This is a genomic window from Rhizobium sp. T1470 (genome assembly GCF_042140505.1).
GTDB classification, from domain to species: Bacteria; Pseudomonadota; Alphaproteobacteria; order Rhizobiales; family Rhizobiaceae; genus Rhizobium; species Rhizobium favelukesii.
Window position 1 is genome coordinate 1797099 of record NZ_CP148091.1, and the last position, 111248, is coordinate 1908346.

The 111248-nt window shown below is 59.3% G+C and carries 115 protein-coding genes, 4 tRNA genes and 5 pseudogenes (1 of these 124 only partly in view); 72 read left to right on the top strand and 52 right to left on the bottom strand.

Going from position 1 to position 111248, the window contains the following annotated elements:
• The 4 genes and pseudogenes from WGT02_RS08980 to WGT02_RS08995 all read right to left on the bottom strand — a co-directional run.
• On the bottom strand, positions 1-439 hold the 5' portion of the coding sequence (locus tag WGT02_RS08980) for a hypothetical protein (protein WP_208248235.1). 182 nt of this gene lie to the left of the window's left edge; 439 of the gene's 621 nt are visible here — the first part of the coding sequence; the start codon lies at positions 437-439; the stop codon falls past the left edge of the window.
• Positions 440-762: 323 nt separating this feature from the next.
• A complete protein-coding gene (locus WGT02_RS08985; protein ID WP_375679382.1) occupies positions 763-1317 on the bottom strand; it encodes a hypothetical protein in 555 nt (184 codons plus the stop codon).
• A gap of 5 nt (positions 1318-1322) precedes the next feature.
• A complete protein-coding gene (locus tag WGT02_RS08990; RefSeq protein WP_208248233.1) occupies positions 1323-2054 on the bottom strand; it encodes an ABC transporter permease in 732 nt (243 codons plus the stop codon).
• Positions 2054-2149 (bottom strand): annotated as a pseudogene (locus WGT02_RS08995) (DedA family protein); the annotation flags it as partial. The pseudogene WGT02_RS08995 and the gene WGT02_RS08990, both read right to left, overlap by 1 nt.
• A 10-nt stretch (positions 2150-2159) precedes the next feature.
• On the opposite strand from WGT02_RS08995, the gene WGT02_RS09000 reads away from it, so the two are divergent.
• Complete coding sequence (locus tag WGT02_RS09000) at positions 2160-2456, top strand: DUF982 domain-containing protein (RefSeq protein ID WP_208248231.1); 297 nt, start codon at positions 2160-2162, stop codon at positions 2454-2456.
• Positions 2457-2506: 50 nt separating this feature from the next.
• Here WGT02_RS09000 and WGT02_RS09005 read toward each other — a convergent pair.
• The 3 genes from WGT02_RS09005 to WGT02_RS09015 all read right to left on the bottom strand — a co-directional run bounded on the left by WGT02_RS09005 (position 2507) and on the right by WGT02_RS09015 (position 3946).
• Positions 2507-3270 (bottom strand): IS5 family transposase gene (locus WGT02_RS09005; protein ID WP_375679387.1). Its coding sequence is split into 2 segments (ribosomal slippage): positions 2507-2934 and positions 2934-3270, totalling 765 coding nucleotides; the frame shifts between segments, so codons are not numbered across the junction.
• 71 nt (positions 3271-3341) lie between these two features.
• The gene (locus WGT02_RS09010; protein ID WP_208248229.1) at positions 3342-3569 is read right to left on the bottom strand and encodes a hypothetical protein; all 228 of its coding nucleotides are present in this window, start codon (positions 3567-3569) and stop codon (positions 3342-3344) included.
• A complete protein-coding gene (locus WGT02_RS09015) occupies positions 3566-3946 on the bottom strand; it encodes a response regulator (RefSeq protein ID WP_208248227.1) in 381 nt (126 codons plus the stop codon). Before WGT02_RS09015 ends, WGT02_RS09010 begins: the two co-directional genes overlap by 4 nt.
• Positions 3947-4150: 204 nt before the next feature.
• Here WGT02_RS09015 and WGT02_RS09020 point away from each other — a divergent pair, with 204 nt between their 5' ends.
• The 3 genes and pseudogenes from WGT02_RS09020 to WGT02_RS09030 all read left to right on the top strand — a co-directional run.
• Positions 4151-4483, top strand: coding sequence for a response regulator (locus tag WGT02_RS09020; protein WP_208248225.1), 333 nt, complete (start codon positions 4151-4153; stop codon positions 4481-4483).
• A gap of 90 nt (positions 4484-4573) precedes the next feature.
• The gene (gene istA, locus WGT02_RS09025) at positions 4574-6094 is read left to right on the top strand and encodes an IS21 family transposase (protein WP_208180357.1); all 1521 of its coding nucleotides are present in this window, start codon (positions 4574-4576) and stop codon (positions 6092-6094) included.
• Positions 6084-6173: pseudogene (locus WGT02_RS09030) on the top strand (ATP-binding protein); the annotation flags it as partial. The gene istA (WGT02_RS09025) and the pseudogene WGT02_RS09030, both read left to right, overlap by 11 nt.
• Positions 6174-6278: 105 nt before the next feature.
• Here WGT02_RS09030 and istB (WGT02_RS09035) read toward each other — a convergent pair.
• Together istB (WGT02_RS09035) and istA (WGT02_RS09040) are read right to left on the bottom strand one after the other, a co-directional pair.
• On the bottom strand, positions 6279-7118 hold the full coding sequence (gene istB / locus WGT02_RS09035) for an IS21-like element helper ATPase IstB (RefSeq protein ID WP_208245483.1): 840 nt from the start codon (positions 7116-7118) through the stop codon (positions 6279-6281).
• On the bottom strand, positions 7115-8599 hold the full coding sequence (istA, locus tag WGT02_RS09040) for an IS21 family transposase (protein WP_208244988.1): 1485 nt from the start codon (positions 8597-8599) through the stop codon (positions 7115-7117). The genes istB (WGT02_RS09035) and istA (WGT02_RS09040) overlap by 4 nt, the downstream gene beginning before the upstream one ends.
• Positions 8600-8812: 213 nt before the next feature.
• Between istA (WGT02_RS09040) and istB (WGT02_RS09045) the strand changes: the two are divergent.
• From istB (WGT02_RS09045) to WGT02_RS09055, 3 genes and pseudogenes are all read left to right on the top strand, one after another.
• Positions 8813-9523: pseudogene (istB, locus tag WGT02_RS09045) on the top strand (IS21-like element helper ATPase IstB); the annotation flags it as partial.
• A 256-nt stretch (positions 9524-9779) separates the two neighbouring features.
• Positions 9780-9995 carry a hypothetical protein gene (locus tag WGT02_RS09050; RefSeq protein WP_208248223.1) on the top strand — a complete coding sequence of 72 codons (216 nt, stop codon included), beginning with the start codon at positions 9780-9782 and terminating at the stop codon, positions 9993-9995.
• 178 nt (positions 9996-10173) lie between these two features.
• Positions 10174-10386, top strand: coding sequence for a hypothetical protein (locus tag WGT02_RS09055; RefSeq protein ID WP_024316591.1), 213 nt, complete (start codon positions 10174-10176; stop codon positions 10384-10386).
• 27 nt (positions 10387-10413) lie between these two features.
• Here WGT02_RS09055 and WGT02_RS09060 read toward each other — a convergent pair whose 3' ends face one another.
• The 5 genes from WGT02_RS09060 to WGT02_RS09080 are packed head-to-tail and all read right to left on the bottom strand — an operon-like array spanning position 10414 to position 15355.
• Complete coding sequence (locus WGT02_RS09060; RefSeq protein WP_024316590.1) at positions 10414-10707, bottom strand: helix-turn-helix transcriptional regulator; 294 nt, start codon at positions 10705-10707, stop codon at positions 10414-10416.
• A 3-nt stretch (positions 10708-10710) separates the two neighbouring features.
• Positions 10711-11991, bottom strand: a complete 1281-nt coding sequence (locus tag WGT02_RS09065; protein WP_208248221.1) for an O-antigen ligase — start codon at positions 11989-11991, stop codon at positions 10711-10713.
• Positions 11988-13547, bottom strand: a complete 1560-nt coding sequence (locus tag WGT02_RS09070; RefSeq protein ID WP_208248219.1) for an undecaprenyl-phosphate glucose phosphotransferase — start codon at positions 13545-13547, stop codon at positions 11988-11990. Before WGT02_RS09070 ends, WGT02_RS09065 begins: the two co-directional genes overlap by 4 nt.
• 56 nt (positions 13548-13603) lie before the next feature.
• Positions 13604-14773 (bottom strand): glycosyltransferase family 4 protein, encoded by a 1170-nt coding sequence (locus WGT02_RS09075; protein ID WP_208248214.1) that lies wholly within the window; start codon positions 14771-14773, stop codon positions 13604-13606.
• A gap of 6 nt (positions 14774-14779) precedes the next feature.
• Positions 14780-15355, bottom strand: coding sequence for a polysaccharide biosynthesis/export family protein (locus WGT02_RS09080; RefSeq protein ID WP_024316586.1), 576 nt, complete (start codon positions 15353-15355; stop codon positions 14780-14782).
• Between the two features lie 191 nt (positions 15356-15546).
• Between WGT02_RS09080 and WGT02_RS09085 the strand changes: the two genes are divergently transcribed.
• The gene (locus tag WGT02_RS09085) at positions 15547-17697 is read left to right on the top strand and encodes a GumC family protein (protein WP_024316585.1); all 2151 of its coding nucleotides are present in this window, start codon (positions 15547-15549) and stop codon (positions 17695-17697) included.
• On the opposite strand, the gene WGT02_RS09090 is transcribed toward WGT02_RS09085, so the two are convergent.
• Positions 17698-18939, bottom strand: a complete 1242-nt coding sequence (locus tag WGT02_RS09090; RefSeq protein WP_024316584.1) for a GNAT family N-acetyltransferase — start codon at positions 18937-18939, stop codon at positions 17698-17700.
• Positions 18940-19057: 118 nt separating this feature from the next.
• Positions 19058-19267 (bottom strand): DUF2842 domain-containing protein, encoded by a 210-nt coding sequence (locus tag WGT02_RS09095; RefSeq protein ID WP_037116900.1) that lies wholly within the window; start codon positions 19265-19267, stop codon positions 19058-19060.
• A gap of 113 nt (positions 19268-19380) precedes the next feature.
• Here WGT02_RS09095 and WGT02_RS09100 point away from each other — a divergent pair, with 113 nt between their 5' ends.
• Complete coding sequence (locus WGT02_RS09100) at positions 19381-20484, top strand: COX15/CtaA family protein (RefSeq protein WP_208248212.1); 1104 nt, start codon at positions 19381-19383, stop codon at positions 20482-20484.
• Positions 20485-20580: 96 nt separating this feature from the next.
• Positions 20581-21141, top strand: coding sequence for a dihydrofolate reductase family protein (locus WGT02_RS09105; protein WP_208248209.1), 561 nt, complete (start codon positions 20581-20583; stop codon positions 21139-21141).
• Between the two features lie 90 nt (positions 21142-21231).
• Here the strand turns inward: WGT02_RS09105 and WGT02_RS09110 are convergent, their stop codons facing one another.
• A complete protein-coding gene (locus WGT02_RS09110) occupies positions 21232-24060 on the bottom strand; it encodes a ribonuclease E/G (RefSeq protein WP_208248207.1) in 2829 nt (942 codons plus the stop codon).
• 635 nt (positions 24061-24695) lie between these two features.
• Between WGT02_RS09110 and WGT02_RS09115 the strand changes: the two genes are divergently transcribed.
• From WGT02_RS09115 to prfB, 3 genes are all read left to right on the top strand, one after another.
• Positions 24696-25952, top strand: a complete 1257-nt coding sequence (locus tag WGT02_RS09115) for an N-acetylmuramoyl-L-alanine amidase (RefSeq protein ID WP_210363290.1) — start codon at positions 24696-24698, stop codon at positions 25950-25952.
• A 242-nt stretch (positions 25953-26194) separates the two neighbouring features.
• On the top strand, positions 26195-28642 hold the full coding sequence (locus tag WGT02_RS09120; RefSeq protein ID WP_208248205.1) for a penicillin-binding protein 1A: 2448 nt from the start codon (positions 26195-26197) through the stop codon (positions 28640-28642).
• Between the two features lie 100 nt (positions 28643-28742).
• Positions 28743-29874 (top strand): peptide chain release factor 2 gene (gene prfB / locus WGT02_RS09125; protein WP_208248203.1). Its coding sequence is split into 2 segments (ribosomal slippage): positions 28743-28811 and positions 28813-29874, totalling 1131 coding nucleotides; the frame shifts between segments, so codons are not numbered across the junction.
• Between the two features lie 142 nt (positions 29875-30016).
• Here the strand turns inward: prfB and WGT02_RS09130 are convergent.
• Positions 30017-30301, bottom strand: a complete 285-nt coding sequence (locus WGT02_RS09130; protein WP_225039569.1) for a LexA family transcriptional regulator — start codon at positions 30299-30301, stop codon at positions 30017-30019.
• Positions 30302-30329: 28 nt separating this feature from the next.
• On the opposite strand from WGT02_RS09130, the gene WGT02_RS09135 reads away from it, so the two are divergent.
• On the top strand, positions 30330-31445 hold the full coding sequence (locus WGT02_RS09135) for an IS630 family transposase (RefSeq protein ID WP_208245192.1): 1116 nt from the start codon (positions 30330-30332) through the stop codon (positions 31443-31445).
• A 16-nt stretch (positions 31446-31461) separates the two neighbouring features.
• Here the strand turns inward: WGT02_RS09135 and WGT02_RS09140 are convergent, their stop codons facing one another.
• The 5 genes from WGT02_RS09140 to rlmB form a co-directional block, all read right to left on the bottom strand.
• A complete protein-coding gene (locus tag WGT02_RS09140) occupies positions 31462-31977 on the bottom strand; it encodes a hypothetical protein (protein ID WP_024316576.1) in 516 nt (171 codons plus the stop codon).
• Positions 31978-31980: 3 nt separating this feature from the next.
• A complete protein-coding gene (locus tag WGT02_RS09145) occupies positions 31981-32754 on the bottom strand; it encodes an NAD kinase (protein ID WP_208248201.1) in 774 nt (257 codons plus the stop codon).
• 216 nt (positions 32755-32970) lie between these two features.
• Positions 32971-33046 (bottom strand) — tRNA-Thr (locus WGT02_RS09150).
• 128 nt (positions 33047-33174) lie between these two features.
• Positions 33175-33306 carry a hypothetical protein gene (locus WGT02_RS09155; RefSeq protein ID WP_263622994.1) on the bottom strand — a complete coding sequence of 44 codons (132 nt, stop codon included), beginning with the start codon at positions 33304-33306 and terminating at the stop codon, positions 33175-33177.
• Positions 33307-33921: 615 nt separating this feature from the next.
• Positions 33922-34812: a 23S rRNA (guanosine(2251)-2'-O)-methyltransferase RlmB gene (rlmB, locus tag WGT02_RS09160; RefSeq protein WP_024316574.1), complete on the bottom strand. Its 891-nt coding sequence runs from the start codon at positions 34810-34812 to the stop codon at positions 33922-33924.
• Between the two features lie 206 nt (positions 34813-35018).
• Here rlmB and WGT02_RS09165 point away from each other — a divergent pair.
• Both WGT02_RS09165 and WGT02_RS09170 read left to right on the top strand, forming a co-directional pair.
• Positions 35019-35103: transfer RNA gene (locus WGT02_RS09165), tRNA-Tyr, on the top strand.
• Positions 35104-35129: 26 nt separating this feature from the next.
• A tRNA-Gly gene (locus WGT02_RS09170) sits at positions 35130-35203 on the top strand.
• 64 nt (positions 35204-35267) lie between these two features.
• Here WGT02_RS09170 and WGT02_RS09175 read toward each other — a convergent pair.
• Positions 35268-35777, bottom strand: coding sequence for a hypothetical protein (locus WGT02_RS09175; protein WP_024316573.1), 510 nt, complete (start codon positions 35775-35777; stop codon positions 35268-35270).
• Between the two features lie 273 nt (positions 35778-36050).
• Here WGT02_RS09175 and tuf (WGT02_RS09180) point away from each other — a divergent pair, with 273 nt between their 5' ends.
• The 11 genes from tuf (WGT02_RS09180) (at position 36051) to rpoC (ending at position 51279) form a co-directional block, all read left to right on the top strand.
• Positions 36051-37226: an elongation factor Tu gene (tuf, locus tag WGT02_RS09180; protein WP_037069361.1), complete on the top strand. Its 1176-nt coding sequence runs from the start codon at positions 36051-36053 to the stop codon at positions 37224-37226.
• 668 nt (positions 37227-37894) lie between these two features.
• On the top strand, positions 37895-38788 hold the full coding sequence (locus tag WGT02_RS09185; RefSeq protein WP_208248199.1) for an NAD(P)-dependent oxidoreductase: 894 nt from the start codon (positions 37895-37897) through the stop codon (positions 38786-38788).
• Positions 38789-38928: 140 nt separating this feature from the next.
• Positions 38929-39004 (top strand) — tRNA-Trp (locus WGT02_RS09190).
• Between the two features lie 188 nt (positions 39005-39192).
• Entirely contained in the window at positions 39193-39393 is a 201-nt protein-coding gene (gene secE, locus WGT02_RS09195; RefSeq protein ID WP_007531587.1) for a preprotein translocase subunit SecE, read from the top strand.
• Between the two features lie 17 nt (positions 39394-39410).
• Positions 39411-39941, top strand: a complete 531-nt coding sequence (nusG, locus tag WGT02_RS09200; RefSeq protein ID WP_024318431.1) for a transcription termination/antitermination protein NusG — start codon at positions 39411-39413, stop codon at positions 39939-39941.
• Between the two features lie 142 nt (positions 39942-40083).
• The gene (gene rplK / locus WGT02_RS09205; RefSeq protein ID WP_024318430.1) at positions 40084-40515 is read left to right on the top strand and encodes a 50S ribosomal protein L11; all 432 of its coding nucleotides are present in this window, start codon (positions 40084-40086) and stop codon (positions 40513-40515) included.
• Positions 40516-40519: 4 nt separating this feature from the next.
• Positions 40520-41212, top strand: a complete 693-nt coding sequence (gene rplA / locus WGT02_RS09210) for a 50S ribosomal protein L1 (RefSeq protein WP_024318429.1) — start codon at positions 40520-40522, stop codon at positions 41210-41212.
• Positions 41213-41530: 318 nt separating this feature from the next.
• Positions 41531-42049, top strand: a complete 519-nt coding sequence (gene rplJ, locus WGT02_RS09215; protein ID WP_024318428.1) for a 50S ribosomal protein L10 — start codon at positions 41531-41533, stop codon at positions 42047-42049.
• Positions 42050-42107: 58 nt separating this feature from the next.
• Positions 42108-42485: a 50S ribosomal protein L7/L12 gene (rplL, locus tag WGT02_RS09220; protein WP_024318427.1), complete on the top strand. Its 378-nt coding sequence runs from the start codon at positions 42108-42110 to the stop codon at positions 42483-42485.
• Positions 42486-42741: 256 nt separating this feature from the next.
• Positions 42742-46881 carry a DNA-directed RNA polymerase subunit beta gene (gene rpoB, locus WGT02_RS09225; protein WP_024318426.1) on the top strand — a complete coding sequence of 1380 codons (4140 nt, stop codon included), beginning with the start codon at positions 42742-42744 and terminating at the stop codon, positions 46879-46881.
• 186 nt (positions 46882-47067) lie between these two features.
• Positions 47068-51279, top strand: coding sequence for a DNA-directed RNA polymerase subunit beta' (gene rpoC / locus WGT02_RS09230; RefSeq protein WP_037125792.1), 4212 nt, complete (start codon positions 47068-47070; stop codon positions 51277-51279).
• 86 nt (positions 51280-51365) lie between these two features.
• Here rpoC and WGT02_RS09235 read toward each other — a convergent pair whose 3' ends face one another.
• Both WGT02_RS09235 and WGT02_RS09240 read right to left on the bottom strand, forming a co-directional pair.
• Positions 51366-51794 carry an NUDIX domain-containing protein gene (locus WGT02_RS09235; protein WP_208248197.1) on the bottom strand — a complete coding sequence of 143 codons (429 nt, stop codon included), beginning with the start codon at positions 51792-51794 and terminating at the stop codon, positions 51366-51368.
• Between the two features lie 6 nt (positions 51795-51800).
• The gene (locus WGT02_RS09240; protein ID WP_024318423.1) at positions 51801-52094 is read right to left on the bottom strand and encodes a hypothetical protein; all 294 of its coding nucleotides are present in this window, start codon (positions 52092-52094) and stop codon (positions 51801-51803) included.
• 484 nt (positions 52095-52578) lie between these two features.
• Between WGT02_RS09240 and rpsL the strand changes: the two genes are divergently transcribed.
• The 32 genes and pseudogenes from rpsL (at position 52579) to WGT02_RS09400 (ending at position 72529) form a co-directional block, all read left to right on the top strand.
• A complete protein-coding gene (rpsL, locus tag WGT02_RS09245) occupies positions 52579-52950 on the top strand; it encodes a 30S ribosomal protein S12 (protein WP_003547537.1) in 372 nt (123 codons plus the stop codon).
• 78 nt (positions 52951-53028) lie between these two features.
• Positions 53029-53499, top strand: a complete 471-nt coding sequence (gene rpsG / locus WGT02_RS09250; protein WP_024318422.1) for a 30S ribosomal protein S7 — start codon at positions 53029-53031, stop codon at positions 53497-53499.
• Positions 53500-53528: 29 nt separating this feature from the next.
• Positions 53529-55628: an elongation factor G gene (fusA, locus tag WGT02_RS09255; RefSeq protein WP_024318421.1), complete on the top strand. Its 2100-nt coding sequence runs from the start codon at positions 53529-53531 to the stop codon at positions 55626-55628.
• Between the two features lie 69 nt (positions 55629-55697).
• On the top strand, positions 55698-56873 hold the full coding sequence (tuf, locus tag WGT02_RS09260; RefSeq protein WP_037069361.1) for an elongation factor Tu: 1176 nt from the start codon (positions 55698-55700) through the stop codon (positions 56871-56873).
• A gap of 311 nt (positions 56874-57184) precedes the next feature.
• Positions 57185-57493 (top strand): 30S ribosomal protein S10, encoded by a 309-nt coding sequence (rpsJ, locus tag WGT02_RS09265; RefSeq protein ID WP_003547547.1) that lies wholly within the window; start codon positions 57185-57187, stop codon positions 57491-57493.
• 34 nt (positions 57494-57527) lie between these two features.
• On the top strand, positions 57528-58169 hold the full coding sequence (rplC, locus tag WGT02_RS09270) for a 50S ribosomal protein L3 (RefSeq protein ID WP_024314776.1): 642 nt from the start codon (positions 57528-57530) through the stop codon (positions 58167-58169).
• Between the two features lie 13 nt (positions 58170-58182).
• Complete coding sequence (gene rplD, locus WGT02_RS09275; RefSeq protein WP_208248195.1) at positions 58183-58803, top strand: 50S ribosomal protein L4; 621 nt, start codon at positions 58183-58185, stop codon at positions 58801-58803.
• On the top strand, positions 58800-59093 hold the full coding sequence (locus WGT02_RS09280; RefSeq protein WP_208248193.1) for a 50S ribosomal protein L23: 294 nt from the start codon (positions 58800-58802) through the stop codon (positions 59091-59093). Before rplD ends, WGT02_RS09280 begins: the two co-directional genes overlap by 4 nt.
• Positions 59094-59104: 11 nt before the next feature.
• Positions 59105-59941 (top strand): 50S ribosomal protein L2, encoded by an 837-nt coding sequence (gene rplB, locus WGT02_RS09285; protein WP_024314773.1) that lies wholly within the window; start codon positions 59105-59107, stop codon positions 59939-59941.
• A gap of 15 nt (positions 59942-59956) precedes the next feature.
• Positions 59957-60235 (top strand): 30S ribosomal protein S19, encoded by a 279-nt coding sequence (gene rpsS, locus WGT02_RS09290; protein WP_007531666.1) that lies wholly within the window; start codon positions 59957-59959, stop codon positions 60233-60235.
• Between the two features lie 2 nt (positions 60236-60237).
• Entirely contained in the window at positions 60238-60627 is a 390-nt protein-coding gene (gene rplV, locus WGT02_RS09295) for a 50S ribosomal protein L22 (protein ID WP_007787740.1), read from the top strand.
• Positions 60627-61346, top strand: coding sequence for a 30S ribosomal protein S3 (rpsC, locus tag WGT02_RS09300; protein ID WP_208248191.1), 720 nt, complete (start codon positions 60627-60629; stop codon positions 61344-61346). Before rplV ends, rpsC begins: the two co-directional genes overlap by 1 nt.
• A gap of 36 nt (positions 61347-61382) precedes the next feature.
• Positions 61383-61796 carry a 50S ribosomal protein L16 gene (gene rplP / locus WGT02_RS09305; protein WP_003573792.1) on the top strand — a complete coding sequence of 138 codons (414 nt, stop codon included), beginning with the start codon at positions 61383-61385 and terminating at the stop codon, positions 61794-61796.
• Positions 61797-61808: 12 nt separating this feature from the next.
• The gene (gene rpmC, locus WGT02_RS09310; RefSeq protein ID WP_016553554.1) at positions 61809-62009 is read left to right on the top strand and encodes a 50S ribosomal protein L29; all 201 of its coding nucleotides are present in this window, start codon (positions 61809-61811) and stop codon (positions 62007-62009) included.
• 11 nt (positions 62010-62020) lie between these two features.
• A complete protein-coding gene (rpsQ, locus tag WGT02_RS09315; RefSeq protein WP_007787739.1) occupies positions 62021-62260 on the top strand; it encodes a 30S ribosomal protein S17 in 240 nt (79 codons plus the stop codon).
• A 260-nt stretch (positions 62261-62520) separates the two neighbouring features.
• On the top strand, positions 62521-62889 hold the full coding sequence (gene rplN / locus WGT02_RS09320; RefSeq protein WP_007787738.1) for a 50S ribosomal protein L14: 369 nt from the start codon (positions 62521-62523) through the stop codon (positions 62887-62889).
• 12 nt (positions 62890-62901) lie between these two features.
• Positions 62902-63210 (top strand): 50S ribosomal protein L24, encoded by a 309-nt coding sequence (gene rplX / locus WGT02_RS09325; RefSeq protein ID WP_024314772.1) that lies wholly within the window; start codon positions 62902-62904, stop codon positions 63208-63210.
• Entirely contained in the window at positions 63203-63760 is a 558-nt protein-coding gene (gene rplE / locus WGT02_RS09330) for a 50S ribosomal protein L5 (RefSeq protein WP_024314771.1), read from the top strand. The genes rplX and rplE overlap by 8 nt, the downstream gene beginning before the upstream one ends.
• A gap of 32 nt (positions 63761-63792) precedes the next feature.
• Complete coding sequence (gene rpsN, locus WGT02_RS09335; protein WP_003573787.1) at positions 63793-64098, top strand: 30S ribosomal protein S14; 306 nt, start codon at positions 63793-63795, stop codon at positions 64096-64098.
• Between the two features lie 12 nt (positions 64099-64110).
• Entirely contained in the window at positions 64111-64509 is a 399-nt protein-coding gene (gene rpsH, locus WGT02_RS09340; RefSeq protein WP_003547562.1) for a 30S ribosomal protein S8, read from the top strand.
• 42 nt (positions 64510-64551) lie between these two features.
• Entirely contained in the window at positions 64552-65085 is a 534-nt protein-coding gene (gene rplF / locus WGT02_RS09345; protein ID WP_024314770.1) for a 50S ribosomal protein L6, read from the top strand.
• Positions 65086-65097: 12 nt separating this feature from the next.
• Positions 65098-65460, top strand: coding sequence for a 50S ribosomal protein L18 (rplR, locus tag WGT02_RS09350; RefSeq protein ID WP_024314769.1), 363 nt, complete (start codon positions 65098-65100; stop codon positions 65458-65460).
• Positions 65461-65592: 132 nt separating this feature from the next.
• Positions 65593-66162, top strand: coding sequence for a 30S ribosomal protein S5 (rpsE, locus tag WGT02_RS09355; protein WP_016553561.1), 570 nt, complete (start codon positions 65593-65595; stop codon positions 66160-66162).
• A 14-nt stretch (positions 66163-66176) separates the two neighbouring features.
• A complete protein-coding gene (gene rpmD, locus WGT02_RS09360; protein WP_007531681.1) occupies positions 66177-66386 on the top strand; it encodes a 50S ribosomal protein L30 in 210 nt (69 codons plus the stop codon).
• A gap of 15 nt (positions 66387-66401) precedes the next feature.
• Positions 66402-66875, top strand: coding sequence for a 50S ribosomal protein L15 (gene rplO, locus WGT02_RS09365; protein ID WP_208248189.1), 474 nt, complete (start codon positions 66402-66404; stop codon positions 66873-66875).
• A 239-nt stretch (positions 66876-67114) separates the two neighbouring features.
• Positions 67115-68455, top strand: a complete 1341-nt coding sequence (secY, locus tag WGT02_RS09370; RefSeq protein ID WP_024314767.1) for a preprotein translocase subunit SecY — start codon at positions 67115-67117, stop codon at positions 68453-68455.
• Positions 68452-69102 (top strand): adenylate kinase, encoded by a 651-nt coding sequence (locus WGT02_RS09375; protein ID WP_024314766.1) that lies wholly within the window; start codon positions 68452-68454, stop codon positions 69100-69102. The genes secY and WGT02_RS09375 overlap by 4 nt, the downstream gene beginning before the upstream one ends.
• A gap of 220 nt (positions 69103-69322) precedes the next feature.
• Positions 69323-69691, top strand: a complete 369-nt coding sequence (gene rpsM, locus WGT02_RS09380) for a 30S ribosomal protein S13 (RefSeq protein WP_024314765.1) — start codon at positions 69323-69325, stop codon at positions 69689-69691.
• 134 nt (positions 69692-69825) lie between these two features.
• Positions 69826-70215, top strand: coding sequence for a 30S ribosomal protein S11 (gene rpsK / locus WGT02_RS09385; protein ID WP_003547577.1), 390 nt, complete (start codon positions 69826-69828; stop codon positions 70213-70215).
• A gap of 100 nt (positions 70216-70315) precedes the next feature.
• Positions 70316-71326: a DNA-directed RNA polymerase subunit alpha gene (locus WGT02_RS09390; protein ID WP_024314764.1), complete on the top strand. Its 1011-nt coding sequence runs from the start codon at positions 70316-70318 to the stop codon at positions 71324-71326.
• 145 nt (positions 71327-71471) lie between these two features.
• Positions 71472-71897, top strand: coding sequence for a 50S ribosomal protein L17 (rplQ, locus tag WGT02_RS09395; protein ID WP_024314763.1), 426 nt, complete (start codon positions 71472-71474; stop codon positions 71895-71897).
• 251 nt (positions 71898-72148) lie between these two features.
• A pseudogene (locus WGT02_RS09400) lies at positions 72149-72529 on the top strand (VOC family protein).
• A gap of 63 nt (positions 72530-72592) precedes the next feature.
• On the opposite strand, the gene msrQ reads toward WGT02_RS09400, so the two are convergent.
• Together msrQ and msrP are read right to left on the bottom strand one after the other, a co-directional pair.
• Entirely contained in the window at positions 72593-73249 is a 657-nt protein-coding gene (gene msrQ / locus WGT02_RS09405; RefSeq protein ID WP_024314762.1) for a protein-methionine-sulfoxide reductase heme-binding subunit MsrQ, read from the bottom strand.
• Entirely contained in the window at positions 73249-74196 is a 948-nt protein-coding gene (gene msrP / locus WGT02_RS09410) for a protein-methionine-sulfoxide reductase catalytic subunit MsrP (RefSeq protein ID WP_024314761.1), read from the bottom strand. The genes msrQ and msrP overlap by 1 nt, the downstream gene beginning before the upstream one ends.
• Positions 74197-74515: 319 nt before the next feature.
• Between msrP and ilvD the strand changes: the two genes are divergently transcribed.
• Complete coding sequence (ilvD, locus tag WGT02_RS09415) at positions 74516-76354, top strand: dihydroxy-acid dehydratase (protein ID WP_024314760.1); 1839 nt, start codon at positions 74516-74518, stop codon at positions 76352-76354.
• A 36-nt stretch (positions 76355-76390) separates the two neighbouring features.
• Here the strand turns inward: ilvD and WGT02_RS09420 are convergent, their stop codons facing one another.
• Positions 76391-76747, bottom strand: a complete 357-nt coding sequence (locus WGT02_RS09420; RefSeq protein ID WP_208248187.1) for a lysozyme inhibitor LprI family protein — start codon at positions 76745-76747, stop codon at positions 76391-76393.
• 350 nt (positions 76748-77097) lie between these two features.
• Between WGT02_RS09420 and WGT02_RS09425 the strand changes: the two genes are divergently transcribed.
• The gene (locus tag WGT02_RS09425; protein ID WP_024314759.1) at positions 77098-78501 is read left to right on the top strand and encodes a DegQ family serine endoprotease; all 1404 of its coding nucleotides are present in this window, start codon (positions 77098-77100) and stop codon (positions 78499-78501) included.
• A complete protein-coding gene (locus tag WGT02_RS09430; protein WP_024314758.1) occupies positions 78498-79814 on the top strand; it encodes a replication-associated recombination protein A in 1317 nt (438 codons plus the stop codon). The genes WGT02_RS09425 and WGT02_RS09430 overlap by 4 nt, the downstream gene beginning before the upstream one ends.
• Here the strand turns inward: WGT02_RS09430 and WGT02_RS09435 are convergent, their stop codons facing one another.
• Together WGT02_RS09435 and dapA are read right to left on the bottom strand one after the other, a co-directional pair.
• A complete protein-coding gene (locus tag WGT02_RS09435; protein ID WP_037117901.1) occupies positions 79815-80117 on the bottom strand; it encodes a DUF1883 domain-containing protein in 303 nt (100 codons plus the stop codon).
• Positions 80118-80598: 481 nt separating this feature from the next.
• Positions 80599-81510 (bottom strand): 4-hydroxy-tetrahydrodipicolinate synthase, encoded by a 912-nt coding sequence (dapA, locus tag WGT02_RS09440; RefSeq protein ID WP_208250460.1) that lies wholly within the window; start codon positions 81508-81510, stop codon positions 80599-80601.
• Between the two features lie 447 nt (positions 81511-81957).
• Here dapA and WGT02_RS09445 point away from each other — a divergent pair, with 447 nt between their 5' ends.
• Complete coding sequence (locus WGT02_RS09445) at positions 81958-82848, top strand: aminoglycoside phosphotransferase family protein (protein ID WP_208248185.1); 891 nt, start codon at positions 81958-81960, stop codon at positions 82846-82848.
• A 157-nt stretch (positions 82849-83005) separates the two neighbouring features.
• Positions 83006-83413: a DoxX family protein gene (locus tag WGT02_RS09450; RefSeq protein WP_024314754.1), complete on the top strand. Its 408-nt coding sequence runs from the start codon at positions 83006-83008 to the stop codon at positions 83411-83413.
• Positions 83414-83428: 15 nt separating this feature from the next.
• Here WGT02_RS09450 and WGT02_RS09455 read toward each other — a convergent pair whose 3' ends face one another.
• The 9 genes from WGT02_RS09455 to WGT02_RS09495 all read right to left on the bottom strand — a co-directional run bounded on the left by WGT02_RS09455 (position 83429) and on the right by WGT02_RS09495 (position 90598).
• On the bottom strand, positions 83429-84202 hold the full coding sequence (locus WGT02_RS09455) for a DUF4239 domain-containing protein (protein WP_037069378.1): 774 nt from the start codon (positions 84200-84202) through the stop codon (positions 83429-83431).
• A gap of 103 nt (positions 84203-84305) precedes the next feature.
• The gene (locus WGT02_RS09460; protein WP_208248183.1) at positions 84306-85097 is read right to left on the bottom strand and encodes a sulfite exporter TauE/SafE family protein; all 792 of its coding nucleotides are present in this window, start codon (positions 85095-85097) and stop codon (positions 84306-84308) included.
• 15 nt (positions 85098-85112) lie between these two features.
• The gene (gene argC, locus WGT02_RS09465) at positions 85113-86045 is read right to left on the bottom strand and encodes an N-acetyl-gamma-glutamyl-phosphate reductase (RefSeq protein WP_024314751.1); all 933 of its coding nucleotides are present in this window, start codon (positions 86043-86045) and stop codon (positions 85113-85115) included.
• Between the two features lie 66 nt (positions 86046-86111).
• Positions 86112-87071: an agmatinase gene (gene speB / locus WGT02_RS09470; RefSeq protein WP_208248181.1), complete on the bottom strand. Its 960-nt coding sequence runs from the start codon at positions 87069-87071 to the stop codon at positions 86112-86114.
• Positions 87072-87163: 92 nt separating this feature from the next.
• Complete coding sequence (locus WGT02_RS09475; RefSeq protein WP_024314749.1) at positions 87164-87466, bottom strand: putative quinol monooxygenase; 303 nt, start codon at positions 87464-87466, stop codon at positions 87164-87166.
• Between the two features lie 116 nt (positions 87467-87582).
• The gene (locus WGT02_RS09480) at positions 87583-88920 is read right to left on the bottom strand and encodes an IS4 family transposase (RefSeq protein ID WP_197901934.1); all 1338 of its coding nucleotides are present in this window, start codon (positions 88918-88920) and stop codon (positions 87583-87585) included.
• Between the two features lie 87 nt (positions 88921-89007).
• Positions 89008-89475 (bottom strand): 30S ribosomal protein S9, encoded by a 468-nt coding sequence (gene rpsI, locus WGT02_RS09485; protein WP_024314748.1) that lies wholly within the window; start codon positions 89473-89475, stop codon positions 89008-89010.
• Positions 89476-89477: 2 nt separating this feature from the next.
• Positions 89478-89942, bottom strand: a complete 465-nt coding sequence (gene rplM, locus WGT02_RS09490; protein WP_024314747.1) for a 50S ribosomal protein L13 — start codon at positions 89940-89942, stop codon at positions 89478-89480.
• Positions 89943-90166: 224 nt separating this feature from the next.
• A complete protein-coding gene (locus WGT02_RS09495; RefSeq protein ID WP_024314746.1) occupies positions 90167-90598 on the bottom strand; it encodes a PaaI family thioesterase in 432 nt (143 codons plus the stop codon).
• Between the two features lie 73 nt (positions 90599-90671).
• Between WGT02_RS09495 and WGT02_RS09500 the strand changes: the two genes are divergently transcribed.
• Positions 90672-91505, top strand: a complete 834-nt coding sequence (locus tag WGT02_RS09500; RefSeq protein WP_208248179.1) for an enoyl-CoA hydratase — start codon at positions 90672-90674, stop codon at positions 91503-91505.
• Between the two features lies 1 nt (position 91506).
• Here WGT02_RS09500 and WGT02_RS09505 read toward each other — a convergent pair whose 3' ends face one another.
• Complete coding sequence (locus WGT02_RS09505) at positions 91507-92343, bottom strand: EamA family transporter (RefSeq protein WP_208250458.1); 837 nt, start codon at positions 92341-92343, stop codon at positions 91507-91509.
• Positions 92344-92754: 411 nt separating this feature from the next.
• Positions 92755-93084 (bottom strand): hypothetical protein, encoded by a 330-nt coding sequence (locus WGT02_RS09510; RefSeq protein WP_208248177.1) that lies wholly within the window; start codon positions 93082-93084, stop codon positions 92755-92757.
• A 104-nt stretch (positions 93085-93188) separates the two neighbouring features.
• Here WGT02_RS09510 and WGT02_RS09515 point away from each other — a divergent pair, with 104 nt between their 5' ends.
• Both WGT02_RS09515 and WGT02_RS09520 read left to right on the top strand, forming a co-directional pair.
• On the top strand, positions 93189-93617 hold the full coding sequence (locus WGT02_RS09515; protein ID WP_024314742.1) for a CoA-binding protein: 429 nt from the start codon (positions 93189-93191) through the stop codon (positions 93615-93617).
• Between the two features lie 110 nt (positions 93618-93727).
• Positions 93728-95011: an O-acetylhomoserine aminocarboxypropyltransferase gene (locus tag WGT02_RS09520; protein WP_208248175.1), complete on the top strand. Its 1284-nt coding sequence runs from the start codon at positions 93728-93730 to the stop codon at positions 95009-95011.
• Between the two features lie 224 nt (positions 95012-95235).
• Here WGT02_RS09520 and WGT02_RS09525 read toward each other — a convergent pair whose 3' ends face one another.
• The 3 genes from WGT02_RS09525 to WGT02_RS09535 form a co-directional block, all read right to left on the bottom strand.
• Positions 95236-95487 (bottom strand): hypothetical protein, encoded by a 252-nt coding sequence (locus tag WGT02_RS09525; protein WP_208248173.1) that lies wholly within the window; start codon positions 95485-95487, stop codon positions 95236-95238.
• Between the two features lie 153 nt (positions 95488-95640).
• Entirely contained in the window at positions 95641-96291 is a 651-nt protein-coding gene (locus WGT02_RS09530) for a pyridoxamine 5'-phosphate oxidase family protein (protein ID WP_208250457.1), read from the bottom strand.
• A gap of 483 nt (positions 96292-96774) precedes the next feature.
• Entirely contained in the window at positions 96775-98373 is a 1599-nt protein-coding gene (locus WGT02_RS09535) for an IS66 family transposase (RefSeq protein WP_208248171.1), read from the bottom strand.
• 388 nt (positions 98374-98761) lie between these two features.
• Here WGT02_RS09535 and istA (WGT02_RS09540) point away from each other — a divergent pair, with 388 nt between their 5' ends.
• Positions 98762-100234, top strand: coding sequence for an IS21 family transposase (gene istA, locus WGT02_RS09540; protein WP_208245170.1), 1473 nt, complete (start codon positions 98762-98764; stop codon positions 100232-100234).
• Positions 100231-101126 (top strand): annotated as a pseudogene (gene istB / locus WGT02_RS09545) (IS21-like element helper ATPase IstB). Before istA (WGT02_RS09540) ends, istB (WGT02_RS09545) begins: the two are co-directional and overlap by 4 nt.
• A 45-nt stretch (positions 101127-101171) precedes the next feature.
• Here istB (WGT02_RS09545) and tnpB read toward each other — a convergent pair.
• The 3 genes from tnpB to WGT02_RS09560 all read right to left on the bottom strand — a co-directional run bounded on the left by tnpB (position 101172) and on the right by WGT02_RS09560 (position 102220).
• Complete coding sequence (gene tnpB / locus WGT02_RS09550) at positions 101172-101441, bottom strand: IS66 family insertion sequence element accessory protein TnpB (RefSeq protein ID WP_208248169.1); 270 nt, start codon at positions 101439-101441, stop codon at positions 101172-101174.
• Positions 101438-101809 carry a transposase gene (locus WGT02_RS09555; protein WP_225039623.1) on the bottom strand — a complete coding sequence of 124 codons (372 nt, stop codon included), beginning with the start codon at positions 101807-101809 and terminating at the stop codon, positions 101438-101440. The genes tnpB and WGT02_RS09555 overlap by 4 nt, the downstream gene beginning before the upstream one ends.
• A 63-nt stretch (positions 101810-101872) precedes the next feature.
• Positions 101873-102220, bottom strand: coding sequence for a hypothetical protein (locus tag WGT02_RS09560; protein ID WP_318246547.1), 348 nt, complete (start codon positions 102218-102220; stop codon positions 101873-101875).
• Positions 102221-102329: 109 nt separating this feature from the next.
• Between WGT02_RS09560 and WGT02_RS09565 the strand changes: the two genes are divergently transcribed.
• Complete coding sequence (locus tag WGT02_RS09565; protein WP_024314739.1) at positions 102330-102674, top strand: cupin domain-containing protein; 345 nt, start codon at positions 102330-102332, stop codon at positions 102672-102674.
• A gap of 88 nt (positions 102675-102762) precedes the next feature.
• On the opposite strand, the gene WGT02_RS09570 is transcribed toward WGT02_RS09565, so the two are convergent.
• On the bottom strand, positions 102763-104127 hold the full coding sequence (locus tag WGT02_RS09570) for a sigma-54 dependent transcriptional regulator (protein WP_208248163.1): 1365 nt from the start codon (positions 104125-104127) through the stop codon (positions 102763-102765).
• Positions 104124-105989, bottom strand: coding sequence for an ATP-binding protein (locus WGT02_RS09575; protein WP_375679383.1), 1866 nt, complete (start codon positions 105987-105989; stop codon positions 104124-104126). Before WGT02_RS09575 ends, WGT02_RS09570 begins: the two co-directional genes overlap by 4 nt.
• A gap of 237 nt (positions 105990-106226) precedes the next feature.
• Between WGT02_RS09575 and WGT02_RS09580 the strand changes: the two genes are divergently transcribed.
• A complete protein-coding gene (locus WGT02_RS09580) occupies positions 106227-107561 on the top strand; it encodes a dicarboxylate/amino acid:cation symporter (protein WP_024314736.1) in 1335 nt (444 codons plus the stop codon).
• A 78-nt stretch (positions 107562-107639) separates the two neighbouring features.
• On the opposite strand, the gene WGT02_RS09585 is transcribed toward WGT02_RS09580, so the two are convergent.
• On the bottom strand, positions 107640-108884 hold the full coding sequence (locus WGT02_RS09585; protein ID WP_208248161.1) for a cytochrome P450: 1245 nt from the start codon (positions 108882-108884) through the stop codon (positions 107640-107642).
• A 49-nt stretch (positions 108885-108933) separates the two neighbouring features.
• The gene (locus WGT02_RS09590) at positions 108934-110133 is read right to left on the bottom strand and encodes a GGDEF domain-containing protein (protein WP_210363286.1); all 1200 of its coding nucleotides are present in this window, start codon (positions 110131-110133) and stop codon (positions 108934-108936) included.
• 425 nt (positions 110134-110558) lie between these two features.
• On the opposite strand from WGT02_RS09590, the gene clpP reads away from it, so the two are divergent.
• Entirely contained in the window at positions 110559-111188 is a 630-nt protein-coding gene (gene clpP / locus WGT02_RS09595; protein WP_024314734.1) for an ATP-dependent Clp endopeptidase proteolytic subunit ClpP, read from the top strand.
• Positions 111189-111248: the final 60 nt, after the last annotated feature.

Below are 111248 nucleotides of genomic sequence, written 5' to 3' on the forward strand. Positions count from 1 at the left end.
AACAATAGATAACTCGATACTCAGTCTCAGGCTCGTACGGCCAGCGCTTCAAGAATGGCAGTTCTTGCACGCTCCAAGGGTTCAGCTTTGTGCCAAGGCTGATTTTTCTATATACGACTTTTCGGTGTTGAACCCCTTCCAACAGGTCAAATGCCGATACCAGCGGCGCTTTTTTGAACTCAATGCATACACCCGACATTCCAGGCGCGAACACCTTCCAATGATGGTAGGTTTCCGCACATTCCGCAAAGCACATTGCGAGTACAGATTTTAGCTCTCGCCGCGTCTTGTATTCGTCCAGCGTAATTTTGTCGTTGCCGTCATCCCAGTTCTTTGGATCCCGTATGGTCAGGGATTTGGTCTGAAGGACATGAATTGCAGCCGCAAGTTCCGTGTAACGCCTTAGTGTCGGCTTTGCCTTGATCACCCGAACTGCCATGCCTTTGTTCCCCCGTGCTGAACTTCAACTAAAAGCAGTAATAATCACTTCCTTGACCTCTTTGCTACTCCCGCCGCCGCCAATCGAAAGAGTGCAATCCACCTCCTCAATGTGGAACTTCGAGAATGTTTCGAAGACCCCTTGAACGGCATTCAAAGACAGAATGAACCGGCCTCGAATTCGACCGAGGACGTCCGCTAGCTCGGCGAATTCATCCCTGCCGAAGACAGCGCGGCCATAGTCGTCCTCATTTCCCCAATACGGCGGGTCGAGATAGAACAGCGTGCCGGGTTGATCGTAGCGCTCGACGAAGCGCCGCAGCTTCAGTTTTCAATCCGCTGCTCGGAGACGACGCTCGCCACAACCTCGTCGGCGCCGTTCGGATAGATTGGAAGGTCGAGCGTTAGCGCTTCCTTCACGCCCTCGCGCTCGATCGCGAAAAACTTCCGCACCCGGCCTTGTCCCTTTTGCTCTCCAGAAGGCCGCGCTGCTTCTGTCGACGCGAAACTCCGTTCGAATGCGGCCGCGTCGGTCCCAGCGAACGCCATGGTGCAACTCTCGACGGTCTTTGGACCGACCGCCCCACGTGCGACCACCACCGCCTCGAAAGGAGAAGCGCCATCCGAATTCACGAGCCAGCCTTGGAAGGTCGCTGGTTCCCCGAGAGGCTGAATGCCCATCGTCATGTCGTCCGCCAGATCCGGCCAGCCGCTTTCCCTAGCAAGTGCGACCGTCTGGTCGTAGCGCGGCCCGAGTTCGAGGCACCGCTCGGCGAAACGCTGGAATGGCGACTTCGTCTCCTCACACTGGGCGACGCTTGCCGCCGCCAGCAGCGCTGCCGTCGCGCCAATCAGCACCATTCCAGTTCGACGCATCATTGCCCTCATGTAGACGCCAGCCAATTTGCTACCTCGACCGCAGCGACGGCAACCAATACCAGCCCCGCGAGTGCACCCGTCGCACGGGATACGGAACCCAGCAGCCGCGGCCACGTCCTCATCAGATAGGCGATGCGGTCGCGGAAAACCACGGTCAAGATGGCGACCACGGAGAGCGTCAGCCCAACCCCGATCATCATGGTGAAGGCGAACAGCAGGCCGGTGAAGACGACCTGGTGGATCATGGCGAAGGTCATCACGAACAGGGTGAGCGGACACGGCACCAGCCCGGCTGCTACCCCCATCAACAACCCGTCGCCCTCCGCATGCGCGTGATCGTGCCGGAACAAAGCCGACGCCAGCATCCAGAGGCCGATGACGCCTAACAACGCCCGGCTGACGACTTCGAGGGTTGGAGACGATCCGGCGTCGACGAAGGAATGTGACACCAGCGGCAGGGCGAGAAGCGCGATGAGGACTGCCATCGTCCCGTGCGTGAAGGAAAGCGCGAGCGATACAAGCAGCGCCCGGTGCGCCCTGGTGGAGGATCCGGCAAGGTAGGTGGCAAGAACGGACTTGCTGTGGCCGGGCGTCATTGCATGGACGGCGCCGAAAACGATGCCCATCAGCAAGAAGGCGAGGAACGAGGCCCAGCCGCCGCCCGCAACAAATTCCTTTATGTGGCCGGCGAAGGCGAGGTAGATGTCACGCTGGACGTCGACGATCTGCTGGAACATCACGCAAGCCCCGTCGTCGCTGCGGCAAGCACGAGATATCGCCCTACTTTGGCGATGGCAACCAGCACCAGGAAGGTCGGCAGCGGCTCCCGCAGTTCTCGCGTCATGAACAACTCCCAGATCCAAGTTCCCATCCGTCCGCTCCACGTCGAGATCGAAGGTCTCGCCCGGTACCGACAGGCGGAAACTGTCGATGAACTGGCAGGACTTTTGCTCAGTGTAAGCTGGCCTTCCGGCGGCAAGCAGTTGTCCGAATTTCACAGGGCGCTTGCTACGGCGCTGGACGCGATGGAACTCTACCTCGATCCGGAGATCGCCCGCGATGCGTTCGTGAAGGCGGCCCATGCCGCAGGGATGCACGTCCTTCCGGACGACATGTCAGAAATGAAGATGGCGAGCTGATAGAAGGAAGGCTACGAGGAGTCGGCCGCTAGGCGAACTAGGGCGTCGACTCATAAACTCTGACACCAGATCCGCGCCGCGACAAGTTTGACAGCGGCGAGATAGTTTTCCGGGCGCTTGTCGTAGCGTGTGGCGATACCTCTGAACTGTTTGATCTTGTTGAAAAACCGCTCCACGAGGTTTCGCTGCCGATAAACCCAGCGCGAGAATGAGAAGGAGCCCGTCCGATTTGCTTTGGGCGGGATGTTGGCCCAGGCTTTGCGCGCGGCCGCCTTAGCCCGGATGGCGTTACTGTCATAGCCCTTGTCGGCAAGCAGGATGTCGCCTTCGCCGAGGCTGTCAGTCAGCGCATCGGCTTCAGTGCAATCAGCAATCTGCCCGCCGGTCAGGCGGAGCGTGACGGGCCGACCTTCAGCATCGACGAGCGCGTGGATTTTGCTCGTGAGCCCGCCGCGGGAACGTCCCATGCCACCATCGTCTTGATCCCCTTTTTTCCCGTGGCCGCGTGCTGGTGAACGCGAACACAGGTCGAGTCGATCATGACGATGTCGCCATCGTAAGCTTCTGAAACCGCTTCAAGAAGCCGATCCCAGACACCAGCCTTCCGCCAGCGGACGAAGCGGTTGTAGCAGGTGGTTGGCGGCCCATACCGCTCAGGAACTTCCGCCCAAGGAGAGCCTGTTCGGAAGCGCCAAAGGATGCCATTCAACACCCGTCGGTCGTCGACACGGGGAACGCCGCGCGGCTTGTTGGGAAGAAGTGGCGAAATAATCGACCATTCCTGGTCCGTGAGTTCGTAGCGGCGGCGTGTCATCATGGCTCCTCATTCGGAAGCCTTGAATCACGAGGCACGCAAAACGCCAAGAACATTAATGGGTTTACGCCCTAGGCAGCCATCTGCTGCAGACGCAGCGTCCAGCCCAGGGGAGACTCGTGAGCTGCCGATCCGTCCTGGTCGGCATCGATCCGCATGAACGAGACCACCCAATCGGCCGGCATGGCGCCGGGAACGTCCTCGGCCACGATGAGCCATATGATTTCCTCGACCGTGTCGAGGCCGCTGCGGGTCGATCGGCCCTCGCGTTCCAGCGTCCAGAGATAACGTGTCGTCATGCCCCGGACTTACGTCGACGGTCGAACCCGTACAAGGCCGCCTCGACGGCATCCACAAGCTGCTCAGGCGAGGCAGGCTTCATCAGACGATGACCTTCTGCGAACGCAGGTTCCAGCTCGGAAAGGGACTCTGTCTCGCCCGAGTAGACAATGAACGGAATGCCGCAATCGACGAGATGGCGCGCGACGGCAGTGCAGACGCTGTCCGAAAGGCGAGGGTCGATGATTGCGGCGGATGGCGAGTTTTCCTTCAGCCAGGAAACGGCGTCCGAAGCAGTCGAGAGCGTTATGAAGCTGTGCTGGCCATATTCCTCCAGAACCGTCTCGATATCGAGCGCGATGAACGGTTCGTCTTCAAGGATGAGGATCGTGGGCATATTTCTCCTTCTGGGGCAGCGCAAGAGTATCGAAAAGGACCGTGGCTGTCACTTCGGACTGAAGTCCGAAGTTCCGTTCGAAGAGTGCCGTCAATAAAAACTTCGCGGGCATCCACTGCTTTATTTAGCGTTTTCTTATCTATCCGTCGTTGACTTTCGTTGTCGCTGAATCATGTCCGTTACAGAGGTAGGAGAGGCGGCTCCATGCAGAAGGCAGTCCTGGTAGTGGACGATGAAGCGCTCATTCGCTTCGTCGCTGTCGACGTCCTCGAAGACGATGGCTACGTGGTCTATGAGGCGGGCTCCGTCCTCGAAGCGGTCGGTATCCTGTCGAGCCGGAAGATCGATGTCGTCTTCACCGACGTGGACATGCCCGGTGGCCTGACGGGCGTAGACCTGGCGAGGCTCGTGGCAGGCGTCTATCCGGAGATAGGCATTCTTATCACCTCGGGCAGATACCACGTTGGCGCAGACGTCCTGCCAGCAGGCGCGCGATTTCTCCCTAAGCCGTATATGTTGGTTTCCACGCAGAACTGAGCCGGTTAGGCGCATAATTTCCATTGAGAATTGAGCCATGTGAACCTTCCCCCCAACGCGGTGAGCGACGGGGGCCACGGAGTGATCCACATGGGACTTTTAAACATCATCCGTCGGATGGCGCTGCGCGAGAAGCAGTCGATCCGCGAGATCAGCCGGCGCACTGGGCTGTCACGCAACACGATCGCGAAGTATTTGAGCGCTGGTACGATCGAGCCGACGTTCACGGTACCGGAACGTCCGAGCAAGCTCGATCCTTTTGCCGACAAACTTGCTGGCTGGCTGAAGACCGAGGCCGGGAGGTCGCGCAAGCAGCGCCGAACGCTGAAGCAGCTTCATGCGGATCTGGTGGTTCTCGGCTTTACCGGCTCCTATGGTCGGGTCGCCGCGTTCGCCCGCGACTGGCGGGCTGAGCAGCTGACAGCGGGCCGCGGCATATTCGTTCCGCTGTCTTTCCGCCCAGGCGAGGCATTCCAGTTCGATTGGAGTGAGGACTATGCCGTGATCGGCGGCGAGCGCACGAAGCTTCAGGTCGCACATATCAAGTTGTCGCACAGTCGGGCCTTTCTGGTCAGGGCCTACCTGCTGCAAACGCACGAGATGCTCTTCGACGCCCACTGGCACGGCTTCCGTGTGTTCGGCGGCGTACCTGGTCGCGGCATCTACGATAACATGAAGACGGCGGTCGATCGTGTCGGTCGCGGCAAAGAGCGGCAGGTCAACATCCGTTTCCTCGCGATGACGAACCACTACGTCTTTGCGCCAGAGTTCTGCAATCCCTCTGCCGGCTGGGAGAAGGGGCAGGTCGAGAAGAACGTCCAGGATGCTCGCCCACGACTGTGGCAACAGATGCCTGACTTCCCGGATTTGGCGGTATTGAATGCTTGGCTGGAACAGCATTGCCAGGACCTGTGGCGGGAGACGGCGCATGGCACCTTGCCCGGCACAATCGCAGATGTTTGGGCTGATGAGCGGGCAGCATTAATGGCACTGCCACCCGCATTTGACGGCTTCGTTGAGCAGAGCAAGCGCGTCTCACCGACATGCCTGATCACCTTCGAGCGCAATCGTTACAGTGTGCCAGCATCGTTTGCGAACCGGCCTGTCAGCCTGCGCATTTATCCCGAGAGACTGGTCGTTGCGGCCGAGGGCAATATCCTATGCGAGCATGAGCGGGTCATTGAGCGGAGCCACGATAAGCCGCCACGAACGATTTACGACTGGCGACATTACCTTGCCGTCATCCAGCGCAAACCCGGTGCCTTGCGCAATGGTGCGCCCTTCCTGGAATTGCCGCTGGCCTTCAGACAGTTGCAAGATCAGATGCTTCGCCGCCCCGGCGGTGATCGTGAGATGGCCGACATCCTCGCTCTGGTGCTTCATCACGACGAACAGGTCGTCGTCAGGGCCGTGGAACTGGCTCTGGATCAAGGCGTGGCGACCAAAACGCATGTGTTGAACCTGCTGCATCGGCTGATTGATGGCAAGACGACCGACGGTCCCGACATCGATACGCCACAGGCACTGACCCTGCTGCGCGAACCCAAGGCCAATGTAGAACGCTACGATGGCTTGCGGGTCCGGATCGTAGGAGGTCGTCATGCGTCATGACCCCGCAAGTGCTGCCGTCGTCATCATGCTGCGTAGCCTGAAGATGTATGGCATGGCCCAGGCCGTCACGGACCTGATTATAGCGCGGCGATCTGGATGAGAGGCGCGCGACAATCTGGATGAGAATCCCGTGTGTCGCTGGCTGGGTGAGTTTATCTGTTTGATTGACGCTCGCAAGCGTCATTCATTGGTCTGATTGACGCTCCGCGACAATCTCGTTTGTGTTGTTGATTGTCGCGTAGGAGGACGGTCTTCCACGTTGGCGTTTTGCCTCCATGGCAGAGCGACGCCTGTAACTTTCGACGTTCATCTCGAAGATCGTTGCGTGATGAACAAGCCGGTCCACCGCGGCGAGCGTCATCGCCGGATCCGGGAATACACGGTTCCATTCTCCAAACGGCTGGTTTGCCGTAATCAGCATGGATTTACGCTCGTATCGCGCGGAGATCAGTTCAAACAGAACGCTTGTTTCGGCCTGATCCTTGGTGACGTAAGCAAGATCATCGAGAATGAGCAGATCGAATCTTTCGAGCTTGTTGATCGCGGATTCCAGTTGAAGTTCGCGGCGAGCGACCTGAAGCTTTTGAACAAGTTCCGTCGTGCGCGTGAAGAGAACCCGCCAACCATTTTCGACAAGTGCCAGCCCGATGGCGGCCGCCAAATGACTCTTGCCTCCGCCTGGTGGGCCGAACATCAGGACATTAGCGCCCTTAGCGATCCATGCGTCGCCAGCGGTGATCGCCATGACCTGGGCTTTCGAGATCATTGGCACGGCATCGAAGTCGAAGCTGTCAATGGTCTTGCCGGGCGGCAGTCTTGCCTCAGCGAGATGACGTTCAATCCTGCGCCGGTCTCGTTCCGAGAGCTCGTGCTCGGCGATGGCCGCAAGGAAGCGCGCTGCTGGCCAGCCTTCCTTGTCGGCCTGTTCAGCAAATTGCGGCCACAGAACTTTGATCGCTGGCAGGCGGAGTTCATTGAGCAGCAGGGAAAGGCGTGCGGCGTCGACGGAGCTGCTATTCTTCATGCTGCATCTCCCATCTCGTTCGATGCGAGCAGAACTTCGTAGCTGGAAAGAGGAGCCAGTTGGACGACGACACCGGGTATCGCGGCCGGATCGGGAGCGAACAGTGCGTTCAGGCGCTGCATGTTCGGCAGTTTACCGGCGTCGAGACTGAGCTGAAGTTGGTCGGCGAGTTCAGCCTCGCAGCCGCGGTCATGCGCAAGTGCGAGGAGCTCGACCATCAACTTACACGCCTGCTTCTCTGGCATCCGTTCAATCAAGAGGTCGAAGGTCTGCCGATACGATTGCCGTGGAAAGAGCTGATCGCGATAAACAAGGCCGAGCAGAGCCATGGGTTTGCGGCGCAGCGAATGAATGACATGCCGATAGTCGACGATCTGACTATGCTTGCCACTGGAGTGAGCGCGCCCTCGGGGCAGTGTCATCAATGGTGTTCCGCCGACAAACAGATCAAGGCGATCGTCGAAAAGGCGAATGCGCAGCGTGTGTCCGATCAGTCGGGAAGGAACTGTGTAGAAGACTTTACGCAGTGTGAAGCCCCCGGTGCGCGCGACACGCAGAACGATCTCCTCGAAATCGGTCGTTCGTCTTTCGGGCAAACGTTGCAGATGCGTTCGTTCCACATCGGTTCGCTTGCCCTTCAGCGCATTGCGACGGCCGATAATCTCATCGATGAAGCTGCGATAGCTGTCGAGGTCGTCGAAATCATTTGAACCTCGCATCAAGAGTGCGTCTTTAATCGCACTCTTGAGATGGCCATGGGAGCTTTCGATCGAGCCGTTCTCATGGGCGATACCCTTGTTGTTGCGCGTCGGCGTCATCAGGTAGTGCTCGCAGAGCTGCTCGTAGCGTTGCGTCAAATCCCGCTTTGCGTCGTTGTCGAGATTGCGGAAAGCAGCAGAGAGGCTATCCGTTCGGTGGTTCAATGGTGCCCCACCCACCGACCACAAAGCATTCTGCAAACCTTCCGCCAGGGCGACAAAGCTCTCTCCGCCCAAGATGACGTGCGCATGCTCAAAGCCGGACCAGACAAGACGAAAGTGATAAAGAAGATGATCAAGCGGCGCAGCGGCGACGCGAACGCCAATGCTGCCCATATCGGTGAAGTCGGATAGTCCAAGCCTGCCTGGCTCATGAACCTGCCGAAAGATAACCTCCTGTTCTTGGCCATGTATTGACCGCCATGCACTGATCCGCCTCTCCAGAGTCCGCCGAATTCCCTGTCCGAGTTCCGGATGACGCCGCAGCATCTCCTCGTAGAGGGCCACAGATCGAATACCTGGCGAGGACTTCAGGATCGGCACAACTTCGGCGTCGAAGATGTCGACGAGTGGATCGGGACGCCGCCGTTCACGGGCCGGCTTCTTTTGGGATGGTAGCCTGGCATCGCTATCAAGGCGGTAGGCTGTGGCAACGCTTATGGAGGATTTGGCGGCCGCAACAGTGACCGAATGCGTCTGACGCAACTTCATAAAAAGCCTCATTTGATGATCGTTTACATGGCGACCCGGCAATCGGTGCTCCTCTCAGGAATACACCTCGATACTGGGCCGGCCGCGATACACAAACGAGCCGAAAAATCTCGCCATCAGCGCTGCTGGAACTCCGGTCGGGCTACGCCCTCCCTACGTTCCAGCAGCGCTGACAGATTCTCATCTTGATTGACGCGCATTCTCATCCTGATTGTCGCGCCGCACCTGATCGAGCAAGGTGCTCCCGCCTTCGATGCGGCCGTGCCAATCTTGTCCCAGTTGCTGAAAGCCGAGATGGCCGAGCGTGAGGTCCGCTCGATTGCCTATCACATGAAGGCTGCTCGCTTCCCAGCCTACAAAGACATCTCCGGATACGACTTCGCCGCCAGCGAGATCAACGAGGCCACCGTGCGCCAACTGCACCGATGCGAGTTCATGGATGGGGCGCAGAACGTTGTCCTTATCGGTGGCCCTGGCACTGGAAAAACGCATGTCGCGACCGCTCTTGGAATCCAAGCCATCGAGCATCATCGCCGAAAGGTCCGCTTCTTCTCGACCATCGAACTGGTCAATGCTCTCGAGCAGGAGAAGGCTAAAGGCAAGGCGGGCCAGATCGCGGAGACCTTGGTCCGCCTCGATCTGCTCATCCTGGACGAGTTGGGATACCTGCCGTTCAGCGCCTCAGGCGGAGCACTACTCTTCCACCTGTTAAGCAAGCTCTACGAGCGGACCAGCGTCGTGATTACCACCAACCTCAGCTTCAGCGAGTGGGCAACCGTCTTCGGCGACGCCAAGATGACGACCGCTCTGCTCGATCGTTTGACCCACCGTTGCCATATCCTGGAAACCGGTAACGACAGCTTCCGCTTCAAAGCCAGCTCGGCTGCCGCAGCACAGAAGAAAGGAGAAAAAGCCAATCCCTTGACCAAATCCTGATCAGAAAACCATACTTAGAGGTGGCTCACTTCTTGGTGGAAAAACCGGCTCAGTTCCGCGTGGAAACCAACACTTCGGCACCCCCAGCAGCCCGAAGGTCACCTCTCCTGCTTGATGGTCACTTGTTGAACAATCTGCTGATGGTTTGCCTGTTGGGGCCTCAACGGAAATACAGCTGTTAGAAATTTGTCTTCGCAACTCGAATAAACTATTAGTGTCTTGTAATATACGTCCCGCGAATATTGGTGGATGACGCATGGCAGACCGCGAAACGAGCAAAACATGCCGGGAAGCACTATCGGAGCCCTTTGGGGCTCTGGTCGAGAAGGCTGTGTCGTCGGGCTGGCCGGAGCACGAAATCGCGCTGGCGTTGACCGAACTGGCCGAGGCCTATGTCGTCAAGGTCAGCGCAAGGATCATCATTGAGGGCTCGCTACAGTCGCAGCTTGCCTCGGAGCGGCTGAAAAACTGAAGCCGGATGTGCGCATTAAGCCGGCTCGGTATGCGCCGTTCACACACATGTTTCTGTCGGAAATGTTCGGTTGATAAATGGTTGGCTCGGGTGCATAGTGGCCGCAATGTCGGCTATGGATGGGCGGTCGACGACAATGTTTTCCGTGTTGATAGCCCCTGATGGGACCTGTGGCGTCATGCTCAAATCCCCAGTTCTTCCGCGTGACCTGCCGCTTTTCTCGGACGATCTCGATCTTCTGTCCGGGGTGCTTGACGATGTCTGCAAGGACAGGGGGCTCGAGCGGAACACCTCGGCCGCCGAGACCATCGGTGCGCTCCTGATCCAGCTTTACCGACAGGGTGTCAGGGATCAGGGCAAGCTCGCGGCTCTTGCAAAGGCCTATTTGTAATCCCGGAGCTCTAAGAACGCCGACGAGCTAGTCGTCGTTTGCGGCGTTGAGGTTTTCTGGGCGGATACCTTCATCGATCCCGGTACGCGCTCGTAGCCTGACGCCCGGTCCGCCTTCGTCGTGATTGCCGCTGGCGATGAAGATGATGCCCGCCGCTTCAAGCGCTTGCTTTACGGCGAGCAGCGCGTGCGGCGGGCCTTCCTGCTCGTCGCGCTCCATCGTTTCGATAGTGGCAGCGGGCAGACCGGATGCGGCTGCCAGTTGCTCGATGCTCATTCCGGTCATCGCGCGGGCGCCGCGCATCTGTGTTGCTGTGATCATGAATCAAAGACTAGCGCGCCGGTGCTCATTCGCAAGGCCGATGTGCGGCACTTGTGCCGCATGATTGCGTATGTGGCGCTGTTCCAGCGCGGCGCAGCCCCAGACGACGCCGAAAAGCAAGTAGACATGCCGCCAGTGGTCGATGTCGATGACGTTGCCGATCGCTGCATGGCCAAGCACTCCGATCCAGGCAATCATCAGATAGGGTTGCCAGGGACGATCCTTGAGGAGATTCCTGAACCCGAGATAGATCGTCCAGCAAAGCATTGTGATATAGCTGACAAAGCCGAGCCAGCCGTAGCTCGTCAGCGATTTCAGCCAGATGTTGTGCTCATCCTCCGGGAACATCGTGCCGAAGACCAGCGGACCGATTCCGAGCGGCCGCTCCATCATCATCGTGAAGCCGATGCGGTGGCGATCGAAACGGCCGAGATGCTCGCCGTCATATTGCTGCACGAGCTGGGCACGCGCCGAAAAGAGCGCACTGATTTTCGGGAACTGCAATGCAACGACCAGTGACGCAGCCAGCAACATGACCGCCGCGAGCGACAAGATCAGGATACGCAGGCGAAACGCGCCGCTGCGCTCCTTGAGCAGCATGCAGAAGATCAAAAGGATGATGCCGAGAAGAAAGAGGCCCCAGGCCGCACGCGAGAAAGACAGAAACACGCCAAGTGCCAAAATCAGCAGCGCAAAGGCCTTGATCGGCGCAGCTCTGAAATTGCCGACAAGAATGCCATGGACGAGATAGATGGACGGCGGGACCAGGAATGGGCCAAATACGTTCGGGTCCTGGAAGGCACCCTTGGCGCGATCATAGAGCGTGAAAACCTCCGCTCCCGGGAAGGCGTGAAAATAGCCAAGGATCCCAAGCAAAGAGGTGATGACAGCGGCGAATGCCCAGGCATCGAAGATGAGCGGCAGTCGCCGATGGCTTTCCTCGATGATCGCCGCGTAGAAGATGGCCGTAAGTGCGAGGAAGGTCGAGACGGCCACATACATCGGCGCGGTCCCGAGATCCTTCATTTGCGTCAGCGAGAGCATTCCGCCGACGTTGAAGGCAAGCAGCAGGGCAATAAGCGGCGCGGTGAAGCGAGAGATCCTGAGGCCCAGGATGAACCAGATGCCGAGGAGGGCTGCCATCCAAAGCTCGTAGGGCGCCGGCTCGTCGATGACGAAGCCGGAGAGAAAGACCCCAAAGGCGACCATCGCCGACCCAATCAAGCGCAGCGTCGCCCGCTGTGGCTGGGCAACCCGCAGATGTGTCGCCTCGACCGCACTCAATAGGCGTTTTCCGTGTTGAACAACCGGAAGGGCGTCAGGAACAGGATCTTCAGATCGAACCAGAGCGACCAGTTCTCGATGTAGTAGAGGTCGTAGGCCGTCCGGAACTTGATCTTGTCGTCGTGATCGACTTCTCCTCGCCAGCCGTTGATCTGCGCCCAGCCGGTCACCCCGGGCTTCACGCGATGGCGGGCGAAATAACCTTCCACGACATCACCAAAGGCCCGGTCCCGCGCCTGGGCAAGAATGGCATGCGGACGCGGCCCGACCAGCGACAGGTCGCCCTTCAAGACGTTGAAAAGTTGCGGCAATTCGTCGATCGAACTTTTGCGGATGAAGCGTCCGACAGGTGTGACGCGAGGATCCCCCTTGGTGACGGCGGCCCGCCCGGTGGGGTCGCCCTTGTCGGCGTGCATCGAGCGAAACTTGAAGATGTTGATGATCTCGTTGTTGAAGCCATGGCGGTTCTGCATGAAGAAGACCGGCCCCTTCGAGGTCAACTTTATGGCGATCGCTGTTGCCAGCATGACCGGCCAGAGAAGCGCCAGAGAAAGCAGCGTAAAGAAGATGTCGAAGCAGCGCTTGGCGACCGAGTCCCAGTCCCTGATCGGCTTGTTGAAGATATCCAGCATCGGCACAGACCCGATGCGCGAATAGGCGCGCGGGCGAAAGCGCAGGCGATTTGCGTGAGCGGCCAGGCGGATGTCGACCGGCAGTACCCAGAGCTTTTTCAACAGCTGCAGGATGCGGGCCTCCGCGCTTAGCGGAAGCGAAATGATCAGCATGTCGATGCGGGTGATGCGGACGAATTCGACCAGTTCGGCGACCGTTCCGAGCTTCGGATAGCCGGCGACCATGATCGGCGACCGTTTCTCGCCACGGTCATCGAAGATGCCGCAGATCCGGATGTCGTTGTCGGCCTGCTGTTCGAGGACACGGATCAGATTCTTGGCCGGTTCTCCGCCACCGACGATCACCGCACGGCGCTCCATGATACCGTTGCGCGACCAGTTGCGGATGCCGTAGGCGATCAGGAAGCGCGCGGCGAGCAGGAAGATTGCCCCAGTAACGAACCAGGCAAGGTAGGCCTGCGCCTGTCCCAACCCGACATTGCCGGAGAGCGCGCTTCCGGCAATGACGATCAGGAAGACCGATGTCCACACCGCAAAGACGCGTGGCAGCAGACGCATACGGGCGCGGAGCGCTGGGATGGAGTAGGTGTCGGCCGTCTGGAGCGCACAAACGAGGAGAACCGCAACAATAGCCGCAGTGATCCCGCGGCCCGAAAGCGTCTCCGCCCCATTCCCAGGCCAGAAAGGGAACGCGAGCAGCCCGATCAGAAACTGCGTTGCAAATTCGAACAGGCGGAGCTGGCCGATGATGATGGCCGGCGAGCGGTTTCCAGCGCTGAATTGCTCGGCGATCTGACGGGCATAGGTGTTGATCGGCTCCGGCTGAACCTCTTCGTCCGCCTCTTCGGCGCGTCGCTTGATGTCCGAAACCTGCTTGCGCAGCGCTTCCAGGTCAAACTGATCGCTTTTCTCTGCCTTGTTCATGAGGCTACCGCCGCTGGTTATCGGAACGGCAATAGCAGAAAGGCCCTAAGAAACTTTTACGAAGCAACCGCAATAGCTTGCTTGGATTGGGGATCCAGGAGGTCGTGGTACAATTTCAGGACATCATTGGCCATGATCGAGGCCGAAAAGACCGACTTGACCTTTTCCATCGGCGGCATTGCCTCATCGTGCCAGCCCGAGATGCGGATTGCATCCGCCATCACGCGCGCCAGATCGTCGGAATCTTCGGGGTTGACGAGGGCAGGGCTATCTCTGCCCAATACCTCGGGAATTCCGCCGACGCAGGTCGCGATGATGGTCTTGCCGGCGCCGAGGCCTTCGAGCACGATGTACGGCATGGCTTCGGCCCGCGACGGCACGACGAGGTTCTGGGACATGGCGAAAGCCTGCTGAACGCGCATTGCCGGCAGCATGCTGATCCGCTTGCCGAGGCCACGCTCGATCATCATCTCGCGGTATCTGTCGCGGTCTGGCCCATCGCCGATCATCACAGCCGAAAGCGGGCGTCCGAGAATGCGCTCCGCTTTCGCGAAGGCCTCCACAAAGAGATCGGGACCCTTAAGGTCCCGCAGCATGCCGACATAGATGTAGTGGACAGCATCCGAACGGGTCGGGATGAGCTCGAAGTCTCGCTCGGCGATCCCATTGTAGATCAGCCGCGTTGCCGTCTGCGGTCGTCCGACCTTCTTCGTGTAGGCATCACGCTCGTATTCGCAGATGAAGACGAGCGCGTCCGTGAAGTATTCCTGCAAGCGCTCCATGCGGAGCACGAATTGCCCCGTGAGCGACCTGCGGGAATAATGCAGACTTCCGCCGTGCGCAGTGTAGAGGCGGGCTACGCGATACCTGTTCACCCGCAGGGCTGAGCCGGCAAGCCGCGCGAGCACACCGCCTTTGGCGCCGTGACCGTGCAGCACATCCGGCCGCAAACTTTTAATGTTCTTGTACGTATCCCAGATCACTCCGATGTCGGAGAGGCTGACATGCCGCCGCATGGGCATGCGCGTCAATCCCATCGACAGAAAGGGACGAATGTCGTCGAACAGCCGGTCCTCATGCTCGCCGCCCGTTGAACTGTCGCAAAGAATGCCGACCTCATGCCCCGCCTTGCTGTGTTCCAGCACCAGATCGCGGACATGGCGGAAGATTCCGCCGACCGGTGACCTGAAGCAATGGAGGATGCGGAGGGGGCGCTGTTCGGTCATCGAGGATCAGAACAGTCGTTCGCGCACGTAGATGGTGTCGCCGGCGATGATCGCAGAAGAGATGTTGACGCGGCCGGTGATAACTTGCCCATTGATCTTGCGGGTGACGTCGACGGCGCCTTGATTGGCGCGCGAGGTAAAGCCGCCGGCAACGGCAACGGCGTTCTGCACCGTCATTCCGGGAACGTAGGCGTATTGGCCGGACTGGCCGACTTCGCCCATAACGAAGATCGAGCGGTAGCGGTCGACATCGATCGTCACGTCTGGATCCCGCAGGTAGCCTTGCCGGAGTTTCTGGGCGATCTGGCCCGACAGCTGCTGCAGCGTCCGTCCGCGAGCCGGGACCTGGCCAACCAGCGGGAAGGCAATGTAGCCAGCCTGGTCGATCGTATAGGTGTTGGTCATGCTCGGTTGGTCGAACACGGTGATGCGCAGCCGGTCGCCGCTGTCCAGCGAATAGGGCTGGATCGTCGCCTGATTGAAGGCCTGAGGGGCGGGCTTATAGCTATTGCAGCCGCTCACGACCGCGGTCATGGCGGCGAGGCTCAGAGCCATCAGGAACTTGGGCTGTGCGAAAGGCATCGCGTCTGCTCATAGGAAAACGAATTCGGTCTCAGCCGTTATCAATCCGTTAGGGTTAATGGTCGGTAAAAACCGCCGATTTTTTTGGCTTCGGCCAGCCGACGTACCGCCGGAATGCCGGAGCGGACATTAACCGTTGGGTTACTATAGTCATTTACCCTCGCGGCCACGTTTGTTCTTGGAGTACAAGCATGTCCGGCGTATCGGGTAATCAGGATGTGGACATAGATCTTGGACAATTGGTCCGCGCCGTTTGGGCACGCCGGCTGAAGGTCTTGGCAATCACCGCGTTGGGGGCAGGGGTCGCCTTCACGGGCGCCAAGATGATCTCCCCCAAATACCGAAGTGAAACGCGCATCCTGATCGAGCCGCGCGCTCCTGCCTTCGCCAATGCCCAGGTAAACGATACCAACGCGGGTCCGTTGCTGGACGAACTCAATATTGCGAGCCAGGTGCAGCTTCTGCAGTCCGCAGACCTCATCAAGCAGGTCATCAACGGCCAGAAGCTCTACGATTTGCCGGAGTTCGATGCGGCCGCCAACGGCTCCGCTCTCACCGATATCCTGGTGGCCCTTCACCTCAAGAAAAATCCATATGAAAATCCCCCCGAAGAGCGCGTGATCGACGCCTTCACGGAGCGGCTTCAGGTCTATCAGGTGCCGGGATCGCGCGTGATCGGTATTACCTTCACCTCGAAGGATCCGAAGCTCGCGGCAACGATTCCGAATGCGATGGCCCGTGTCTATCTCGCTACACAAAGCGGCGCCAAGCTGGATTCGAATTCGGAGGCGACACGTTGGCTGGAGCCGGAAATCGAAAATCTCCGCCAGAAGGTGAATGACGCCGAGCAGAAGGTGGCGGAATACCGTGCCGAGCACGGATTGCTGCCGACCAATGGTGGCGCGAATTTCCCGACGCAGCAATTGAACGACATTTCGGCAGAGCTTACCCGCGTCCGAGGAGAGCGAGCCAATGCCGATGCACGCGCGCAGTCCGTGCGCAATGCCCTCTCTGCCGGCGAGGCATCCGATACGCTGCAGGACATCATGTCGTCTCAGTCGATCCAGCGGCTGAAGAGCACTGAGTCAGGCCTGCAGTCGCAGATCTCCGACCTGCAGACCTCATTGCTCAATAGCCATCCGCGGCTGAAGAGCCTGCGAGCGCAGCTTTCGGACATCAAGGTTCAGATTCGCCAGGAGACGCAGAAGATCCTGGCAAGCATCGAAAACGAAGCGAAGGTCTCAGCGGTTCGCCAAAAGGAATTGGAACAGCAGGCCGACAAACTGAAGGCCAACAGTGCCCAAGCCGGCGAAGACGAGGTCGGTCTCAATGCCCTGACGCGCGAAGCCACGGCACAGCGGCAACTCCTGGAAACCTATCTCTCTCGTTACCGCGAGGCGGCGTCGCGGGCCGACAAGAACTCAAGCCCGGCCGACGCCCGCATTGTGTCGAAGGCCATACAGCCGGTTGATCCCTATTTCCCGAAGGTTCTGCCAATCGTCATCGTCGCTGCCTTGGCGACCTTCATCATGTCATCGATTGTGATCATGCTCGCCGAACTCTTCAGCGGTCGGGCACTCCGCTCCATCGAGCCGCCCGAGGAGGAGGTGGCGCGTGAAGAAGCAGAGGAACCTCACGCAACAACGGCCGGCTCCGCCAAGCGAACGGCTACGCCGAGCCTGCTCGCCACCCCCGCAGACGAGGAGCCGGTTGCCCAGCTAGTCGAGGAAGAAGATGCCGTTGAAACGAACGAGTTCTCGATCGCATCTGTCTCGGATTACCTTCGCGGCAGCAGGGCGCCACTGGCGATTGCCATTTCGCCGACCGGCGATGATGGATCGGTGGCAACCGTATCGCTTGTGCGCAAGTTGGCCGAGGATGGCTCGCGGGTCATCCTGGTCGACATGACGGGCTCGGGGCTGCCGACCGACCTCATGGCCGAGGATCGCAATATGCTCGGCATAACCGATTTGCTCTGCGGGGATGCGGCCTTCGGCGATACGATCCATGGCGACAGCCGCACCGACGCGCACTTCATTCCGCAGGGCATCAGCGATCCGCGGCGGGCGATGCGCGGTGCCGATCGGCTGTCCCTGCTGCTGGACGCTCTTGTCTCGGCCTACGACTTGGTGATCGTGGAATGCGGCGCTGCCGACGTGGCCGGCGTTTCGCGCCTGACGCAGAGCAAGGACGTCGAAATCATCCTCTCCATGCCTGAAATCGTCGAGCAGGAGTTCGTGACTGCTATGACCGAGTTCGAAGCGGCCGGCTACGAGCGTGTCGTGCTGATGTCCGATAGCGACGAGCCCCTTGAGAGCCCGGTCTCGCGGCACGCAGCGTGATCAAACGCCGATCACCCGGTGTATGCGCTGGGCAAGGTGGTAGATCTTCGGGCGAGACTTAGTGAAGGCTTTGCCTCGTGTGATTGCCCGATGGACGAGGCCGCCCACTCTGCCGCGTAGCGAAAGCGGCAGAACAACGTCATAGTGCTCGGTTTCTACAGGCGCCCAGGAGCGCTTGTATCTTTGGTCGCCGAGGCCGAAGTCGAACAGGCCGACGCCCTTACCATGCTGCCCGGCGATCATCTGCCAGAACAGGAATTCGCCAGGGCTCGTCTCCGCCGCCAAGCTCTCATCGATGGCGCTGAATTGGCAGATGATGTGGTCGCCCTTACGAGAAATGCCAGCCAGGGCCGCGATATGACCATCGTACGCACCCTTCAGGCGGATCGCGTGCATTTCCAGCCCTACCGTCTTGCTGCCGGGGTCGCGAATGTCGAGTGCGCCGTGCAGAAAAGCCTTGGTCTGCGAGGCTTCAAACACATCCGGCAGTCCGAGCGCGTTGAATCGTTCGCCCTTCTGTTCGAAGAAGCGATCGAGCAGCCGGTGTTGCTCATCTGAAGTTCCGCTAGAAATGTAGTCGAACCCGCCGAGCGCCTCCAGGCGTCTCAGCTGCGTTCGGAACTTCTTACGCCGGCCCTTTGCATTCACTTGTTGGAGTGTCGACTCCATGTTTGCCAGGAGCGGAAGATGGTAGGCGTGGTTCTGGTTCTGGACCATCGGCAGCAGTGCCAGGGGACTGTGGCATCCGCGCCATTCCAACGGTATGTTCTGCAGCAACAGAAGGTCGGCGCTTCCGACCAGAGCACGGCGCAGCAGCTCCGCGAATTTCCGCGGCTCGAGATTCGTGGCCAGTTCGATGAAGCGCGCTGTGAAAAGGCCCGTGTTGATGTTGCTGTGATCGGCACCGACAAATCTGGCGGTGCGGAAGCCGTGAAACCTGTTTATCTCTATTGGCAGAATGAATGCGGTCTCTTCGCCAAGCCTGCCCCAGACGATCGACAATGGGTTTCCATGGGCCTTGGCCCAGGATAGGCACCAGTCGTAGCCTTGGTGCAGGGAATTCAGATCGTCACGATCGAGTTCACGCCAGATCTCTTCCAGCGGCCCCAAGCTATCCAAGACGACGATATCGAGTTCGGCCACCGCAATCTGCGCGTTCAGCGCCCGCAATTCGGAAACTTCCGCGTTGGATTCTGTTGAATGGTGCGCTTTGCGTGCGACAGGAAGCTTCTGCGCCTGCACGGTTTTTCTCCGGTCTGACTTGCCGGCGCGGAGAATAGCGGAGCGGTGCATCCATTTCGTTTATGAGCCGCGAGGGACAGTGGTTTCCGTTGATCACGGTTATCCTGTCGTTAACGGATCACTGCTGTTTCGGCCCAGCCATCCATTTGATGATGACCATGGCGGGAAGCACCCACAGTAGTCCTGTCAGGAAAAAGTACAGGAGTTGCCCCCACCATGGAGCGTTGCCGAGCGTCGCAACGGCGATCGTGTTTGCAAGCAGCGCGTAGGCGAGCACGAGCACGACGATCAGGATCGTACCGATGAATTTGCGGAGGCGGACAGGCATCAAATATCTTTCGCACTGGTGTTTGAACTGCCGCGACGGCATGCCGCAAAGGTTCGGGGCTTGTTTTGCATGAGCCGCTCAGGCAAATCAACTGCCGGACGTAAGGAGCAGTCATGGCGATCGCGAACTCGAGCACTGAACAGCAGATCCTGCGTGAGATACGCCGACAGGACGGCAATCGCCGGGCTGTTCGCATCTGGCTGGGCTTTGTGCTTCTGGCGCTGTTCTGTCTCGTAATCGTCGGCGGTGCCACCAGACTCACGAATTCGGGCCTGTCGATCACCGAGTGGAAGCCGATCCACGGCGTGATTCCGCCTCTGGGTGCCGCGCAATGGGACGAGGAATTCAAGCTCTACCAACGCATTCCCGAGTATCAGCAGATAAATGACGGAATGACCATCGACGAGTTCAAGGGCATCTTTTGGTGGGAGTGGGCCCACCGACTGATTGCACGCGGCATTGGTGTCATCTTCGCGTTGCCGTTGCTCTATTTCTGGATAACGGGAAGGGTGGAAAGACGGCTGCGCTGGCCTCTCTTCGGAATTCTGATGCTGGGTGGACTGCAGGGCGCGATCGGCTGGTGGATGGTCTCTTCGGGGCTCTCAGTACGAACCGACGTGAGCCAGTATCGGTTGGCAACGCACCTTGTCATGGCCTGTCTCATCTTCGCGTCCTGCATGTGGATCATGCGGGGGCTTTCGCCTCACTCCGACGATCCCGCGCCCACGCAAGGCTCGCATGTCTGGGCCGCTGCGATCGCGGTGTTTGCGCTTTTCCAGATCTACCTCGGCGCGCTCGTCGCCGGCCTCGACGCCGGCTTTACCTACAATACCTGGCCGTTGATGGACGGCGCGGTCTTGCCCTCCGATCTGCTGATCCAGCAACCGGCCTGGATCAATTTCTTCGAGAACCCGAAGACGGTACAGTTCGTCCATCGGCTGGGTGCCTACACGCTTTTTGCGCTGACGCTGATCAATATGATCATTGCCCTTACCGCAGCGCCGTCGACGACACATGCTCGGCGTGCCGTCGTTCTGTTCGTGTTGGTGACTGTCCAGGCGGCAATTGGAATCGCTACTTTGTTGCTGCAGGTCCCGCTTCATTGGGGGCTGCTGCATCAGGCCGGAGCGCTGGTGATCCTTGGTTTCGCAATCGCCAATTGGCGGGGTTTTCATGGAGCGTACCCGCGCGAGACCATGATTGCCGAGCAGGATTGAGCTCGACAACGGCGACGTTAAAAAATCGTCAGTTCGCTGTCGAAACCGAGCCATCTCAAACGTCCTTGAAGCAGGGCGGTGGAACGGGAGACGACGATGCGACAACTCAGCGTATTTCTGAGCATTTCTCTTGATGGATACTTTGCCGATTTGAACGGCGATGTGAGTTGGGCTCACCGCGACGATCCCGAGTTCAATGCTTTCGTTGCCGGCAATGCGAGCGCCGGCGGTGAGCTCCTCATGGGACGCAGAACTTACGACCTCATGGCTTCCTATTGGCCGACGGCGGTGGCAAAGGAACGCGACCCGATTGTGGCGGACCGAATGAACAGTCTGCCGAAGATCGTGTTCTCGCGAACGATGAGCGAGGCCGGCTGGATCAATACGCGGCTAATTCGCGAAAACCCCGCGCAAGCCGTAGACGCCCTCAAGCGGGCAGAGGGCAAGGATATGGTTGTCCTTGGCAGCGGCAGTATCGTTGCACAGCTCGTGGAAGCCGGCCTGGTCGATGTGTTTCAGTTTGTCGTCGTGCCGATAGCGCTCGGGGCGGGCCAATCCGTGTTTGCCGGTATCAGCGAGCGATTGGCACTAACCCTCACGGATAGTCGAGCCTTTGCCAAAGGCAATGTGGTCCTGACCTATGCTCCTTCGCGATAGCGGAGCCAACGCATTGACCTCATCGGCGGCATAAAAAATCCGGCTGCGTCACCGCAGCCGGATCGTATTACTTATCGCCGAATATCAATCTCAGAAAAAACCGCGGCGCTGCCACCAGCCAGCTTTCTTCGGCTTACCGTCGCCCTCGCTCTCGGCGGCATCGCTGCGCGTCGACTTCACCGTCGGTTCAGACGAGGAGATGTTCGACTCCCTGTTGGCGCGGACAGGCTTTGCGTCTTCGGGGGCCGGCGTCGCGAGGTCTGCGGCTGCCGCCTCAGCTTCAGCGTCTACGGCCGGGACCACTTCGGCCGCTGCCTCTTCCACGACAGGCTCCTCGACCGGCGATGCCTTGCGGCTACGACGTGCGCGCTTCGGCTTCACGTCTTCCGTCACAGTAGCACCGGTCTCGACCGCTGCCATCGCCGGCTGAGCTTCGACTGCTTCTTCGGCGGCAGCTTCGATCGCCTCGACAGCGGTCACGTCTGTCTCGCCATCTTCAGCGCCGTCACTTGCCAGTTCGGCTTCGGAAGCCTCCTGCTCGCCGCCTTCCTCGCGGTTGCGGCGGCCGCCGCGCTTGCCACGACGGCGGCGCTTGCGGCGTTGGGTCTCATCACCTTCGTCACGCGTGTCCGAGGTGGCAGCAACGCTTTCGTCGCCTTCATCCTCGTCGTCACCGTCGGTCTGGTCGCCTTCCTCAGCGTCGGCAGAGCTGCTGTCGGCGGCAACCGGCTCGCCGTTGCCATTGCGGCCCCGACGACGACGGCGGCGCTTGCGCTTGCGGCCTTCTCCATCGCTTTCGGCGCTCGGCGCCGGACGTTCGGAAGCAGCCGGCTTGGCCTCCAGTTCCTCTTCTTCCTCCTCATCGACTTCGACCACGATATCGTCGTCTTCGTCATCGGGGATGGCGGCAAAGTTGAACAGGCTTTCGATCTTGACTGGATTCTCGACCGGCTCGCCGCGGTCGATCGCGAAGTGCTGTGAGCCGACGGAGCCGTCTGCGTCGATAATGATCGCAACACCGAAGCGGGCTTCGTAGTCGAGGATCGTCTGCCGCTTGTGGTTGAGCAGGTACAGCGCAATATCAGGCGTCGTGCGAACCGTGATGTTATGCGTGGTGTTCTTGAGCAGGTACTCCTCGATGCCGCGCAGGACGTGCAGGGCAACGGAGGACTGCGAACGCACGTGGCCGGTGCCGCCGCAATGCGAGCAGACCTGGGTCGTCGATTCAAGAACGGAAGCGCGGATACGCTGGCGCGACATTTCGAGCAGGCCGAAATGCGAGATGCGGCCGACCTGGATGCGGGCGCGGTCGTTCTTCAGGCATTCCTTCAGCTTCTTCTCGACCGCGCGGTTGTTGCGCTTCTCTTCCATGTCGATGAAGTCGATGACGATGAGGCCGGCAAGGTCGCGCAGGCGAAGCTGGCGGGCCACTTCATCGGCGGCCTCGAGGTTCGTCTGCAGCGCGGTGTCCTCGATCGAGTGCTCGCGGGTCGAACGGCCGGAGTTGACGTCGATGGAAACCAGCGCTTCCGTCTGGTTCATGATCAGGTAGCCGCCGGACTTCAAGGTCACCTGCGGCTGCAGCATGCGGTCGAGCTGAGCTTCGATGCCGGAGCGCGAGAAGATCGGGTGAATGTCGCGGTAGGGCTGGACCACCTTGGCATGGCTCGGCATCAGCATCTTCATGAAGTCTTTCGCTTCACGATAGCCTTCCTCGCCGGAGACGATGATCTCGCCGATGTCCTTGTTGTAGAGGTCGCGGATCGAGCGCTTGATGAGCGAGCCTTCCTCGTAGACGAGGCAGGGAGCGGTCGACTGCAGCGTCAGCGTGCGCACGTTCTCCCACAGGCGCATTAGGTATTCGAAGTCTCGCTTGACCTCGACCTTGGTCCGGTTTGCACCGGCCGTGCGCAAGATGACGCCCATGCCCTGCGGCACTTCGAGCATCCGTGCGATTTCCTTCAGGCGCTTGCGGTCCTGCGGATTGGTGATCTTGCGGGAAATGCCGCCGCCACGCGCCGTGTTCGGCATGAGGACGGAATAACGGCCGGCCAGCGAAAGATAGGTGGTCAGGGCCGCGCCCTTATTGCCGCGCTCTTCCTTTGCCACCTGCACCAGCAGGATCTGGCGGCGCTTGATGACTTCCTGGATGCGATACTGCTTGCGCGGCTTGCGCTGGACGCGATCGGGAACTTCCTCCATGGCGTCTTCAGCGCCAACGGATTCGATCACTTCCTCTTCGTGGTCGTGATCATCGTCATCGTCGTCATCGCTGCGGCGGCGGGCGTCGACCTCTTCGGAGATCGAGTCCGTCTCGACCATCGCTGCCATCTCGTTGCCCGGCGAGCCTTCGTCATCGTTGTCGACCGTGGCTTCGCTGGCAGCCTCATCGCTTGCCGGCACTTCGGCAACCGGCGCTGCCTTCTTGCGGCTGCGGCGTGGCCTTGCCTTCTTGGCAGGTGCTTCCTCAGCAACGTCCGCAACGGCCTCGACCGTCTCGGCTACAGCAGCAGTTTCTACCTCTGGCGCGGCTTCCGCTGCAGGCACTTCGACACCGACGTCCGGCTGCTCTTGAGTGGAGAGATCGACCGGTGCCGTCTCGACATGTTCGACGTCGTCGTCGCGGCGATGCTCCTCGGCTTCGGCGCGAAGCAGGGCCTGACGATCAGCAAGCGGGATCTGATAGTAGTCGGGGTGAATTTCAGCAAAGGCCAGGAAGCCGTGCCGGTTGCCGCCGTAGTCAACGAAAGCGGCCTGCAGCGAGGGTTCGACCCTCGTTACCTTTGCGAGATAGATATTGCCGCGAATCTGCTTCTTGTGCTGCGACTCGAAGTCAAATTCTTCTATGCGGTTTCCGCGAACGACAACAACGCGCGTCTCTTCCTCGTGAGACGCGTCGATAAGCATCTTGTCTGCCATGTAAGCTGTGCTCCTCGGCGCGGCCGAACGTCGGCATCCCCTTGTGTCAATGAGACAGAAGAGGTGCGGCTCGTCATTGCAGCGCCGGATAATGAAAGTCGCGATTGGTGCGGTGTGGAAGGCAGCAGCCAGACAGCAGCGGGGGAGATGTTCTCCCGGGGCCTGTAGACTTCAGATAAAACCTGCTGCGACACCATCAAAGACCAAGCGAGATCGACAAAACTAAGACCTTGTTCAGGTCCGATGAGTTTGCTCTCTCTGTAAAGAGCGGTTGGTGGCTTTCCACCGATGAAGTTCCCGCATACGCCGGAAAATTCAGGATCCAATTTCGAGTGGAAACACATTTGACGGCGGACGATTGCCGGTTGTGGCGCCAGTTCCTTAGCGGTTTGGCTGCCGTGCAGGCGACTCTATCCCGTCAGCACTTCTACCCTAAAAATCCTTGTATGTTTTCTCTGTCACAATAGCAAGGGAAAAGCCAAATGTGCCATAATATTGATGGATTTTGGAAGGCATACAAAATCGGGGATTAAGGGCGCCGATTCGGCTCCGCGGCCGCGAACGGCGCCGACACCGGCAATTTCGCGTTTACCGGGAGAACTTGATCGGAATGTTATTTAAGGTGTGGCGGTCGATTGTTTAAGAGGGTGCGACCCGCGACGGTGATATCCGGATGGCGGAGGACGAAGGTTGCGGGTGCGTTCGTCGCTGCTGTGGTTTTTGCATTTCTTCCGGACGTGAGAGCAGATGATGTGGCGAAGGTCGAGCCGTTGCTCGCCTATGGTGCCCGCATCATCGGCGACGATGCCCGCACCCGCATCGTCATCGATTTCGATCGGGCACCGGACTTTTCGATCCATTACATTGCCAATCCCGAACGCGTTGTCATCGATCTCCCGGCGACGGCCTTCGGATTCCCAGCCGGCGACCTTTCGGCGAGGGGGCTTTTCAAGGACATCCGTTACGGCAAGATGGATGAGGACAGCGCCCGTATCGTGCTGACGGCCAAGAAACCGGTGAAGATGGAAGTCGCCAAGGTTCAGGCAGATGAGGGCGGCAAGGGGCATCGTCTCATCCTTGATGCCGCAATGACGGACAAGGACAAGTTCGCGGAACTGGTCAAGGCCCAGTCATGGAGCGATCCTTCCTCTAAGCAGACGACCAGTGCCATCCCCGCGCCGGAGAGGCCGGCCAACGGCGATTTCATCATCGCCGTCGATGCCGGTCACGGCGGGATCGACACGGGCGCGATCGGCGTCGATACCAAGACGCAAGAGAAGGACGTAACGCTCGCTTTTGCCAATGCGCTTGCCGATCGTCTCAACCGCGAGAGCGGCATCAAAGCATTTCTGACGCGAAAGGACGACTCGTTCCTGTCGCTTTCCGAGCGTGTGGAGATTGCCCGTCAGAACCATGCAGGTCTGTTCATTTCGATGCATGCCGACACACTGAAGCAGAAGGATATTCGTGGCGCGACAGTCTACACGATCTCCGACAGGGCCTCGGATAAGCTCGCCGCCGATCTGGCTGACCGCGAAAACCTTTCCGACCAGATTGCCGGAAAGGAGACCGTGGCCGAGCCTCCCGAAGTCGCGGACATTCTGCTCGACCTAACACGCCGCGAAACGCAGGCTTTCTCGATTTCGCTGGCAGAGAGCGTGCTCGCGTCCTTCAAGGATCAGGTGGGGACAATCAACAACCCGCATCGCCATGCCGGCTTCCGCGTTCTTCAGGCGCCGGATGTGCCGTCTATCCTGTTGGAACTGGGCTTTCTTTCGAACAGGGAGGACGAAAAACTCCTGCTCGATGACGCATGGCGGGGAAGGATGGCGGACCTGCTGACGGAAGCGGTAAAGCACTATCGCACGGCGATGGTTGCAAATGGTGGCTGATTCAGCCGTGGCCCAGATGTGACACTCGGTCGGGTAACACAATCGCAATGTGGGAATAGCGCTTCAAGGCCCTATTTTACTCACATTCACGCCGTTACTCAGCCTTGTGTTTCCGTAGGTGAAACTGAATCGGCTTGTGGCGAAAACGCTCATGGAGTAAGTCGCCCAACGTGCAAGATGCCCCGATCCATGCGATTGTTATGCTCGCGCCGATCGATGATTGAGATACCGGTAGCTTAAATATGATTAGACTTCTTGGATATTTCTTCGGAGTGGCTTGCGTCCTGTTCTTGGGCGTGGCGGCTGTTGTTGCCATTTACCTGGCGACCGTCACGAAGGATCTTCCGGACTACGCAGTGCTGAGCAGCTACGAGCCGCCGGTGACGACCCGCGTGCATGCAGGCAACGGTGCGCTGATGGCGGAGTACGCCAAGGAGCGCAGACTTTTCCTGCCGATCCAAGCTGTTCCCGATCGCGTCAAGGCTGCATTCCTGTCTGCCGAAGACAAGAACTTCTATCAGCATCCCGGCATCGACGTTACCGGCTTTGCGCGTGCGGTCGTCGCTTACCTGACCGGCGGCCCGACGCAGGGTGGTTCAACGATCACGCAACAGGTCGCCAAGAACTTCCTGCTTTCCAGCGAACAGACGATGGAGCGCAAGGCGAAGGAAGCGATCCTCTCCTTCCGTATCGAGCAGGCATACAGCAAGGACAAGATCCTTGAGCTGTACCTGAACGAGATCTTCTTCGGTCTAAACTCCTATGGTATCGCGAGCGCCTCGCTCACCTATTTCAACAAGTCGGTGAATGAACTGACGATCGCCGACGCGGCCTACCTAGCCTCCCTGCCGAAGGGCCCGGCCAACTATCATCCCTTCCGTCATCCCGAAGCAGCGGTCACCCGCCGCAATTGGGTCATCGATCGCATGGTTGAGAATGGCTATGTCAGCCAGTCCGATGGCGCCGAGGCAAAGAAGCAGCCGCTTGGCGTGACTGGCCGAAGCAGCGGTCCCTCGCTCTTTGCGTCCGGTTATTTTGCCGAGGCAGTCCGTCGCCAGCTGATCGAGCAGTACGGAGAGAAGATGCTTTATGAAGGCGGCCTGTCCGTTCGTACCTCCTTCGATCCCGAGCTTCAGGTCTTCGCGCGCAAGGCGCTGCAGGACGGCCTGACGACCTATGACGAACGCCGCGGCTTCCACGGCCCGATCAAGCAGATCGACACGACGGCGGACTGGGGCAAGGCGCTGGCCGATATTCCTGCGTTGATCGACGTGTCCGAGTGGCGATTGGCGGTCGTGCTGGCCGTATCGGACGATAGCGTCGACATCGGACTGCAGCCGCCGAAGGATGGCGCCGGCAAGATCCCTGCTGAACGCGAGCGCGGTGTCATCGAGGCCAAGAACATGCAGTGGGCGTATCGCTCGGCTGCCGGCCGGAAGACGGCAAAGTCGCCAGACGGCGTCCTGTCGGCCGGCGATGTCGTCTACGTCGAACGGCTGGGTGACGAAGGTTCGAGGTCCTACCGGCTTCGCCAGCCGCCGAAGGTCGAGGGCGGTCTGGTGGCGATGGATCCGAAGACCGGTCGCGTTCTCGCGATGGTCGGCGGCTTCTCCTACGCGCAGTCGGAGTTCAACCGCGCGACCCAGGCGATGCGTCAGCCTGGATCGTCCTTCAAACCGTTCGTCTACGCGGCCGCCATGGACAATGGCTATACGCCGGCTTCGGTTGTGAGCGACGATCCGCTCTCGATCCAGACCGGCAATGGCCAGGTATGGGCGCCGGACAACTATGAAGGCGAGGGCGGTGGCGCCAACACGCTTCGCTTTGCCATCGAGCACTCGCGCAACCGGATGACGGTGCGCCTTGCGAACGACCTCGGCATGAACGTTGTTGCCGAGTATGCCGAGCGCTTCGGTATCTACGATCACATGATGCCGGTTCTCGCCATGTCGCTGGGTTCCGGGGAGACCACGGTGCTGCGCATGGTGTCGGCCTATTCGGTCATCGCCAACGGCGGCAAGCAGATCAAGCCGACGCTGATCGACCGGATCCAGGACCGCTACGGCCGCACCATCTTCAAGCATGAGGAGCGCGTCTGTGAGGGCTGCAACGCCAGCGACTGGCAGAACCAGGAAGAGCCCAACGTCGTCGACAATCGCGAAACCGTTCTTGATCCGATGACCTCCTACCAGATCACTTCGATGCTGCAGGGCGTCGTCCAGCGTGGCACCGCTGCTGGCAAGGTCGATCTCGGTGAGCGCGATGTGGCCGGCAAGACCGGCACGACGAACGACGAGAAGGATGCGTGGTTCGTGGGCTTCACACCGGATCTCGTCGCCGGTCTCTATATCGGCTTCGATTCGCCTTCGACGCTCGGCCGCGGTGGCACGGGTGGCTCGCTGTCGGCGCCGGTCTTCAACGAATTCATGCAGGCTGCCGTCAAGGACATGCCGGCTTCCAAATTTGTCATTCCCGCTGGGATGAACCTCATTCCGATTGACCGCAAGACCGGCATGGCGGCAGCGCAAGGTGATCCGAACACGATCATCGAAGCTTTCAAGCCGGGCACTGGTCCCGCCGACAGCTTCTCGGTCATCGGTATGGACAACACCATGGCGCCCGAGGAGATTTTGAAGACCTCGCCGCAGGCCAACCAGGCCGTTCAGTCCGGCGCCGGCGGTCTCTACTAACCCTTCCCCCGAACAGTTGTGGCGGCTGCGGCTCTTTACATCCGCAGCCGCCACAATTATTTGACGGGCAACTTTCGAAGCAACGCAAAGAAGCAGGAAAATGCGAGCGGAAATCCAGAACGTGGTCGATGAAACCAAGCAGGCTATCACCCTGCTGAGGAGGCATCTTTGACTGGGACCAGGCGGTAAGACGACTGGACTGGTTGAACAACAAGGCAGAGGATCCGAACCTCTGGAATGACGCCTCCGAGGCGCAGAAGCTGATGCGCGAGCGCCAGCAGCTCGACGATGGCATCAATGGCGTGCGGCAGCTGGAGCAGCAGCTGAACGACAATGTCGAGCTCATCGAAATGGGCGAGGAGGAGGGCGACGAAGGCGTCGTCAAGGAGGCTGAGGACGCCCTGAAGGGTCTGAAGACCGAGGCCGCGCGCCGCCAGGTCGAAGCGATGCTTTCCGGCGAAGCCGACAGCAATGACACGTATCTCGAAGTCCACTCCGGCGCCGGCGGCACGGAAAGTCAGGACTGGGCCAACATGCTTCTGCGCATGTACACCCGCTGGGCGGAACGTCAGCGCTTCAAGGTGGAGCTTCTCGAAGTCCATGATGGCGAAGAAGCCGGCATCAAGTCTGCGACCCTGCTGGTCAAGGGCCAGAACGCCTATGGCTGGCTGAAGACGGAATCGGGTGTTCATCGCCTGGTTCGTATCTCGCCCTACGACAGCAATGCGCGCCGTCACACATCCTTCTCGTCGATCTGGGTCTATCCCGTCATCGACGATTCGATCCAGATCGACGTCAACGAAAGCGATTGCCGCATCGATACGTACCGCTCGTCGGGTGCCGGCGGCCAGCACGTCAACACGACAGACTCCGCGGTCCGCATCACGCATATTCCCTCGGGCATCGTGGTACAGTGCCAGCAGGAACGCTCGCAGCACAAGAATCGCGCCAAGGCGTGGGAGATGCTGCGTGCCCGCATGTACGAAGCCGAGCTGAAAAAGCGGGAAGACGCCGCAAACGCCGAAGCCGCCTCCAAGTCGGACATCGGCTGGGGCCACCAGATCCGCTCCTACGTTCTGCAGCCCTATCAGCTGGTCAAGGATCTACGGACGGGTGTGGCGAGCACGGCGCCTGGCGATGTTCTGGACGGCGAACTCAACGAGTTCATGGAAGCAGCTCTCGCCCACCGCATCAGCGGCAAGCCGGACGCCGTCGTCGACGACATCGACTAACTGCTCTCAAGTTTGAATTTGGAGGAGGCCCGAACGGGCCTTTTCGATTCACTCGGGAGCCCCCTTAAAGAGGGAACCCGTCAGCGTCAGAAGCGATGGAGGCGCGGCTAGTACCGCGCCACAGAGATTATGACGGGTTGGGTTATCGTAGAATGGGCAAGTCTTCTGGTGGGATGAGAAGTTGGATGCTGCGTGCTGCGCCTGGCACGCGGGATATAAATCCTGCCTTCTCGAGGGTCAGCACCATCTGGTGAACAGACGGAGCCGTAACGGCGAAGTGGCGACGCATGTCGGCTTCGGCCGGAGGCTGTTTGAAGATGCGGCTGTAGGCGTAGATGAAGGCCAGGTACTGGCCTTGGACTTGCGTAAGGCCATGTCTTGCCGTTGCGGCTTGCGGGTCAAGTGAGGGACTCATTTTCGGATTCATCTGCGTCTCCGCGCTGAAGGAGGTGTCGATGAATATAAAGTTTCACGTAGAGCTTAGCCAATCGGAACGTGATCAACTGGCCGTTTTGTTGAGCGGGGGACGCCATGCGTCGCGCAAGATCAAGCGCGCCCAGATCCTGGTGGCGGCGGACGAAGGCTTCAGCGACGAGGTGATCGCGGCAACCTTGAACGTCAGCGGATCGACGATTTACCGGACCAAGCGCCGGTTTGTGGAAGCCAATCTGGAAGGCGCGCTCAGTGAAGAACCGCGCCCGGGTGTTGAGCGCAAGCTATCGAGCAAGGAGGAGGCGCTGTTGGTGGCGACCGCCTGCTCAAAGCCGCCGCCCGGGCGAGCCCGCTGGACCCTGGAGCTTCTGGCCGATGAGATGGTCCGACTCACCGATCATGACGAGTTGTCCTCGGAGACCGTACGTCGCCGGCTGGCTGAGAATCATCTCAAACCTTGGCGCAAAGACATGTGGTGCATCCCAAAGCTCGATGGGGAATACGTCGCGCGCATGGAGGATGTTCTCGACCTCTACGCAGAGACGCCTGATCCACAAAGGCCCGTGGTCTGCTTCGACGAGAGCCCGACCCAACTCATCGGCGAAGTGCGCGAGCCCATTGCGGCCAAGCCTGGCCAGCTTGAACGCTACGACTGCGAGTATCGCCGAAACGGCACGGTCAATCTGTTTGTCTTCATGGACGCCCACCAGCCCTGGCGCAGGGTGAAGGTCACCGATCGGCGAACCAACCAAGACTTCGCCCAGTGCATGCGCGAACTGGTCGACGTCGATTATCCCGACGCCCCGATCATCCGCGTGGTGATGGACAACCTCTCCACCCATTCCGCCGGGGCGCTTTACGACGCATTTCCAGCCCCGGAGGCTCGAAGGGTGCTGAAGCGACTGGAGTTCCACCACACGCCCAAGCACGCCAGTTGGCTCAACATGGTCGAGATCGAGATCGGTGTCCTGCGCAGCCAATGCCTCGACCGTCGTATCGACAATAAAGACACCATAATCGCCGAAGTCGCAGCCTGGGAGCAGCAACGCAACGCTAATGGCGCAAAGATCCAATGGATGTTCACAACCGAAAAAGCCCGCCAAAAGCTCCGCAAAGCTTACCCCGTCAAAGAGTCATAATCTCTGTGGCGCGGCACTAGTTGCTTGCTTTGCCGACGGTAACCTCTCCAAACTCATCGATCACGACAGTCCAGGTCTCCGATTCCACGTCCGGGTCGGTCTTCAAATAGATCATTGCAAAGAGCCCCGGCTCCTTGAGTATGCCGGAGGAGTTTTCGGGCCTGATGTCGGTGACATAGGGCCTGAGATCGTTGAGTTCCTGCAACTCCACTGTCGAGGCGATGGCTGGTCCGCCGTCGCCCTGCTCGATCTGTTGCAGATAGATCTTGGCCGTGCGGTCTGCTTGCCTGACAGCAAACAATTTGTAGTAGCCGTGGCGCGGTTTTGCCGGAGCGGCAGCGGGCATCACGGTCTGAGAGGCTGAAGGTGCGCGTTGGACGCCAGGCGTCGTGCCGTCGTCTTCCCAGTAGCCCGTGCTCGTCGCGAATATGATCGAAGCCGGCAGGACTGGGTCGTCTGCCGCAGCGGTCCGAGCGCAGAGTGCGGGCACGGCGAGCAGCAATGCACAAAGCGTCGTTCGTCGCAGGTTCATCTCTCAATCCTCAAACTGCTCGGCAAGAATACGATCGGACCATGATCGATCAGGATCGGAGAGAATGCGCGCCGTGGTATGTTCCGATTGAGCGATGCGAATATGAAGCACCGATTTCACTTCCGTGTTGTCGGCAACCGCGTTGACCGGACGTTTCTCCGCCTCGAGAATATGAATATCGACTGTCACCTTGTTGGGCAGTAGCGCGCCGCGCCAACGCCGCGGCCGGAACGCGCTGACCGGAGTCATCGCCAGCAGCGGTGCGTCAAGCGGCAGGATCGGTCCGTGGGCGGAGAGGTTATAGGCCGTCGAACCCGCGGGCGTCGCCACCATCACGCCGTCGCAGATGAGTTCGTCGAGCCGGACGACGCCGTCCACCTCGACCCGCAGCTTGGCGGCCTGGTAGGATTGCCGGAACAACGACACTTCGTTGATGGCAAGGGCTGTCAAATTCGTGCCGTCCGAATTCGCCGTTGTCATCTGCAACGGGTGAAAGGCGTTTTCGACAGCCGCGCAGATTCGATCCTGCAGGTTCTCCGTTCGGTAGTCGTTCATGAGGAAGCCGACAGAGCCGCGATTCATGCCGTAGACAAGCTTGCCGGAATTCATCGTGCCGTGCAGCGTCTGCAGCATGAACCCGTCGCCACCAAGGGCGACGATGACGTCGGCATCATCAGGGGGCACGTCGCCATAAATGCCAATCAGCTCTTCCCGCGCCGCCAGCGCCTCGGTTGCCGAGGAGGCAAGGAAGGAAAGCGTCTGAAATGAACGGCCCATGTAATTCCTTTGTCGTATTCAACGAACGATAACATAGTCTTGGCGTCTAGGCGCCAATAAAAGCCGATTTTGTCAAGTGCATCTGCGGCGCTGGACGGAGCCAACGTCAACTCGAAGGGTGGCATTCACGCGAAGAGCTAGCTCGCCTCGGTTCACACCGTCGGCGCAACAGCCCCAAAGTCAATGCGTAGGTAGTTCTGAGTAGAAGGAGAAGGATGGTGCCCCCGGCAGGGTTCGAACCCGCGACCCCCTGATTACAAATCAGGTGCTCTACCAACTGAGCTACAAGGGCGATGCCTGCCAAGTACCAGATTCTGCCGTCCTGTAAAGCAGAAATCGGCGCGATCTTGATTTCTTTGGTGCCACCTGACCGCCGGAGATTGGCGAACGCAACGAGATTGCGGCGTCCGGTTCCCAAGCCTAATTCTGAGCAGTCTGCCGCACGCTCGCTTGCAAGGCGTCGCCGGTCTTCCCGGCGCCTGATGGTGACATCATTGTGATGGTCAGCACCGAGGCAACCATGAAAACAATGACGGCGATCATCACCCGCACGTTTCTCTCTTTCAAAATCGTACGAGGCAAACGCACGGGGCCGATCTACTGTTTCCCGGGCGATCGCCGAGCGTTTACGGCATTGGCGTTGGGATGGGGCGTTCAGGGGCAGGTGCAAGCGGAGAGGGTTCGTGCGTTGGCTGCGACTTGTCGATCCAAGCGATGCTGAGAATGATGGCGACGAATACAGCGACGAAGAGAGTGCCGACAATGAGGGAGCGGATGGCCATATGGGATACGTTCCTCCTGTTCGAGTGCGGGACAGCTATAGAAAACGGCAGCGTCAAAAGCGAGGCGACTTCGTTTTTTTCTGATCATCAGCAATGGCTTGCCGCCTTCCTCGTTGCTTTTCCCGAAGTTGCCGTGGTCCCGCAGTCGAATGAAAGGGATGCTTCGTTGGCGCTCATCAGTACGAGCCAGAAGCCCTCAATGTGGAAGATCGAAGGATCGAGCCTTGCAACGGCTGTCGCGCAGTCTCCGGCCGGTGACAGGGCGAAATTGCTATTCGCGTTGGCCGCGTCGCTCAGCGCGCAAACTGGCAAAAAAGTGCCGCCGATCGAAGAACGAAGGGGATCGCGGCATTCCCTCTGTTGCCACGATCTGCCGCTGATCCCATCATACTTTCAGATGCAGCCTCGCCGCATAGAGACCGATCGCCGCCGCGTTGGACACATTCAAAGACTTGATAGCACCCGGCATGTCGAGCCTTGCTAGTGCGCTGACGGTTTCGCGCGTCTTCTGCCGCAGCCCCTTGCCCTCGGAGCCCAGCACCAGCGCCACCTTGTCACCTGAGAATGTGCTCTCGAGCGGAGCCGGGCCTTCCGAATCAAGACCAATCGTGAAGAAGCCAAGCTTGTGCAGTTCGCCAAGCGCGTCTGACAGATTGGTGATCTGAATATAGGGAATGAGTTCCAGGGCACCGGAGGCTGATTTTGCCAGCACGCCTGATTCGGTCGGGCTGTGGCGCTGCGTGGTGATGACAGCCCCGGCATTGAAGGCAACGGCGGAACGCATGATTGCGCCGACATTGTGCGGATCGGTCACCTGGTCGAGCACGAGAAGCAGCGGGCTGCCTTTCAGTGCTTCCAGCCGTCGAACGGGCAATGGCCGCGTTTCCAGCATCACACCCTGATGGATCGCGTCGGGGCCGAGGACCTTGTCGATATCCTGCGGAGAAACGGTCTCGACCGGAATGCCGAGCGTATCCGCATCGATCTCGAGACGGGCAAGCGCATTCTGAGTCACCGACAGCTTGACGTTCTTGCGCTCCTTGTTGTCGAGCGCAGCACGAACCGTATGCAGGCCGTAAAGATAGACCTGATCAGGCGCGAGTGCCGGAGGTTTCCAGTCCTCGGCGCCACGCCGGCGCTTCTGTGGTGTGGGTGTCGGAATCTCGCCGCGCTCGCGCTTGCTGTCGCGATGCGCGCGGCGCAAGTTTGCATAATGTGTGTCCTTGGCGGACTTGTCGTCGGTGGGCTTGCCACCGGTTTTGTTGTCTTTGCTCATGCGGCTTTATAGCGAGGGCGCTTCTTTCCGCATAGGATTTCTTTCAGGAGCCCGGCTTTCCGCTGCCGATGAAATTTTTCACATTTTTTCCATCGTCATCGTGTTGACATGCGGAAATCGTCCGGTCATATACGCGGCGCAGACCGAGGGGTGGCAACGCTTCGAAAGTCTGACGAGCTTGGTCTCGCGATCCGGACGAAAAGACTGGAGAGATGCCCGAGTGGTTAAAGGGGACGGACTGTAAATCCGTTGGCTCAGCCTACGTTGGTTCAAATCCAACTCTCTCCACCATTCGTCATTGGATCGGATACCACCCCGCGGGTATAGCTCAATGGTAGAGCAGCAGCCTTCCAAGCTGAATACGCGGGTTCGATTCCCGCTACCCGCTCCAAATTTCCGAAAGTCCGGTATTCACCTAGACGTTTTACACGGCTTGCACTGCTTCTGCGTGGCTGCTAGCCCCACAAGAGCACAAGAGGCGAGGCGAGCGCGATGATGCCGGCGATCATCCACCTCGTCTGTCCGTAGGCACTGAGGTCTTCCCTCGAAAGCCAGGCGCGGACGGCAATGAATCCGATTGCTATGATCGCGCTGTAGATCAGGGCGCGCAGCAGGATCGACCAGCCGCCCCCGAAAAGCCCGATGGCGATGCCGAAGCCGGTCAGGGCACCGAGAATGCCATATCCGACATCGAACATCAAAGTGGTGGTGGCCGAAAGCGGCGTCAGCATCTTCGGGAAGGCGATCGCGAATGCTGCGGTGAGCAGCCATATGGCCACAATCGCCTGCAGCGTCGACGAGTTGACAATGGATGTCGCCAGAGCCGGAAGGCGCTCGGGCGAGGACAGGCGCAGAAGCTGTGCGACCCAGTCGATCGCGGCGGCAAGAATCCACAGTATGAATGCGCAGGCGGCAAAGATCAGAAAGTTGCCTGCGGATCGCTTTGCAATTTCCTTCGGTTCCATTGCGTTGTCTCCGAGTGCTTCCGCGTGAGCGCAGCAAATGAAGTAGTATCATATTCTTGGCCGGTCGCGCGCGTTCTTCGGGAATATATCTTCGCTGCTATTTGCAGTGCAGGTTGCCGATTGGATGCTTGCTGCCCTATGCGTGCCCGGGTCAGGAATCGGGCTAGGAATACCGTCCGCAATTAGGTCTTGCGCAATTTCCCCGAAAGCCTTAAACGGCGGCACTAAACCGGTTCGCCGGGGTCATCCATTTCGTTCACAGGAAGCATTCAAATGGCAAAGAGTAAGTTTGAGCGCAACAAGCCGCACGTTAACATCGGCACGATCGGCCACGTTGACCACGGCAAGACGTCTCTGACGGCAGCGATCACGAAGTATTTCGGCGAGTTCAAGGCGTACGACCAGATCGACGCTGCGCCGGAAGAAAAGGCCCGCGGCATCACCATTTCGACGGCCCACGTCGAATACGAGACCCCAGCCCGCCACTATGCTCACGTTGACTGCCCCGGCCACGCCGACTACGTCAAGAACATGATCACCGGTGCGGCGCAGATGGACGGCGCGATCCTGGTTTGCTCGGCTGCTGACGGCCCGATGCCGCAGACCCGCGAGCACATCCTGCTGGCTCGCCAGGTCGGCGTTCCTGCGATTGTCGTGTTCCTCAACAAGGTCGACCAGGTTGACGATGCCGAGCTTCTCGAACTCGTCGAGCTCGAAGTGCGCGAACTGCTGTCGTCCTACGACTTCCCGGGCGACGACATTCCGGTCATCAAGGGCTCGGCTCTTGCTGCTCTGGAAGACTCGGACAAGAAGATCGGCGAAGACGCGATCCGCGAGCTGATGGCAGCCGTTGACGCCTATATCCCGACGCCTGAGCGTCCGATCGACCAGCCGTTCCTGATGCCGATCGAAGACGTGTTCTCGATCTCGGGCCGTGGTACGGTTGTGACCGGCCGCGTCGAGCGTGGCATCGTCAAGGTTGGCGAAGAAGTCGAAATCGTCGGCATCCGCCCGACCTCGAAGACGACGGTGACCGGCGTTGAAATGTTCCGCAAGCTGCTCGATCAGGGCCAGGCTGGCGACAACATCGGCGCTCTCGTTCGCGGTGTGAACCGTGACGGCGTCGAGCGTGGTCAGATCCTATGCAAGCCGGGCTCTGTCAAGCCGCACAAGAAGTTCAAGGCCGAAGCCTACATCCTGACGAAGGAAGAAGGCGGCCGTCATACGCCGTTCTTCACGAACTACCGTCCGCAGTTCTACTTCCGCACGACGGACGTGACGGGCATCGTCACGCTGCCGGAAGGCACGGAAATGGTTATGCCTGGCGACAACGTCACGGTTGACGTCGAGCTGATCGTTCCGATCGCGATGGAAGAAAAGCTGCGCTTCGCGATCCGCGAAGGCGGCCGTACCGTCGGCGCAGGCATCGTTGCCTCCATCGTCGAGTAACGACCTGGATCGAATTGATAGAGCCCCGCTGGAAACAGCGGGGCTTATACATTGAGAGGCCGGAACATTGTGATGATGCTCCGGCCTCTGGTGTGCTTGGGAGGCGTGTCGTCACCGGGGAGCGGGTAAAGGGTTGAACTTTTCCTTGGAACCCGCGGTTTAAGTGTCTTCGCGCAGCGCGCTGCGGTGGCCCGCCCAACTTCTTCGTAGGAAGTGAACAGGACGTGCTCAATCGACTAGCTGAAGGCCAGACCATCGCATTGGAGCCTAAGTGGAATCACCAGCACGGCAAGAGCGCTCCGGCGGACGTCCGGATCATTCATTTCACCCACGCAAAGCCGAATCCGACCCACTGCGTCCATCCTGAGAAGACCACTTTCCACCGGTCCAAGACACCTTGGGCGAATGCTCGGCTGCGCACGAACATGGGATAGGCGGCTCGACCGTATCGCCCACTCGGTCAAGAGGAAATGGGTTCGTGTGAACAGGGCTCTTCGGAGTTAGGCTTCAGTTCTTAACACCCACTGATAAGTCTTCATCCACTGGCCTTGGCCGCCTCATGAGAATGGAGCGCGTCACCGCGTGGTGACAGCGCAGCGCAGGCAGTGGTCTTGCGCTTGAGTGCAAAGCCTTTATCTATCCCTCCGATTTCATATGCGGAGGAAACTATGAAAAAGCGTATTCTCTTCACGGGCGGTTCGGGCAAGGCAGGGCGCCATGCGGTGCCATGGCTGGTCAACGCCGGCTACGAGGTTCACAACGTCGATCTGGTGCCGCTTGATAGCCCCGGTGTGACCAATCTGATCGCCGACATCACCGACAGCGGCCAGATCTTCAACGCGCTTTCGATGCATCGGGACTTTCCCGACCTTGATGCGGGCAGGGGCGTCCAGCCTTTCGATGCCGTGGTGCATTTCGCCGCGATCCCGCGCATCCTCATCAAGCCTGACAACGAAACGTTCCGCATCAACACGATGGGTACCTATAATGTCATCGAGGCAGCGGTGAAGCTCGGCATCCGCAAGATCATCGTCGCCTCCAGCGAGACGACCTACGGCGTCTGCTTTGCCGAAGGCCATCGCGACTTCCATCAGTTTCCGTTGGAAGAGGACTACGATGTTAATCCGATGGATTCCTACGGCCTCTCCAAGGTGGTGAACGAGAAGACAGCCCGCGCTTTTGCGGAGCGCTCAGGTTTCGACATCTACGCGCTGCGCATCGGCAATGTCATCGAGCCGCACGAGTACGAGAAGTTTCCGACCTATTTCTCCAATCCTGAAATGCGCAAGCGCATCGCCTGGAGCTATATCGACGCCCGTGATCTGGGCCAGATCTGCCGCCTCTGCATCGAGAAGGACGGCTTGGGCTTCCAGGTCTTCAACGCCGCGAACGACACGGTCTCGGCCAATACGCCGTCGAGGGAACTCGCCAGGCGATTCTATCCGAGCGTGCCGTTCACGCGCGAAATCGGCGAATACGAGGGGCTGCTCTCCAACCGCAAGATCCGCGAAGTGCTTGGCTTCAAGGAGGAGCACGACTGGCGCAAATATGTGAAAGTCTGATCGCAGGCGTTTCCCGCACTGCAGGATTGGAAAAATAGAAAAACGCACTTGCCAATCCTGCGCTGCCGCCTTAAAGGGAGCGCCATGCTTGCAGTTGCGCTTCGCGGCCAGTCGGTCAAGAAGCTGAATGTAAAGCGTAAAGGGGTATAGCTCAGCTGGTAGAGCGGCGGTCTCCAAAACCGCAGGTCGTGGGTTCGAGCCCCTCTGCCCCTGCCATCTTTCTTGAACGAGTAGCGCGGATATATCGCGGCGGTTCGGACAGAAAGGCGACGTATGGCTAAGTTCGTTAAACTTCGGTTTCCCTCTTGTGTAATCGGGAATCGATGTTTATGTAGGGTTCAACAGACACGCGGTGCGTGGGGCTGAATTTTCAGCTTTACGCGCCGTAATTGCGTGGGCAGTCGATGGCATCCAAATCCAATCCGTTTACGTTTCTACAGCAGGTTCGCTCCGAGACGTCGAAAGTTACCTGGCCGTCGCGCCGCGAGACGATGATCTCGACGGTCATGGTGCTTGTAATGGTGATCTTTGCCGCGCTGTTCTTTTTTGCCGCTGACCAGCTCATTGGCTGGCTGTTGAGCTTCGTGCTTAACGTCGGCAATTGATCGGGTGGAGTAGTAACATGGCGGCACGTTGGTACATCGTCCACGCGTATTCGAATTTTGAGAAGAAGGTGGCTGAATCCATCGAGGAGAAGGCCAGGCAGAAGGGCCTCGAGCATCTTTTTGAAGAGATCCTCGTACCGACTGAAAAGGTGGTTGAAGTGCGTCGCGGCCGCAAGGTCGATTCCGAGCGCAAGTTCTTCCCGGGCTACGTTCTCGTTCGTGCCAATCTCACGGACGAGGCCTACCACCTGATTAAGAACACGCCGAAGGTTACTGGTTTCCTCGGCTCCGACAATAAGCCTGTTCCGATTCCGGATTATGAAGCCGAGCGTATTCTCGGCCAGGTTCAGGAAGGCGTCGAGCGGCCGAAGGCATCCGTTACCTTTGAGATTGGCGAGCAGGTCCGCGTTTCCGACGGTCCGTTCGCGTCGTTCAACGGCACGGTTCAGGATGTGGACGAAGAGCGTTCGCGCCTGAAGGTTGAGGTGTCGATCTTCGGCCGCGCTACGCCGGTCGAGCTGGAATACGCTCAGGTCGAAAAGGTCTGAGCGGGCGCGGTGTGAGCCGCGAACCGCGTGGAAGGTGAGGGGTCTTAGCCGGACCCTGTGATCCGCACCACGCAACCGCAGCCGCCGGAGAAATCCGGCATCACTGGCCGGGCAACCGGTCATCAATGAAAGGCAGAGAGATATGGCTAAGAAAGTTGCAGGCCAGCTCAAGCTTCAGGTCAAGGCAGGATCGGCAAACCCGTCCCCGCCGATTGGTCCGGCGCTTGGTCAGCGTGGCATTAACATTATGGAATTCTGCAAGGCGTTCAATGCCGCTACGCAGGAAATGGAAAAGGGTATGCCGATCCCGGTCGTCATCACCTACTACCAGGACAAGTCCTTCACCTTCGCGATGAAGCAGCCGCCCGTCAGCTACTGGCTGAAGAAGGAAGCGAAGATCACGTCCGGTTCGAAGACGCCTGGCAAGGGCGCTACCGCCGGCAAGCTCACCAAGGCTCAGATCAAGTCGATCGCAGAAGCCAAGATGAAGGATCTGAACGCAGCGGATATCGAAGGTGCAATGGCGATGATCGAGGGCTCTGCCCGCGCCATGGGCCTGGAAGTGGTAGGATAAGACCATGGCTGGCAAGCGCACCAAGAAGATCAACGAAGGTGTTGATCCCACAAAGCTCTACGCTCTGAACCTTGCAATCGGTATGGTCAAGGAGCGCGCGGTTGCGAAGTTCGATGAAACCATCGAAGTCGCTATGAACCTCGGCGTTGATCCGCGTCACGCAGACCAGATGGTCCGCGGCGTTGTCAATCTGCCGAACGGCACGGGCCGCGACGTTCGCGTTGCTGTCTTTGCTCGTGGCGCCAAGGCTGACGAAGCCAAGGCAGCTGGCGCAGATATCGTCGGTGCTGAAGAGCTCGTCGAAATCGTCCAGGGCGGCAAGATCGATTTCGATCGCTGCATCGCGACCCCGGATATGATGCCGCTCGTCGGCCGCCTCGGTAAGGTTCTCGGCCCGCGTGGGATGATGCCGAACCCGAAGGTTGGTACGGTTACGATGGACGTCGCTGGTGCCGTTAAGGCATCTAAGGGCGGCGCTGTTGAATTCCGCGTTGAAAAGGCCGGTATCGTTCACGCCGGCATTGGCAAGGCCTCTTTCGACGCCAGGGCGCTGGAAGAAAACATCCGTGCCTTCGCTGATGCGGTCATCAAGGCCAAGCCGGCAGGCGCCAAGGGCAACTACGTCAAGCGCGTAGCGATCTCTTCGACCATGGGCCCGGGCGTCAAGATCGACCCGTCGTCGGTTACGGCCGCTTAAATAATATCGCCGGGCTTCGGCCCGGTTCATGAATTCCGGCCTCGCAAGGGGCCGGAGAAATCCGGAATCCTGTCCGAGATTGCAGGTGGTTTTCCCTTAATCACTTCGCCTGCATGAGACGGGTAAGACCCGAATTGCATGAAGTTCTCTTCTAGGAATTTGGTTCGAGCCTTGGATGCCTTGTGCCTTCGGCCTTTCTTTGGCGCGAAGCGCGAGGGGACAGGATCCTCAAGCGTCGCTTGGGATCTCTTCTGATCCCAGGAGGCAAAGGCAACCCGGTAGGTCCCGTCAAAAGGTCCTGCCAACTGGAGATAGGCAGTGGAAAGAGCGGAAAAACGCGAATTCGTCACGGAACTGAACGAAGTCTTCAAGGCTTCGGGCTCGGTTGTCGTGGCCCACTATGCTGGTGCTACAGTCGCGCAGATGAACGACTTCCGTTCGAAGATGCGCGCTGCTGGCGGCACCATCAAAGTCGCGAAGAACCGCCTGGCCAAGATCGCCCTTCAGGGTACGGAAGCGGAAGGGATTTCCAATCTCTTCACCGGTCAGACGCTGATTGCATACAGCACTGATCCGATCACCGCTCCGAAAGTCGTCGTGGATTTCGCCAAGGGCAACGACAAGATCGTTGTACTGGGCGGCGCCATGGGAACAACCACGCTCAACGCCGATGCAGTCAAGTCGCTTGCGACCCTGCCGTCGTTGGACGAACTGCGCGCGAAGCTGCTGGGCATGATCCAGACTCCGGCTACCCGCATCGCAGGCGTTGTTGCAGCACCGGCAAGCCAGCTTGCTCGCGTGTTCTCGGCTTACGCCAAGAAGGACGAAGCCGCATAAGGCGGTTTTTTGCTGTTTATAAAATACCGGTTCGAACCGAACAAAAGGAACTGATAACATGGCTGATCTCGCAAAGATCGTAGACGACCTCTCCTCGCTGACCGTTCTGGAAGCTGCAGAACTGTCGAAGCTTCTCGAAGAAAAGTGGGGCGTTTCCGCTGCTGCTCCGGTAGCTGTTGCTGCTGCTGCTGGCGGTGGCGCTGCTGCTGTCGTTGAAGAAGAAAAGACCGAGTTCGACGTCATCCTCACGGATGCCGGCGCAAACAAGATCAACGTCATCAAGGAAGTCCGCGCCATCACCGGCCTCGGCCTCAAGGAAGCTAAGGACCTCGTCGAAGGCGCTCCGAAGGCTGTCAAGGAAGCCGTTTCCAAGGCTGAAGCTGCTGACATCAAGAAGAAGCTTGAAGACGCCGGCGCCAAGGTCGACGTTAAGTAATCTTGAACTGCATCTGGGAGGTGGGTTTCCCGCCTCCCATTTGCCGTTTAGTCGAACGAATTACCCAAAAGCCGCGTGAGAACGGCTTTTGGGTAATGGGTTCTTCAAGAGGATGGTCTCGAACCGAGACGCGCAGGCAATCCGGCCTCGCATTTCGGGAAGTGAGACGAGATTGAACTACTCATTGATTGACGGGGCCGACTGGCCATCGGTTCCCGTCCGTTGCAGGCCCGGATGCAATTTTGAAGGAGCGACGATGGCTCAGACCCTTTCGTTCAATGGTCGTAGGCGCGTACGCAAGTTTTTCGGTAAGATTCCAGAAGTCGCAGAAATGCCGAACCTCATCGAGGTTCAGAAGGCATCGTATGATCAATTCCTGATGGTTGAAGAGCCCAAGGGCGGTCGCCCTGACGAGGGCCTTCAGGCTGTCTTCAAGTCCGTTTTCCCGATCACGGATTTCTCCGGCGCTTCGATGCTGGAGTTCGTGTCCTATGAGTTCGAACCGCCGAAGTTCGACGTTGATGAATGCCGCCAGCGCGACCTCACCTACGCCGCGCCGCTGAAGGTTACTCTCCGTCTGATCGTGTTCGATATCGATGAAGATACGGGCGCGAAGTCCATCAAGGACATCAAGGAACAGTCGGTCTACATGGGCGACATGCCGCTCATGACCAACAACGGTACGTTCATCGTCAACGGCACCGAGCGCGTTATCGTGTCTCAGATGCATCGTTCGCCGGGCGTCTTTTTCGATCACGACAAGGGCAAGAGCCATTCTTCCGGCAAGCTGCTCTTCGCTGCCCGCGTGATCCCGTATCGCGGTTCCTGGCTCGACATCGAGTTCGACGCCAAGGATATCGTCTATGCCCGTATCGACCGCCGCCGCAAGATCCCCGTAACTTCGCTGCTGATGGCGCTCGGCATGGACGGTGAAGAAATTCTGTCGACCTTCTACACGAAGTCAGACTATCAGCGCGACGGCAAGGGCTGGCGTATTCCGTTTACGCCTGAGACCCTCAAGGGTGCCAAGGCGATCACCGAAATGGTCGACGCCGATACCGGCGAAGTCGTTGTCGAAGCCGGCAAGAAGCTGACCCCGCGTCTGCTCCGCCAGCTCGCGGACAAGGGCCTGAAGGCTCTGAAGGCAACGGACGAAGATCTGTACGGCAACTACCTCGCCGAAGACATCGTCAACTACTCGACGGGTGAAATCTACCTCGAGGCCGGCGACGAGATCGACGAGAAGACGCTGCCTGTCATCCTGCAGAACGGTTTCGACGAGATCCCGGTTCTCGGCATCGACCACATCAATGTCGGCGCCTATATCCGCAACACGCTGACGGCAGACAAGAACGAGCACCGCCAGGACGCTCTGTTCGACATCTACCGCGTCATGCGTCCGGGTGAACCGCCCACAATGGACTCGGCCGAAGCCATGTTCAACTCGCTGTTCTTCGATGCGGAGCGGTACGACCTCTCCGCCGTTGGCCGCGTGAAGATGAACATGCGTCTTGATCTCGACGTCGAAGACACCGTCCGCATCTTGCGCAAGGACGACATCCTGGCCGTGGTCAAGATGCTGGTCGAACTGCGCGACGGCAAGGGCGAAATCGACGACATCGACAACCTCGGCAACCGTCGTGTTCGCTCCGTCGGCGAATTGATGGAAAACCAGTACCGTCTCGGTCTGCTCCGCATGGAGCGTGCGATCAAGGAACGTATGTCCTCGATCGAAATCGACACGGTCATGCCGCAGGATCTGATCAACGCGAAGCCGGCAGCTGCTGCCGTTCGTGAATTCTTCGGCTCCTCGCAGCTGTCGCAGTTCATGGACCAGGTGAACCCGCTTTCGGAAATCACCCACAAGCGCCGTCTATCGGCTCTTGGCCCAGGTGGTCTGACCCGCGAGCGCGCAGGCTTCGAAGTCCGCGACGTTCACCCGACCCACTACGGCCGCATTTGCCCGATCGAAACGCCGGAAGGCCCGAACATCGGTCTGATCAACTCGCTTGCGACCTTCGCCCGCGTGAACAAGTACGGCTTCATCGAAAGCCCGTACCGCCGCATCGTTGATGGCAAGGTGACGAACGACGTTCTTTACCTCTCTGCCATGGAAGAAGCGAAGTACTACGTCGCGCAGGCGAACGCCGAGCTCGGCACCGACGGTTCCTTCACCGACGAATTCGTCGTCTGCCGTCACGCCGGCGAAGTCATGCTCGCACCGCGCGACAGTATGAACCTGATGGACGTCTCGCCCAAGCAGGTCGTTTCGGTTGCTGCCGCTCTCATCCCGTTCCTGGAAAACGACGACGCCAACCGCGCTCTCATGGGCTCGAACATGCAGCGTCAGGCCGTGCCGCTGCTGCGCGCCGAAGCTCCGTTCGTCGGCACCGGCATGGAGCCGGTCGTCGCCCGCGACTCCGGTGCTGCTATCGGCGCCCGCCGCGGTGGTGTTGTCGACCAGGTGGACGCGACGCGTATCGTTATCCGTGCGACGGAAGACCTCGAAGCTGGCAAGTCCGGCGTCGATATCTACCGCCTGCAGAAGTTCCAGCGTTCGAACCAGAATACCTGCGTTAACCAGCGCCCGCTGGTCACCGTCGGTGACGAGGTCAACCGCGGCGACATCCTCGCCGACGGTCCGTCGACGGACCTGGGCGATCTGGCACTCGGCCGCAACGCGCTCGTCGCGTTCATGCCGTGGAACGGTTACAACTACGAAGACTCGATCCTGCTCTCCGAGCGTATCGTTGCTGACGACGTGTTCACCTCCATCCACATCGAAGAATTCGAAGTGATGGCGCGTGACACCAAGCTTGGTCCGGAAGAAATCACGCGCGACATTCCGAACGTATCGGAAGAAGCACTGAAAAACCTCGACGAAGCCGGTATCGTCTACATCGGCGCCGAAGTTCAGCCGGGCGATATCCTCGTCGGCAAGATCACGCCGAAGGGCGAAAGCCCCATGACGCCGGAAGAAAAACTTCTGCGCGCCATCTTCGGTGAGAAGGCTTCGGACGTTCGCGATACCTCCATGCGCATGCCGCCCGGCACCTACGGCACGATCGTCGAAGTGCGCGTCTTCAATCGCCATGGCGTTGAGAAGGACGAGCGCGCGATGGCGATCGAGCGCGAAGAGATCGAGCGTCTTGCAAAGGACCGCGACGACGAGCAGGCGATCCTCGACCGTAACGTCTACGGTCGTCTGGTCGACATGCTGCGTGGCCAGGTCGCCATTGCGGGCCCGAAGGGCTTCAAGAAGGGCACCGAGCTGGCAAACGCCGTCGTCTCCGAATACCCGCGCTCGCAGTGGTGGATGTTCGCGGTCGAAGACGAGAAGGTCCAGGGCGAACTCGAAGCTCTGCGTGGCCAGTACGACGAATCCAAGTCGCGCCTTGAGCAGCGCTTCATGGACAAGGTCGAAAAGGTCCAGCGCGGCGACGAAATGCCTCCGGGTGTCATGAAGATGGTCAAGGTCTTCGTTGCTGTGAAGCGCAAGATCCAGCCAGGCGACAAGATGGCCGGCCGTCACGGCAACAAGGGCGTCGTGTCGCGCATCGTTCCGGTCGAAGACATGCCGTTCCTGGAAGATGGCACGCACGTCGACGTCGTTCTGAACCCGCTGGGCGTGCCTTCGCGCATGAACGTCGGTCAGATCCTCGAGACCCACCTTGGTTGGGCATGCGCCGGTATGGGCCGCCAGATCGGCGACATGCTGGAAGCCTACAGGGCAAGCGGCAACATCGAGCCGCTGCGCAAGACGATCGGCGACGTTGTCGGCGACGGTCCGAAGGCCGAACAGGTCAAGGACTTCGACGATGACTCGGTCCTGCGTCTGGCTGACCAGTGGAAGCGCGGCGTTTCGATTGCAACGCCGGTCTTCGACGGTGCTCATGAAGGTGACGTCAACGAGATGCTGGCTCTGGCTGGTCTCAAGGAAAGCGGTCAGTCGACGCTGTACGACGGCCGTACCGGTGAGCAGTTCGACCGCCAGGTCACGGTTGGCTACATCTACATGCTGAAGCTGAACCACCTTGTCGACGACAAGATCCACGCCCGTTCGATCGGTCCTTACTCGCTCGTTACCCAGCAGCCGCTGGGCGGCAAGGCGCAGTTCGGCGGACAGCGCTTCGGCGAAATGGAAGTCTGGGCTCTGGAAGCATACGGTGCAGCCTACACGCTGCAGGAAATGCTGACGGTGAAGTCGGACGACGTCGCCGGCCGTACCAAGGTCTACGAAGCCATCGTCCGTGGCGACGATACGTTCGAAGCCGGTATTCCGGAAAGCTTCAACGTTCTCGTCAAGGAAATGCGCTCGCTCGGTCTCTCTGTCGAACTCGAGAATTCGAAGGTCGACGAGCAGCAGGCCGGCCAGTTGCCGGACGCCGCCGAGTAACCACCGATAGGGTGTGCGCTGCAACGCAGCGCGCACCGTTCCCGCTCTGGCCCCGTACGTGTCGGCCGGGCAGGGACGATTTCGCCGCATTCTGCGGTTATTGTCGTTTTGAGCGTTGGCGCGGCTCCCGGGATTTGCCGCCGTCCATGCAAGCTAAGGGCGCATCCGCCCATGAAGGAGACAGGCATGAACCAAGAGGTCATGAATCTTTTCAATCCGCAGGTGCCTGCACAGAACTTCGATTCCATCCGGATTTCGATTGCTTCTCCGGAGAAGATTCTTTCCTGGTCTTACGGTGAGATCAAGAAGCCGGAAACCATCAACTACCGCACGTTCAAGCCGGAACGCGACGGTCTCTTCTGCGCGCGCATCTTCGGACCGATCAAGGACTACGAGTGCCTGTGCGGCAAGTACAAGCGCATGAAGTACAAGGGCATCATCTGCGAAAAGTGCGGCGTCGAAGTCACGCTGTCGCGCGTTCGCCGTGAGCGCATGGGCCACATCGAGCTCGCAGCTCCCGTTGCCCACATCTGGTTCCTGAAGTCGCTGCCGAGCCGCATCTCGACGCTGCTCGACATGACGCTGAAGGATGTAGAGCGCGTTCTCTACTTCGAAAACTACATCGTCACCGAGCCGGGCCTCACCGCCCTCAAGGAGCACCAGCTCCTCTCGGAAGAAGAGTATATGCTGGCCGTCGACGAATATGGCGAAGACCAGTTCACGGCCATGATCGGCGCTGAGGCCATCTACGAGATGCTGGCCTCGATGAACCTCGAGAAGATCGCTGGCGATCTGCGCTCTGAGCTTGCCGACACGACGTCGGATCTCAAGCAGAAGAAGCTGATGAAGCGCCTGAAGATCGTCGAGAACTTCATGGAGTCGGGCAACCGCCCGGAATGGATGATCATGAAGGTCGTTCCGGTGATCCCGCCGGACCTGCGCCCGCTCGTTCCGCTTGATGGCGGTCGTTTCGCGACGTCGGACCTCAACGATCTCTACCGCCGCGTCATCAACCGTAACAACCGTCTGAAGCGCCTGATCGAACTGCGCGCTCCGGGCATCATCATCCGCAACGAAAAGCGCATGCTGCAGGAATCTGTGGACGCGCTCTTCGACAACGGCCGCCGTGGCCGCGTTATCACCGGCGCCAACAAGCGTCCGCTGAAGTCGCTGTCCGACATGCTCAAGGGCAAGCAGGGCCGCTTCCGTCAGAACTTGCTCGGCAAGCGCGTCGACTACTCCGGCCGTTCGGTCATCGTGACCGGTCCGGAACTGAAGCTGCATCAGTGCGGTCTTCCGAAGAAGATGGCGCTCGAGCTCTTCAAGCCGTTCATCTATGCCCGTCTCGACGCCAAGGGTTACTCCTCGACGGTCAAGCAGGCCAAGAAGCTGGTCGAAAAGGAAAAACCTGAGGTTTGGGATATCCTCGACGAGGTCATCCGCGAGCATCCCGTTCTCCTGAACCGCGCGCCGACGCTGCACCGCCTGGGCATCCAGGCCTTCGAACCTACCCTGGTCGAAGGCAAGGCTATCCAGCTGCACCCGCTCGTCTGCACGGCATTCAACGCCGACTTCGACGGCGACCAGATGGCCGTTCACGTGCCGCTGTCACTCGAAGCCCAGCTCGAAGCCCGCGTTCTGATGATGTCGACGAACAACATCCTGCACCCGGCAAACGGTGCACCGATCATCGTTCCGTCGCAGGATATGGTTCTCGGCCTCTATTACCTCTCGATCATGAATCAGAACGAGCCGGGCGAAGGCATGGCCTTCTCCGATCTCGGCGAACTGCATCATGCGCTCGAGACCAAGGTCGTGACGCTGCACACCAAGATCCGCGGTCGCTTCAAGTCGGTCGGCGAGGACGGCAAGCCGTATTCGAAGATCTACGAAACGACGCCGGGCCGTCTGCTCATTGGCGAACTTCTGCCGAAGAACGGCAAGGTGACCTTCGACATCTGCAACCAGGAAATGACCAAGAAGAACATCTCGAAGATGATCGACGCGGTCTACCGTCATTGCGGCCAGAAGGACACGGTCATTTTCTGCGACCGTATCATGCAGCTCGGCTTCAGCCATGCGTGCCGCGCCGGCATTTCGTTCGGCAAGGACGACATGGTCATTCCGGAAACCAAGGCGAAGATCGTCGGTGATACCGAAAACTTGGTGAAGGAATACGAACAGCAGTACAATGACGGCCTGATCACCCAGGGCGAAAAGTACAACAAGGTCGTCGACGCCTGGGGCAAGGCCACCGAGAAGGTCGCCGAAGACATGATGGCGCGCATCAAAGCCGTCGAATTCGACAAGACCACCGGTCGTCAGAAGCCCATGAACGCCATCTACATGATGTCGCACTCCGGCGCCCGTGGTTCTCCGAACCAGATGCGTCAGCTGGGCGGCATGCGCGGCCTCATGGCCAAGCCGTCGGGCGAAATCATCGAAACGCCGATCACGTCGAACTTCAAGGAAGGCCTGACCGTCAACGAGTACTTCAACTCGACGCACGGTGCCCGTAAGGGTCTCGCAGACACCGCCTTGAAGACCGCGAACTCCGGTTACCTGACACGCCGTCTCGTCGACGTCGCCCAGGATTGCATCGTCAACTCGGTCGATTGCGGTACCGATACCGGCCTCACCATGACTGCCATCGTCGATGCCGGTCAGGTCGTTGCCTCGCTCGGCGCGCGTATTCTCGGTCGTACGGCTCTCGACGATATCGATCATCCGGTTACGGGTGAGCGCCTCGTTGACGCCGGCAAGATGATCCTCGAACCCGATGTCATCGAGATCGAAAAGGCTGGTATCCAGTCGATCCGCATCCGTTCGGCCCTGACCTGCGAAATCCAGACCGGCGTTTGCGCGGTCTGCTACGGTCGTGACCTTGCGCGCGGCACGCCTGTCAATATGGGCGAAGCGGTCGGTGTTATCGCCGCTCAGTCGATCGGCGAGCCGGGCACGCAGCTCACCATGCGTACGTTCCACCTTGGTGGCACGGCAACCGTGGTCGACCAGTCGTTCCTGGAAGCTTCGTATGAAGGTACGGTTCAGATCAAGAACCGCAACCTGCTACGCAACTCGGATGGCAACCTCGTTGCTATGGGCCGCAACATGACCGTCCAGATCCTGGACGAACGTGGTGTCGAGCGCTCCTCGCAGCGTGTGGCCTACGGTTCGAAGCTGCACGTCGACGAAGGCGACAAGGTCAAGCGCGGCCAGCGTCTGGCAGAGTGGGACCCCTACACCCGCCCGATGATGACGGAAGTAGCCGGTACCGTTCAGTTCGAAGACGTTGTCGACGGTCTGTCGGTTCTTGAAGCGACCGACGAATCCACGGGTATCACCAAGCGTCAGGTTATCGACTGGCGTTCGACCCCGCGTGGTTCGGACCTCAAGCCGGCAATCGTCATCAAGGACGCCAGCGGCAATGTCATGAAGCTGTCCCGAGGTGGTGACGCTCGCTTCCTGCTTTCGGTCGATGCGATCCTGTCGGTCGAGCCGGGCACGAAGGTGTCTCAAGGTGACGTGCTTGCACGTTCGCCGCTCGAAAGCGCCAAGACCAAGGACATCACCGGTGGTCTGCCGCGCGTTGCCGAACTGTTCGAAGCTCGTCGTCCGAAGGACCACGCCATCATCGCTGAGATCGATGGTACGATCCGCCTCGGCCGCGACTACAAGAACAAGCGTCGCGTCATCATCGAGCCGGCGGAAGACGGTGTCGAGCCGGTCGAATACCTGATCCCGAAGGGCAAGCCCTTCCACCTTCAGGAAGGCGACTATATCGAGAAGGGTGACTACATCCTCGACGGTAACCCGGCTCCGCACGACATCCTGGCGATCAAGGGCGTCGAAGCTCTGGCTTCGTACCTGGTCAACGAAATCCAGGAAGTCTATCGCCTGCAGGGCGTTGTCATCAACGACAAGCACATCGAAGTGATTGTGCGTCAGATGCTGCAGAAGGTGGAAATCACCGATGCAGGCGACTCGACCTACATCGTCGGCGACAACGTCGACCGCATCGAGCTCGAAGACGTCAACGATGCGCTGATCGAACAGGGCAAGAAGCCTGCTTATGGCGATCCGGTTCTGCTCGGTATCACCAAGGCGTCGCTGCAGACCCCATCCTTCATCTCCGCCGCGTCCTTCCAGGAAACGACGAAGGTGCTGACGGAGGCTGCAATCGCCGGCAAGACCGACGGCCTGCAGGGTCTGAAGGAAAACGTCATCGTCGGCCGCCTGATCCCGGCCGGTACCGGTGGCACGATGACCCAGATCCGCCGCATCGCGACGTCGCGCGACGAGATGATCCTCGAAGAACGCCGCAAGGGCACGGGCGCCGATGTCGCCACCCCGATGCTGCAGGATCTCGCAGGCGAGAGCGCGCCGGCTGCCGAATAATCGGCAGTTTGGTTCTCAGAATTGAAAAGCCGCCCGGAGCGATCCGGGCGGCTTTCGTTTTTGGTTCGTTATTACTGGTGAGAGGCTCAGCTAAGCAGCGGCAATCCATGCTCCATGCCGTAGCCGAGCCGTGTGCGGGCGTGGTCGAAGCTGAGCCAGAAGAAACGGAACAGGATTGGCCCTCCGCCGCTGAACGGCGTCATTTCCCGATGCAGCCAGGTGGCGGGCTGCTTACCTTCGAGGGAAACGTGGAAGTAGTGCCGCCGGTGGCAAGTTTCGGTGCCGTCTTTGGAAAAGCGATAGTCATGGACGGCGAGCGGGGCGAGGCGAGTTGCGGGCAGGATCCCGGTCTCTTCCGAGAATTCCCGAAGTGCCGCGGCACCGACATCTTCGCCGGCCTCAACCGTACCGCCGGGAACCTGGAGCGCGACCTCGGGAAAGTCGGGCTCATCGAAAACCAGTAGCCGGTCGTGCCACGTGGCATAGATCAGCACCTTGAGCGCATTCGGCTTCATCGGGTCTCAGCTGAAGCGGATGATCGCGACTTCGCCGTCGACGGCTCCCTGGTAAGCGGAGGCGTGCGGCTCCTCTTCTGGTACCTCGGTCAGCATGCCGATCTGGTCGAGATCTGCCTCGATGAAGCCTTCCTCGGCCAGTGCGTTCAGAGCCTCGCGCACGGCGCTGTCGTCATCGGCGGCCTTGAGCATGATGTGGAGGTCGACGCCCTCGCTGTCATCGGACTGATAGCCCTTGCCGATGATGATGAAGACCATCGGGCCTTCGGAATTATTGTCGTTGTCGGGGGCAGTAATCATCGGATGTCCTTCGATTCGAGATTTGAATCTGATGTCATGCGCTTAGCGTCTGCAATCGGTGATTCCATAGCCGCTTTTTGTCGCGATGCTCAAGTTTATCTTGCCGCGCCGCAGTGAATTCGCCTAGAAGCGCCAAAAGAGCGCGGAATGACCCGGTTTCAAGGCGTTTGGCCGAAGTTTATTTCTCAAGGCCTTGACGAGACGACGGGAAACCAGTAGTACCCGCGCCATCCGGACCCATGTGAGGCATGGCCATTCGGGGCGACGCGCTCCGGAGATCACCTCAAACAAGGTCCGAAACGCACGTTGAAGATATGATGCCTGCACGCACGACGCATGTCTTTTGCGTCCTCTGCTCTCTCTGGTCCATCTGCGAAAGCGGATCGGGCCACGTTTTGCGCATTGAGACAAGCGTGTGATCTTGCCGGAGACGGCGCGAGTTACGCCCGCAAGGGATTGAGATATAAACGTAAGGGATGGTTGAATGCCTACCGTAAACCAGCTTATCCGCAAGCCGCGTCAGGCGAACGTAAAGCGTAATAAGGTTCCTGCCCTGCAGGAAAACCCGCAGAAGCGCGGCGTTTGCACCCGCGTCTACACGACGACGCCGAAGAAGCCGAACTCGGCTCTCCGTAAGGTCGCAAAGATCCGTCTGACCAACGGCTTCGAAGTCATTGGTTACATTCCCGGCGAAGGTCACAACCTTCAGGAACACTCTGTCGTCATGATCCGTGGCGGCCGCGTTAAGGACCTTCCGGGTGTCCGTTACCACATCATTCGCGGCGTTCTCGATACCCAGGGTGTCAAGAACCGCAAGCAGCGCCGTTCGAAGTACGGTGCGAAGCGTCCGAAGTAATTCGGGTTTTTAAGAAATCCGGCGCTGCGTGAGGTCCTCCGCGTGATAAAGCGCCTTAACGGTTAAGAGACGAGAAGTATGTCCAGACGTCACAGAGCAGAAAAGCGCGAGATCAACCCGGACCCGAAGTTCGGCGATCTCATCGTCACCAAGTTCATGAATGCCATCATGCTTGACGGCAAGAAGTCCGTCGCTGAAAGCATTGTCTACGGCGCATTTGACTCCGTACAGGGCAAGTCCAAGCAGGAGCCGCTCGGCGTGTTCCATCAGGCTCTGGACAACGTTGCTCCGCACGTTGAAGTCCGTTCGCGCCGCGTTGGTGGTGCTACCTATCAGGTTCCGGTCGACGTTCGTCCGGAGCGCCGTCAGGCCCTGGCCATCCGCTGGCTGATCGCTGCCGCGCGCAAGCGCAACGAAACGACCATGGTCGACCGACTGTCGGGCGAGCTTCTCGATGCATCCAACAACCGTGGTTCCGCGGTCAAGAAGCGCGAAGACACGCATAAGATGGCTGATGCCAACCGTGCGTTCTCGCATTATCGCTGGTAATCCCGAACGGGTTCGAAAGGCAGTCCACAATGGCTCGCGAATATAAAATCGAAGACTACCGAAATTTCGGTATCATGGCGCACATTGACGCCGGCAAGACGACGACGACCGAGCGTATTCTTTACTACACCGGCAAGTCCCACAAGATCGGTGAAGTGCACGACGGCGCAGCCACCATGGACTGGATGGAGCAGGAGCAGGAGCGTGGCATCACGATCACTTCCGCTGCGACCACGACCTACTGGAAGGGTCGCGACGGCAAGACGCGCCGCTTCAACATCATCGACACCCCCGGCCACGTCGACTTCACCATCGAAGTCGAGCGTTCGCTGCGCGTTCTCGACGGTGCTATTGCTCTTCTCGATGCCAACGCAGGCGTAGAGCCGCAGACGGAAACCGTCTGGCGTCAGGCTGAGAAGTACAACGTTCCGCGCATGATCTTCTGCAACAAGATGGACAAGACCGGCGCGGACTTCTACCGCTCGGTTGAGATGATCAAGACCCGTCTCGGTGCGACTGCTGTTGTCATGCAGCTGCCGATCGGCGCAGAAACAGAGTTCAAGGGTGTTGTCGACCTGATCGAGATGAATGCTCTCGTCTGGCGCGATGAATCGCTCGGCGCCCAGTGGGACGTCGTCGAAATCCCGGACGACCTGAAGGCCAAGGCTGAAGAGTATCGCGAAAAGCTGATCGAGACCGTTGTCGAGATCGACGAAGCCGCGATGGAAGCCTACCTCGAAGGCAACATGCCCGACAACGATCAGATCCGTGCGCTCGTTCGCCGCGGCACGATCGACGTCAAGTTCCACCCGATGTTCTGCGGCACGGCCTTCAAGAACAAGGGCGTTCAGCCGCTACTCGACGCCGTTGTCGACTACCTGCCGTCGCCGCTCGACATTCCGGCGATCAAGGGCATCGACTTCAAGACGGAAGCCGAAATCGAGCGTCATGCTGACGATTCCGAGCCGCTTTCGATGCTCGCGTTCAAGATCATGAACGACCCCTTCGTCGGTTCGCTGACCTTCGCGCGCATCTACTCCGGCAAGCTCGAAAAGGGTTCGTCGGTTTTGAACACGGTCAAGGACAAGCGCGAGCGTGTCGGCCGTATGCTGCAGATGCACTCGAACTCGCGCGAAGACATCGAAGAAGCCTTCGCAGGCGACATCGTTGCTCTCGCCGGCCTCAAGGAAACCACCACGGGTGACACGCTCTGCGATCCGCTGAAGCCTGTTATTCTCGAGCGCATGGAATTCCCTGAGCCGGTTATCCAAATCGCGATCGAGCCGAAGTCCAAGGGCGACCAGGAAAAGATGGGCCTCGCGCTCAACCGCCTGGCTGCTGAAGACCCGTCCTTCCGCGTTAAGACCGACCAGGAATCCGGCCAGACGATCATCGCCGGCATGGGCGAGCTTCACCTCGACATCATCGTTGACCGTATGCGTCGCGAATTCAAGGTTGAAGCAAACGTCGGTGCTCCGCAGGTTGCTTACCGCGAAACCATCACGCGCCAGCACGAGGAAGACTATACGCACAAGAAGCAGTCCGGTGGTACCGGCCAGTTCGCGCGCGTCAAGATCGTCTTCGAACCGAACCCGGAAGGCGAAGACTTCAAGTTCGAATCCAAGATCGTCGGCGGTGCTGTTCCGAAGGAATACATCCCGGGCGTTCAGAAGGGGATCGAAAGCGTTCTGTCGTCCGGCCCGTTGGCTGGCTTCCCGATGCTCGGCGTCAAGGCGACGCTCATCGACGGTGCCTTCCATGACGTCGACTCGTCGGTTCTGGCCTTCGAAATCGCCTCGCGTGCTTGCTTCCGTGAAGCAGCCAAGAAGGCCGGCGCTCAGCTGCTCGAGCCGATGATGAAGGTCGAAGTCGTAACGCCTGAAGATTACGTCGGTGACGTGATCGGCGACCTGAACTCCCGTCGTGGCCAGATCCAGGGCCAGGAAAGCCGTGGTGTAGCGGTTGTCATCAACGCCAACGTTCCGCTGGCGAACATGTTCAAGTACGTCGACAACCTGCGCTCCATGTCTCAGGGCCGCGCGCAGTACACGATGACCTTTGATCACTATTCGCCGGTCCCGTCGAACGTCGCAACGGAAATCCAGGCAAAGTATTCCGGTCAGAAGTGACCGGAATACCAATTGACCGATAACAAAAATTAGATCCCTCAGGGGACCTTAAAAGAGTGGAGAGCCCACATGGCAAAGAGTAAGTTTGAGCGCAACAAGCCGCACGTTAACATCGGCACGATCGGCCACGTTGACCACGGCAAGACGTCTCTGACGGCAGCGATCACGAAGTATTTCGGCGAGTTCAAGGCGTACGACCAGATCGACGCTGCGCCGGAAGAAAAGGCCCGCGGCATCACCATTTCGACGGCCCACGTCGAATACGAGACCCCAGCCCGCCACTATGCTCACGTTGACTGCCCCGGCCACGCCGACTACGTCAAGAACATGATCACCGGTGCGGCGCAGATGGACGGCGCGATCCTGGTTTGCTCGGCTGCTGACGGCCCGATGCCGCAGACCCGCGAGCACATCCTGCTGGCTCGCCAGGTCGGCGTTCCTGCGATTGTCGTGTTCCTCAACAAGGTCGACCAGGTTGACGATGCCGAGCTTCTCGAACTCGTCGAGCTCGAAGTGCGCGAACTGCTGTCGTCCTACGACTTCCCGGGCGACGACATTCCGGTCATCAAGGGCTCGGCTCTTGCTGCTCTGGAAGACTCGGACAAGAAGATCGGCGAAGACGCGATCCGCGAGCTGATGGCAGCCGTTGACGCCTATATCCCGACGCCTGAGCGTCCGATCGACCAGCCGTTCCTGATGCCGATCGAAGACGTGTTCTCGATCTCGGGCCGTGGTACGGTTGTGACCGGCCGCGTCGAGCGTGGCATCGTCAAGGTTGGCGAAGAAGTCGAAATCGTCGGCATCCGCCCGACCTCGAAGACGACGGTGACCGGCGTTGAAATGTTCCGCAAGCTGCTCGATCAGGGCCAGGCTGGCGACAACATCGGCGCTCTCGTTCGCGGTGTGAACCGTGACGGCGTCGAGCGTGGTCAGATCCTATGCAAGCCGGGCTCTGTCAAGCCGCACAAGAAGTTCAAGGCCGAAGCCTACATCCTGACGAAGGAAGAAGGCGGCCGTCATACGCCGTTCTTCACGAACTACCGTCCGCAGTTCTACTTCCGCACGACGGACGTGACGGGCATCGTCACGCTGCCGGAAGGCACGGAAATGGTTATGCCTGGCGACAACGTCACGGTTGACGTCGAGCTGATCGTTCCGATCGCGATGGAAGAAAAGCTGCGCTTCGCGATCCGCGAAGGCGGCCGTACCGTCGGCGCAGGCATCGTTGCCTCCATCGTCGAGTAATCTTCGCAACGGCCGCTCCACGGGAGCGGCCGGTTCGATGACAATATTATGAAGCAAGTGGCTTTGGCCGCTTGCTTATTACAGTAAAATGTTGCAAATGGCGCGCGAGCGCTATTTGCGCCCTGCTTCGCTCATCGAAGCGGGTGACTACAGCAAACAATAAGGTGGGCTGGAAGGCCTGAAGACTGGATAGGGGCACCGTAACCCGGCGCCTCTCTCGATCTTTGAAACCGGTGGTCCGCCTTAGGAATAAAAACAGCCCGTGCCTAACCGAAAGGCGCGCGGGATAACAAACACAAGGATAACGTCGAATGAACGGCCAAAATATCCGCATTCGCCTGAAGGCGTTCGATCACCGCATTCTCGACGCTTCGACGCGCGAGATCGTGTCGACGGCGAAGCGCACCGGAGCTAGTGTCCGGGGCCCCGTTCCGCTTCCGACTCGCATCGAGAAGTTTACGGTCAACCGGTCCCCACACATCGACAAGAAGAGCCGCGAGCAGTTCGAGATGCGCACGCATAAGCGCCTTCTCGACATCGTTGACCCGACACCGCAGACGGTAGACGCGCTGATGAAGCTCGATCTCGCCGCTGGTGTCGATGTTGAGATCAAGCTCTGAGCCCTGCTCGAGCTGAGTTGGAAGGATTGAACCGATGCGTTCAGGTGTGATTGCACAAAAGGTGGGCATGACCCGCGTCTACAACGACGCCGGGGAGCATGTTCCGGTAACTGTACTGCGCATGGAAGGCTGCCAGGTTGTGGCCCAGCGCACAGTGGAAAAGAACGGCTACGCCGCAGTTCAGCTCGGTGCTGGCGCGGCGAAGGTCAAGAATACGTCGAAGGCGATGCGCGGTAACTTCGCTGTCGCCAACGTCGAGCCGAAGGCCAAGCTCGCGGAATTCCGCGTCACGGAAGACAACCTCCTCGAGGTTGGCACCGAGCTCAAGGCTGGTCACTTCGCAGCTGGTCAGCTCGTCGATGTGACGGGTACGACGATCGGTAAGGGCTTTGCGGGCGCCATGAAGCGTCACGGTTTCGGCGGTCTTCGCGCCACGCACGGTGTGTCTGTTTCGCACCGCTCGCATGGTTCGACGGGTTCGCGCCAGGATCCGGGCAAGGTTTTCAAGAACAAGAAGATGGCTGGTCACATGGGCCAGACGCGCGTTACGACTCAGAACCTTGAAGTGGTTTCGACCGATGAAGATCGCGGTCTGATCCTGATCAAGGGTGCAGTACCCGGTTCCAAGGGTGCCTGGATCATTGTGCGCGACGCCGTCAAGTCGGCCGCGAAGTAAGGGAGCCAGACCAATGGAATTCAACGTCAAGACCCTCGAGGGAAAAGACGCAGGGAAGGTTTCTCTTTCTGACGCGATTTTCGGCCTCGAGCCCCGCGAAGACATTCTCGCCCGCGTCATCCGCTGGCAGCTTGCCAAGAAGCAGCAGGGCACGCACAAGGCCAAGGGCCGCGCCGAAGTATGGCGCACCGGTGCCAAGATGTACAAGCAGAAGGGTACGGGCCGCGCTCGTCACCATTCGGCTCGCGCTCCGCAGTTCCGCGGCGGTGGTAAGGCTCACGGCCCGGTTGTTCGCAGCCACGAACACGACCTTCCGAAGAAGGTTCGCGCGCTCGGCCTGCGCCTCGCTCTTTCGGCAAAGCTGAAGTCCGATGATGTCATCGTCATCGACAACCTAGTCGCTGCTGAAGCAAAGACCAAGGCACTGGCATCGACCTTCGAGACGCTCGGCCTGACCAACGCTCTCTTCATCGGTGGCGCTGAACTTGATGGCAACTTCAAGCTCGCAGCCAAGAACATCCCGAATATCGATGTTCTGCCGATCCAGGGCATCAACGTTTATGACATCGTGCGCCGCGGCAAGCTCGTGCTTTCCAAGGCAGCCGTTGAAGCTCTAGAGGAGCGTTTCAAGTGACCGATCTTCGCCACTATGATGTGATCGTCTCGCCGGCGATCACCGAAAAGTCCACTCTGGTATCGGAAAGCAACCAGGTTGTTTTCAATGTCGCCAAGACGGCGTCGAAGCCGGAAATCAAGGCTGCAGTCGAGGCGCTCTTCGGCGTCAAGGTCACGGCCGTCAACACTCTGCTCCGTAAGGGCAAGACCAGGCGTTTTCGCGGTATTGTCGGCAAGCAGAAGGACGTGAAGAAGGCTGTCGTGACTTTGGCTGAAGGCCAGACGATCGACGTCTCCACCGGTCTCTGAGGAATAAAAAGATGGCATTGAAAACATTCAATCCGACGACCCCGAGCCAGCGTCAGCTGGTCATCGTCGATCGCTCCTCGCTCTACAAGGGCAAGCCGGTCAAGGCGCTGACGGAAGGTCTGACTAAGAGCGGTGGTCGTAACAACCTCGGCCGCATCACTGCCCGCTTCATCGGCGGCGGTCACAAGCGCACTTATCGTCTGGTCGACTTCAAGCGTCGCAAGTTCGACGTCGAGGGCACCGTCGAGCGTATCGAATACGATCCGAACCGTACGGCTTTCATCGCGCTGGTGAGCTATGCTGACGGCGAGAAGGCCTATATCCTCGCTCCGCAGCGCCTTGCTGCCGGCGACAAGGTCATCGCTTCGGAAAAGGCTGTCGACGTGAAGCCCGGCAATACGATGCCGCTGCAGTTCATTCCGGTCGGCTCCATCATCCACAACGTGGAAATGAAGCCGGGCAAGGGTGGTCAGATCGCCCGCTCCGCCGGTGGTTACGCACAGCTCGTCGGCCGCGACCAGGGCATGGCGATCCTTCGCCTGAACTCCGGTGAACAGCGCCTCGTCCATGGCTCCTGCCTTGCGTCGATCGGAGCCGTCTCCAACCCTGACCACGCCAACATCAATGACGGCAAGGCCGGTCGTACTGTTTGGCGCGGCAAGCGTCCGCATAACCGCGGTGTCGTCATGAACCCGGTCGACCATCCGCACGGCGGTGGTGAAGGCCGTACCTCTGGTGGTCGTCACCCGGTAACTCCGTGGGGCAAGCCGACCAAGGGCAAGCGCACCCGGTCGAACAAGTCGACCGACAAGATGATCATGCGCTCGCGTCATCAGCGTAAGAAGTAAGAGAGGAAGTCTCCAATGGCTCGTTCAGTATGGAAAGGTCCGTTCGTTGACGGCTATCTTCTCAAGAAGGCTGAGAAGGTTCGTGAAGGCGGACGTGCAGAAGTAATCAAGATCTGGAGCCGTCGCTCCACGATCCTGCCGCAGTTCGTCGGTCTCACCTTCGGCGTCTACAACGGCAGCAAGCATGTTCCGGTCAGCGTCAATGAAGACATGGTCGGCCACAAATTCGGTGAATTCTCTCCGACCCGGACCTACTACGGTCACGGTGCGGACAAGAAGGCAAAGAGGAAGTAATCATGGGCAAGGCAAAAGCCGAACGCCGGCTGAAGGACAACGAGGCGCAAGCAGTCGCCCGTACGCTCCGCGTCAGCCCACAGAAGCTCAACCTCGTTGCTGCGGCTATCCGCGGCAAGAAGGTCGATCGTGCACTCGCTGAGCTGGAATTCTCCCGCAAGCGCATCGCAGGCGCCGTCAAGAAGACGCTCGAATCTGCGATCGCAAACGCCGAGAACAACCACGATCTCGACGTTGACACGCTGGTTGTCGCAGAAGCCTACGTAGGCAAGTCGATCGTCATGAAGCGTTTCCACGCTCGTGGCCGTGGCCGTGCATCTCGCGTCGAGAAGCCGTTCGCGCACCTCACGATCGTTGTCCGCGAAGTGCAGGCACAAGAGGAGGCCGCATAATGGGTCAGAAAATCAATCCAATCGGTTTCCGTCTTGGCATCAACCGTACCTGGGATAGCCGCTGGTTTGCGGACAATGCCGAGTACGGCCAGCTGCTGCACGAAGACCTGAAGATGCGCGAGTTCGTGATGAGCGAACTGAAGCAGGCCGGTATCGCCAAGGTGGTCATCGAGCGTCCGCACAAGAAGTGCCGCGTCACGATCCACTCGGCTCGTCCGGGCCTGATCATCGGCAAGAAGGGCGCAGACATCGACAAGCTCCGCAAGAAGCTGTCGGAGATGACGAATTCCGAAACGCACCTCAACATCGTTGAAGTTCGCAAGCCGGAAGTCGACGCTACGCTCGTCGCACAGTCGATCGCTCAGCAGCTCGAGCGTCGTGTTGCTTTCCGTCGCGCCATGAAGCGTGCCGTTCAGTCTGCAATGCGTCTTGGCGCCGAAGGCATCAAGATCACCTGCGCAGGCCGTCTCGGCGGTGCAGAAATCGCTCGTACGGAGTGGTACCGCGAAGGTCGCGTTCCGCTGCACACGCTGCGTGCTGACATCGACTATGGTACGGCTGAAGCGGAAACCGCTTTCGGCATCTGCGGCATCAAGGTTTGGATCTTCAAGGGCGAAATCCTTGAGCACGATCCGATGGCCTCCGAGCGCCGCGCACTCGAGGGTGACGCTCAGGGTCCGGCAAGCCGTGATCGCGATCGTCGCCGCGACAACGCTTAATGGCGTTGGTGGCAGATAAGTTCGGAGAATAAGAAAATGTTGCAGCCAAAGCGTACCAAGTACCGCAAGCAATTTAAGGGCCGCATCAAGGGCGTCGCCAAGGGTGGTTCAGACCTCGCCTTCGGTGAATTCGGCCTTAAGGCTCAAGAGCCGAACCGCGTCAATGCACGCGAGATCGAAGCGGCCCGCCGCGCGATCACGCGTTACATGAAGCGCGCCGGCCGTGTATGGATCCGCGTGTTCCCGGATGTTCCGGTAACCGCAAAGCCGACCGAAGTCCGTATGGGTAAGGGTAAGGGCTCTGTTGAATATTGGGCATGCAAGGTCAAGCCAGGCCGTATGATGTTCGAAATCGACGGCGTTAGCGAAGAAATCGCTCGCGAAGCGCTTCGCCTCGGCTCTGCCAAGCTCTCGGTCAAGACGCGCTTCGTACAGCGCATTGCAGAGTAAGGAGCAAGGCACATGAAAGCCGAAGAAGTTCGCGGCCTGACGGCCGATCAGCTCAAGGACAAGCTTGCCGACCTGAAGAAGGAGCAGTTCAACCTGCGCTTCCAGAAGGCCACCGGTCAGCTCGAAAAGTCCTCTCGCGTCAACGAAGTTCGCAAGGACATCGCCCGCGTGAAAACCATTGCCCGCCAGAAGGCGGCAGAAGCAAAGGCGTAAAGGAAAAGATCATGCCGAAGCGCATTCTGCAGGGCGTTGTCGTTGGCGACAAGAACGAGAAGACTGTCGTAGTTCGCGTTGAGCGTCGTTTTGCTCACCCGCTGCTCCAGAAGACCGTTCGTCGTTCCAAGAAGTACAAGGCTCACGACGAAAACAACCAGTACAAGATCGGCGATACCGTATCCATCGAGGAATGCGCGCCGATCTCGAAGGACAAGCGCTGGACGGTCGTTTCCGCCCAGGCCAAGTAAGATTTTTGCGCGAGGCCTTGCGTCTCGCGGAAATATCTGTATGAAGCAGCAAAAGAACGCTCGTCCGTCGGGCGTTCTTTTGCTTTGAGCGCACGGAAGGTCCCGTTGGGAAACCACCCTGGCACGATCGATCCCGCGCTATTCAAGCTATGCCGTGTTTTCGCCTGCTCTCGTAGCAAGCGGCCGGCTGACAATTTTCATATGCCGGGGAAGGGGGCTCGCAGCCCAACCATTCCGGTAAACCAAGAAGGCGACCTGATATGATTCAGATGCAAACAAACCTCGACGTGGCGGATAATTCCGGCGCACGTCGTGTCATGTGCATCAAGGTGCTGGGCGGCTCGAAGCGCAAGTATGCCGGGATCGGCGACGTTATCGTCGTTTCGATCAAGGAAGCGATCCCGCGTGGCCGCGTGAAGAAGGGTGACGTGATGAAGGCGGTGGTTGTTCGTACCGCCAAGGAAATCCGTCGCGTTGATGGCAGCATCATCCGTTTCGACACAAATGCAGCAGTCCTCATCGACAACAAGAAAGAGCCGATCGGCACCCGTATCTTCGGACCGGTTCCGCGCGAACTTCGCGCCAAGAACCACATGAAGATCATCTCGCTGGCTCCCGAAGTACTGTAAGGAGCGCGAACGATGCAAAAGATTCGTAAGGGCGACAAGGTCGTCATGCTCGCAGGCAAGGACAAGGGCCGCACCGGCGAAGTCCTTCAGGTTCTGCCTAAGGAAGATCGCGCCGTTGTTCGTGGCGTCAACGTTGTAAAGCGCCATCAGCGCCAGACGCAGACCCAGGAAGCCGGCATCATCAGCAAGGAAGCCTCGGTTCACTTGTCCAACGTTGCAATCATCGACAAGGACGGCAAGCCGACCCGCGTTGGTTTCAAGGTTGTTGACGGCAAGAAGGTCCGTGTGGCTAAGCGTTCTGGAGATGTGATCGATGGCTGAGGCAAAGTACGAGCCGCGGCTCAAGAAGGAATATGTTGAGCGCATCCGCGCGGCGATGCAGGAGAAGTTCTCCTTCGCCAACGAGATGATGATCCCGAAGCTCGACAAGATCGTAATCAACATGGGTGTTGGTGAAGCAACGGCTGATTCGAAGAAGCCGACTGTTGCTGCAGCTGACCTGGCTGCTATCGCTGGTCAGAAGCCGGTCATCACCCGTGCACGCAACTCCATCGCTGGCTTCAAGGTCCGCGAAGATATGCCGATCGGCGCAAAGGTTACCCTGCGCGGCGCTCGCATGTACGAGTTCCTGGACCGTCTGATCAACATCGCGCTTCCGCGCGTTCGCGACTTTCGTGGCCTGAACCCGAAAAGCTTTGACGGCCGTGGCAACTTCGCCATGGGCATCAAGGAGCACATTGTGTTCCCTGAGATCAACTACGACAAGGTTGATCAGATGTGGGGCATGGACATCATCGTTTGCACGACGGCAACGAAGGACGACGAAGCACGGGCTCTGCTGACAGAGTTCAACTTCCCGTTCCGTCAGTAACCGTAACGACGAGCGTAGAAAAGGAACCGCACATGGCGAAGACAAGCGCAGTTGAAAAGAACAAGCGCCGCCGTACTACGGTCGCCAACCAGGCCGCTAAGCGGGCTGCGTTGAAGGCGATCATCATGAACCAGGCTCTTCCGATCGAAGAGCGGTTCAAGGCCTCGATCAAGCTGGCATCCCTGCCGCGCGATGGATCCAAGACCCGCATTCGCAATCGTTGCGAAGTATCGGGCCGTCCGCGCGCATACTACCGCAAACTGCGCATGTCGCGTATCGCGCTGCGTGAACTCGGCAATCTCGGCAAGGTGCCGGGCATCGTCAAGTCGAGCTGGTAAGGAGCAGGTTAGATGACAATGACTGATCCGTTGGGCGATATGCTCACTCGCATCCGCAACGGCGCTTCTCGCCGCAAGTCGTCGGTCTCGACGCCTGCTTCGAAGCTCCGTGCACGCGTTCTCGATGTTCTGCAGTCCGAAGGCTACATCCGTGGCTATTCCGTTGTCGATTTCGGCAATGGCAAGTCGGAACTCAGCATCGAGCTCAAGTACTACGAAGGCGCATCGGTGATCCGTGAGATCGGCCGTGTGTCCAAGCCGGGCCGCCGGGTTTATGTCTCGGTCAAGTCCATTCCGCAGGTCGCGAACGGCCTCGGCATCACTATCCTTTCGACCCCGAAGGGCGTGATGGCCGATCACCAGGCTCGCGAACAGAACGTTGGTGGCGAGGTTCTTTGCTCGGTCTTCTAAGACAGAGCAAGGATCTCCATAGCGAACAGACAGGATTGAAACATGTCTCGTATCGGTAAAAGGCCCGTTCAGGTACCTGCTGGGATCACGGCTACGGTCGAAGGCCAGAAGGTCACTGCAAAGGGCCCGAAGGGCGAACTGTTCTTCGTCGCAAATGACGGAATCGGCATCAAGCTCGAGGATAATGCGGTTGTTGTAACGCCGCTCACGCAGTCGAAGGAAGCTCGTTCGAAGTGGGGCATGTCCCGCACGATGATCGAGAACATCTTCAAGGGCGTCAAGGACGGCTACGAGCGCAAGCTCGAAATCAACGGCGTTGGTTACCGCGCATCCCTGCAGGGAAAGAACCTGCAGCTGGCGCTCGGCTTCAGCCACGACGTGGTTTATGAGCCGCCGCAGGGCATTACGATCGCTGTGCCGAAGCCGACGGAAATCGTCGTTTCCGGCATCAACAAGCAGCAGGTCGGCCAGGTTGCCGCTGAAATCCGCGAATACCGCGGTCCTGAGCCTTACAAGGGCAAGGGCGTCAAGTATGCCGAAGAGCGGATTGTCCGCAAAGAAGGCAAGAAGAAGTAAGGATCACGCGAAATGGCTAGCAGGAAAGAAGCACTTGCACGTCGTGCCAACCGCGTGCGTCGTCACCTCAAGTCGGTGGCCAACGGTCGGCCGCGCCTGTCGGTTCATCGCTCGTCGAAGAACATCTATGCTCAGATCATTGACGATGTCGCCGGTAAGACGCTCGCGTCTGCCTCGACCCTCGACAAGGATCTGCGCGGTTCTCTGAAGACCGGTGCTGACACGGCAGCAGCGACCCTCGTAGGCAAGCTCGTTGCTGAGCGCGCATCGAAGGCAGGCGTCAAGGACGTGGTATTCGACCGTGGCGCCTTCATCTACCACGGCCGTATCAAGGCTCTGGCAGAAGCAGCCCGCGAAGGCGGTCTGTCCTTCTAATAAAGTTTCCGGCCGGCAAGCCCTAGGGCACCGGCCGGATCTCACCGGACCGCAGGCGTCTCGAAAGGGGAGGCCGATGCGGTCTTCGTTTTGTTTGCCGATTGCACCCGGAAAAGAAAAAGGAAAAGGACAATGGCACAGGAAAGAAGAGGTTCTCGCGACGATCGCCAGAACCGCGAAGAACGCGATAGCGAATTCGTCGACAAGCTGGTCGCGATCAATCGCGTTGCCAAGGTTGTAAAGGGTGGCCGCCGTTTCGGTTTCGCCGCTCTCGTCGTCGTAGGTGACCAGAAGGGCCGCGTTGGCTTCGGTCACGGCAAGGCGCGCGAAGTGCCGGAAGCAATCCGCAAGGCGACTGAAGCCGCTAAGCGCGAACTGATCTTCGTACCGCTTCGTGACGGCCGTACGCTGCATCACGACGTTCATGGCCGCCATGGCGCTGGCAAGGTTCTGCTTCGTTCGGCCAAGGTCGGTACCGGTATCATCGCCGGTGGCCCGATGCGCGCCGTTTTCGAAACGCTCGGCGTTCACGACGTCGTCGCCAAGTCGACCGGTTCCTCGAACCCATACAACATGGTTCGCGCTACCTTCGACGCCCTGAAGCACCAGGTTCACCCGAAGGACATCGCAGCTCAGCGCGGCATCAAGTATGCAACGCTCCAGGCTCGCCGTGCCGCTTCTGGCAATGCCTCTGAAGAATAAGAGGAGTCTGACAGATGGCTAAGGCTACCAAGAAGACTGAAGCGAAGACGGTTACTGTCGAACAGATCGGCAGCCCGATTCGTCGTCCGGACGTCCAGCAGCGCACGCTGATTGGCCTCGGACTTAACAAGATGCACCGTCGCCGCACGCTGGAAGATACCCCTTCCGTTCGTGGCATGATCCGTGCTGTCCAGCATCTCGTTCGCGTCGTCGACGAGAAGTAAGCCGGGAGATTCACTATGAAACTCAATGAAATCAAAGACAACGTAGGTTCAACCCACAGCCGCAAGCGCCTTGGCCGCGGTATTGGTTCGGGTTCGGGCAAGACCGGTGGTCGCGGTGTAAAGGGTCAGAAGTCCCGTTCTGGCGTTGCCATCAACGGTTTTGAAGGCGGTCAGATGCCAATCTACCGTCGCCTGCCGAAGCGCGGCTTCAACAACATCTTCAAGGCCGACTTCGTCGTCGTGTCGCTTGAGCGTGTTCAGGCTGCCATCGACGCTGGCAAGCTCGACGCGAAGGCAACTGTCGACGCAACAGCTCTGAAGGCTGCCGGCGTTATCCGCCGCGTCAAGGACGGTGTTCGCGTTCTCGCAGACGGCGAGCTGAAGGCAAAGGTCAAGTTCGAAGTTGCTGGCGCTTCCAAGCCGGCGATCGAAAAGATCGAAAAGGCAGGCGGTTCCGTCACGCTTCTTTCTGCCGCAGCTGCAGAATAATTAATCTTATGATAAGTCGCCCGGGGTGCTTCACACCGGGCGATTTTGCTCCCATATGTGAGCCTCACAAAAACCGGCTGGACGCACGTGCGTCATGGGCGGTAGGAACGAACACATGGGTGAGGCATAGGTTGCGTCCGCAATCCGTCCGAAGCCCGCTTTTGAATAATTCAGAATGCTGATTCCGGGTCCGGCACCTCGCTTGGCTTGAGCCCGAAATTGGTAGCGCGGAGAAACGCATGGCGTCTGCAGCGGAACAGTTGGCTTCCAACCTCAATTTCTCGACCTTCGCCAAAGCCGAGGATCTCAAGAAGCGCCTGTGGTTCACACTGGCAGCTCTCCTCGTGTACCGGCTGGGTACGCACATTCCGCTCCCAGGCCTCAATCCAGAAGCTTATGCCCAGGCCTTCCGTGGCCAGGCGGGAGGCATTCTCGGCCTCTTCAACATGTTCTCGGGTGGTGCCGTGCAGCGCATGGCAATCTTTGCGCTCGGCATCATGCCTTACATTTCTGCTTCGATCATCGTGCAGCTGATGACCTCGGTCGTCCCGGCGCTCGAAAACCTGAAGAAGGAAGGCGAACAGGGCCGCAAGATCATCAACCAGTACACGCGCTACGGTACGGTCCTCCTCGGTGCGCTTCAGGCCTACGGCATTTCCGTCGGTCTTGAGAGCGGCAACGGCCTGGTTGTCGATCCGGGCATCTTCTTCCGCGTTTCCACGGTTGTTACGCTGCTCGGCGGCACGATGTTCCTGATGTGGCTCGGCGAGCAGATCACCTCGCGCGGCATTGGTAACGGCATTTCCCTGATCATTTTCGCAGGGATCGCAGCCGGCCTTCCGCAGGCTCTTGCTGGCACCCTTGAACTCGGCCGCACAGGCGCCCTGTCGACGACGCTGATTCTCGCGGTCATCCTCGTCGCGATTGGGGTCATCGCCATCATCGTTTTCGTCGAACGCGCGCAGCGCCGCCTTCTGATCCAGTATCCGAAGCGTCAGGTCGGCAACCGCATGTTCCAGGGCGATACCTCGCATCTGCCGCTGAAGCTCAACACCTCGGGTGTTATCCCGGCGATCTTCGCGTCCTCGCTGCTGTTGCTGCCAGCGACGCTCGCAGGCTTCGCAAACACCTCGTCCTTGCCTGCATGGGCAACCTCGATTGTGGCCGCGCTTGGGCACGGCCAGCCGCTCTACATGCTTTTCTATGGCATGCTGATCGCTTTCTTCGCCTTCTTCTACACGGCGATCGTCTTCAACCCGAAGGACACGGCCGACAATTTGAAGAAGCATGGCGGCTTCATCCCCGGTATCCGTCCGGGTGAGCGGACCGCAGAATATATCGACTACGTGCTGACCCGCATTACGGTAATTGGCGCGATCTACCTCGTTTTCGTGTGCATTCTGCCTGAAATTCTTGTGTCGCAAACGGGCATTCCGTTGTCCCTGGGTGGCACTTCGCTCTTGATCGTGGTTAGCGTAACTCTCGATACGGTGGCACAGATTCAGGGTCATCTGATCGCACAGCAGTACGAAGGCCTGATCAAGAAATCGAAGTTGCGCGGAGGAAAGAGGGGGCGATGAGACTCATACTGTTAGGGCCGCCGGGTGCGGGTAAGGGGACCCAGGCTCAGCGGATCGTGGAGAAGTACGGAATTCCGCAACTCTCCACGGGTGACATGCTCCGTGCTGCCGTTGCGGCTGGTACGGAGGTAGGCATGCGGGCAAAGGCCGTCATGGACGCCGGCAAGCTTGTCTCCGATGAGATCGTCAATGCCATCGTCTCCGAGCGTCTGGATGCTCCAGATTGCGGCAAGGGTTTCATTCTCGACGGTTTTCCGCGCACGCTGGTTCAGGCCGACGCCACGGAAACCATGCTGAAGAGCAAGGGCCTGGAACTCTCCACCGTGATCGAGATCCAGGTCGACGACAACGTCCTCGCCGACCGCGTCTCCGGACGCTACACCTGCGCCAACTGCGGTGCAGGCTACCACGACACCAACGTCAAGCCGAAGGTAGAAGGCGTCTGCGACCGTTGCGGCTCGACACACTTCAAGCGCCGTCCCGACGACAACCGTGAAACGGTCGTCACGCGCCTGCAGGCCTACTACAAGGAGACATCTCCACTGATCGGCTACTACTATGCCAAGGGCAAGTTGAGGTCGGTCGATGGCATGGCGGACATCGATCACGTCACCGGCGAGATCGATAAGGTACTTTCGAAGCTTTAGTCTTTGAAAATAAACTTGGCGGAAGCGGTTGCTTTTCAGCACTGATTCCGCTAAACACCGCGCCAACTCGCGACATTTGATGCGATCGGCGCGGATTTCCAGGGAAGTCCGGGTTCGGTCTTTTTGACATGTACGAACCCAAATTTGAACGAGCGGCCGGTTCGGCTGCGCAACGAAAAACCTCTTGCCGGATGGCAACGGGAACGCAAGGAGAATAGGCGTGGCACGTATCGCTGGCGTCAACATCCCGACTGCGAAGCGCGTCGTTATCGCGCTGACGTACATTCACGGGATCGGTTCAAAATTCGCGCAGGAAATCATGGAAAAGGTTGGCCTGCCGGCTGACAAGCGCGTCCATCAGCTGACGGACTCCGAAGTCCTGCAGATCCGTGAAACCATCGACCGTGACTATCAGGTCGAAGGTGACCTGCGTCGCGAAACCTCGATGAACATCAAGCGTCTGATGGACCTCGGTTGCTACCGCGGCCTGCGTCATCGCCGTGGTCTTCCGGTCCGCGGTCAGCGCACGCACACCAATGCTCGTACCCGCAAGGGCCCGGCAAAGGCTATCGCTGGTAAGAAGAAGTAATTTCCGGGAAACCGGAGGTGAGGGGGCTGGCGGTCTGCGCCGGCCTCTTTTGAGTTTCGGGCAGGGCCGCAAGGTCTCGTTCCGGTGTAGCCGCTGGCATTACGGCGGTGAAGAGATCCAAGAAAGGGATTTAGATGGCCAAGGAAGCCGTACGCGTTCGCCGTCGCGAACGTAAAAACATTTCGTCGGGTGTTGCCCACGTCAATTCGACCTTCAACAACACGATGATCACCATCACTGACGCACAGGGCAACGCGATTGCCTGGTCGTCGGCTGGCGCCAAGGGCTTCAAGGGCTCGCGCAAGTCAACCCCGTTCGCTGCCCAGATCGCTGCTGAAGACTGCGCCAAGAAGGCTCAGGAACATGGCATGAAGTCGCTGGAAGTCGAAGTTTGCGGTCCGGGTTCGGGTCGCGAATCCGCTCTGCGCGCGCTCCAGGCTGCTGGTTTCATGATCACGTCCATCCGCGACGTGACGCCGATCCCGCACAATGGCTGCCGCCCGCGCAAGAAGCGCCGCGTCTGATCATCGCCACTCACAACGCCGGTGAGCGGATTTTCGCCCCCGGTGCTTCTCAAGCTCGGTTGCCACGATTGGATGGTGGCAACGAACGGAAGGCAAAAATATGATTCAGAAAAACTGGCAGGAATTGATCAAGCCGAACAAGGTCGAGTTCTCGTCGAGCTCGCGCATCAAGGCGACGCTCGTAGCAGAGCCGCTTGAGCGTGGTTTCGGCCTCACCCTCGGTAACGCGCTTCGCCGCGTTCTGCTGTCCTCGCTGCGCGGTGCCGCAGTCACGGCTGTGCAGATCGATGGCGTGCTGCATGAGTTCTCGTCGATCCCGGGCGTCCGCGAAGACGTGACGGACATCGTGCTCAACATCAAGGAAATCGCCATCAAGATGGATGGCGATGACGCAAAGCGCATGGTCGTGCGTAAGCAGGGCCCTGGCGTTGTAACGGCTGGCGACATCCAGACGGTCGGTGACATTGAAATCCTCAACCCCGAGCATGTCATCTGCACGCTCGACGAGGGTGCGGAAATTCGTATGGAATTCACCGTCAACAACGGCAAGGGCTATGTTCCGGCCGATCGCAATCGTGCGGAAGATGCTCCGATCGGTCTCATCCCGGTCGACAGCCTTTATTCGCCGGTCAAGAAGGTGTCCTACAAGGTAGAAAATACCCGTGAAGGACAGGTTCTCGACTACGACAAGCTGAACATGACGATCGAGACCGACGGTTCGATCTCCGGCGAAGATGCCGTCGCTTTCGCGGCTCGCATTCTCCAGGATCAGCTTGGCGTGTTCGTCAACTTCGACGAGCCGCAGAAGGAAACCGAAGAGGAAGCAGTTACCGAACTCGCTTTCAACCCGGCGCTCCTCAAGAAGGTGGACGAACTCGAACTGTCTGTTCGCTCGGCAAACTGCCTGAAGAACGACAACATCGTCTACATCGGTGACCTCATTCAGAAGACCGAAGCAGAAATGCTCCGCACGCCGAATTTTGGTCGCAAGTCGCTGAACGAAATCAAGGAAGTTCTCGCTTCCATGGGCCTGCACCTCGGCATGGAAGTGCCGGCATGGCCGCCTGAGAACATCGAAGATCTCGCCAAGCGCTACGAAGACCAATACTAAGGCCGCAAGCGCTCCTGCGGAGCGCATAAAGCTTGGCCTTAGCATGTTAAATGGCGCATATGCCTTGTCGCTCCGGCTGGAGCCGGAGCGGGACATGCGCAGGTTCAAACGGCAGGCGGATGCCTGCAAGTGAAGGAGAATAGCAATGCGCCACGGTAAAGCCGGCCGCAAGCTGAATAGAACCGCTAGCCACCGCAAGGCAATGTTTGCCAACATGGCGGCTTCGCTCATCACCCATGAGCAGATCGTGACCACCCTGCCGAAGGCAAAGGAAATCCGTCCGATCGTTGAAAAGCTCGTCACCCTCGGCAAGCGCGGTGACCTGCACGCTCGCCGTCAGGCGATCTCGCAGATCCGCGACGCCGCTGTCGTTTCGAAGCTCTTCGACACGATCGCTTCGCGCTACGCAACCCGCAACGGCGGCTACCTGCGTATCATGAAGGCTGGCTTCCGCCAGGGCGACAACGCTGCTCTCGCCGTCATCGAATTTGTTGACCGCGACACCCACGCCAAGGGCGCAGCCGACAAGGCTCGCGTAGAAGCCGAAGCGACTGCAGCTGAAGCCGCTTAATCATTTCCGGTTCGCCGGAATCAAAACAGCCGGGCTGCGAAGCCCGGCTGTTTTTGTTTGGGGCGCTGTGTTCGGGGACAAAAGCGGTGTTTTCGATCGCGGCCTGATGGTCTCTGGTCACAGAAGAGGCTCTTCTGGGCATCCGGACAACGAGCATATCGAGATCGGGCACCCATCGGATGCTTGTCGAGCAAATTTCGGATCGGCGTTGGCTTTGCCTCTGCCGTCAGGCGCTCCAAGGAGTGCGCAGCGTGATCGACCACATAACCATTGCAGTGAGTGATCTGCAGAAGAGCAAGCTGTTCTACGAAAGCGCTTTTGCATCGCTGGGGTACAAACTTTCCTTCGGTAAGGTGAGCGTATTCTGGGCTTTCGCTATTGGCGGCGGCAGCCTATTCGAGATCCAGCAGGCGGACAGCGAGCCGCCTTTGACGCGCCTGCACGTCGCCTTGCGAGCTCGTAGGAAGACGGACGTCGACCCTTTCTAGGCCGCGCTCGAGGCCGGTGCCAAGGACAATGGTGCTCCCGGTCCACGACCGCAATATGCTCCTGATTATTACGCCTGCTTCGTTCTCGATCCCGATGGCTACAACATCGAAGCCATGATCAATCAGCCAGCGGCGGGAGCGTGACCGGACGCGTGCCCGATCCGCCTGGCGCCCGCCCGCGGAAGGCTGCATGGGGCACCTGTGGCATCACGACACGGTCGCAGGAGCCCGCGTGCGCTCGCGACCTTGCCCGCGCTTCCTACTCCGGGCAATCGGCCGCCATGAGCGGTAGAGGATCAAGAGGATCAGCAGACCGATATAGATGGATTGCTCGAGGCCGAGGAGTTTGGTCGACAGCGCGAAATGCAGCGCGCCGCAGGCTGCCACGATGTAGACGAGGCGGTGCAGGCGGACCCAGTTCGGTCCCATGCGGCGGATCGAGAAATTGTTGGAGGTCACGGCAAGTGGAATAAGCAACGTCAGGCCCGCCATGCCGAACATAATGAAGGGGCGCTTCACCACGTCATTGATGACAGCCGAAAAAATCAAGGCCTGGTCGAGGACCATGTAGACCGTGAAGTGCATCGCCACGTAGTAGAAGCAGAGCAGGCCGAGAGCGCGGCGATAGCGGAGATAGTTCCAGCCGAGCAGATCGCGGGCAGGGCTGACGACAAGCGTCAGGATCAGGAAGCGGATCGCCCACAGACCCAGGAAGAGTTCGAAGGTCTTCACCGGATCGGCGCCGAGCTGGTCCGTCGCCCCGAGATAGAAGGTCCAGGCAGCAGGGAGGAGCCCCGCCACGTAAAGGAGCCACACGGATGCCGGCTGCCAGCGTTTCGGAAGCGCGAGCGAGAAATCCGTCATTAGAAATTCGCCTTCAGATCCATGCCGCTATAGAGGCTGGCCACCTCGTCGGCATAGCCGTTGAACGGCAGTGTGGGGTGGCGGCTCGCACCGAAGAAGCCACTTTCGCCGATGCGCCGCTCTGTTGCTTGGCTCCAGCGCGGATGATCGACCTCGGGGTTGACGTTGGCGTAGAAGCCGTATTCCTGCGGATTGGTGACCTGCCAGGTGTTCTTCGGCTCCCTGTCGGTCAGCGTGATCCGCACGATCGACTTGATGCCTTTGAAGCCGTATTTCCACGGCACGACCAGGCGGATCGGAGCGCCGTTCTGATTTGGCAAGGTCTCGCCGTAAAGGCCGACGGCGAGCAGCGTCAGTGGATGGCGTGCCTCGTCCAGCCGCAGGCCTTCCAAATAGGGCCAGTCCAGCGACTGGAAGATGCCCTTCTGCCCCGGCATCTCCTCCGGTCGCACGACCGTCTCGAAAGCGACGTACTTCGCGCTTCCGAGCGGCTCCACCTTGTCGAGCAGGGAGGCAAGGGGGAAGCCGTCCCACGGAATGACCATCGACCAAGCCTCGACGCACCGCATGCGATAGGTGCGGCTCTCGATCGGAAATTCCTTCATCAGCGCTTCGACGTCGAACGTGCCGGGCTTGTTGGCCATGCCGTCGACCTTGATCGTCCAAGGCCGCGGCTTGAAGTCGCCCGAAAGTGCCGCGGGATCGCCCTTGTCGAGCCCAAATTCATAGAAGTTGTTGTAGCTCGTGACATCCTTGAGCGGCGTCGTCTTCTCGTCGACGGTGTATTTACTTTCGATGACCGACAATGCTGCGGCACTGGCCTTGCCGGCGCTGTAGAGCGCCATGGCGCCCAGCGTCGCAGCGCCGAGGAACTCGCGACGCCTCAGGTAGACCTGCTGCGGCGTGATCTCCGAGGTGGCGATCTTTGGGGGACGATAGGATAGCATCTGAAACCTCCTGAGCATTCGAGCTCGGCCTGAACCTTCAACGCGTCACATGCGTCTTTGGATCATTGTTTATGCCCACCGACAGGCCTGCGGAAAGCCAACTTTTTGTGTACGGTGTTTGGCGGAATAGTCTGTAACAAAACCACTGCGGCGACCGTATATGCTCGATGCGTGCAGGCGTACCGGTTTCAGCCTTCCCGGTAGTGACAGTACAGGTCGTTTGGATTAGGACAATTCCAAAAATCAGCGATCGCCCGGCCGCGCAATACCGTTGCCGCCCTGCATCGCCGACGATTTCACGACGCGTGAGGAATACGCCATGCCAGCTTATCGTTCCAGAACCACGACCCACGGCCGCAACATGGCGGGCGCGCGCGGCCTTTGGCGCGCCACGGGCATGAAGGACTCCGATTTTGGCAAGCCTATCATTGCGGTGGTGAACTCTTTTACCCAGTTCGTGCCCGGTCACGTCCATCTTAAGGACCTCGGCCAGCTTGTCGCTCGCGAGATCGAAGCGGCCGGTGGTGTCGCCAAGGAGTTCAACACCATTGCCGTCGACGACGGCATCGCCATGGGCCATGATGGCATGCTCTATTCGCTGCCCTCGCGCGAACTGATCGCCGACAGCGTCGAATATATGGTCAACGCCCATTGTGCCGACGCCATGGTCTGCATCTCCAATTGCGACAAGATCACTCCCGGCATGCTGATGGCGTCGCTCCGCCTCAACATCCCGACGGTCTTCGTGTCCGGTGGTCCGATGGAAGCCGGCAAGGTGGTCCTGCATGGCAAGACGCATGCACTCGATCTCGTCGATGCGATGGTCGCGGCCGCCGATGACAAGATCAGCGACGAAGATGTCAACGTGATCGAGCGCTCGGCCTGTCCGACCTGTGGCTCGTGCTCCGGCATGTTCACCGCCAATTCAATGAACTGCCTGACCGAAGCGCTTGGCCTGTCGCTGCCAGGCAACGGCTCGACGCTCGCAACGCACGCTGACCGCAAGCGCCTATTCGTCGAGGCCGGCCACCTGATCGTCGATCTAGCTCGCCGCTACTACGAGCAGGACGATGTCAAGGCTCTGCCGCGCACGATCGCCTCCAAACAGGCATTCGAGAACGCGATGGCCCTCGACATCGCCATGGGCGGTTCGACAAATACCGTCCTGCACATCCTGGCGGCTGCGCACGAAGGCGAGATCGATTTCACGATGGCCGATATCGACGCGCTGTCGCGCCGCGTTCCCTGCCTTTCCAAGGTCGCCCCGGCAAAGAACGACGTCCACATGGAAGACGTTCATCGCGCCGGCGGCATTATGTCGATCCTGGGCGAGCTGGATAAGGGCGGCCTGCTCAACCGAGAATGCCCGACGGTCCATGCGGAAACGCTTGGCGATGCGATCGATCGTTGGGACATCACCCGCACCAATAGCGAAACCGTCCGCAATTTCTACCGCGCTGCGCCAGGCGGCATCCCGACCCAGGTTGCCTTCAGCCAAGAAGCGCGCTGGGACGATCTGGACACGGACCGCGAAAAGGGCGTCATCCGCTCCGTCGAACATCCGTTCTCGAAGGATGGAGGCCTTGCGGTTCTCAAGGGCAACCTCGCCCTCGACGGCTGCATTGTGAAAACCGCGGGCGTCGATGAATCGATCCTGAAATTCTCCGGTCCGGCCAAGGTTTATGAAAGCCAGGATGCAGCGGTGAAGGCCATCCTGTCGAACCAGGTCGTGGCCGGCGATGTCGTCGTCATCCGCTATGAAGGTCCGAAGGGCGGTCCCGGGATGCAGGAAATGCTCTACCCGACGAGCTATCTGAAGTCGAAGGGCCTCGGCAAGGCGTGCGCGCTGATCACCGACGGGCGGTTCTCGGGAGGCACCTCCGGCCTTTCCATCGGCCACGTCTCGCCGGAAGCCGCAAACGGCGGCATCATCGGTCTGGTTTGCGAGGACGACATGATCGACATCGACATCCCGAACCGCATCATCAGCCTGCGCGTCGATGACAAGGAACTGGCGAACCGCCGCGCCGAGCAGGAGGAGAAGGGCTGGCATCCGGCCGAGCAGCGCAAGCGCAACGTCACGACGGCGCTGAAGGCCTATGCTGCCTTCGCAACCAGCGCCGACCGCGGCGCCGTTCGCGACCTTGGCAGCCGCTGAACTGCTGATCAAGGGCGTGCATTGATGGACCGGTCGCTAAAGCGGCCGGTTTATTTTTTTATAGGTCTCGTCCAGCTGCTTCAGGCGTTCGTCGTAGGCGGCCTTGATGCAAGCCGCATCGGAAGCGCATTCCTGGCGTTTCTTCAGCCAGGCCGTTTGCCCGTCCTGCAACGTGCCGCGCGAACCCATCGCCATCAGCCCGGAAAGCAGGTCGAAGGTCGTCACCATCTTCACATCGGCGTCATTCAGCGCGCGGTTCTCGCAAATCACCTTTTCGTCCGGCTTCAACTCCTTGGCCTCGCAGTCGAAGCTCGCGGCATAGGAAATGCTGGCAAGGGCCGTGCAATGGATACATATCGCGAAAGGGAGAAGTGTGCTGCGGAGACGTCTCATGCATGAGTTCCTGTTCAATTCGCTGTGGAGCTGCCCATGGGTAGATGATGCACGCCGTGGCTTCGGCAAGAACAGAGTCGCGTTTGCAGGATGAATTGACGGGGAGACGTTCTCTATCGCCATCCGAGAAGGGCTCGTCGCTGCCATCCGTAGAGTCAAGATGTCTCTCACGGGTGACTTTGACCGCCTTTGTCATTAGATATCAGTTGCATGGAGCTCCTTCCTGAATCGATTTGCGAGGCGTGTTCAGCAGTTCGTGAGCTGCTTTATTCTTCCATGCTTCCGCCCTCTTTCCTTTCTAGCGTCCGGCGCTACAACGTCTTCACAAGAGAATTTCAGAAGGACTCCCCATGCAATACCTGTTGAAGCGCGCAGCCCTGCCTTTTGTGGCTCTGGTGCTCGCGCTACCGGTTTCCGCCAATGCTCAGACGGCCAAGACTGTCCCGCAGAGCCAGATGGAGATGCAGCTTTCCTTCGCGCCGCTGGTCAAACAGACGTCCGGAGCCGTCGTAAACGTTTATGCGGAAAAGACGGTACGCAGGCAGTCTCCCTTTGCCGGCGATCCCTTCTTCGAGGAGTTCTTCGGTCAGCAGATGCCGAACCGCAGCGAGAAGCAGTCGTCGCTGGGATCCGGCGTCATCGTTGAAGCAAACGGAACGATCGTCACGAACAATCACGTCGTGGAAGGCGCCGATGATATCAAGGTTGCGCTCTCCGACGGGCGGGAATTTCCGTGCAAGGTCGTCTTGAGGGATGACCGCGTCGATCTCGCTGTTCTCAAGGTCGATACGAAGGAAAGCTTCCCGACGCTGCCGCTCGGCAATTCCGATGCCGTCGAAGTCGGCGATCTCGTCCTGGCGATCGGTAATCCATTCGGTGTCGGCCAGACGGTCACGAGTGGCATCGTTTCGGCGCTGGCGCGCAACCAGGTCGTCAAGAACGAGTTCGGTTTCTTCATCCAGACGGACGCGTCGATCAACCCCGGCAATTCCGGCGGCGCGCTGATGAACATGAAGGGCGAGCTGATCGGCATCAACACGGCGATCTTTTCGCGCGGCGGCGGCTCAAATGGAATCGGCTTTGCGATCCCCGCCAATCTGGTCAAGGTGTTCCTCGCCTCGGCCGATGCGGGCGTAAAATCCTTCGAGCGCCCCTATGTCGGCGCGACGTTCGATGCGGTGACGTCCGAGGTTGCCGAGGCGCTCGGGCTCAACAAGGCGCGCGGCGCCCTCGTGGTCAAGGTGAGTGACGGCAGCCCGGCTGCGAAGGCTGGTTTGAAGACAGGTGAAATCGTGACCGCCGTCGACGGCATTGCGGTCGAGCATCCGGATGCGCTTCTCTATCGCCTGACAACGGCAGGGCTTGGCAAATCGGTGCAGCTGACCGTGGTTGAGAACGGCCGCGAGCAGCAGATCGCGCTGGCACTCGCCAGAGCGCCCGAGACGGCTCCACGCGACCAGCGCACGATCGGCGGCCGCACGCCCTTTACGGGCGCCGTGGTCGAAAACCTGTCGCCTCGCGTCGCCGACGAGCTTCGTATGCCCTCGGAGTCGACCGGCGTGGTTGTTTCCGAGGTGAAGGAGGATTCCCTTGCCGCTCGCCTCGGCTTTGAGCCGAAGGACATCATCATCTCGATCAACGGCACCGAAGTTAGGACGACCAAGGAACTGGCCGCCGTCGCCGACGAGGATCCGAGCTTCTGGCGCGTCGAGATCGAGCGCGATGGCCAACGCATCAGACAGTTTTTCCGATGAGCGACGATCTTTTTGCACCGCATATTCCCGAAGAGGTCGCTAATCGGCGGCCTCTCGCCGATCGCCTGCGACCCCGGACACTCTCGGAAGTGACCGGCCAGGAGCACCTGACCGGTGAAGACGGTGTATTGCGACGCATGATCGAGAGTGGCTCGCTCGGCTCGATGATCTTCTGGGGGCCGCCTGGAACCGGCAAGACCACCGTCGCCCGGTTGCTGTCGGGCGAGGCAGGTCTCGCATTCGAGCAGATATCCGCGATTTTCTCCGGGGTGGCGGATCTGAAGAAGGTATTTGAAACGGCGCGCATGCGCCGGATGGATGGCCGGCAAACGCTACTCTTCGTCGACGAGATCCATCGCTTCAACAGGGCGCAGCAGGACAGCTTCCTTCCTGTCATGGAGGACGGCACGGTCATCCTTGTCGGCGCTACCACCGAGAATCCGTCTTTCGAACTCAACGCGGCCTTGTTGTCGCGCGCTCGCGTGTTGACGTTCAAGTCGCACGACGATGAAAGCCTTGAGGAATTGCTGAAGCGTGCCGAGGCCGTGGAGGGCAAGGTATTGCCGCTGGCGGAAGACGCGCGCGCAAGCCTGCTGCGAATGGCCGACGGCGACGGTCGCGCCGTGCTGACCCTTGCGGAGGAGGTTTGGCGTGCTGCTCGGGATGGAGAAACCTTCGACACGGAGGGCCTGACCCGGATCGTGCAGCGTCGCGCCCCGGTCTATGACAAGGCGCAGGATGGGCACTACAATCTCATCTCTGCACTGCATAAATCCGTCCGCGGCTCCGACCCCGATGCGGCGCTTTACTATCTCGCTCGCATGTTCGACGCCGGCGAAGATCCGCTTTACCTCGGCCGGCGGCTCGTTCGCATGGCCGTCGAAGACATCGGCTTGGCCGACCCGCAGGCGCTGGTGATCTGCAACGCCGCGAAAGATGCCTATGACTACCTCGGTTCGCCGGAGGGCGAACTGGCGTTGGCGCAGGCTTGCGTCTATCTGGCGACTGCGCCGAAATCGAACGCCGTCTATACAGCCTTCAAGGCCGCGACGATGGCTGCCAAGCAGAATGGCTCCCTGCTGCCGCCGAAGCACATCCTGAATGCACCGACAAAGCTGATGAAGGGGGAGGGCTACGGTGAGGGCTATCGCTACGACCACGACGAGCCGGACGCCTTTTCCGGCCAGGACTATTTCCCAGAGAAAATGGGCCGGCAGACTTTCTACGATCCGCCGGAGCGCGGCTTTGAGCGGGATATCCGCAAGCGGCTTGAATGGTGGGCGAAGCTCAGGAAGGAACGCAATCAGAGCTGATCAGGAGGCACGGACCTGTCCAGCGGGCGCGACAAGTTTGACGGCGGATTCCGCAAGCCCGTGATGGCCTTCCATGTCGACGACCAGATGCCAATGTCCGCTGTCGGGAATGGATAGACGGATGGGAGACTTGCGCGCGACACCGCCGACATATTTGAAGTCGAGAACTTCGGTAAAGCGCTGATAGTTTGGTGCCGTCATCAGGCGAACATTCGCGACCGCGTTCAACGTCACCTCGATGATCGTCCCGGCGCGCTGTTCCTTCAGATCGTAGTGGGTAAAACGGAAGTTCGGTTTCGGCATCGGTCTGTGGCGTGGCTCGTCTCTGCCAACACCATAGCCCATTCCAGTTAAGGAAGCGTTCGCCATTTGCGGCGGACCGAACGACCTGGCGCCACTCGTATCAGATTCGTGGATGTCGTTGTCGCCGCGGTCGAGCGCGCTGAACTGCAGGACGACCTCCTCGGCCGCGCGGCAAATCTGCTCGGGATGATGATCGCACTCGGCTGCAAAATGGCGCGCGGCCTGCTCGCTGATGAATACGCCTCCCACGAGCCCCTTCCGGTCTTGTACGACCCAGCGGCCGTTTCGATCCTTGCCGATGATAAAGCGCGCTGAGTTCTGGCGTTGGAGGGGGGCGATTGCTGAAGCAGATCGAAGAGAGGGCATCGATGTTCCTTTCGAATTGTCTTCTGCCTTGGGAACAGGCGGTTGCGACGTTCATGACGTTAGTGGCAATGACATCCACCTTCCATTGGCTGGATCTAGAGAAAATATAAAAATATCATATAGATATGGCGCTTTTTTGGATCTCGGAGAGGCACGCCAGCGCTTGCGATACCGACTGTTTCCCATCGTCATCAAGAGCCAGAAGAGGCAGACGGACCTCCGGATCGATCTGCTGCAAAGTCTGTAACGCGTGCTTAATCGCCGCGGGGTCGACCTCAGCACCCAACGCGGTCGTCAGCGGAGCCAGCCTGTCCTCGAGCAGGCGCGCAGCCGAGAGGTTGCCGCCGCGCGCCGCCTGCTGCAGCGATGCATACAAACGCGGGCATACGTTCGCAGCAGCCGAGATGATGCCGCGGACACCGGTGCTCAGAAACGAGAGCGCCGTTGCGTCCCGATCGGAAAGCCGCAGGAAGCGCTGGCATAAGTCCGAAGGCATGGCCCGTGCAGCGGTGCTGCCGTCGGCAAGGAGCATGCCGACGATTGACGGGATATCGGCAAGGGCCGTGAGTGTAGGCAAGGTCACATCGATTGCCGTGCGCAGCGGGTTGTTCTCAACGATCAGGGGAAGGTCCGTCGCGGCCGCAAGCTGCGCGAAGTGACCGGCAATCCCCTTTTGGCTGGGTTTCGAATAGTAGGGCAGCGTCACAAGGGCTGCGCTCGCTCCCAACTCTTCGGCATCGCGCGTCAACGCGATCGTGCTTGCCGCCGCATTCGTGCCGGTTGCGGCAATCACGGGAACACGACCGCCGGCGAAGCGAACACAAGTAAGGATAACTGCGGCGCGCTCGCTTCTGGTGAGTGTCGGCCCCTCACCAGTCAGCGTGCAGACGGCAAGGCCGTCAACACCGCCACGGATCTGCCGCTCAGCCAATCGCTCCATTTTGGAAAGATCGAGTGCTCCGTCCCGAAACGGCGTTATGAGCGCAGTCGTCGTGGCGCCTAGGCGCAATGCTCTGTCTGCCGGTATCCCGGTGGCTCAAAGTCCACCGAGAATGACGTAGAGTTCGACCGCGGCAAGCACGACGCCGAACAGGATGAGCGCCTGGGCCGTACGTCGTTCGCGCATCTGCCTTTTCGGTGCCGGGCGGCGCGGGCGGGTGAGAGGAGCGTTCGACAGCATGAAGTTTCGCATGGCATTCAACCTTCGCATTTCATGGGAAGGCTAACGCCGTTCACGGTAGGAATTCCATTCGTGGGTAGGTGCGCAGATATAGAAATCGCATAAAGGAGCGGACCCGCCGAAGGCGTTCACTCCGGAGAAAATTTCTGAAATTGCAGATGGTTATTGGAAAATCCCGAATCATCCTCTTAGGAACTTGATTCAACGTCCGAGGAGCCGAGGGCGAACCCAGGGTTGATCTCGTCGCCGAAACGCGGACAATATATCCCCTTATCCGGGAGGAATGTCAGGATAATGGATGACCCAGCTATCGATACCGCGCTCGTGCGTCGGCTGATTGCCACGCAATTTCCCGAGTGGTCGGCTCTGCCGATCAGACCCGTTGAATTCGGCGGATGGGACAACAGGACATTCCACCTCGGCGCCGGGATGACGGTTCGGCTGCCAAGCGCAGCTCACTATGCCGATCAGGTCGCCAAGGAGCAGCAGTGGCTGCCGATCCTTGCGCACCAGCTGCCATTGCCCATACCCGTACCGCTTGCGATGGGAAGGCCGGACGAAAGCTATCCCTGGCCGTGGTCCATCTACGAGTGGCGTGACGGTGAGACGGCGCTGGCGGAGCGCATCGACGATCTCTGCGAGTTCGCCACGACGCTGGCTGGCTTCCTCGATGCGTTGCAGGCAGCAGACGCCACGGGAGGACCTCCGCCTGGCTCGCACAATTTCTTTCGCGGCGGTTCACTGAAAGTCTACGACGCGCAAACGCGCGAGGCGCTTGTGCGGCTGGATGGCCGGATCGACACGCAACTGGCCACGCAGGTCTGGGACTCAGCTCTTTCGACTTCGTGGCAAGGTGTACCCGTCTGGTTCCACGGTGACATCGCCTACGGCAATCTTCTGATCAGAAACGGTCGGCTCGATGCCGTCATCGATTTCGGGACGTCGGGCGTTGGCGACCCTGCCTGTGATCTCGCAATCACCTGGCAGCTTTTCGAGGGGGAGAGCCGCGAGGTCTTTCGCAAGGCACGCCCGCTGGACGCGGGAACGTGGGCGCGAGGCCGCGGATGGACGCTGTGGAAGTCCCTGATAGTCGTTGCCGGCATGACAGGCGCAAATCCCGTAGACGTCAAGAGGTCGTGGCAGGTCATAGACGGCGTGCTGGCCGATCATTTGGCTTGGGCGTGAGACCCTCGGGATCGCGGAGTCGAAAATGATGGCGGATGCATGTCGGGAGGGACGATTCAGCTGCGTCCTTTGGGGGAAGGCTTCGCAATCGCAGGTGCTGGGAAGCTGGAAGTCTGGACAATGACGCTGAACGGCTTCGGGCCGAGGGGGAGACGAGATGAGCAAGACGATTGCAATTCTGCTGGCGCGACTGATCTTTGGCGCCGTTTTCGCGATGGCCATGAGCTTCAAGTTCATGGATATTCAGTCCACCGCAAGCTATATCGCCGCGGCAGGCTTTCCATTCCCGCTCTTCCTCGCCTGGATAGCGGCAATCTTCGAACTTGCCCTGACCCTTGCATTCCTCACGGGGGCCTTCTTTTCAGAAGCCTCGTTCCTGGCCGGCATCTACGTGGTCTTCCTGGCGTTTGCGTTCCATGGCCCCAGCCACTGGAGCGGCAATCAGGCGGAGTTCGGCTTCTTCGTCGATCACTTCACCTTCCTCGCTGGCCTACTTTTCGCAGCCGTGCACGGTCCGGGAAACGCGCTGGTCGTGAAGGCGCGCTCGCCATTGACGGCGCGATAGGCACGGACGGTCAGCCTATCCGGAGGCCGGAGGTGTCGCCAATTCATCGAGCAGGCGTTCAAACGCTGTCGGCTTCAGCGTGGCCGGCGGATTGTAGGGATCGGAGAATGCGTAGATGAAGAAGAGTATGATGCCGGTGAAGGCGCCGAGCACCGAAAGTAGAAGTAGGTTTCGCGGATCCGGCGGATAGGGGTAGTAGCCGAGCGCCATGAACACGACGCCGGAAACCGCTGCGAACCAGAAGATGATGCTAATGGAATCGGTGCCGCTGTTTTCCCGTTTGTCTCGGGCCTCGGCGATGCGGTGCACATCGCTGAGCATGTGCTCGCGAATGCTCTGTTGGCGCGCATTGGTTGGTGTCAGGTCGAGCACACGCTGATAGACGTTATCCCACTTGTTCCACGCCGCGGGGGATAGCTGCCCCGTGGCTCCGAGCAGGCGCCACTCATCGTCGACGACGATCTGCACATACTCGAAGAGCGCTTGCTGGATGGGGGCCTTCTCGTCGGCGCCGTAGCGATCCGCATCGAAATAGACGTCCGCGATCGCGTTCGCTTCCGTGACACTCTCAAATTTTAGCTGCTGATACTCGATCATCTCCTGAGCGAAGACGAGGGCCAGGATGAGTGCGTGCAGTGACGCGATCCGCATGACGATGGCACCGGCAAGTTCCCTGTCTTTGCCGGTCGGATCGCTGCCCATGATCAGGCGCATCAGAAAATAGAAAACTAGTGTTACGACGATCGTACCGCCGACAAAGGCAATACCGAACAGGACGACTGCATTCATGCCGCGCTCCCCCAAAGGTCACCCATGACTTTAGGCGGCTGGCAAAAATTGATCAACGACGGTTGCTCGGCGCTTCATTCAGCAGTTTGACGAAGAAATATGCTCAGCGGAGGATCCCGTCGAGCGCCGGCATTCCCATGATGGCGGAGGCTGCGATCAGCAGATAGCAGATCGTTCGGAACGTGCTCTCCTTGGCAAGCCCAAACAGCTTCGAGCCGACGTACAGGCCGATGGCGTAACTCGGCAGAATCACGATCGTCAGTGCGAAGACGGCTTGAACGAAGAGCCCACCGAAATAGTAGCTGACGACGCTGAAGCAGGTCGAGATCGCGAAATAGAGAATGACGTTTGCTCGCACCCGGGCAAAATTGGTCTTGCCGCCGAGCCAATAGGCAACGACCGGCGGTCCACCAAGCTGGGCGGCGCCGCTGAAGAGGCCGGCAACGAGACCTGTCATGGAGGTAAGCGATGTTCGCGGTTCGCCATGGTACCGCCACCCGGAAACAAGCAATGCAAGCAGGCAAATGGCAATCGCTGTGATCGCCCAGCGCAACGTCAGCGGATCCACCAACGCCAGGGCTGCTGTACCGGCGGGCACCCCAAGTACCGCGCCCGCAGCCATGGTGAAGACTTCGCGGCGGTTGGCGCTGCGCCAGGCCGGCGGAATCATGCCGAGCGTCGCAAGACCATCGATGACAAGCAGGACGGGCGAAATCAGCTTCGGACCGATGATTGCGCCGCCAAGCGGAATGAAGATCAGCGCAGCTCCAAATCCGGAGAAGCCGCGTGCCAGTCCCGCAATGAAGGCTATGGCGACGAGTGACAGAATGCCGTGATCCGGCAAGGCGGCGACAAACCACGCGCCCGTGTTCGCCAGCAGCGTATCAAGCGACACCGATCGGTTCCGGGACTACGAGGCGAGCATCAGGTCCATGTTCTGGACAGCGGCCCCCGAAGCACCCTTGCCAAGGTTGTCGAGCAGCGCAACGAGATTGATCTGCGACGCGCCTGGCGTGCCAAACACGAAGAGCTTCATCGTGTCCTTGCCAGCAAGCTCGACAGCATCGATGCGCGGGAGTTTGCGGCTTTCTTCCAGCGGCACAACCGTCACGATGTCCTGACCCGCGTAGTGGGCCACAAGAGCAGCATGGATGCTTTCAAGCGTCGTGCCTTCCGCCAGATCATCGAGATGCAGCGGCACCTGAACGATCATGCCCTGCGGGAACTTGCCGACTGACGGGGAGAAGATCGGCGCGCGATCCAGCAGCCCGTGGATCTTCATCTCGGGTACGTGCTTGTGCGTCAGCGTCAGGCCGTAGAGGAAGTGCGGCGCAGCGATCGCATCGTTGCGGTTCTGGTCTTCGATCTGCGCAATCATCTGCTTGCCGCCGCCGGTATAGCCGGAGACTGCATTGACCGTGACCGGATAGCCGTCGGGCAGGATGCCGGCAGTGCGCAGCGGCCGAAGGAGGCCGATCGCACCGGTCGGGTAGCAGCCCGGATTGGCGACGAAGCGTGCCGACTTGATCTTGTCTGCCTGTTCCTTGTCCATTTCCGCAAAGCCGTAGGCCCAGGAAGGATTGACACGGAACGCCGTGGAGGTGTCGATCACCCGCACGTTGTTGTTGCGCGAGACCATCTGCACCGCTTCCTTCGAAGCGTCGTCGGGCAGGCAGAGGATGGCGATATCGGCGCCGTTCAGCATATCCTCGCGCATCGCGGCGTTGCGACGCTCAGCTTCCGGGATGGACAAAAGCTCGACATCGCGACGGCCGGCCATGCGCGTGCGGATCTGCAAGCCCGTCGTGCCGTGTTCGCCATCGATGAAGATCTTCGGTGCCATTGTTGTCTTGCTCACACTTTCAATAGGTTAGAAAGAAGTCCGGAATCATTTTGCAAGAAGGATGAGTCAGCCGTGTGACGCGCTGGCGCGGCGCTCGGCATGCAGCCCCAGCATATACATCGCGACCGTCGCCCCCGCAATGGCGGTGATGTCAGCGTGATCGTAAGGCGGCGAGATCTCGACGACGTCGGCGCCCCTGATATCCAGCTGGTGCAGACGCTGCAGCACGGAGAGGATCTTGGCGCTCGAGGGACCGCCCGCTACAGGCGTACCGGTGCCCGGCGCATAGGCGGGGTCGAGGCAATCGATATCGAAGGTCAAATAGGCTGGCGCGCCACGCGTATGTGAGATGATCGTCGAGGCGATGTCGCCGGCGCTCATCTCCTCAAGTTGATGGCCATAGAGAATATGAATGCCGAAATCCTCGGGCGCATGGGTGCGGATGCCGATCTGGATAGAGCGATCCGGATCGATGATGCCATCGCGCGCAGCCCTTGCCACGAATGAGCCGTGGTCGATCCGCCTGTTGTCGTCGAACCAGGTGTCCTGATGCGCGTCGAACTGGACGAGTGCCAGCGGCCCGTGTTTGGCGGCATGTGCCTTGAGGATGGGCCAGGTAACGAAATGGTCGCCGCCAAGGGTCAGCATGAAGGCGCCACTGTCGACAATGGTCTTGGACTGCCTCTCTATTGCTTCCGGCGTCTCGTTGTGATTGCCGTAGTCGAGCAGGCAGTCGCCGTAGTCGATTACGGCCATCTCGGCAAAGAGATCGCGATTGAAAGGATACTGCGGGTCGTTGTCGAAGATCGCCGACGCACGCCGTATCGCTTGCGGCCCGAATCGCGTCCCCGGCCGATTGGAGGTCGCGGCATCGAAGGGAATACCCCAGACCACGGCGTCCACGCCGGTCAGGTCCTTGGTGAAACGGCGTCGCATGAACGACAGCGCGCCGGCAAAGGTCGGGTCGCTGGCTGCCGAGGTCAGGTTCGTTGCCGTAAATGCATGGTCGATCGACTTGTTGGCCAAGAAATGCTCCTCGAGGGTGTTTTGTCCGCTATGCCTACCAGAAACGAATCTCAAACCGAATGGGCAAAGCTGGTCGCTCGGCCAAGCCTGGTTTAGCCCGGCAGCTTCTCCGCCAGCACTTCGGGAGTCCTCAGCTGCGGAGCCTCGGCAAGCAGCTCCTCTGCTCGGGCCATCAGCGCCGCGGCCACCTTGCCATTCAAATGCGCCTGTCGGCCGGCCTCGTCATCGAAGGCATCGAAGATGGCGAATGTCCTCTGGTCATAGCGAACGGCAAACCATGTCACCGTGCCCGGTTCCTGAGCGACAAGAGCCTGGGCGCTTTTCAAGAACGTGGCCACTTCTTCTTCCTTGCCGGACCTTGCTTTCAGTTCGACATAGATTGCTTGCTTGGTCATTCCTGCCTCCCTTGGCGTGCGCGTGAAGCGCGTGGAATGCGGTAGAACTGGCAAGGGAACTTGGCCGCTTCAAGCGCCCGCCAAAAGAAAAGGCGGGCTCCGGGCCGTAATGCAGTTCACTTAGGTTTGCTTACGGCTCTTATCGGGTATCTGGCAGGCAGTTTTTTGACGACACGGGGGCATGATCGCCCCCGTTTTTCTGTCAGCAGCAAGTCTGCCAATCTGTTTCTCAATCTGGTGAGGTGGGCGGGGATTTTGCCGGGTGCTTCGATCGCCATCCATCCCCATTCGTGACGCAGGTAATGCAGGGCTGTGATAAAGCTTAGTCGGGTTGGCTCGACTTGGGCTTCGGTCGCGACCTCTGCCATTTCGAGCCGCACCAGATTGTAGGCCAGCAACGCGCCCCAGACCTCCTGATAGACAGTCTCCGGCGTGCCGCTTCGCAGGGTCAGTTCGCTACCGAGAAGCTCCTGCTTGAGTTCGCGATAACTTGTCTCGATGCGCCATCGCTCTTCATACTGATGGACGATTTCGCTTGCCGGATAAGTTTGTCTGTCCATCAGCGATGTCAACAATATGCGCTTTTTGCCATGGCTGGTGGTCGTCTCGATGGCCCTGACCTCCCAGAAGGCCGGCAAGTCCGGTTCTGCCTGCCGCGCCTGGGGCGAGACCTTCATGCGCACCCGATAATCGGTGGGGTGCGGATCCAGTCGTTCCCATGTGCTGTTGGCTTTGGCCGGAATCAGCCAGTGACGCTCATGTCCCTTCGTCTGCAATTGCAAGAGAAGGCTGGCACTGAAGAAGCCCTTGTCGAAGACCGTCAGCGAATGGTCCGGAACCCGGTCGAGCAGGCTTTTGGCATAGAGCATCTCGTTTGTGCCATAGGCTCCGAACACCGCATCACGCACCAGATGCGTCGCCAGCGCCGTCAGCGTCAGCAGCCGCAATTGCGGATAGCTTGCGACAACGCCAGACGCGTAGGCCTGCGCTCCAAAATGCGCCCGGTTCTCCGGGCTGTCGGACGTCCGCAGCGTGCTGCCGTCCACGGCATAACGACAAAGACCCCGCCAGGCACGCCCGGATTGGTGGCGTTCATCCCAGCATGATGCACTCATTGCAAACAACTGCGCCAACGGTGCCTGACCCAAGCGCTGCCGTGCCTGTGTCAACGCGCTCTTGGCAATATCCGCGTTGACCTCATCGGGCAAAACCAGATCAAGATGGGCCACCACCTCCGGGATCGACTGATGACGATAAAGGGCCAACGCAATCACCAGCCAGACGACCTGCTCGGCTGGCAGCTTGCGCTTGCGGATGCTCGCCTTGCCTGTCGTGGCGAGAGCCTGAGCGATCCAGTCCGGGTCGATCGCCTGCGAAAGAGCCGATAATTCGGCCGAATGTCCAAGGGTGCGTGACATCACAAACAAAAACAGGATGGGAAAACGAATCCCCATCCTGAACCATCAAACTTGCCCGCAGCTCACTAAGTGAACTGCATTAGGGCAGAGCCCGGCCTTCGCAATTCCGTATTCCAGTAGCGATTAACGCTTCGAGAACTGGAACGAACGGCGGGCCTTGGCCTTACCGTACTTCTTACGTTCAACAACGCGGCTGTCGCGGGTCAGGAAGCCGCCCTTCTTCAGGACCGGGCGCAGGCCCGGCTCGAAGTAGGTGAGGGCCTTGGAAAGACCGTGACGAACGGCACCGGCCTGGCCGGAAAGACCGCCGCCTGCAACCGTTGCAATGATGTCGAACTGGCCGTCACGGGCAGCAGCGACGATCGGCTGACGCAGAATCATCTGCAGAACCGGCCGCGCGAAGTATTCCGCGAATTCCTTGCCGTTGACGATGATCTTGCCGGAACCCGGCTTGAGCCAAACGCGGGCAACGGCGTTCTTGCGTTTGCCGGTCGCGTAGGAACGGCCAAGCGAATCGACCTTACGGACGTGAACCGGAGCAGTCGCTGCTTCGGACGTGCCGAGATCCTTCAGGGAGGAGAGGTCAGCCATTCTTAGGCGCTCCTTACATTCTTTTTGTTCAGCTTGGCCACGTCGAGAGCGACAGGCTGCTGGGCTTCATGAGGATGGTTGGAACCAGCGTAAACGCGGAGGTTCTTCATCTGGCGACGGCCGAGCGGGCCACGCGGAACCATGCGCTCAACAGCCTTCTCGAGAACGCGCTCGGGGAAGCGACCTTCGATGATCTGGCGAGCGGTACGCTCCTTGATGCCGCCGGCAAAACCGGTGTGCCAGTAGTAAACCTTGTCGGAATACTTCTTGCCGGTGAAGACGACCTTGTCGGCGTTGATGACAATGACGTTGTCGCCGTCGTCAACGTGAGGCGTGAAGGTAGCCTTGTGCTTGCCACGCAGGCGCATAGCGATAACAGAAGCGAGACGACCAACGACAAGCCCTTCGGCGTCGATGATGACCCACTTCTTCTCCACCTCTGCAGGCTTCTGGGAGAAGGTTGCCATAGTTGTTACTCTCTGTTTGATCCCTCGGCCCGAAGGCGAGAGGGCGTTTCTTGTTGCTTGGTTTGGCTGTCCGAAGATACACCAAAAAGAAAGCAGCCCGGAAAGGCTGCATTTCTGGCGGTGTGTATAGAGGCAAAGCGGAACGCGGTCAATATTCTCAGGTTGGTACCTGATAAAAATGTACAAGCAAAATCAGTAGTTTAAGCGTGTGGTATTTTGGTACCTCATATTTCTCGCGGCGGAATGGAGTAAGTCGCGGTCGCATGGGCGATCAACTCATCTGCATTCTCCTGGAAAATTGAGGCGTCGATGACGGCGAGGCGCTTACCAAGCTTGAGAACACGGCAGGTGCAGGTCGTTGGCCTCAGCTTCGGCAGGCGCAGGAAATTGATGCTGAGATTGGTGGTAACCGCCAGCGCGACCGGCCCTATATGCGCCAGTACTGCCGCATAGGCCGTCACGTCCGCCAAAGTGAAGAGGGCCGGGCCGGACACGGTGCCGCCCGGTCGCAAATGCCTCTCGCTCGGGTCGAGCCGCATCGAGACGCTGCCGGGTCCGATCTCGGTAATCGTGAACACGCGCCCATCCGTGTGGATCTGCGGAAAGTCCGTATCCAAAAAACGGTGGAGCTCGTCGATCGTCATGATCGGCTGCATGACTTTGCCTCGAAATTGCTTGTCGCCTGTGGCAGAACAATTAGCACGAAAAAGCAATGCAGGGAGTTAGACCATGGCCGAAGTCGTATCCTTTCGAAAGGACCCGAACAAACCCGGCGATGGCGCGCTCGTCATTCCGCAGTTGAGCGACGGCGTGCTGCGGCTGACGCTCAACAATCCGCCCGCAAATGCACTGTCGATCGCCGTCATGGAGACCCTGATCGGTGAACTCCAAAGCGTCGCAGAAGACGCTGCTGTTCGCGTGGTCATCATCGCGTCGACGGGCAATGTCTTTTCCGCAGGTCACGACCTCAAGGAGTTGACCGCGCATCGCGCCGATGAGGATGGAGGCGAGGCATTCTTCGAAGAAACTTTCGCATTGGCAGCTGATCTCATGCTGGAGATCACGCGCCTGCCGAAGCCTGTCATTGCCGAGATCGACGGCCTTGCAACCGCCGCCGGCTGCCAGTTGGTCGCTTCCTGCGACCTCGCGATCTGCACCGATACGGCGACCTTCTGCACGCCGGGCGTCAATATCGGCCTGTTCTGCTCGGCACCGATGGTGGCGGTCTCGCGGGCAGCGCATCGCAAGCAGGCGATGGAAATGCTGCTCACCGGCGAGACGATCGACGCCTCTACCGCCAAGGATTTCGGCCTCGTGAACCGCATCGTGCCGAAGCAGTATCTGACGCAGGTCGTCACCAAGTATGCGGCCATCATTGCAAGCAAATCGCCGCTGACGCTGAAGATCGGCAAGGAGGCATTCTATCGCCAACTCGAAATGCCGATCGAGGACGCTTACGGCTACGCCGCGCAAGTCATGGTCGACAATATGCTGACGGCCGATGCCGAAGAGGGGATCGGAGCCTTCCTTTCCAAGCGCATGCCGCAGTGGACGGGCGAATAACTTAGCCGCGTTTCAGGATCAGCCCACCGAGCGCGATGATTGCGCCGGCGAGATAGCGCCAGGGACTCGCCCTTTCCTTCAGCACGATGACGGAAATCAGCAGGGCGAAGAGAATCGACGTCTCGCGCAGCGCTGCAACGGTTGCGACGGGCGCCTTGGTCATTGCCCAGAGCGCGAGGCCGTAGGACGCAATCGATCCGCCGCCACCGATCAGGCCACGCCACCAGTTGTAGCGGACATGCATTGCGACTGCGACGGCACCCCTGTTGGAAATCGCCCAGGCGAAGAGCAGCACGGGCGGCAGCAGCGACATCCACAGGGTATATGACACCGCATTGCCAGAGACGCGGGCGCCGATGCCGTCCACATAGGTGTAGGTCGCAATGACACACGCATTGGCGAGCGCCAGCCTGATCGCGTGCCCGCTGCCTTTTCGTGCCTCGAAAACCAGCGTCAGGATACCGGCGCAGATCGTCATCGTGCCGATGAGCGCGCCCGTCGACAGTTTCTCATCCAGAACGAAGCCGCTGGTGGCTGCAATCAGGAGCGGCGCGCACCCGCGCATCAGCGGATAGACGAGGCCGATATCGCCTGCACGATAGGCGCCGGCAACAAGCTGGAAATACACGAATTGCAGCACGGCCGAAGCGCCGATGAAGGGCCATGCCGCCGAGTTCGGCAATGGCAGGAACATCAGGAAGGGAAGGGCGCAAACGGCGCCGCCCGCTGATATCAGGCTGGCATCCAGCGACTTGTCCGCGCCCGCCTTGATCATGGCGTTCCATGTCGCGTGCAGCAGAGCACCAAACAGAACGAGCAAGATGACGTGGAGCGGCAAAAAGACCACCGAATGGTGTGAAAACAGCAACTGCGAACTGCTTGTTACGCCGCTGTCGGTAAAAAGCAATCCCGATTGATGAAGCGACGGAGGGCGCTTCTGTTCTCTTATGTGTTAGGCAACCGGAAGCTGCTGTTTCCGAGCCCGATCAAAAGAGGAACGTACACCAGAAGTGTTTATTTGGCGCTCGCTTATTCAACTATGAGGCGTTGCTAACATACGCAGGAACATATGTGAACATATACAGGATATACATAGAACTCTGACGTCGGCTGCGGGCGTGTCGCTTCGAATTTTACAGGAGTGTGACAAAGCCATCACGAAATCCTTCGATCCACCCGATCTTCGGGGAGCGCGCACTTGTGTCAGCAAGGCTCACGCCTCACGATTTAGCAAAGCAGGAGCCGACTTTTACAGCGAGTAATAGGGGATGATAAACATCCCGTCGAGGTTGTCGATATTCTGGCAATTCAGGACACGGCACCTCGGATTGTCCTTTGTCGGGATGGTCGTCCATTCGGCGTATTTGTTGGCGTCGCAATAATTGCTGTTACGAATGTAGCGGTCGAACAGTGTCGTGCCGGGCACCCGGTTCGATGGATATCGCAAAATCACGGCGCCCTCATTGTGGATCGCTGCGCGCGCTGCCTGGCAGCTTATCGTGAGCGAATTGTATCGCGAAATGGCAAGCGCCGGGGAGGCGACCATGACAAAGGCGACCACAACAACCAATTTTTTCATGGGAACATCCTCCGTCGGCGTCCTAAATTCCTATATAGGCGGAAGCTAACTGCTGGTTTCAACGAAGCGCGAAATAAACGCGATTGTTCTTGGAGGCGAAGCCCTTGAATCACGATAAATATGAGGATGACTACATCCTCGATATTTTGCGTTCCGTGAAGACGATTGCCCTGACTGGCGCTTCGCCGAATCCCGCTCGGCCGAGCAATGGTGTGATGGGCTATCTGCTGTCACGGGGATACAACGTCATCCCTGTGAATCCGGGCCAGGCAGGCAGGCAGATCCAGAGCCAAACGGTTTACGCCCGGCTCGCCGATGTGCCTGGAGCCGTAGACATGGTCGAGGTCTTCCGGGCTTCGGAATATCTGTCCCGCGTTGTCGATGAGGCATTGGCGATGAACCCGCAACCGAAGGTGATATGGGCGCAGCTTGGCGTGCGTGATGATGCGGCGGCCGCAAGAGCCGAGGCGGCCGGCATCAAGGTGGTCATGGATCGCTGCCCGGCCATCGAGTATCCACGCCTGATCGGCTAAAGGGTTGGATTTTTCAAATAGCGTGTCTGGGTTGAAATGGAACGCGATTAACTTTTTGCGATCGTCGGCTATGCTCGCCGCCATTCGATCAAGCTGAATGGGAGGGCTTCATGGCCAATAACGGTCCGGGTTTCAATACGTTGGCAATCCATGCGGGGGCGCAGCCGGACCCCGCGACCGGCGCACGCGCGACGCCGATCTACCAGACGACGGCTTACGTCTTCAACGATTCGGATCATGCGGCCGCCCTTTTCGGTCTGCAGCAGTTCGGCAACATCTACACCCGTATCATGAACCCGACCCAGGCCGTGCTCGAAGAGCGCGTCGCGGCGCTCGAAGGCGGCGCTGCGGCGCTCGCCGTTGCGTCCGGCCACGCGGCGCAGGTGATCGTCTTTCACACGATCATGCGTCCCGGCGAGAACTTCGTGGCCGCAAAGCGGCTCTATGGCGGCTCGATCAACCAGTTCGGCCATGCCTTCAATAATTTTGGCTGGGAGGTTCGCTGGGGCGATTCCGCAGATCCGGCAAGCTTCGAAAGCCAGATCGATGACAAGACGCGTGCGATCTTCATCGAAAGCCTCGCCAATCCGGGCGGCACCTTCGTCGACATCGCAGCGATCGCCGCGGTGGCGCACAGGCATGGCCTGCCGCTGATCGTCGACAACACCATGGCCAGCCCCTATCTTATTCGGCCGATCGAACACGGTGCCGATATCGTCGTGCATTCGCTGACGAAATTTCTCGGCGGCCATGGCAATTCCATGGGCGGCATGATCGTCGACGGCGGGACCTTCGATTGGTCGAAGTCCGGCAACTACCCGATGCTCTCCGCGCCGCGGCCGGAGTATAATGGCGTGGTCTTGCACTCGACCTTCGGCAATTTCGCATTCGCCATCGCGTGCCGCGTGCTCGGTCTGCGCGATCTCGGTCCGGCCATCTCGCCCTTCAATGCGTTCCTGATCCTGACGGGCATCGAGACGTTGCCGCTGCGCATGCAACGCCACAGCGACAACGCGATCGCTGTCGCAAAGTGGTTGAAGGCACACAGCAAGGTCGCCTGGGTGAATTATTCCGGCCTCGACGACGATCCGAACCATGCGCTGCAGCAGCGCTACTCGCCGAAGGGCGCCGGCTCCGTCTTCACCTTCGGCGTCAGGGGCGGTTATGAGGCCGGCAAGACGCTGGTCGAAGGATTGGAGCTGTTCTCGCATCTCGCCAACATCGGCGATACCCGCTCGCTCGTGATCCATCCGGCGTCGACCACGCACCGCCAATTGACGGACGAGCAAAGGATCGCCGCCGGTGCTGGTCCCGATGTCGTTCGCCTTTCGGTCGGCATCGAGGATGTGAAGGATATCATCGCCGATCTCGAGCAATCGCTGGCGAAGATATGAATGTCCTTCGCAGCAAACGTTTGTATGCAGACTACCTTTATCGAAATACAACCATAGGATCAGCGCCCGATTCGAACAGAGTCGGGCGCTGATTTCGTTTTGTCGTGACAGAAAAAGCGGTGAAATCGGGAGCCTGAAAATGTGGTTACCAATTTTGCTAAAATTTCATCAAATGGCTTTCGCGAAATGGAAATCTAAATATCTACGTTGTCTAATCTTTCCCATTAAGAAATGAAGCCGCTCGCGAAGAGCTCGCGGGCGGCTCGAAGCGGCTCGATGGATACGAGCGGAATGCGGCGTTCCTTCGCCTTTCGGTCCAGCCACAAATACCCCATAAAGAACTCGATGACCGTCTTCTCAGTCTCGAAGAAATTAATGACCGCGGGGTCCAGCCGCTCGAATGGCGTCTTTGAGTGGGGGCTACCCGCCATTCGCGAGGCCGATTGCTTAGGCAGGCCGGACCGGCCGACGATCACTCTCACATCGTCACCCCGCCCCAAAGGAGCGTGCTGCTAAGGTTTAGGCGTGCTTCGTGTGCAACGGTTCGCAACATCACCATCGCGGACCAAAGCACCCCGCTGCTGAAGAGTCGCCTTGACCGGCAAACAGCGCGCCGTTCTCTCCAGCAGCTAGTAAAGCGTTCTCTCGTATTCAACTTCGAGATCGTCATCTATCTTGCGCATCTCATCCTCGTCGCTTGGCGCGCCAGTGGTTTCGTCCAGAATGATCTTTACAAGTGATGGCATCTTGGTGCGGTCCTGGAAATGATCTGGGTTCCACAAGTGCGATCGCCGAAATGCCTTGGCGCAGTGCATGAAGACCTCACTCACTTTGACCACAATTGCGAGTTTGGGAGCGCGATCATTGACACTCATGCTCCCCAGAAGTTCAGGGTCATTCATCAGAGTGGCGCGCCCATTCACGCGCAATGTGTCTTCAAACCCCGGAATGATGAACAAGAGTCCAACGCTCGGATTGGCGAGAATGTTGACCAGTGTATCGAGACGGTTGTTGCCGGGTCGGTCCGGTATCGCCAGCGTGCGCTCATCAAGAATTTTGACAAAGCCGACAGGATCACCGCGGGGGCTGACATCCGCTTTTCTATCCAGATTTTGTGTGCCGATGCACAGGAATGGCGAACGCCTGATAAACTCTTGCGCATGCTTGCCGAGGTTATCCTGACACTTCTGTATGGCCAGAGCATGTGTCGCATCAAACAGACTTCTAAGCGATTGTTCATCTGTTATGGCGAATTCTGGATTAACCTTGAACTCCTTCATCATATTGCCTTTCGAAGTTCTCCTGTTGGCTTAATCAGCCCCCCGAGTGGTCCCATTTGAATTTCTGCGCACTGTGGGCCTTTGATTCAGCGGGACGATATGAGGTACGTACATCATATCACTTTGATATAGTGAATTTTGGTTGCAATCAAGTGGAACCTCTCGCGTTTCGGGAAGAAGACCGCGGCATTCGCCACGCTGATGCGAGAGGTCTTCAATCTTCTGCCATGAGTGAAGACTGTCCAAGGCCAGATCGATGAATTGCTAAAGTTTTAGAAGATGCGCTCTGATCCGCAACTCGCAGCGGCGCGGCGGCGGTGTTACCTGTTTCCCGGCCGAAACCAGGAACCGGGCCACATCTCGACGCGCCAATATGCTCGGCGAAAAGAAAAATGGCTCATTCCGTTCACGTGTTGCCTCAATTCTCTGTGCATCGAAGAAATCGACAACAGATATCGATTCCCGCCTTTGATTCGTAAGCGGTTAGCCGATAGCGTCAGCGGTGAAGTTCCACGGCATGAGCACCTCAATGTCTGAGGCTGGCCAGCGATTTGCGATGCGGGTCAGGGTCTGGGATAGCCAGGCGAGCGGATCGACACCGTTCATTTTTGCCGTCTGCAGCAGCGTGGCGATCGTCGCCCAGGTTTCGCCGCCTCCCTCGCTACCAGCGAAGAGACTATTTTTTCTTGTAATTGTTTGGGGCCGGATCGCGCGTTCAACGATGTTGGAGTCGATTTCGATGCGGCCATCGGTCAAGAAGCGCTCCAGCGCTTCCCGGCGTGTCATCGCATAGCGGATCGCCTCAGCAGTCTTGGACTTCCCAGAGACTTTGGAAAGCTCCTGTTCCCACAATTGGAAGAGATCGGCGACGATGGCGGCGGACGTCTCCTGACGACGCGTGGCACGGGCTTCGGCATCACTGCCGCGGATCTCGTCCTCAACCTTCCACAGTTCCGTCATGGCTGTAATCGACGCTGTCGCAGCCTCATTGATACCGCCGACGTGCAGCTCATAAAACTTACGACGTAAATGCGCCCAGCATCCGGCCAGCTTGATCGTTTCATTGCTGCCGGACTTGGCGCGCTCTTTTATCATGCCGGTGTAGGCCGAGTAGCCATCAACTTGCAGGATGCCGCTGAACCCGGCGAGATGACGCGCGACACACTTGGCACCTCTGCTGTCTTCGAAGCGATAGGCAACCATCGGCGGACCGGACCCGCCAAACGTTCGGTCATCGCAGGCATATGCCCAGAGCCACGCCTTCATCGCTTTACCAGAGCCGGGAACCAATGTCGGCAACGTCGTCTCGTCCGCAAAGACCCTCTCACTGGCTTTGATGCGCTCCAGGATGTAATCCGCCAAGATCCGCAACTCGAAGCCCAGATGCCCCATCCACTGGGCCATCAAAGAGCGGCTGAGAACCACGCTGTCGCGCAGATAGATCGCCTCCTGGCGATAAAGTGGAAGACCGTCGGCGTATTTCGACACGGCGATATAGGCAAGCAACCGTTCCGTCGGTAGGCCGCTTTCGATGATATGCGCTGGTGCCAAAGCCTGCAGCACGCCGTCACGTTCCCTGAACGCATATTTGGGGCGGCGTGTGACGATAACCCTGAACTTCGGCGGTATGACATCGAGCCGCTCGGATCGATCTTCACCGATCAGAACCTTTTCCAAGCCCTGGCATTCTTCCGGGATCTCCGGCTCAATGACTTCCTCGATACGTTCTAGATGCGCGGCAAAACCTTTGCGAGGCCGCGCTGCCCTCTTCGGCCGGTCTTTGTCTCCCTGGCCAAGTTCGCTATCAATCGCGGCAAGGCCAGTCTCGACCTCCTCAAAAGCGAAGTCTATCTGCTCGTCATTTATCGCCAGCCGCAGACGCTCGGAGCGCGTACCATTTTGGGCACGCTGCAAAACCTTCAAGATCGCCGTCAAAGTGGTGATCCGCTCGTCGGCTTTCTGTTGGACAGCCTTCATTCGGGCGATTTCGGCCTCAGTCGCAGCCTTCTCTGCGCTCATCGCGATGATCATCGCTTTCAGCGCTTCGACGTCGTCAGGAAGGTCGGAACCAGGTAAAATCATGAGATGCACTAAAGCATAAAATCAGCCGATTTCCCAACACTTACAGCGACATGATTCATCTTGCCGCAGGCCTGTTCAGCCAGTCGAAAGCGGTCTGCGCACTTGGGCAGGCCTGATCCTTTTCCAGTCCATACCGGCCAGAAGTGCCATCAACTGCGCATTGCGCGGCGACAAACAAGGTGAGACTCAGCGTCAATCAGGATGAGACTCGGCGGCGGGGGTGTGACGAAGGGAGGGCGTAGCCCGACTGGAGTTACACCCCCGCCGCGGCGCAATTTTTCGGCGTCTCATGATCGCGGTTGGCCCGGTAGCGTCGGTGATTTTCTGAGAATGGAGAATCACCTTTGTGCCGGGTCGCCATGTAACCGATCATCAGACGAGGCTTTTTATGAAGTACCGACAAAACAACCCCATTGAGGTCGCTGCCGCCAAGGCGTCGATCAGCCGGGCGACGGCTTACCGCATCGAGAAGGATGCGCGTCTTCCATCGCAGACCAAGCCGCCGCGCGACCGGCGTCGCCCCGATCCCCTTGAGCACATCTTCGACGCCGAGGTTGTTCCGCTCCTCAAGGCCGCGCCCGGCATCCGAGCGGTCGCCGTTTACAACGAGATGCTGCGGCGTCATCCAGAGCTGTCAGAAGGTGTTCGCCGTACGATTGAGCGTCGTATCCGATCATGGCGGGCTGTTCACGGTCAGGAGCAGGAAGTGATCTTCCGTCAGATGCACGAACCCGGTCGGTTAGGACTGTCGGATTTTACCGACATGGGCAGCCTCGGCGTGACGATCGCCGGCCAATCGCTCGATCATCTGCTTTATCACTTCCGGCTGGTCTGGTCGGGCTTCGAGCATGCCCATGTCATCCTGGGTGGAGAGAGCTTCGTCGCTCTGGCCGAGGGGCTGCAGAACGCCCTGTGGTCGGTTGGCGGTTCGCCGCTCTATCATCGCAGCGACAGCTTATCGGCCGCCTTCCGCAACCTCGATGCCGACGCCAAGGTCGATCTGACGCATCGCTACGACGAACTGTGCGCCCATTATCGCATGACGCCGACGCGCAACAACAAGGGCGTCGCGCACGAGAACGGCTCGATCGAAAGTTCCCACGGCCATCTCAAGAATGCGATCCGCGATGCTCTGCTGATGCGCGGAACCAGGGACTTTGGCGACCTCGGATCCTATCGCGCCTTCATCGATGAGATCGTCAGCCGCCGCAATGCCGCACATGGCAAGCGCATCGATGCCGAGCGCACGCATCTGCAAGCTCTTCCCGATCGTCGCACCACCGACTTCGAAGAGGTCATCGTCACCGTATCGAGCACCGGCGGCTTCGCCTTGCGCAAGGTCTTCTACACCGTGCCTTCCCGTCTGATTGGCCACCGGCTGCGGGTGCGTCTGTTCGACGATCGCCTCGACGTCTTCATCGGCGGCACGCATCTGCTGACATTACCCCGAGGCCGCGCCCATGCGAGTGGCAAGCACGATCAAGTCGTCAACTATCATCACGTCATTCATTCCCTGCGCAAAAAGCCGATGGCGCTTTTGGGGCTCGTCTATCGCGACAAGCTCTTCCCCAGGCCGGAATATCGCAGGACTTTCGACGCGCTCATCGAGCAACTGCCCGAGCGGCAGGCTTGCAAGATCACCGTGGAACTGCTTGCCTTGGCTCACGATCGCAGTTGCGAGCGTGAACTGGCCGAGGAGCTTGCCAAAACGCTCGACGCCCACAAACTGCCTGATCTGGCGGCTTTGAGAGCGGTCTTCAGCCCGGACCCGGATCAGTTGCCGATCGTTCATGTGCAACTCGCGTCGCTCAATGGTTATGAAGCCCTGATCGGCACGGCCTATGCGGGAGAGGTCGCATGAAGAGCAACATCCACACAGTCGATGAAGCCCGCCTCGGCATCATGCTCAACGAACTGAGGCTGCCGACGATCAAGACGTTCTGGCACCAATTTGCCGAGCAGGCCGATCGGGAAGGATGGCCTGCTGCCCGTTTCCTCTCGGCCATCGCCGAGCATGAATTGGCCGAACGCGCCCATCGCAGGATCGAAAGACACCTCGCCGAGGCCCACCTGCCACCCGGAAAGACGCTCGACAGCTTCGCCTTCGACGCTGTTCCCATGGTCTCCAAGGCCCAGGTCATGGCGATTGCAGCCGGCGATAGCTGGCTCGCCAAAGGCGCCAATATCCTGATGTTCGGTCCGCCCGGCGGCGGAAAGAGCCATCTCGCCGCAGCCGTGGCCTCGCGCTAATCGAGAACGGCTGGCGCGTGCTCTTCACCCGCACGACCGATCTCGTCCAGAAGCTTCAGGTCGCGCGGAGGGAGCTTCAGCTCGAAGCCGCCATCGCAAAGCTCGACAAGTTCGATCTTCTCATCCTCGACGACCTGGCCTACGTCACCAAGGACCAGGCCGAAACGAGCGTGCTCTTCGAACTCATCTCCGCAAGATATGAGCGGCGTTCCATCATGATCACCGCCAATCAGCCCTTCGGAGAATGGAACCGCGTCTTTCCAGACCCGGCCATGACGCTTGCCGCGGTGGACCGACTTGTCCATCACGCAACAATCTTCGAGATGAATGTCGAAAGCTACCGGCGGCGTTCGGCCATGGAAGCCAAACGCCAGCGCGGCAGACCCGCCTCATTCGCGACAATCAAAAGCTCTTCCCAGCTTGTCGCGGAGCGGCAATCAGAACACGATGAAACTCTTGCCAGCGACAATCAACATGATAACTTCGCTCCAACCGCGACATAAGAATCTCATCCAGATTGTCGCTCGCGTCTCATCCTGATCGTCGCGCTATAGCGCATGGTCGAGACGGATGCGCGTGGCTGATTGCGCTGGCCAGCAAAAACCATTTTCCTCAAGAATTTTTGCATAAAGGCAGATACCTGTACCGTCCCACCACACAATGCGGATCCGGTCTGCCCGCTTCGAGCGGAAGACAAAGAGCGCGCCACTGAATGGATCAAGGCCGCCATCCCTCACCAAGGCCATCAACGACGCAGCGCCCTTGCGGAAGTCGACCGGTTGGCATGACACGTAGACCACAACACCCGAAGCGATCATGCTTGCCGCATCGCCCTGACAATGCCGCTCAGCAGCGCCGGATCGATGGAGGCGCTGACGCGAAGCGTCGTGTCGCCCACCCAAATCTCTACGGAGTCCGTCCGCACCGCTTCGAAACGGGTAAAAGCCTCATTGTCCCTGGTTACCTTCAGACGCCGAACCGAGCCCGACGCAAGGGCTGCTCGCCGCCATCCGAAAAGCTGCGACGGGTCCATTCCATGGGCACGCGCGACCGCCGAGACATTCGCGCCGGGTGCCAGCGCTTGTTCGAGGATCAGACTCTTCGCTTCCTCTGACCACAACTTCGGCTTTCGCCGCTTTCGCACCGGCTCCGCCGTCAGAATTTCGAACGTACGATCCTGATTCATATCTTCGCTCATAGGATTCCCAGCATGATTCATGCCGAAAATGAGCGATTTCCCTTCCCGACGCTACGTGGGGTGGCCTAAGCGCTTACTTTGATTCCAATGCTTGGGCAATAACGAGCGCGATTCGCGGCAAAGTGTCCCTGTTGACGTTCTGCAGAATAATTCAAGCTTGATGATGTCGTAAACGATCCCGTCGGCAAAGTACTCCTGCTCGGCGCTATCCCCGAGGCAGACGAATGGCAAGACGGCCAGGGCCGGCAAAGAGGACAGGGCGTCGTGACGTTGGCGCTCGACACGAAGCAGGCGGTAGCCGATCCGGGGCACGGTCGTGATCCACTCGCCATTGTCCGGTGTGGGACCCAGCGCCTTGCGGAGTGCTGCCATCTGGACAGTCAGATTGCTTTCTTCCAATCGCGTATGCTGCGAATGTGCTGGACGTATTTTGCAACTGGATACAAAATTGCTAACGATTTCAACCGACCGCATGCAAACATTTGATGCGAAGGACATATGAAACGATATGGCAAACTACCTGACCTTTGACATCAATGGCGTCGAACCGGAGTTCGGCGCCCCGGATGCCGACCGTGTGCTGGCAGGCGAACCGGAGTTCAAGACCTGGAATCTGGAGGAGGCCGATGGCGGCGTCTACTCCGGCATATGGGAAGCATCCCCCGGCAAGTGGCGCATCGTCTATGACGAGTGGGAATACTTCAGTGTGCTCTCCGGCTACTCCATCGTGACGGAGGATGGCGGCGATGCCGTGCATCTTCAGGCGGGCGATCGCATGATCCTCAGGCCAGGCTTCAAGGGAACCTGGGAAGTGGTTGAAACAACTCGCAAAGACTACGTCATCCGGCTCTGATTTCAGCGCAGCAACAGGCTGAGGCAAGATGCCCAAGGATGGTCAGTCGACGCGTTTCCGTCTTGTCCTTTCGAAAGGCTGGATACACCTAACTCCTTTCGGAAGCCGACGCGAAATCGCTACGGACAATGCCGTGGCGCTGGAGCTTGTCGTAGAACGTCTTCCTGGGGATGCCGAGGTCCGCGATGGTACGACGCACGTCGCCGTCGTTGGCGTTCAGAGCTTCGCGAATGATGTGAGCCTCATAGCGTTCGAGCCGGTCAGGCAGGGACAGGGCTTCATCCGCCCCCGGTGCTGCTGCCGGAATACGGTCGGAGACGTGCCCGACACCCAGCACAAACCGCTCGGCAAAATGGGACAGTTCACGCACGTTGCCCGGCCAGTCGTGTTCCCGCAGGTGAGTGTGGATCGATGAGGGGATCGTGGGCACGTCCCGCTTGAAGCGCCTCGCGGCGCGCTCGGCGAAGTAGCCGAAAAGAAGTGGAATGTCGTCGCGGCGCTCCTTGAGCGGCGGAATGGAGATCGTCACGACGTTAAGCCGGTAATAGAGATCCTCGCGAAAGTCGCCGCGCTGGCGGGGATCGCCGAGATCGATCTTGGACGCTGCGACAACGCGCAGGTCCACGGGTCGGACCTCGTTGGTGCCGAGCGGCGTAACCTCGCGCATCTCGAGCACACGCAGCATCTGCACCTGCGTTGCCGGCGGCATGCTCTCGATCTCGTCGAGAAAGAGCGTTCCGCCGCTCGCATGTTCAATACGGCCGATGCGTTTCTTCTGCGCGCCGGTGAAAGCGCCCGGCTCGTGTCCGAACAGCTCGCTTTCAACCACGCTTTCCGGCAGCGCCCCGCAGTTGAGCGCGACGAAATTACCGGATGCGCGCCTGCTCCAGCGGTGGAGCAGGCTTGCCACCACCTCCTTGCCACTGCCGGTTTCTCCCATCAGGAGAACGTCGACATCGGTATCGGCAATCTGCCGCAAGGTGTGGCGCAGCCGTTCCATCGCCGGTGTCTGGCCGATCAGCGGCAGGTCGTCACGCGCCTGTTCGGTCGCTTTCCGCAAAGATCTGTTCTCCATGACCAGACGGCGCTTTTCAGCAGCGCGCCGAACGCTTTGGATAAGCCGGTCTGTCGCGAAGGGTTTCGTGATGAAGTCGTAGACGCCATCTTGCATGGCTTTCACCGCCATCGGAATGTCGCCGTGGCCGGTGACCAGGATGACCGGCAGGTCCTCGTCGTGCTGTCGCACGCGGCTGAAGAGTTGCAAGCCATCGATTTGCGGCATCCGGATATCGGAAACGAGAACGCCTGCGAAGTCCGGGTTCAATGCCGCCAGCGCTTCGCCAGCGTCGGAAAAGGCGGAAACGGAAAAGCCGGCGAGTTCAAGCGTCTGCTTGGTTGCCCGCAACAGGTCCCTGTCGTCATCGACGAGGAAGATCGGCGTTACATCGGTCATTCCATGGCCTTCCGCAAATGCACCGTGAAGCAGGTCCCGTTTTCATCGCTCGTCACGTCGATGCGGCCGCCGTAGTCGGCCACGATGTCCTTGGAAATGACGAGGCCGAGACCCAGGCCTCGTTCCTTGGATGTGTTGAATGGCGTGAAAAGCGACTTCAGGATGGCAGACGAAATGCCCGGGCCGTTGTCGGCAACGTCAATTGCAACCTCATCATGCGTCTCGGTCACAGAGACGTCGACCTTCGCGTCGGTGCGCCCATCAAGGGCTTCCAAGGCGTTCTGGAAGAGGTTGATCAGAATCTGCTCAAGCCGGATCCGGTTGCCGAGCACACATAACCCTGCGGGCGGCGGCCGAATATCGAGCGCTTCCAGCTGGCCGGCAAATCGGCTTTTCAGCAGGACGACAGCCCCATCAATGACGCTACGCAATTCCACGGGCTCCGGCGCCACTCGGCCCTTGCGCGCGAATGCCTTCAATTCTTCGGTAATCGCGCCGATCCTTTCGGTGAGGCCGGCGATCGCCTCGAGGTTTTCGTCGACCGGATTGGTTTGCTTGCGCTCCAGAAAGACGCGGGCATTGTCTGCGTAGGCACGTATGGTCGCGACCGGCTGATTGATCTCATGAGCAACGCCTGCGGCCACTTGGCCGAGGATTGCGAGCCGGTTTGCCTGCACTAGCTCCTGCTGGACGATCTGCAACCTTGCTTCCGTTTCCCGATGGTCGGAGATCTCGGCTTGCAGACTGTCGCGTGCCCGGCTGAGATCGTCTGTTCGCTCAACCACCCGCCGCTCCAGTTCTTCGCGCATGGCCTGTTCTTCCGCGATCTTTGTCGCAGCCGCCTGGCGTCTCCACAGAATTAGCGCTGCGATGGCGAGAAGGGGCAGAAGGACGGCCAGGGACATCAGCCGAATTTCACGAACCGAGGCCGCGACCGGCGCGTCGGTGGGCACAAGGTATTCGAGATGCCATGGGGTGGTGGGGACTGGTGTCGCGAGGCGCAGATACTGACCCTCGCCACCACCGGGAAGAACGGCGAAAACAAGCGATGCTTCGGCGTCGATGGGCTGTGGGCGCATGATCGGCAATGTCGCCAGCGGCGCATCGCCGAACTGCAGGCTGTCGCGTATGGCAGCAAGGTCGGCCTCCGGCACAGGCCTGTTCATCATAAAGCGCCAGGAGGGAATGCTGGTGATCAGAACGACGCCGCGATCATCCGCGACATAAACCGGGCGATGCGTGTCGCGCCAGTCACTCTCAAGCCGGTCGAACTCAAGCTTCACGACGACCACACCAAGCGGCGCAGCAGCACTGCCCACACGTCGGGAAATGTAGAGGCCAGGGCGCTTGCTGACACTGCCCAGGGCAAAATGCTCGGCGGTTCCTTCTTCCATAGCCTTTCGGAAGTAGTCGCGGAAGGTGTAGTCGTTGCCGACGAAACTGATCGGTTCCCGCCAATTGCTCGAGGATACGGCGATGCCATTGGGGCCGATGACGTAGAGCACAGCGGCCTGTGTTCCCGTGACGAGTCGCTCAAGCTTCCGGTTCAATATGTCGATCGCATCGTTGCCTTTGGAGGAGAGGCCATCGAGAACCTGTTGGTCCTCCGCAAGAAGCAGCGGTAGCGCGCGAGGTCTCTCCAGGACTGCGTTGAGGAGTGCGACCTTGAGGTTGGCGTCGGTTCGGCTTTGACCCTCAATCGCGTCAATGGCGGAGCGTCGCCCATAAACATCAGCACCAAACAGAGCGGCAAGGATGAGCGCGGCTGAAACGGAGGCAAACAGAATCCACACTCGCCGTGCCCGACGGCGGACACGGTCGAAAGAGCCCAAGCCTGACATCGATGACGACTGAAGCATCATGCAATGTGTGCGTAATTTCGCACTCAGGTCAAATCAATTTGTGCGAAAATACGCGCACGTCTTCGATCCTACGAACGGCCTCCGAGAAAAAATTATCATAAATCAATAATGTAAAGCCGCTGTCCATGAGTTGGCACGCATGTTGCAAAACCTCCGCAAACAGCCGTGTGGGCTGTTGACTTGGTAACGCAATCGCCCCGGGAGGCCACGTTGGTTTTGGGGCATATGGAGGACATCATGGGTGCAGCACTTCCAGTCGCGCAGCCGCGCGGCAAGGTTCCCTTCTATCGGCTTCTCTACGTGCAGGTTCTTGCCGCCATCTGTGCTGGTATCCTGCTCGGCCATTTCTATCCCGACATAGGCACCGCTCTGAAGCCACTCGGCGATGCCTTCATCAAGCTCGTCAAGATGATCATCGCCCCAGTCATCTTCTTGACGGTCGCGACCGGCATCGCCGGCATGTCCGATCTGCAGAAGGTTGGGCGCGTTGCTGGCAAGGCCATGCTTTACTTCCTCGTCTTTTCGACGCTGGCCCTGGCGGTCGGTCTGCTGGTCGCCAACGTCATACAGCCCGGCGCCGGCATGCATATCGATCCGGCAACGCTGGATGCCAAGGCCGTGGCAAGCTACGCGGCGAAGGCTCATGACACGACTGTCACGGGCTTCCTGATGAACATCATTCCGAACACGATCGTTGGTGCCTTTGCCGACGGCGACATTCTTCAGGTGCTGTTCTTCTCGGTCCTCTTCGGCATCGCGCTCGCCATGGTCGGCGATCGCAGCCGTCCGGTCGTCGATTTTCTGCAGGCCCTGACGGCACCGGTCTTCAAGCTGGTCGCGGTCCTGATGAAGGCTGCTCCGATCGGCGCTTTTGGCGCCATGGCCTTCACGATCGGCAAATACGGCATCGGCTCAATTGCAAATCTGGCAATGCTGATCGGGACCTTCTACCTGACGTCGCTGCTCTTCGTCCTCGTCGTTCTCGGTGCTGTTGCCCGGTACAACGGATTCTCGATCCTGGCTCTGATCCGCTACATCAAGGAGGAGTTGCTGCTGGTACTCGGCACGTCCTCTTCGGAAGCGGCCCTTCCCGGTCTCATGGCGAAGATGGAACAGGCAGGCTGCAAGCGCTCGGTCGTCGGTCTCGTCATTCCGACGGGCTATTCCTTCAACCTCGACGGCACGAACATCTATATGACGCTCGCGGCCCTCTTCATCGCTCAGGCGACGGACACGCCGCTGACCCTGGCAGACCAGATCTTGCTTCTGCTGGTTGCGATGTTGAGCTCGAAGGGTGCTGCCGGCATCACCGGCGCCGGCTTCATCACGCTTGCCGCGACGCTCTCCGTGGTACCCTCGGTTCCCGTTGCCGGCATGGCGCTGATCCTCGGTATCGACCGCTTCATGTCGGAATGCCGCGCGCTGACGAATTTTGTCGGCAACGCCGTTGCGACGGTCGTTGTCGCCCGCTGGGAAAATGAACTTGACCAGACGAAGTTTGCTGCTGCCATGGCCGGCAAGCTGCCGCCGGAACCGATAGACGGCGTGCCGGCTCTGCAGGCTGCGGAATAGCGCGCATTGCCATAAGGCGCCAGAAAGCGACGATAAAGCCCGCGCTCTCTCCGGAGCGCGGGTTCTTTTATCGGTGGCCTACCAGGCGAGATCCAGGCGATCCAGCCCGTGGAAGTGGTAGACGTCCTTCACCATCGGTGTATGGGCGAGCCTGAGCCCTGGCAGCCGCTCGAAGAGAATTGGCAGGACGACGTTCAGTTCCAGTCTTGCCAGCGGCGCCCCGATGCAGAAATGGATGCCCGCGCCAAAGGAGAGGTTGGGAGCCTCGTTCCGGTCAGGCTTGAACGTTAGCGGATCGCTGTACTTCGCCGGGTCGAGATTGGCTGCGGCCAGAATGAGGCTCACCTTGTCGCCTCGTTTGAACGAAATACCGTCGATTTCGACAGGTTCCAGCGCCCAACGCTGGAAGATGTGAACCGGCGCGCAGATACGCAAGGACTCTTCCACCGTTCGTTCGGTCGTCGCCTCGTCCTTGAAGAGAGCGGCCGGATCGCGCCCGCTTTCCAAGATGATGCGGGCCGAGTTTCCGATCTGGTGGACCGTCGCCTCGTGACCGGCATTGAGTAGCACGATCGTCGTCGAGACAAGTTCGTCCTCGGACAGGTACTGGCCCTTGTGCTCCGTGTGGATCATGTGCGTCAGCAGGTCGTCCCGCGGATTGGCGCGGCGCTGCGCGATGGCCGTCTTCACATAATCCGAGAACTCCTTCGCGGCCCGTTCGGCGCCATCCTCGTCCTCGCGGGTGCGGCCGAAGAGATACATGCGGATATAGGCGTGCGACCACTTCAGGAGCTGCGGTCCCATTTCCTCCGGAATGCCGATCATGCGGGCGATCATCGTCACCGGGATAACATCGGCAAATGCCGAAAGCAGCTCGACTTCGTTGTTTTTCTCGAAGCCGTCGATGAGCTTGTTGGCGAGCTCGGCAAGCTCCGGCTTCATCCTCTCGACGTGGCGAGAGACAAAAGCGCGGTTGACGAGCGTTCGAAGACGGGTGTGCTCGGGTGGCTCCAGCTCAAGCAAGGAGTATCGTTCGGCGAGATCGAAATTCGCCACGTGCTGATCCGGCTCGGGAAGGCCAAGCTCCTCGCGCGTGGCGATATGCAGGATCTGGCGGCCGAAGCGACGGTCGCGAAGCAGGCTGTTGACATGGTCGTAGCCGGTGAAAAACCATTGCTTCTGCTGCTCCCAGTAGAATGTGGGGCAGTGTGCGTGCAAAGCGGCGTAAACGGCGTTCGGATCGCTGTAGAAAGCCGGATTGCTTGCGTCGAGGGAGACGTGACGCGTGGCGGGATCGATGGAAAGAAAAGGTGGGATCATCATGCCTCGAGGCTTAGCGGATTTGCCAAGCCTCGAAAAGATGGGTTCAACCTCAAGACAGTGAGCCGACGCGACGAAGCGCGTGAATCTGGTCGTCGAGCGTGGGGACGAGTTCGCCACTTGTTTGATCTGGTTCCGGAGGCGGCGGTGCCGCAGCTTCGGCTTCACCGAAGATGACGGTGCAGTTGCGGCCGGCGACCTTGGCGGCATACAGCGCGCGATCGGCCGCCGAAACCAGTTTGTCCCTGTTGGCCTCGATCGCAGAGGCAAGAGCGACGCCGGTGCTGACCGTTGCTGCAATGATCGCATCCCCGGTGCTCACCGGGACCCGGCAGAATTCGGCGCGGATCAATTCTGCGAGCGCTTCCGCCTCGGTCTGGTCGGCCACCGTCGCGAAGGCAGCAAACTCCTCGCCGCCCATGCGGCCGAAAGCACCGGCAGGAACAAACTGTCGGGCCATGCGCGCGAAGACAGTCAGTACGATGTCGCCAGCCTGATGGCCGAACCGATCGTTGACGCGTTTGAAATGATCGAGGTCGAAGAGCAGCACGGCGACCTGGCGGTTGTTTTGGAATGCGCTCTCCTGAATGGCATCGAACCGGCCGAAAAGGCCTCGTCTGTTCAAGACACCCGTCAGTGAATCGGTCAGGCTGAGCATGCGAAGGTGCTTCTCCGATCGTTCCATGATGACAAGGCAGGTGAGGGCGCACGCCAAAGTCAGCAGAAAGCCTGTCGCCATAGCGGCGGCGCCCGCAAAATTGGCGGCTTCCGCCTCGGTGGGGCCAATGATCGCCATTGCCATCGCCGTGCCGAAGCACAAGAGACTCTGGATTACAAAAATAGCGCCCAGTTTGCTTCTCGAGCCCTCGTTGCGCGGGGCGGCCGTGCATACAGCCATTGCTAGCGCTGTCGCGCCGGTGGCTGAGGCCAGGTTGTAGAGAATGACGCGATTGGTGTAGTCGTCGTTGACCCACGGCAGGAAGACGCCTGCGAGCCATACGAGTGGGGGCAGCAGCGCCCACCATTCGACCTTGCGACGGTCGAGCGCCAGATATCCGACAACCCACGCGCTCTGCCCACAGAGTGCGATCGCGTTGCCGATTTCGATGGAGAGAATGGCGGGTATCTGCCCGCGCAGGGCCACCATTGCAAAACCCACGCCGCTAAGAAGAAAACCCATTCCCCAATAGAAATAGGTCTTGTTTCGGACATTGTGGCGCCAGGCCATGAACGCTACAAGCGCGAGCGTCATGGCTTCCGAGCACCAAATGGCTAATCCAGTCGTAATATTGAACACGGCAATACCCCTTGCATTGCGCGCATTCTTTCGGAAGAAACTGGCAACTTCATTAATTGCGCTTGGCCCGTCGGTGCATTTTTGTGCGGACTTGTCGTTAGGCTTTCTGGTCTGTAAACGCCGCACAGTCGTAAACGGATTCAGAATTCGTTCATCCTGACGCCGACAAAAGCTGTGCGACAGCGTGATCGCCGCTCGCTCTTTGAGGCGATTTGCAAGAATGACTCCACATCGGGCGAAAAGTTGTTCGCATTGCACCGGCCCCTCTTAACGTTATCCATCAGCGCGTCTTGAAGAGGAGGGCAGGGAAGCTCTATGTAGGGATAAGGCATTTTCTTTGATTCCCGGCCATAGCCGGCAGACGTTGACAAAGGACGCACATGAGAAACCCAGTCGATACCGCTATGGCCCTCGTGCCGATGGTCGTGGAACAGACCAACCGCGGTGAACGCTCCTACGACATCTATTCGCGCCTGCTCAAGGAACGCATCATCTTCCTGACGGGTCCGGTCGAGGATCACATGGCGACGCTCGTTTGCGCCCAGCTCCTTTTCCTCGAGGCTGAAAACCCGAAAAAGGAAATCGCGCTCTACATCAATTCTCCGGGCGGCGTTGTAACAGCGGGCATGGCGATCTACGATACGATGCAGTTCATCAAGCCGGCGGTCTCGACGCTCTGCATCGGCCAGGCCGCCTCCATGGGCTCGCTGCTGCTGGCTGCCGGCCACAAGGACATGCGCTTTGCCACTCCGAACTCCCGCATCATGGTGCATCAGCCATCGGGCGGCTTCCAGGGCCAGGCATCGGATATCGAGCGTCACGCGCGCGATATTCTGAAGATGAAGCGCCGCCTCAACGAAGTTTACGTCAAGCACACCGGTCGAACCTACGAGGAAGTCGAAAAGACCCTTGATCGCGACCACTTCATGGATGCGGACGAGGCCCGGGCCTGGGGTGTGATCGACAAGGTCCTGACATCGCGTGTCGAGATGGAAGGTGATGCCGCCTAGTGAGAAGTAGGGATGGTGTTGTATCCGCCACAGTTCTATCTCATTTGTGATCGAACAAGG

Excerpts from the sequence above, each read along its gene's own strand:
- rplM (WP_024314747.1), bottom strand. The coding sequence starts at position 89,942 with ATGGCAACCTTCTCCCAGAAGCCTGCAGAGGTGGAGAAGAAGTGGGTC.
- clpP (WP_024314734.1), top strand. The coding sequence starts at position 110,559 with ATGAGAAACCCAGTCGATACCGCTATGGCCCTCGTGCCGATGGTCGTG.
- rpsH (WP_003547562.1), top strand. The coding sequence starts at position 64,111 with ATGACAATGACTGATCCGTTGGGCGATATGCTCACTCGCATCCGCAAC.
- rpsN (WP_003573787.1), top strand. The coding sequence starts at position 63,793 with ATGGCGAAGACAAGCGCAGTTGAAAAGAACAAGCGCCGCCGTACTACG.
- WGT02_RS09580 (WP_024314736.1), top strand. The coding sequence starts at position 106,227 with ATGGGTGCAGCACTTCCAGTCGCGCAGCCGCGCGGCAAGGTTCCCTTC.
- secY (WP_024314767.1), top strand. The coding sequence starts at position 67,115 with ATGGCGTCTGCAGCGGAACAGTTGGCTTCCAACCTCAATTTCTCGACC.
- WGT02_RS09445 (WP_208248185.1), top strand. The coding sequence starts at position 81,958 with ATGGATGACCCAGCTATCGATACCGCGCTCGTGCGTCGGCTGATTGCC.
- WGT02_RS09570 (WP_208248163.1), bottom strand. The coding sequence starts at position 104,127 with ATGACCGATGTAACGCCGATCTTCCTCGTCGATGACGACAGGGACCTG.
- WGT02_RS09565 (WP_024314739.1), top strand. The coding sequence starts at position 102,330 with ATGGCAAACTACCTGACCTTTGACATCAATGGCGTCGAACCGGAGTTC.
- rpsG (WP_024318422.1), top strand. The coding sequence starts at position 53,029 with ATGTCCAGACGTCACAGAGCAGAAAAGCGCGAGATCAACCCGGACCCG.
- WGT02_RS09015 (WP_208248227.1), bottom strand. The coding sequence starts at position 3,946 with ATGCCCACGATCCTCATCCTTGAAGACGAACCGTTCATCGCGCTCGAT.
- rplP (WP_003573792.1), top strand. The coding sequence starts at position 61,383 with ATGTTGCAGCCAAAGCGTACCAAGTACCGCAAGCAATTTAAGGGCCGC.
- rplC (WP_024314776.1), top strand. The coding sequence starts at position 57,528 with ATGCGTTCAGGTGTGATTGCACAAAAGGTGGGCATGACCCGCGTCTAC.
- WGT02_RS09435 (WP_037117901.1), bottom strand. The coding sequence starts at position 80,117 with ATGCCGAAACCGAACTTCCGTTTTACCCACTACGATCTGAAGGAACAG.
- ilvD (WP_024314760.1), top strand. The coding sequence starts at position 74,516 with ATGCCAGCTTATCGTTCCAGAACCACGACCCACGGCCGCAACATGGCG.
- WGT02_RS09520 (WP_208248175.1), top strand. The coding sequence starts at position 93,728 with ATGGCCAATAACGGTCCGGGTTTCAATACGTTGGCAATCCATGCGGGG.
- rpsQ (WP_007787739.1), top strand. The coding sequence starts at position 62,021 with ATGCCGAAGCGCATTCTGCAGGGCGTTGTCGTTGGCGACAAGAACGAG.
- WGT02_RS09055 (WP_024316591.1), top strand. The coding sequence starts at position 10,174 with ATGCTCAAATCCCCAGTTCTTCCGCGTGACCTGCCGCTTTTCTCGGAC.
- WGT02_RS09060 (WP_024316590.1), bottom strand. The coding sequence starts at position 10,707 with ATGATCACAGCAACACAGATGCGCGGCGCCCGCGCGATGACCGGAATG.
- WGT02_RS09010 (WP_208248229.1), bottom strand. The coding sequence starts at position 3,569 with ATGACGACACGTTATCTCTGGACGCTGGAACGCGAGGGCCGATCGACC.
- rplX (WP_024314772.1), top strand. The coding sequence starts at position 62,902 with ATGCAAAAGATTCGTAAGGGCGACAAGGTCGTCATGCTCGCAGGCAAG.
- WGT02_RS09100 (WP_208248212.1), top strand. The coding sequence starts at position 19,381 with ATGGCGATCGCGAACTCGAGCACTGAACAGCAGATCCTGCGTGAGATA.
- rpsC (WP_208248191.1), top strand. The coding sequence starts at position 60,627 with ATGGGTCAGAAAATCAATCCAATCGGTTTCCGTCTTGGCATCAACCGT.
- rplD (WP_208248195.1), top strand. The coding sequence starts at position 58,183 with ATGGAATTCAACGTCAAGACCCTCGAGGGAAAAGACGCAGGGAAGGTT.
- WGT02_RS09535 (WP_208248171.1), bottom strand. The coding sequence starts at position 98,373 with ATGATTTTACCTGGTTCCGACCTTCCTGACGACGTCGAAGCGCTGAAA.
- istA (WP_208180357.1), top strand. The coding sequence starts at position 4,574 with ATGGGACTTTTAAACATCATCCGTCGGATGGCGCTGCGCGAGAAGCAG.
- rplR (WP_024314769.1), top strand. The coding sequence starts at position 65,098 with ATGGCTAGCAGGAAAGAAGCACTTGCACGTCGTGCCAACCGCGTGCGT.
- rpsJ (WP_003547547.1), top strand. The coding sequence starts at position 57,185 with ATGAACGGCCAAAATATCCGCATTCGCCTGAAGGCGTTCGATCACCGC.
- WGT02_RS09185 (WP_208248199.1), top strand. The coding sequence starts at position 37,895 with ATGAAAAAGCGTATTCTCTTCACGGGCGGTTCGGGCAAGGCAGGGCGC.
- rplK (WP_024318430.1), top strand. The coding sequence starts at position 40,084 with ATGGCTAAGAAAGTTGCAGGCCAGCTCAAGCTTCAGGTCAAGGCAGGA.
- WGT02_RS09555 (WP_225039623.1), bottom strand. The coding sequence starts at position 101,809 with ATGAATCAGGATCGTACGTTCGAAATTCTGACGGCGGAGCCGGTGCGA.
- WGT02_RS09000 (WP_208248231.1), top strand. The coding sequence starts at position 2,160 with ATGAACAACTCCCAGATCCAAGTTCCCATCCGTCCGCTCCACGTCGAG.
- tnpB (WP_208248169.1), bottom strand. The coding sequence starts at position 101,441 with ATGATCGCTTCGGGTGTTGTGGTCTACGTGTCATGCCAACCGGTCGAC.
- WGT02_RS09080 (WP_024316586.1), bottom strand. The coding sequence starts at position 15,355 with ATGCCTTTCGCACAGCCCAAGTTCCTGATGGCTCTGAGCCTCGCCGCC.
- rplF (WP_024314770.1), top strand. The coding sequence starts at position 64,552 with ATGTCTCGTATCGGTAAAAGGCCCGTTCAGGTACCTGCTGGGATCACG.
- msrP (WP_024314761.1), bottom strand. The coding sequence starts at position 74,196 with ATGCTATCCTATCGTCCCCCAAAGATCGCCACCTCGGAGATCACGCCG.
- WGT02_RS09240 (WP_024318423.1), bottom strand. The coding sequence starts at position 52,094 with ATGATTACTGCCCCCGACAACGACAATAATTCCGAAGGCCCGATGGTC.
- rpmD (WP_007531681.1), top strand. The coding sequence starts at position 66,177 with ATGGCTAAGGCTACCAAGAAGACTGAAGCGAAGACGGTTACTGTCGAA.
- WGT02_RS09235 (WP_208248197.1), bottom strand. The coding sequence starts at position 51,794 with ATGAAGCCGAATGCGCTCAAGGTGCTGATCTATGCCACGTGGCACGAC.
- WGT02_RS09510 (WP_208248177.1), bottom strand. The coding sequence starts at position 93,084 with ATGAAAAAATTGGTTGTTGTGGTCGCCTTTGTCATGGTCGCCTCCCCG.
- WGT02_RS09585 (WP_208248161.1), bottom strand. The coding sequence starts at position 108,884 with ATGATGATCCCACCTTTTCTTTCCATCGATCCCGCCACGCGTCACGTC.
- WGT02_RS09070 (WP_208248219.1), bottom strand. The coding sequence starts at position 13,547 with ATGAACAAGGCAGAGAAAAGCGATCAGTTTGACCTGGAAGCGCTGCGC.
- WGT02_RS09420 (WP_208248187.1), bottom strand. The coding sequence starts at position 76,747 with ATGAGACGTCTCCGCAGCACACTTCTCCCTTTCGCGATATGTATCCAT.
- rplA (WP_024318429.1), top strand. The coding sequence starts at position 40,520 with ATGGCTGGCAAGCGCACCAAGAAGATCAACGAAGGTGTTGATCCCACA.
- rpsI (WP_024314748.1), bottom strand. The coding sequence starts at position 89,475 with ATGGCTGACCTCTCCTCCCTGAAGGATCTCGGCACGTCCGAAGCAGCG.
- WGT02_RS09130 (WP_225039569.1), bottom strand. The coding sequence starts at position 30,301 with ATGAATCCGAAAATGAGTCCCTCACTTGACCCGCAAGCCGCAACGGCA.
- WGT02_RS09495 (WP_024314746.1), bottom strand. The coding sequence starts at position 90,598 with ATGCAGCCGATCATGACGATCGACGAGCTCCACCGTTTTTTGGATACG.
- rplB (WP_024314773.1), top strand. The coding sequence starts at position 59,105 with ATGGCATTGAAAACATTCAATCCGACGACCCCGAGCCAGCGTCAGCTG.
- istA (WP_208245170.1), top strand. The coding sequence starts at position 98,762 with ATGAAGTACCGACAAAACAACCCCATTGAGGTCGCTGCCGCCAAGGCG.
- rpmC (WP_016553554.1), top strand. The coding sequence starts at position 61,809 with ATGAAAGCCGAAGAAGTTCGCGGCCTGACGGCCGATCAGCTCAAGGAC.
- rplO (WP_208248189.1), top strand. The coding sequence starts at position 66,402 with ATGAAACTCAATGAAATCAAAGACAACGTAGGTTCAACCCACAGCCGC.
- rplQ (WP_024314763.1), top strand. The coding sequence starts at position 71,472 with ATGCGCCACGGTAAAGCCGGCCGCAAGCTGAATAGAACCGCTAGCCAC.
- WGT02_RS09455 (WP_037069378.1), bottom strand. The coding sequence starts at position 84,202 with ATGAATGCAGTCGTCCTGTTCGGTATTGCCTTTGTCGGCGGTACGATC.
- rpoC (WP_037125792.1), top strand. The coding sequence starts at position 47,068 with ATGAACCAAGAGGTCATGAATCTTTTCAATCCGCAGGTGCCTGCACAG.
- WGT02_RS09530 (WP_208250457.1), bottom strand. The coding sequence starts at position 96,291 with ATGAAGGAGTTCAAGGTTAATCCAGAATTCGCCATAACAGATGAACAA.
- WGT02_RS09050 (WP_208248223.1), top strand. The coding sequence starts at position 9,780 with ATGGCAGACCGCGAAACGAGCAAAACATGCCGGGAAGCACTATCGGAG.
- nusG (WP_024318431.1), top strand. The coding sequence starts at position 39,411 with ATGGCGGCACGTTGGTACATCGTCCACGCGTATTCGAATTTTGAGAAG.
- WGT02_RS09105 (WP_208248209.1), top strand. The coding sequence starts at position 20,581 with ATGCGACAACTCAGCGTATTTCTGAGCATTTCTCTTGATGGATACTTT.
- rpsK (WP_003547577.1), top strand. The coding sequence starts at position 69,826 with ATGGCCAAGGAAGCCGTACGCGTTCGCCGTCGCGAACGTAAAAACATT.
- WGT02_RS09425 (WP_024314759.1), top strand. The coding sequence starts at position 77,098 with ATGCAATACCTGTTGAAGCGCGCAGCCCTGCCTTTTGTGGCTCTGGTG.
- WGT02_RS09450 (WP_024314754.1), top strand. The coding sequence starts at position 83,006 with ATGAGCAAGACGATTGCAATTCTGCTGGCGCGACTGATCTTTGGCGCC.
- rlmB (WP_024316574.1), bottom strand. The coding sequence starts at position 34,812 with ATGAGCAAAGACAACAAAACCGGTGGCAAGCCCACCGACGACAAGTCC.
- WGT02_RS09575 (WP_375679383.1), bottom strand. The coding sequence starts at position 105,989 with ATGATGCTTCAGTCGTCATCGATGTCAGGCTTGGGCTCTTTCGACCGT.
- tuf (WP_037069361.1), top strand. The coding sequence starts at position 36,051 with ATGGCAAAGAGTAAGTTTGAGCGCAACAAGCCGCACGTTAACATCGGC.
- rpsE (WP_016553561.1), top strand. The coding sequence starts at position 65,593 with ATGGCACAGGAAAGAAGAGGTTCTCGCGACGATCGCCAGAACCGCGAA.
- argC (WP_024314751.1), bottom strand. The coding sequence starts at position 86,045 with ATGGCACCGAAGATCTTCATCGATGGCGAACACGGCACGACGGGCTTG.
- rpoB (WP_024318426.1), top strand. The coding sequence starts at position 42,742 with ATGGCTCAGACCCTTTCGTTCAATGGTCGTAGGCGCGTACGCAAGTTT.
- WGT02_RS09120 (WP_208248205.1), top strand. The coding sequence starts at position 26,195 with ATGATTAGACTTCTTGGATATTTCTTCGGAGTGGCTTGCGTCCTGTTC.
- istA (WP_208244988.1), bottom strand. The coding sequence starts at position 8,599 with ATGAGGCTTTTTATGAAGTTGCGTCAGACGCATTCGGTCACTGTTGCG.
- fusA (WP_024318421.1), top strand. The coding sequence starts at position 53,529 with ATGGCTCGCGAATATAAAATCGAAGACTACCGAAATTTCGGTATCATG.
- WGT02_RS09135 (WP_208245192.1), top strand. The coding sequence starts at position 30,330 with ATGAATATAAAGTTTCACGTAGAGCTTAGCCAATCGGAACGTGATCAA.
- WGT02_RS09500 (WP_208248179.1), top strand. The coding sequence starts at position 90,672 with ATGGCCGAAGTCGTATCCTTTCGAAAGGACCCGAACAAACCCGGCGAT.
- WGT02_RS09020 (WP_208248225.1), top strand. The coding sequence starts at position 4,151 with ATGCAGAAGGCAGTCCTGGTAGTGGACGATGAAGCGCTCATTCGCTTC.
- rpsL (WP_003547537.1), top strand. The coding sequence starts at position 52,579 with ATGCCTACCGTAAACCAGCTTATCCGCAAGCCGCGTCAGGCGAACGTA.
- WGT02_RS09390 (WP_024314764.1), top strand. The coding sequence starts at position 70,316 with ATGATTCAGAAAAACTGGCAGGAATTGATCAAGCCGAACAAGGTCGAG.
- rplV (WP_007787740.1), top strand. The coding sequence starts at position 60,238 with ATGGGCAAGGCAAAAGCCGAACGCCGGCTGAAGGACAACGAGGCGCAA.
- WGT02_RS09075 (WP_208248214.1), bottom strand. The coding sequence starts at position 14,773 with ATGACCGAACAGCGCCCCCTCCGCATCCTCCATTGCTTCAGGTCACCG.
- WGT02_RS08985 (WP_375679382.1), bottom strand. The coding sequence starts at position 1,317 with ATGATGCGTCGAACTGGAATGGTGCTGATTGGCGCGACGGCAGCGCTG.
- WGT02_RS09110 (WP_208248207.1), bottom strand. The coding sequence starts at position 24,060 with ATGGCAGACAAGATGCTTATCGACGCGTCTCACGAGGAAGAGACGCGC.
- msrQ (WP_024314762.1), bottom strand. The coding sequence starts at position 73,249 with ATGACGGATTTCTCGCTCGCGCTTCCGAAACGCTGGCAGCCGGCATCC.
- WGT02_RS09085 (WP_024316585.1), top strand. The coding sequence starts at position 15,547 with ATGTCCGGCGTATCGGGTAATCAGGATGTGGACATAGATCTTGGACAA.
- WGT02_RS09145 (WP_208248201.1), bottom strand. The coding sequence starts at position 32,754 with ATGGGCCGTTCATTTCAGACGCTTTCCTTCCTTGCCTCCTCGGCAACC.
- WGT02_RS09480 (WP_197901934.1), bottom strand. The coding sequence starts at position 88,920 with ATGGGGATTCGTTTTCCCATCCTGTTTTTGTTTGTGATGTCACGCACC.
- WGT02_RS09140 (WP_024316576.1), bottom strand. The coding sequence starts at position 31,977 with ATGAACCTGCGACGAACGACGCTTTGTGCATTGCTGCTCGCCGTGCCC.
- WGT02_RS09430 (WP_024314758.1), top strand. The coding sequence starts at position 78,498 with ATGAGCGACGATCTTTTTGCACCGCATATTCCCGAAGAGGTCGCTAAT.
- WGT02_RS08990 (WP_208248233.1), bottom strand. The coding sequence starts at position 2,054 with ATGTTCCAGCAGATCGTCGACGTCCAGCGTGACATCTACCTCGCCTTC.
- WGT02_RS09375 (WP_024314766.1), top strand. The coding sequence starts at position 68,452 with ATGAGACTCATACTGTTAGGGCCGCCGGGTGCGGGTAAGGGGACCCAG.
- tuf (WP_037069361.1), top strand. The coding sequence starts at position 55,698 with ATGGCAAAGAGTAAGTTTGAGCGCAACAAGCCGCACGTTAACATCGGC.
- WGT02_RS09590 (WP_210363286.1), bottom strand. The coding sequence starts at position 110,133 with ATGACGCTCGCGCTTGTAGCGTTCATGGCCTGGCGCCACAATGTCCGA.
- secE (WP_007531587.1), top strand. The coding sequence starts at position 39,193 with ATGGCATCCAAATCCAATCCGTTTACGTTTCTACAGCAGGTTCGCTCC.
- istB (WP_208245483.1), bottom strand. The coding sequence starts at position 7,118 with ATGAAGAATAGCAGCTCCGTCGACGCCGCACGCCTTTCCCTGCTGCTC.
- WGT02_RS09175 (WP_024316573.1), bottom strand. The coding sequence starts at position 35,777 with ATGGAACCGAAGGAAATTGCAAAGCGATCCGCAGGCAACTTTCTGATC.
- rplN (WP_007787738.1), top strand. The coding sequence starts at position 62,521 with ATGATTCAGATGCAAACAAACCTCGACGTGGCGGATAATTCCGGCGCA.
- rplE (WP_024314771.1), top strand. The coding sequence starts at position 63,203 with ATGGCTGAGGCAAAGTACGAGCCGCGGCTCAAGAAGGAATATGTTGAG.
- WGT02_RS09095 (WP_037116900.1), bottom strand. The coding sequence starts at position 19,267 with ATGCCTGTCCGCCTCCGCAAATTCATCGGTACGATCCTGATCGTCGTG.
- rplL (WP_024318427.1), top strand. The coding sequence starts at position 42,108 with ATGGCTGATCTCGCAAAGATCGTAGACGACCTCTCCTCGCTGACCGTT.
- rpsS (WP_007531666.1), top strand. The coding sequence starts at position 59,957 with ATGGCTCGTTCAGTATGGAAAGGTCCGTTCGTTGACGGCTATCTTCTC.
- WGT02_RS09475 (WP_024314749.1), bottom strand. The coding sequence starts at position 87,466 with ATGACCAAGCAAGCAATCTATGTCGAACTGAAAGCAAGGTCCGGCAAG.